This is a genomic window from Streptomyces sp. A1136, from assembly GCF_004795055.1.
In the GTDB taxonomy this organism is placed as follows: Bacteria; Actinomycetota; Actinomycetes; order Streptomycetales; family Streptomycetaceae; genus Streptomyces.
Window position 1 is genome coordinate 1 of record NZ_SSBJ01000016.1, and the last position, 110,729, is coordinate 110,729.

Sequence of the window (110,729 nt, forward strand, 5' to 3'; positions counted from 1 at the left end):
ATCGCGCCGCGTCCGGCCCGGGCGCCGCGTCCGGCCCGGGCGCCGCGTCCGGCCCGGGCGCCGCGTCCGGCCCGGACGCCGGTCCCGCTCCCGACGCCGTCCCGGTACTCGGTGTCGCCGTCCCGGTACGGACCGCCGGGGACCACGCCATCACCGCCATCGCCGCCGTCCTGCTGGGCCTGCTCACCGCGCGCCGCCCGGCCGGCGCGGAGGCCGCCGCGCTGACCCGGCTGCTGCTGGACGGCGACCCGGCCGACGCCCTGGCCCCCGGGCCCTGGCGGGTGGTCCACGCCCGGGGAGCGGGAGATCCCCAGGCCCTCGCGGGCGCGCTGGGCACCGTACTGCTGGACCCGCTCGGCCCCGGGCCGCGCCTGCTCACCGACCGGGACCCCGCCCCCCAGCCCGGGTGGCGCCTCGGGGTGAGCGCACCCGCCGACCCCGGGGCGCTGCGGACCGCCGACACCCAGGCGCGGCGCGCCCTGGAGCGGGCCGAGGCGGCCCGGACCCCCCTGGTCCGGCACTCCGAGGCGGGACTGCCCGGTCTCCTGGATCCGGCGGAGGCCCGCGCGCACGCCGAGGCGCTGCTCGCGCCGCTCACCCCGGCCCAGGCGGCGACCCTGCGCGGCTGGCTGGCCCACCACGGCAGCTGGGACCGCAGCGCCGCCGCCCTCGGCGTCCACCGCAACACGGTCCGCCAGCGCATCGCCCGCTGCGCCGTCCTCCTCGGGCGCGACCTCGACGACCCGGACGCCAGGATGGAACTGTGGTTCGCGCTACGTGCCCTGGACAGCGGTGGCAACTCGCCGGTAACTTAATCTGAGCAAGCGCTTAGCCAAGGGCGGCGGACCGCCGCGACGAAGGGAGTCCGGCCGTGCGCCGTACCGTTTTCAACGAGGACCACGAGGCTTTCCGCGAGACCATCCGCGCCTTCATCGAGGCCGAGGTCGTCCCCGTCTACGACGAGTGGTTCGCCGCCGGCCAGGCGCCCCGCGAGTTCTACTACAAGCTCGGCGACCTCGGCGTCTTCGGCATCAACGTGCCCGAGGAGTTCGGCGGCGCGGGCCTGGACACCCACAAGTTCGAGGCCGTCCTGTACGAGGAGACCTCGCGCGCGGGCGTCAACTTCGGCGGCTCCGGCGTGCACGTGCTGCTCGCCCTCCCCTACATCAAGATGCTGGCCGGCGACGAGCAGAAGAAGCGCTACCTGCCGAAGTTCGTCACCGGCGAGGAGATGTGGGCCCTCGCGATGACCGAGCCCGGCACCGGCTCCGACGTCGCGGGCATGAAGACCACCGCCAAGCTCTCCGAGGACGGCACCCACTACGTCCTGAACGGCGCCAAGACCTTCATCACCGGTGGCGTGCACGCCGACCGCGTGATCGTCTGCGCCCGCACCTCCGCCCCGCGCGAGGACGACCGCCGCTTCGGCATCTCCCTCTTCGCCGTGGACACCAAGTCCGAGGGCTACTCCGTCGGCCGCAAGCTGGACAAGCTGGGCCTGCGCACCTCCGACACCGCCGAGCTCGCGTTCGTCGACGTCAAGGTCCCGGTCGAGGACCTGCTCGGCGAGGAGAACAAGGGCTTCTACTACCTCGGCGCGAACCTGCCCTCCGAGCGTTGGGGCATCGCCTTCGGCGCCTACGCGCAGGCCAAGGCCGCCATACGCTTCGCCCAGCAGTACGTGATGGAGCGCACCGTCTTCGGCAAGCCGGTCGCCCACTTCCAGAACACCAAGTTCGAACTGGCCGCCTGCCAGGCGGAGGTGGACGCGGCCGAGGCCGTCGCCGACCGCGCGCTGGAGGCCCTGGACGCCGGTGAGCTGACGGCCGCCGAGGCCGCCTCCGCGAAGCTGTTCTGCACCGAGGTCGCGCACCGCGTCATCGACAAGTGCCTCCAGCTGCACGGCGGGTACGGCTACATGAACGAGTACCCGATCGCCCGTCTGTACGCCGACAACCGCGTGAACCGCATCTACGGCGGCACCAGCGAGGTCATGAAGTCCATCATCGCCAAGTCCATGGGCCTGTAGGGACTCCCTCCCAGTCCATGAACGAGGCACTGACGACACTCCTCGATCTGCTCGACCTGGAGCAGATCGAGGAGGACATCTTCCGCGGTACCAGCCGTACGTCGCTGGTACCGCGGGTCTTCGGCGGTCAGGTCGCGGCCCAGGCGCTGGTCGCGGCCGGCCGCACCGTGCCCGGGGACCGCACCCCGCACTCGCTGCACTCCTACTTCCTGCGCGCCGGGGACCCCGGCGCGCCCATCGTGTACTCGGTCGACCGCATCCGCGACGGGCGCTCCTTCACCACCCGCCGGGTCGTCGCCGTCCAGCACGGGCAGCCGATCTTCCATCTCTCGGCGTCCTTCCAGACGTACGAGGAGGGGCTCGACCACCAGAGCGCGATGCCGCACGCCCCCGACCCGGAGACCCTGCCGACGGCCGCCGAGTCGCTCCCGCTCTACCGGGAGGTCTTCCGTGACCCGGGCACGGTGGAGCGGCTGATCGAGGCCCGTGGCGCGGTGGACCTGCGGTACGCGACGACTCCCCCGTGGGGGTCGGTCGGGCAGCCGCGCGAGCCGCATTCGCAGGTGTGGTTCCGTACCGCCGACAAGCTCGACTCGGACGACGCGCTCCTGCACACCTGCCTGGCCACCTACGTCTCCGACATGACCCTCCTCGACTCGGTGCTGCTCGCGCACGGCCGGGGCGGCTGGGCCGTGGGCGACGTGGTCGGCGCCTCCCTGGACCACGCCATGTGGTTCCACCGGCCCTTCCGCGCGGACGAGTGGCTGCTGTACGACCAGGAGTCACCCTCGGCCGCCGCCGGTCGGGGGCTCGGCCAGGCCCGCATCTGGACGCAGGACGGCCGGCTGGCCGTGACGGTCATCCAGGAGGGTGTCGTGCGCGTCCCGCGCGGATAGTCGCGCCTACCGTCGCCGCATGACCTCACAAGCACCCGGGCCACCCGGCGCACCCCAAGGCTCCGAGAGCGTCGGGACGGTCGTCGTCGCGGTCGTCACCAATCTCGGCATCGCCGCCGCCAAGGCCGTCGGCGGGATCGTCAGCGGATCGAGCGCGATGCTGTCGGAGGCCGCGCACTCGGTGGCCGACACCGTCACCGAGGTGATGCTGCTGGCGGCGTTGAAACGCAGCGCGCGGCCGGCGGACGAGGCGCACCCGCTGGGGTACGGGCCGGAGCGCTACATCTGGGCGCTGCTCGCCTCGATCGCCACCTTCGTCGGCGGCGCGGTCTTCGCGGTGTACGACGGGGTCCACACGTTGCTCCAGGGCGAGGACCCGGGCGACCCGACCGTCTCGTACGTCATCCTCGCGGTCGCCTTCCTGCTGGAGGGCTACTCGCTCCTCGTGGCCTGGCGGCAGGTGCGGGGGGAGGCGGAGCGGCTGCGCGCGCCGCTGGGGCGGTACGTGAAGCACACCCCGGACACCGCGGTGAAGGCCGTCCTGCTGGAGAACGTGGCCGCGCTGATCGGCCTGGTCCTGGCGGCGGGCGGGCTGCTGGGGGCGCAGCTGACCGGTTCGGGCGTGTACGACGGCGTCGCGTCGTTGCTGATCGGGCTGCTGCTGGTGTGGGTGGCGTGGGAGCTGGGCCGCTCGAACGCCCAATACCTGATCGGGCGGCCGCTGCCGGCGGCGACGCGCGCGGAGGTGCGGGAGGAACTCCTCTCGGTTCCGCACATCGAGGGCGTGCTGGAGCTGACCACGCTGGTCCAGGGGCCCGACGAGGTACTGATCGCGGCGAAGATCGACTTCCATGACCTGGCGTCGGCCCGACAGGTGGAGGCGGCGTGCGAGGACGCCGAGTCGCAACTGCGCGAACGCTGGCCGTCGATCCGCCGCGTCTACCTGGACCCGACCCCCAGCCCGGGCCCGACCGGGGCCCACCGGGCCCCGCGCGCCGGGTCGTAGGCCGCGGACCATGCGTGGGCACGTGCGGCAGATCGTCGTCGACTGTCACGAGCCGAGGCGACTGGTCCGCTTCTGGGCCCACCTCCTGGGCGGGGAGGCGGAAGACCGCGACCGCGGCTGGTCGCACGTCGCGCTGTCCGGGTCCACGCGCCTCGCGTTCCAGCCCGTCCCCGAGACCAAGGCGGTCAAGAACCGCCTGCACCTCGACATCGCGGTCGAGGACGTCGAGGTGGCCGCCCGCGAGGCGGTGGGGCTGGGCGCGCGCCGCCTGGGCGAGGTGGTGACGGACGACCAGGGGTCCTTCCAGGCCATGCTCGACCCGGAGGGCAACGAGTTCTGCTTCGTCAGCCCTTGAGCGGGCCGCGGGCGGCCGGACGGGCCTTGAGCTTGGCCCAGATGCCGGTCAGCGCGGAGATGTCGGCGTCGTCCAGGCGGTCGTCGAAGACCTCGGCGAGGACCTCGCGGCGGGTGGCGTCCGCCTCCTCGAAGGCGCGGTGGCCCGCATCGGTGAGGGCGATCCGGACCGAGCGGGCGTCGGTCGGGGAAGGTATCCGCTCGATCAGGCCGCGGGCCTGGAGGGAGTCCGCGACGCGGGACACCTGGCTGCGGCTGAGCAGCGTCACGGCGCCCAGCTCGGAGGCGGCGACCGGCTCCTTCTGCGCGCGCAGCCACAGCATCACCTCGAACCACGACAGCGGCAGGTCGTGGCGGCGCGCGAGCGCCTGGTCCACGCGGGCACTGAGCGTGGAGCCCGCCCAGACGAGGCCGTAGAAAGCGTGGTCGCGGGGGGTGAATTCGCCCGGGGTGAGGTTGTTCTGCGCCATGGGGGCAAGCCTACCGGGAGAGAGGTTGCGTGCACACGCACACACCGATAATGTGTGTGCACACGCACTTACGTCTTCCCACAAAGGGGCTTCCCATGACCAAGACCGTTCTCATCACCGGCACCTCCTCCGGCATCGGCCTGGCCGCCGCCGTCGGCGCCGCCCGGGCCGGCTGGCACACCGTGGCGACGATGCGCGACCCGGGCCGGGCGGACGCGCTGCTGGAGGCCGCCCGCGCGGCCGGTGTCGCCGACCGGGTCCAGGTCAAGCGGCTGGACGTGACCGACGCCGATTCGGCGGCCGCCTGCGTGGCGGAGGTCGTCGCCGAACACGGGCGCCTCGACGCGGTCGTGAACAACGCGGGCGCCGGCTTCGTCGGCACCATCGAGCAGCACGACATGGAGCAGGTCCGGTCGGTGATGGAGGTCAACTTCTTCGGCGTGGTCGAGCTCACCCGCATCGCCCTCCCCCACCTGCGCGCGTCGGGCGGCCGGGTCATCACGGTGACGAGCGTCGGCGGGGTGGTCGGCCAACCCTTCAACGAGTCCTACTGCGCGGCCAAGTTCGCCGTCGAGGGCTTCATGGAGTCACTCGCCCCGGTCGCCGCGAGCACGGGCGTCCAGGTGGCCGTCGTCGAACCGGGCGCAGTCGCGAGCGAGTTCGTGAACAACGTACGGCTCGACGTACCGGCCATGCTCGCGCAGGCAGGGCCGTACGCCCCGGCGCTCCAGGGCTACGTCGACCACGCCCTCAAGACCTTCGGCAGCGACACCACCCAGACCCCGGAGCAGGCGGCGGCGCCGGTAGTCGGCGCCCTGACCGCCGAGAAGATGCCGTTCCGGATGCAGACCTCCGACTGGGCCCGCGACTTCGTCGCCGCCAAGCTCGCGGACCTCGACGGCTCGGCCGTCCAGACGGAGGTGAACGAGTGGCTGGGCTAGGCCCCGGGGCGCGTCAGCGCAGACCCGCCGCCGAGAGCAGGTACGCGACCATCGGGTCGTAGTAGCGCGGGTCGCGGACGTGGTCGTCCAGCGGGACGGCCACCTGGAGGGTGCCCTCCGCCTCGCCGAGGAAGAGCGCGGGGTCGTTGCAGTCCGCGTAGCCCACCGCGTCCAGTCCCCGCTGGGCCGCGCAGCCCGCCCAGCCGTGGTCGGCCACGACCAGGTCCGGCTGCGGGCGCCCTTCCGCCGCCAGTCCGTCCAGGATCGCCGCCATCGGGGCCGGGGAGTGCGTGTGCCACAGGGTGGCCCCGCGCTCCAGCACGGCCACGTCGGCGAACTGCCACACCGAGCCCTCGTCGGCTGTCAGGCCCTGCGGGATCACCACGATCTCGCAGCCCGCCTCCCGCAGCGCCGCCGCCGTCGCCCGGTGCACGTCCAGGAGGCCGCCCGGGTGACCGGTGGCGAGCAGGACGCGCTGGCGGTCCAGCGCCGCCTTGCGCAGTCGCGCGGCCATCCGGTCCAGGGCGGCGACGGTCAGTTCCGGGTCGATGGTGTCCTGCCCGTGCCGGTGCTCCGCGTCGTCCACGACCCCGCAGCGTTCGGCCATGACGGCGAGGACGTCCTGCTCGTCCGTCCATCGGTCGCCGAGTTCCAGGCCGAGCCAGTAGTGCCGGTCGCCGTTGGCGAGCTTGCGGTAGTGGGAGAGGTTGTTCTCGCGCGCCGTCGCCACGTCGCCCGCGATCCGCGTACGGACCAGGTGGTCGATGAGTTCGGTGCGGCTGGGCGTCCCCACGGGCGGGGCGGGCGTCTCTATCGGCTTCGGCATACGGTTCATTCTGCCGCCGCCCGGGCGGAGCCGTCTGTTCCATCCCGACCATCGGACACCCGGCGTCACCCCGACAGCGCTCCGAAGGCCCCGTTGGCCAGACGGCGCAGCAGGGACTCCGTCGCCTCCCGGCCCAGGGCGGCCAGGTGGGGGGTGGAGTTCAGCAGGCCGAACACCGCGTGCACGGAGATCCGTACCTCCGACTCCCCCACCTCCGGGTGGAGCTGCCCGACGACCTCCACCCACAGCTCGACGTACTGCCGCTGGAGCTGGCGCACGAGCTTGCGGTCGGCCTCGCGCAGCCGGTCCAGTTCGCGGTCGTGGAGGGTGATCAGCGCGCGGTCGTCGAGCGCGAAGTCGATGTGGCCCTCGATGAGGGAGGCCAGCACGGCGGCGGGGTCCCCGGACGCCTCCTCCACGCGGCGCCGGCCGCCGGTCAGGAGGCGTTCGCTGATCCCGACGAGCAACTCGGCGAGCATCGCGTCCTTGCCCGCGAAATGGCGGTACAGGCCGGGTCCGCTGATGCCCACCGCGGCCCCTATCTCATCCACGCCGACGCCGTGGAAGCCGCGCTCGGCGAAGAGGCGGGCGGCCTCACTGAGGATCTGCTCGCGACGGGTCGGGGCGGCCGCTCTGGTGCTCATGGGAATCCATTCTAGACAGGGCCGTTAGCGCTCGTTAACCTAAGCCCCATACGCGTTAACGCTCATTAACGGCGTGACCGGTTTACGTGGACCGAGCAAGGGAGCTCGACCGATGCAGCAGGCACCAGTGCTGACGAGCGCCGCGGACCCGGCGTCCGAGGCCTGGCGGACCAACGAGGCCGCCCACCGGGAACTCGCGGAGGGCCTGCGCGCCCGGCTGGAAGCGGCCCGCCTCGGCGGCGGCGAGAAGGCCCGCGCCCGCCACACCGCCCGGGGCAAGCTGCTCCCGCGCGAGCGCGTGGACACCCTCCTCGACCCGGGTTCCCCGTTCCTGGAGCTGGCCCCGCTGGCCGCCGAGGGCATGTACGGGGGCGCGGCCCCCGCCGCCGGCGTCATCGCGGGCATCGGCCGGGTCAGCGGCCGCGAGTGCGTGATCGTCGCGAACGACGCCACCGTCAAGGGCGGCACGTACTACCCGATGACCGTCAAGAAGCACCTGCGCGCCCAAGAGGTGGCCCTGGAGAACCGTCTCCCCTGCCTCTACCTGGTCGACTCGGGCGGCGCCTTCCTCCCGATGCAGGACGAGGTGTTCCCCGACCGGGACCACTTCGGCCGCATCTTCTACAACCAGGCCCGCATGTCGGGCGCCGGCATCCCGCAGATCGCCGCCGTCCTCGGCTCCTGCACCGCGGGCGGTGCCTACGTCCCGGCGATGAGCGACGAGGCCGTCATCGTCCGCGGCCAGGGCACGATCTTCCTGGGCGGCCCGCCGCTGGTGAAGGCCGCCACCGGCGAGGTCGTCACGGCGGAGGAGCTCGGCGGCGGCGAGGTCCACTCCCGGACCTCCGGCGTCACCGACCACCTCGCGGAGGACGACGCGCACGCGCTGCGGATCGTACGGAACATCGTGGCGACCCTGCCCGAGCGCGGTGCGCTGCCCTGGTCGGTGGAGGCGCCGCAGGAGCCGAAGGTCGACCCGTACGGGCTGTACGGCGCGGTCCCCGTCGACTCCCGCACACCCTACGACGCCCGCGAGATCATCGCCCGCGTCGTGGACGGCTCCCGCTTCCAGGAGTTCAAGGCGGAGTTCGGACAGACGCTGGTGACCGGCTTCGCCCGGATCCACGGCCACCCCGTCGGGATCGTCGCCAACAACGGCATCCTGTTCTCCGAGTCCGCGCAGAAGGGCGCCCACTTCATCGAGCTGTGCGACCAGCGCGGCATCCCGCTGCTCTTCCTCCAGAACATCTCGGGCTTCATGGTCGGCCGCGACTACGAGGCCGGCGGCATCGCCAAGCACGGCGCGAAGATGGTCACGGCCGTGGCCTGCACCCGGGTCCCGAAGCTGACCGTGGTCGTCGGCGGCTCCTACGGGGCGGGCAACTACTCCATGTGCGGCCGCGCGTACTCCCCCCGCTTCCTGTGGATGTGGCCCAACGCCAAGATCTCGGTGATGGGCGGCGAACAGGCGGCCTCCGTCCTCGCGACCGTCAAGCGCGACCAGATCGAGGGCGCGGGCCAGGAGTGGCCCGTCGAGGACGAGGAGGCGTTCAAGGCCCCGGTCCGCGCGCAGTACGAGGAGCAGGGCAACGCCTACTACGCCACCGCGCGGCTGTGGGACGACGGTGTCATCGACCCGCTGGAGACCCGGCAGGTGCTGGGGCTGGCCCTGACCGCGTGCGCGAACGCCCCGCTGGGCCAAAAAGATCAGACGCAGCCGGGCTTCGGCATCTTCCGTATGTGACGTGAGGACCTCACTGATGTTCAGCACTGTTCTGGTCGCCAACCGGGGCGAGATCGCGGTACGGGTCATCCGCACGCTGCGGCAGCTCGGCATCCGCTCCGTGGCCGTCTTCAGCGACGCCGACGCGGACGCGCGGCACGTCCGGGAGGCCGACACGGCCGTCCGGATCGGCCCGGCGGCAGCCGCCGAGAGCTACCTGTCGGTGGAACGGCTCCTCGACGCGGCCCGCCGCACCGGCGCGGAGGCCGTTCACCCCGGCTACGGCTTCCTCGCCGAGAACGCGGCCTTCGCCCGGGCCTGCGCCGAGGCCGGTCTGGCCTTCATCGGACCGCCCGCGAGCGCGATCTCGCTGATGGGCGACAAGATCCGGGCGAAGGAGACGGTCAAGGCGGCGGGCGTCCCGGTCGTCCCCGGCTCGTCCGGGAGCGGCCTGAGCGACGCCGAACTGGCCTCCGCCGCCGAGAAGATCGGCATGCCGGTGCTGCTCAAGCCCTCGGCGGGCGGCGGCGGCAAGGGCATGCGCCTGGTCAGGGACGCGGACCTGCTCGGCGAGGAGATCGCGGCGGCCCGCCGCGAGGCCCGGTCCTCCTTCGGCGACGACACGCTGCTCGTGGAGCGGTGGGTGGACCGGCCGCGGCACATCGAGATCCAGGTGCTGGCGGACGCGCACGGCAACGTCGTGCACCTGGGCGAGCGCGAGTGCTCGCTCCAGCGGCGCCACCAGAAGGTCATCGAGGAGGCCCCGTCCGTCCTGCTGACGCCGGAGCTGCGTGCCTCGATGGGCGCGGCGGCGGTGGAGGCGGCCCGCTCCTGCGGGTACGTCGGCGCGGGCACGGTGGAGTTCATCGTGCCGGGCGGGGACCCGTCCTCGTACTACTTCATGGAGATGAACACCCGGCTCCAGGTCGAGCACCCGGTGACGGAGCTGATCACCGGTCTGGACCTGGTGGAGCAGCAGCTGCGGGTGGCGGCCGGGGCCGAACTCGGCTTCGCGCAGGCCGACGTCACCCTGACCGGCCACGCGATCGAGGCCCGGATCTGCGCGGAGGACCCGGCGCGCGGGTTCCTGCCGTCGGGCGGGACGGTGCTCGCGCTGTCGGAGCCCTCCGACGGGCCGGTCCGTACCGACTCCGGCCTGGTGGCGGGGGTGGACACGGGGTCGACGTACGACCCGATGCTGTCGAAGGTCATCGCCTACGGGCCCGACCGCGCGGCCGCGCTGCGGGTGCTGCGCGGCGCGCTGGCCGACACGGTCATCCTGGGCGTCCAGACGAACGCCGGCTTCCTGCGCCGGCTGCTGGCGCACCCGGACGTGGTGTCGGGCGACCTGGACACGGGACTGGTGGAGCGGGACCTGGCGTCCCTGCTGCCGGAGGGCGTCCCGCCCGAGGTGTACGCGACGGCCGCGCTGTTGTCCGTCGCCCATGCCGCCCCTGCCCGCAACCGGGTCTCGGCCGTACCCGGTCCGGGTGCGGCGGACGCGCCGGGGGCGTGGATCGACCCCTTCGACGCCGCCGACGGCTGGCGCCTGGGCGGAACCCCCGCCTGGACGGTGCGCCACTTCCGCCTCCCGGGCCAGGACCCGGTCGAGGTCCGCACCCGGCCGCTGGGCGCCGAGACGGAGGTCCTCCTCGCGGTCGGGGACGGCGGCACGGCGCAGGGCCCCGGATCACCGGCCCGCGGCCGGATCGTGAGCCGGACCCCCGACTTCGTGACGGTCGAACTGGACGGCGTCACCCACCGCTTCTCCCACGCCCGCTCCCCGGAGGGGACCTGGCTCGGCCGCGACGGCGACACCTGGCACCTCCAGGGCCACGACCCCGTCACCGCGAACCTCGGCGGAGCGGGCCGCGCGGGCGCCGACACCCTCGCCGCGCCCATGCCCGGCACCGTCACCGTCGTCAAGGTCGCCGTCGGCGACCGGGTCACGGCCGGTCAGAGCCTCCTGGTCGTCGAGGCGATGAAGATGGAACACATCATCTCCGCCCCGCACGCCGGCACCGTCACCGAACTCGACGTCTCCCCCGGCACCACCGTCGCCATGGACCAGGTCCTGGCCGTCGTCACCCCCGAAGCGGAGGGAGAGAGCACGTGAACGGCCTCCCCATGACCGTCCCCGACACCGGCCTCCCCACCCGTGTCCGCATCCACGAGGTCGGCGCCCGCGACGGCCTGCAGAACGAGCGGACCGCCGTCCCGACCGAGGCCAAGGCCGAGTTCATCCACCGTCTGGCGGCGGCCGGGCTGACCACCGTCGAGGCGACCAGCTTCGTCCACCCCAAGTGGGTGCCGCAGCTGGCGGACGCCGAGCGGCTCTTCCCCCTCCTCGCCGACATCGACGCGGCCCTGCCCGTCCTCGTCCCCAACGAGCGCGGGCTCGACCGCGCGCTCGCCCTCGGGGCGACCCGCATCGCGGTGTTCGGCTCCGCCACCGAGACCTTCGCCGCCCGCAACCTGAACCGCACCGTCGCCGAGTCCCTCGCCATGTTCGAGCCCGTCGTGGCCCGCGCCAAGGAGCAGGGGGCGCACGTCCGCGGCTACCTGTCCATGTGCTTCGGCGACCCCTGGGAGGGCGCGGTCCCGGTGCCCCAGGTGGTGCGCACCGCCAAGGCGCTGCTCGACCTCGGCTGTGACGAGCTGAGCCTGGGCGACACCATCGGCGTGGCCACCCCGGGCCACGTCCGGGCGTTGCTGTCCGCGCTGAACGGGGAAGGCGTCGCCACCGAGCGGATCGGCGTGCACTTCCACGACACCTACGGGCAGGCACTCTCCAATACCCTCGCCGCGCTACAGCACGGCGTGACCACGGTCGACGCCTCCGCCGGCGGCCTCGGCGGCTGCCCGTACGCGAAGAGCGCCACCGGCAACCTCGCCACCGAGGACCTGGTGTGGATGCTCGACGGTCTCGGCATCGAGACCGGGGTCGACCTGGCCGCCCTCACCGCCACGAGCGTGTGGATGGCCGAGCAGTTGGGCCGGCCGAGCCCTTCCCGTACCGTCCGCGCCCTCTCCCACAAGGAGTAACGAGAACCATGTCCCTCGACCACCGGCTCACCCCCGAGCACGAGGAACTCCGCCGTACCGTGGAGGAGTTCGCCCACGACGTCGTCGCGCCCAAGATCGGCGACCTGTACGAGCGGCACGAGTTCCCGTACGAGATCGTCCGCGAGATGGGCCGGATGGGCCTGTTCGGCCTGCCCTTCCCGGAGGAGTACGGCGGCATGGGCGGTGACTACCTCGCCCTGGGCATCGCCCTGGAGGAGCTGGCCCGTGTCGACTCCTCGGTCGCCATCACCCTGGAGGCCGGTGTCTCCCTGGGCGCCATGCCCATCTTCCGGTTCGGCACCGAGGAGCAGAAGCGGGAGTGGCTGCCGCGGATGTGCTCCGGCGAGATCCTCGGCGCCTTCGGTCTGACGGAGCCGGGCGCGGGTTCGGACGCGGGCGGCAGCCGGACCACCGCCGTCAAGGACGGCGACGAGTGGGTGATCAACGGCTCGAAGTGCTTCATCACCAACTCCGGCACGGACATCACCGGCCTGGTCACCGTCACCGCCGTCACCGGCCGCAAGGCGGACGGCCGCCCGGAGATCTCCTCGATCATCGTCCCGTCCGGCACCCCGGGCTTCACGGTCGCGGCCCCGTACTCCAAGGTCGGCTGGAACTCCTCGGACACGCGCGAGTTGGCCTTCGCCGACGTGCGCGTCCCGCTCGCCAACCTGGTGGGCGAGGAGGGGCGCGGGTACGCCCAGTTCCTGCGCATCCTGGACGAGGGCCGGGTCGCGATCTCGGCGCTCGCCACCGGGCTGGCGCAGGGGTGTGTGGACGAGTCGGTGAAGTACGCGAGGGAGCGGCAGGCCTTCGGTCGGCCCATCGGTGACAACCAGGCCATCCAGTTCAAGCTGGCCGACATGGAGATGCGCGCCCACATGGCCCGCGTCGGCTGGCGCGACGCGGCGTCCCGCCTGGTGGCGGGCGAGCCGTTCAAGAAGGAGGCGGCGATCGCGAAGCTGTACTCCTCCACCGTCGCCGTCGACAACGCCCGTGAGGCGACGCAGATCCACGGCGGGTACGGCTTCATGAACGAGTACCCGGTGGCCCGGATGTGGCGGGACTCCAAGATCCTGGAGATCGGCGAGGGCACGAGCGAGGTGCAGCGCATGCTCATCGCCCGCGAACTGGGCTTCGCGGGCTGACGGCGGGTCCGCTCGCGAACGCGTGACGGGCAAGGGGGCCCGAGGAAGTTAGGGCCCCCTTACTCATTTCGAGCAAGGTTAGGCTAACCTTCCTTCGAATGGCCCTCGCGGCCGCCCGGAACGCACCACGCACGAAAGCGGACACCGCCATGCCCAAGTCCCGAACCTCCCCCTTCACCCGTCGCGGTCTCCTCGCGACGGGCGGCGCCCTCGGCCTCCTCGCGGCACTCTCCGCCTGCGGCGGCGCCGACAAGACCGAAGACGCGGCGGGCGGATCGGACAAGGGCGCGGCGGCCTCCGGCCCCTGGAGCTTCAAGGACGACCTCGGCAAGGAGGTCACCGCCAAGTCGACGCCGAAGAACATCGTCGCCTTCACCGGTACGGCCGCCGCCCTGTCCGACTACGGCGTCAAGGTGAAGGGCGTGTTCGGCCCGACCAAGACCGCCGACGGCAAGCCCGACGTCCAGGCCGGCACCATGGACATCTCCAAGGTCGAGATCCTGGGCAACGTCTACGACGAGTTCAACGTCGAGAAGTACGCGGCCCTGCGGCCCGACCTGCTCGTCACCAACACCTGGGACGGCAGCTACTGGTACGTCCCCGCGGCGTCCAAGGACAAGATCCTCAAGCTGGCCCCGGCCGCCGCCATCTCGGTGGGCGGTGACGCCACCCTCGACAAGTCGCTGGAGCGCACGGCCGCCCTCGCCAAGTCCTTGGGCGCCGACCTGAACTCCAAGGCCGCCGTCGACGCCAAGGCCCGCTTCGAGGCCGCGTCCGCCAAGGTGCGCGAGGCCACCAAGGCCAACCCGGGCATCAAGGTGTTGGTCGGCTCCGGCGCCGCCGACCTGTTCTACGTCTCCACCCCCAAGACCTCCGCCGACCTCAAGTACTTCGAGTCCCTCGGCGTCGAGTTCGTCACCCCGGAGAAGCTGGACCAGGGCGGCTTCTTCGAGAGCCTGAGCTGGGAGAACGCCGGCAAGTACAAGGCCGACGTCATCCTCCTCGACAACCGCACCGGCGCCCTCCAGCCGGAGGACCTCAAGGCCAAGCCGACCTGGGCCGAGCTGCCCGCCGTCAAGGCCGGCCAGATCATCCCGCGCGTCACCGAGCCGATCTACTCGTACGACAAGTGCGCCAAGATCCTGGAAGACCTCGCGAAGTCGATCCAGAGCGCCAAGAAGGTCAGCTGACCCGCCCCTTTCCGGCGCCGATCGACTCCCAGGGGGGACCCTCCGCATGACCGCCACCGACACGACCGACACGGACTCGACCGACACCGACACCGGCCCCACCGCCGCCGGCGCCGACACCATCGCCCACTTCCGCTTCTTCGCGCTCGAAGTGCTCCGCACGCGCCGCCTCGGTCACTCGTTCCTGCGGGTCACCTTCGGCGGCGAGTCCCTCGCCGACTTCCGCTCGGGCGGCTACGACCAGAGCCTCTCGCTCTTCCTCCCGCCCCCTCACCGCGAACACACCGTGCTGCCGTCCACCGACGAGCACACCTGGTTCGGCGCCTGGCGCGCGATGCCCGAGGCCGAGCGTCCGGCGATGCGTTCGTACACCGTGCGCGAGCAGCGGCGTACGCCGGAGGGCGGGGACGAGGTCGACATCGACTTCGTGCTCCACGGGGACACGGGCCCGGCGTCCGCGTGGGCGGGCCGGGCGGTCACCGGCCGCCGCGTCCTCGCGATCGGGCCGGCGGTAGCGGAGAACAAGTCCGTACGGTTCGCGCCACCGGCGGACACCGACCTCGTCCTGATGTACGCGGACGAGACGGCCCTGCCGGCGGCTGCCGCGATCTTGGACCGGCTTCCCTCCGGCACCCGCGTCAAGGCCTGGTTCGAGGTCCCGCACGAGGACGACCGCCTCCGCCTCGACACCCTCGCGGACGCGGACGTCACCTGGGTGGTCCGCGGCGCGGGCGTCGGTCGAGAGCGGATCGAGCGGCTGTCGGAGGTCGTCCGCGCGAGCGAACCGCCCGCCTGCGCGGCCCCCTACGCCTGGATCGCGGGCGAGTCCGGCACGATCCGCGCCGTACGCCGCCACCTGGTGCGCGAACGCGGCGTCGACCGGCGCCGGGTGCGTTTCACCGGCTACTGGCGGCTCGGCGCGAGCGAGGAGGAACTGCTCGCCGAGGCGTATTCGGGACGGGCCCCCAGCGAGGACCCGAGCGCGGAGCTGTAATCCCAACGACCCCTGCACAGGCCTCAATTCGGTGAGGGCCCCGGCCGATCGGCCGGGGCCCTCACTGTTTGGCGAGGAGGTAAGGTTAGGCTAACCTAAGCAGCACAGCCCACCACCCCCCGCTCCCCCTGCCCGGAGGAAAGTTGATGCGTTCGCATCTGCTCAACGAGACGACCGCGGACCTCTACCGGCGTTCCGTGACCGAGGGCGTCGACCGCGTCGCCGCCAAACTGGCCACCACGGAACGACCCCACACCGGTGTCTCCGTAGCCGAACTCGCCCCGGTCATCGACGCGATCGACCTCGACAAGCCCCTCGAAGACCCGGCCGCCGCCCTCGACGAGCTCGAAGAGGTCTACCTGCGGGACGCGGTGTACTTCCACCACCCCCGCTACCTCGGGCACCTCAACTGTCCCGTCGTCATCCCCGCCGTGCTGGGCGAGGCGATCCTCTCGGCCGTCAACTCGTCACTGGACACCTGGGACCAGTCGATCGGGGGCACCCTCATCGAGCGCCGACTGATCGACTGGACCGCCGGCCGCATCGGCCTCGGCCCGCGCGCGGACGGCGTGTTCACCTCCGGCGGCAGCCAGTCCAACTTCCACGCCCTGCTGCTGGCCCGCGACGAGGCCTGCCGCATCGCCGTGCGGCGGGCCCGCGCCGAGGGGCGCGACCTCACCAAGGCCGAACTCCTGCCCCGGCTGCGCATCCTGGCCTCCGAGGCGAGCCACTTCAGCGTCCGCAAGTCCGCCGCCATGCTCGGACTCGGCTACGAGGCCGTCATCTCCGTCCCGGTCGACCGCGCCCGCCGGATGGACACCTCCGCCCTCGCCCTGGAACTGGAGAGCTGCGCCCGCGAGGGCCTGGTCCCGATGGCCGTCGTCGCCACCGCCGGCACCACCGACTTCGGGTCCATCGACCCGCTCCCCGAGATCGCCCGCCTGGCCGCCGAGCACTCCACCTGGATGCACGTGGACGCCGCCTACGGCTGCGGACTGCTGGTCTCCCCGACCCGCCGGCACCTCCTCGACGGCATCGAGCACGCGGATTCGGTCACCGTCGACTACCACAAGTCCTTCTTCCAGCCCGTCAGTTCGAGCGCGATGCTGGTCCGCGACCGGGACACCCTGCGGCACGCCACGTACCACGCGGACTACCTCAACCCCCGTCGCATGGCGCAGGAGAAGATCCCGAACCAGGTCGACAAGTCCATCCAGACCACGCGCCGCTTCGACGCCCTCAAGCTGTGGATGACCCTGCGCGTGATGGGCGCCGACGGCATCGGCTCGCTCTTCGACGAGGTCGTCGACCTCGCCGCGGCCGGCTGGGAACTCATCGAGGCCGACCCGCGCTTCGAGGTCGTCGTACGCCCCCGGATCTCCACCCTCGTCTTCCGCTTCGTCCCCGGCGGGGACCCGCGGCCCGACCTGGTCGACGAGGCCAACCTCCACGCGCGCAAGGCCCTGTTCGCCTCCGGCGAGGCCGTCGTCGCGGGCACCAAGGTCGACGGCAGGCAGTACCTCAAGTTCACCCTCCTCAACCCGCAGACCACGACGGCCGACATCACGGCCGTCCTCGACCTCCTCGCCGCACACGCCGAGCAGTACCTGGGAGAATCCCTTGCCGTCCACTCGTGAACCCCGTGACTTCATCGGTATCGGCCTCGGCCCCTTCAACCTGGGACTCGCCTGCCTGACCGCGCCGATCGACGAGCTCGACGGACTCTTCATCGAGTCGAAGCCGCACTTCGAGTGGCACGCCGGGATGTTCCTGGACGGCGCGCACCTCCAGACGCCGTTCATGTCGGACCTCGTCACCCTCGCGGACCCGACGTCGCCCTTCTCCTTCCTGAACTACCTGAAGGACAAGGACCGGCTGTACTCCTTCTACATCCGGGAGAACTTCTACCCGCTGCGCGCCGAGTACAACGACTACTGCCGCTGGGCCGCCGACCGCCTCGACAACGTCCTGTACTCCACCTCCGTCACCGAGGTCACCTACGACGAACGGGCCGGGTTGTACGAGGTCCACACCGACGGCGGCGAGACCCACCTCGCCCGCCGGCTGGTGCTCGGCACGGGCACCCCGCCGTTCGTCCCGCCCGCCTGCACGGGCCTCGGCGGCGACTTCACCCACAACAGCTCCTACATGGACCGCAAGGCGGAGCTCCAGCGGAAGAAGTCCATCACCCTGATCGGCTCGGGGCAGAGCGCCGCCGAGATCTACTACGACCTCCTCGGCGAGATCGACGTACACGGCTACCGGCTCGACTGGGTCACCCGCTCCCCCCGGTTCTTCCCGCTGGAGTACACGAAGCTGACCCTGGAGATGACCTCCCCCGAGTACGTGGACTACTTCCACGCGCTGCCCGAGGAGACCCGCTACCGGTTGGAGTCGCAGCAGAAGAACCTGTTCAAGGGCATCGACGGCGAGCTGATCAACGCCATCTTCGACCTGCTCTACCAGAAGAAGGTCTCCTCGCCCGGCCCGGTACCGACCACCCTGCTGACCAACACCTCGCTGAACTCAGCCGCCTACGACACCACCTCGGGCAGGTACACCCTGGGCCTGCGCCAGGAGGAGCAGGAGCGCGACTTCTCCCTCACGACCGAGGGCCTGATCCTCGCGACGGGCTACACGTACGCCCTCCCGTCCTTCCTCGCCCCCGTCCGCGACCGCCTCAACTTCGACGGTCACGGCCGGCCCGACGCGGCCCGCAACTACAGCATCGACGTGACCGGCCGCGGGATCTTCCTGCAGAACGGCACCGTCCACAACCACTCCGTCACCTCACCCGACTTGGGCATGGCCGCGTACCGCAACGCCTACATCATCGGAGAGCTCCTCGGCCGCGAGCACTACAAGGTCGAGAAGTCCATCGCGTTCCAGCAGTTCGCCGCCCCGGAAGGCACCCTGGTATGAGCACCACCGAACTCCTCTTCACCCGTACCGATCCGGCCCTCGGCGATTTCGCCCTGCGCCCGCTGGACCCGTTCTGCGACGCGGAGCTGCTGCACGGCTGGGTCACCCACCCGAAGGCGGCCTTCTGGCTGATGGGGGACGCCTCCCTGCCGGACGTGGAGCGCGAGTACATGCGGATCGCGGCGGCCGAGGACCACGAGGCCTTCATCGGCCTCCACGACGGCCGCCCCGCCTTCCTGATGGAGAAGTACGACCCGAGCCGACTGGAGCTGGTCGGCCTGTACGAAGCCCGGCCGGGCGACGTCGGCATGCACTTCCTGGTCGCGCCCAGCGACACGCCCGTCCACGGCTTCACCCGCGCGGTGATCACCACCGTGATGGCCGCCCTGTTCGCGGACCCGGCGACGGAACGTGTCGTGGTGGAGCCGGACGTCCGCAACACGGCGGTCCACGCCCTCAACGAGGCGGTCGGCTTCGTGCCGCACGGCCCCGTCCGCAAGCCGGAGAAGGAAGCCCTGCTGAGCTTCTGCACCCGCGCCCGGTTCGAAGCGGCCACCCGGGAGGCCTCGATATGAGCCGCGGCCTCGCCGACGCCGTCTCCCACCTCACCCCCGAGCTGTGGGCACGGGCCAACCGCGCCCTGGTCCGCAAAGCCCTCGCGGAGTTCTCCCACGAGCGCCTGCTCGTCCCGGAACCCCTCGGTGACGACCACTACCGCGTCCTGAGCGACGACGCCTCGGTCGAGTACCGCTTCAAGGCCACCCTGCACGCCCTGGACCACTGGTCGGTGGACGAGTCCTCGATCTCCCGCACGCGGGGCGGCGCCGAACTCCAGCCGGACGCCCTCGACTTCCACATCGAGCTGCGCGAGGCCCTGGGCCTGAGCGCGGAGGTCCTTCCGGTGTACCTGGAGGAGATCTCCTCCACCCTGGCGGGCGCCGGCTTCAAGTACGCGAAGCCCCCGATCCCGGCCGCCGTCCTCGCCAAGTCCTCCTTCCAGGACATCGAGACGGGCATGACCGAGGGCCACCCCTGCTTCGTGGCCAACAACGGCCGCCTCGGCTTCGGCGTGGACGACTACCGCGCGTACGCCCCGGAGGCGGCGAGCCCGGTCCGCCTCGTGTGGCTCGCGGCCCACAAGGACGTCTCCACCTTCACGGCGGGCGCGGGCCTGGACCACGACTCCTTCATGCGCGCGGAGCTGGGCGAGGAGACCGTCGCGGCGTTCTCGTCCGAGCTGACCGCCCTGGGCCTGGACCCGGCGGACTACCACCTCTTCCCGGTCCACCCCTGGCAGTGGTGGAACAAGACCACCGTCACCTTCGCGGCCGAGATCGCCGACCGCCGCCTCGTCCTCCTGGGCGAAGGCGAGGACGCCTACCTCGCCCAGCAGTCGATCCGCACGTTCTTCAACACGAGCGCCCCGGAGAAGCACTACGTCAAGACGGCCATCTCGGTCCTCAACATGGGCTTCATGCGCGGGCTGTCGGCCGCGTACATGGAGGCCACCCCGGCGATCAACGACTGGCTGCACCAGCTGATCGGGGCCGACCCGGTCCTGCGGTCCGTGGACTTCTCGATCATCCGCGAGCGGGCGGCCGTCGGCTACCACCACCGCCAGTACGAGCGCGCGACGGACCGCCACTCTCCGTACCGCAAGATGCTGGCCGCCCTCTGGCGCGAGTCCCCGGTGGCCTCCCTGAGGGACGGCGAGCGCCTGGCGACGATGGCCTCGCTCCTCCACGTCGACGCGGAGGGCACGTCCTTCGTAGGCGCCCTGATCGCGGAATCGGGCCTGACCCCCGAGCAGTGGCTGCGCTCGTACCTCCGCGCGTACCTCGTGCCGCTCCTGCACTGCTTCTACGCGTACGACCTGGCCTACATGCCGCACGGCGAGAACACGATCCTCGTCATCGAGGGCGGGGTGGTGAAGCGGGCGGTCTTCAAGGACATCGCCGAGGAGATCGTGGTGATGGACCCGGACGCGGTCCTGCCGCCGGCGGTCGAGCGGGTCCGGGCGGAGGTGCCGGAGGACATGAGGCTGCTGTCGATCTTCACGGACGTCTTCGACTGCTTCTTCCGCTTCCTGGGCCCGATCCTGGCATCGGAGGGCATCTGCGAGGAAGAGACCTTCTGGCGGGCCGTGGCCGAGTGCGCCCAGGCCTACCAGGACTCCGTCCCCGAGCTGGCGGACCGTTTCACCCGCTACGACCTCTTCGCGCCGGAGTTCCAACTCTCCTGCCTGAACCGCCTCCAACTGCGCGACAACAAGCAGATGGTCGACCTCGGCGACCCCTCGTCGGCCCTCCAACTGGTCGGCACCCTCAAGAACCCCGTCGCGCCTTTCGCGCGGCGGTGACCCGGGGCGGGGCGGGCGTCGACACGGTCCCTCGGCGCCCGCCCGGCCCTCCTCGCGGCCGACTGCTCAGTGGTCCGGCACGCGGACGACCAGGTACCCGTGCCTCGGTCCGGCACGTGCTTCGGGCCGGCTCGGACGGGATCGTCGCACGAAGCCGCGCCCGGCCCGGTGCTCCCGGGCTCCGGTGACGCCGGGCCGTGTCTTTCGGATCAGGCCGGATCAGCCCGTCATGACCCGAAAGACCCGGCCTAGGCCCAAGGAACGTCCGGCGCGCGGTAGTAGGTGACGCGTTGGGCGTCCAGGCGGGGGGCCTGGGCCGCGAGGCGGCGGCTGTAGGCGGGCCAGTCGTGGGACGCCGCCGGGGACCAGCCGAGCTCCGCGAGGCCCAGCATCCTCGGGAAGGCCATGAACTCCCACTCGGCCCGGGTCCCGATCGTCTCCGTCCACAGCGCGGCCTCCACGCCCAGCACCGCCGACTCCGGGACCCCGGGGAGGAACGTCCCCGGGTCCCAGTCGTAGGACCGCTTCACCGGGACGTAGCCCGCCCACGCCAGGCCCGGCTTCGTCGTGGCGTCGTACTTCATGTCCAGGTACAGCCGGTCCGCCGGGGACAGGATCAGCGGGTGGCCGGCCTTCGCCACCTGCGCCAGCCGCTCCTTCTCCTTCGCCGGGGTCCCACCGTGGCCCCAGTACTGGAGCACCGCCCCCGGCGCCGGCCGGGCCGCCGCCAGCTGGTGCCAGGCCACCACCGTCTTGCCGTACTTGCGCACCACCGCCTGCGCCCGGTCCATGAAGGCGGCGTAGTCCGCAGCCGGCGTCGCGTGCGCCTCGTCCCCGCCGATGTGCAGGTACTTGCCGGGGGTCAGCTCCGCGACCTCCCCCAGCACGTCGTCGACGAAGTCGTACGTCCGCTCCTTGCCGACGCACAGGGAACTGAAGCCGACCTTCGTCCCCGTGTACCGCTCCCGCGCCTTGCCGTCGCAGTTCAGCTCCGCGTACGAGGCCAGCGCCGCGTTCACGTGGCCCGGCATGTCGATCTCCGGGACCACGTCCACGTACCGCTCGCCCGCGTAGGCCACCAGCTCCCGGTACTCGTCCTTCGTCCAGTGGCCGCCCGGACCGCCGCCCACCTCGCTGCCGCCGCCGTACCGCGCGAGCCTCGGCCAGGCCGTGGACTCCAGCCGCCATCCCTGGTCGTCGGTGAGGTGGACGTGCAGCGTGTTCACCTTGTACTGGGCGAGCTGGTCCACGTACCGCTTGACCTGCTCGACCGTGAAGTGGTGGCGCGCGATGTCGATCATCGCCCCGCGGTAGGCGAACCTCGGTGCGTCCGTGACCGTCCCGCCCGGCACCGTCCCGGGCCCGCCGACCGGCAGCAGTTGCCGCAGCGTCTGGCCCGCGTGGAACAGCCCGGCCGGGGTCCGGGCGGTGAGCGTGATCCCGTCCGCCCGGGTATCCAGCCGGTAGCCCTCCGCGCCGAGCCCGGGCGCCGCCTCGTCGAGCCGCAGCCGGACCCCGTCCCCGCCCTCGCCGTCGACCACCGGCAGCGGCAACCCGCTCGGTCCTCGCAACTGCTCCGCCAGCAGCTCCCCGACCCGGCGGACCTCCTCGGCCGAGCCGGAGGTGCGGATCACCGTGCCCGCCCCGAAGCGGTAGCCGGCGCCGGCCGCCCGCACCGAGACCGGCGCCGGCAGCAGCCGTTCGTACGGGGCCGGCGCGGCGGCGGCCCGGACGGCGGCCGGGCGGGCGCGGGTGTCCCCGGGTTTGGCGTCGACGCCCTGCGCGGTGGCGCAGGACAGCGTGGCGCTGCCGAGGACGAGGAGGGTGCCGAGCGTGCGTCGCAGGACTCTCATGCGCCCAGGTATAGGCCACGGGCGCCGTCAACACCGGTGGCAGAATGACAAGATGGCGGAAATCATCCAGAAGGACGGCACATGGACCTTCGACGGTGACGCGGTACGCGTCGTACCGGGCCGGGACAAGGACGTCGGCCCGCTGCGTCAAGCCCTCGGGGAGCTTTCGGTACCGCTCCACGCGATCGCCGGGATCTCCTACGAACCGGGCCGCAAGGCGGGCCGGCTGCGTCTTCGGCCGCGTGACGGCGCGGACCCGCTGACGCAGGGCACGGCCGGCCGGCTGCCCGACACCGCGGACCCGTACAAGCTGGCCGTGGACCCGGCCCGGGCGGCGGTCGCGGAGTACTTCGTGGACGAGGTGCGGAACGCCCTGCTGCTCGACCGGGTCGATCCCGGCCCGACGGACGCGTACCTGCTGCCCGGGCCGCCGGTGCCGGTGACGGCCGAGGCGGGCGACGCGACCGTGTCCTTCGACGGCGACACGATCACGCTGGACTGGAACTGGACGGCGGAGGACGCCAAGCACTCGGTCGGCCCGAGCCGGTTCCGGGTGGCGGACGTGCGGGCGGTGGAGTGGGTCCCGGCGAAGGGCCTTTCGAACGGCCGACTCCGGTTCACCCTGGCGGGTGCGCAGGCGGCGCCGGCGCCCAAGTACGACCCTTACGCGGCGGAGCTCTTCGGCTTCGGGAAGAAGGAGCTGCTGACCGCGCTGGTCGCGGCGGCCGTGACGGTACGCCTCCCCCACCCGGCCGCCCCGGCCACCCCGACCGCGCCGGCCACCCCGAGCGCCCCGACCGCGATCCCCCGTCCCGCCTCCACCGACCACGACGTGCTGTTGCGCCGGTTGCGCGAACTCGGCGAGCTGCACAAGGAGGGCGTCCTCACCGCCGATGAGTTCCTCGCCGCGAAAACGGCCATTTTGGGCGATTTCTAGCCAATCCCCACCGGAATCAGGCATTCCTCTGGTCCAGACCAGCATGATCCTGCCCGATTCCGGGCAGGATCTTTGCGTTCCGCCGCGTGGACCGTCAATATCTACGAGTGCTCGACCGCCGCCCGTCGCATGACGACCTCGTCGACCACCTGGTGCGCAGCACCTCGCTCCAGCGAGGCGAAGCCGCCCGGGTGGTACTCGACGTGCTCGCCTACTTCGACGAGACGACCGAGGCGTTCGTCCGCCGCCGCCACCGCGAACTGCAGTCCGGCGGCTCCGTCAACGCGGAGATCTTCGAACGCATCGCGGCCGAACTGCCGCACCGCGCCGTGGCGCCCCCGGAGCTCTCGCTCCGGCAGCTGCGCCGCATCGTCTACGGCTGAGCAGGGCCCCACAGGGCCAGGTACGAGCACGATCAACCGGACTTCAGGAGGGGCAAGACCGTATGTGCGGAATTGTGGGTTACATCGGCAAGCGTGACGTCGCACCGCTGCTGCTGGAGGGTCTCCAGCGCCTTGAGTACCGGGGTTACGACTCCGCGGGCATCGTCGTCAACAGCCCGAAGTCCGCGGCGCTGAAGGTCGTCAAGGCCAAGGGCCGGGTCCGCGAGCTCGAATCCCGCGTCCCCAAGCGCTTCGCCGGCACCACCGGCATCGCCCACACCCGCTGGGCCACCCACGGCGCCCCGAGCGACATCAACTCCCACCCGCACCTCGACGCCGAGAACAAGGTCGCGGTCGTCCACAACGGCATCGTGGACAACGCCTCCGAGCTGCGCGCCAAGCTGGAGGCCGACGGCGTCGCCTTCGTCTCGGAGACCGACACCGAGGTGCTCGTCCACCTGATCGCCCGCTCCCAGGCCGACTCCCTGGAGGAGAAGGTCCGCGAGGCGCTCAAGGTCGTCGAGGGCACCTACGGCATCGCCGTCATGCACGCCGACTTCCCCGACCGCATAGTGGTCGCCCGCAACGGCTCCCCGGTCGTCCTCGGCATCGGCGAGAAGGAGATGTTCGTCGCCTCGGACGTCGCCGCGCTGGTCGCCCACACCCGCCAGATCGTCACCCTGGACGACGGCGAGATGGCCACCCTCAAGGCCGACGACTTCCGTACGTACACCACCTCCGGCACGACGACCACCGCCACGCCGGAGACCGTGGAGTGGGAGGCCGCCTCCTACGACATGGGCGGCCACGACACGTACATGCACAAGGAGATCTCCGAGCAGGCGGAAGCCGTCGACCGCGTGCTGCGCGGCCGGATCGACGACCGCTTCTCCACCGTCCACCTGGGCGGCCTGAACCTGGACCCGCGCGAGGCGCGCGGCATCCGCCGGGTCAAGATCCTGGGCTGTGGCACCTCCTACCACGCGGGTCTGATCGGCGCCGGCCTCATCGAGGGCATGGCGCGCATCCCCGCCGACGCCGAGCCGGCCTCGGAGTTCCGCTACCGCAACCCGGTCGTGGACCCGGACACCCTCTACATCGCGGTCTCCCAGTCGGGTGAGACGTACGACGTCCTCGCGGCCGTGCAGGAGCTCAAGCGCAAGGGCGCCCGCGTCCTCGGCGTGGTCAACGTGGTCGGTTCCGCCATCGCCCGCGAGGCGGACGGCGGCGTGTACGTGCACGCCGGCCCCGAGGTCTGCGTGGTGTCCACCAAGTGCTTCACCAACACGGTCGTGGCGTTCGCGCTGCTCGCCGTGCACCTGGGCCGCATCCGGGACCTGTCGGTGACCGACGGCAAGCGGATCATCGAGGGCCTGCGCAAGCTGCCCGCCCAGATCCAGGAGATCCTGGAGGGCGAGGAGGACATCAAGAAGCTGGCGGCGGAGTACGCCGAGGCCAAGTCGATGATGTTCATCGGCCGGGTGCGCGGCTACCCGGTGGCCCTGGAGGCCTCCCTCAAGCTGAAGGAGATCTCCTACATCCACGCCGAGGCGTACCCGGCCTCCGAGCTCAAGCACGGTCCGCTCGCGCTCATCGAGCCGGCGATGCCGACGGTCGCGATCGTCCCGGACGACGACCTGCTGGACAAGAACCGCGCGGCGCTGGAGGAGATCAAGGCCCGCAGCGGCCGCATCCTGGCCGTCGCCCACCGCGAGCAGGAGAAGGCCGACCACACGATCGTCGTCCCGAAGAACGAGGACGAGCTGGACCCGATCCTGATGGGCATCCCGCTCCAGCTGCTGGCGTACCACACCGCCCTGGCCCTGGGCCGGGACATCGACAAGCCGCGCAACCTGGCGAAGTCGGTCACGGTCGAGTAGTCACGCCGGCCACGGCCGAACGGCCACGAACGACTACGGGCCCCGGGGGATTGCCCCCGGGGCCCGTTCTCGTCCGCGTGCGCGCCCTCGTCAGGCGGCGCGCGTGCCCGTCAGGCCGCCACGGCGCCGCGCCGCGAGCCCCGGCCGACCGCCATCGGCCAGTGGGCCAGGGCGGCCGTCGCCCCGTACCAGGCCAGCAGGCCGGCGATCGCCGCCACCCAGCCGGCGACCTTGGCCAGTCCGCCGCTACCGGCGAAGGTGCCCACCGCGAGGAGCACCAGGGAGAGGGTGAGCAGGCCGTAGACGCCCTGCCCGAAGAGCCCGCCGGCCGCGCCCACCGTCAAGGTGAGGGCGAGGAGGGCGAAGAGGACCAGGAACAGGCCGGCCGCGTGGGCCGAGACCTTGGCGTCGGCTCCGCCGGCCCAGGTGAACCAGAAGGCCCCGAGGCCCGCGAACGCGGTGCCGTTGAAGCCGTTGCCGCCGCGGAACTCCAGGAGTCCGAGGAGGAAGAGGGCGAGACCGCCCACGTACATCGCGAGGGATACGGAGTCTGCCGCGCTCACGCCGCCGATGATGCCGGTGTGGCCGATACCGAATGCGAGAAGGGTGAGACCCAGGGCTATGTGCCCGAGGGTCGAAGTCGAGGCCGTGCTTCCCGCAGAGACACCATTGTCCACGGCGGGCTCCCTTCGATCTGCAGTTGTTTGCTGGGTCCCAGCAGCATTTATCTACCCCTTACATAGGGGTTCACAACCGCACAACCGCCGAACGGAGTGTTACGGAATCACAACAACGGGTCGCTGTGCCCGTTTGGCCAGGCGTCCCGCCACCGAGCCGAAGATCCGGCCGACGATGCCGTGCGTGGAGCCGACCACGATGGCGTCCGCCGAGTACTCGCGGCCGACCTCCTCCAGCTCGTGGCAGATGTCGCCGCCCCGCTCGACCAGGATCCAGGGGACCTCGGCCAGATAGTCCGCGCAGGCCAGCTCCAGCCCCAGCACTTCCGTGCGGTGGTCGGGGACGTCCACGAAGACGGGCGGTTCACAGCCCGCCCACACGGTGGTGGGGAGCCGGTTGGCCACGTGGACGATGATCAGACCGGAACCGGAGCGCCGGGCCATGCCGATGGCGTACGCGAGGGCGCGCTCGCTGGACGTGGAGCCGTCGAAGCCGACCACGACGCCGTGCCGGAAGGCCGGGTCGCAGGGGAGGCGCGCCTGCTCCACCGCGCGCAGGTCCGCCGACGCGGGGTCGGCGAGGCGCTTGCGCTTGCGGTCCGCGGGTTCGGAGTATTCGTGACCGGCCATGGATGTCTCGGCGAGGGGTCCTCGGGGAAGCGACGGGGGAAGAATTCGGCGACGCACTGTGACGGGGCTCTGTCCGGGAAACATCTTCCCGGGCCCTTACCTCTCAGGGTACGGCGACACCCTTGTCCTGCACAGGGCTTGCCGCCCTTGAGGAGCGTCCCAGGGAGCATGCACGAGGGGAGGCGCATTGGCAATGGCGACTGCCCCCTACAGCCAGTGACCGAAGCGCGGCGAGCCACCCGTGCGCGCAGTGACCGAGCCACACCGCCCGCCGTTGGACAAGGGTCCGACCGTCCAGGAAGAGCCCGCAGGGAGTACGACGTGCCCGGCCATCCGGATCGCCCCGTCCAGCCCGCTCCGCCGACGCAGTCCCCCCGGTCCGCCGGACCGGGAGCCCGGTTCGTCCCGTCTCCCGTTCACCCGTCCGTGCGTTCCCCGCGCCACTCCTATGACGACCCGACGGGCGAGGTGGTCCGCTGGGCCGCGTTCAGTTGTCTGCTCGTCCCCGTGGTCCTTGTCGTCTACGGGACCTCCTTCGGCGGCGCCGCCGTCGCGACGCTGGGGCTCGCGGCCGTCACCGCCGCCTGCCGGGTGTTGCTCCGGCACTCGGAGAAGGAGGGGCGGGCCGCCGTCCGCGCCGAGGAGGCGGCCGTGGCCGGCAGGCGCGGCCGGCACTCGCGCGGCGGGGCCGGTTCACACCGCGGCTGTCACGGTCCCGGCGGGATGTCCCCGCACGACTGACCGGTTCGCACGTACACACCCACCTGTTTTCGGCCAACTTCCCGGCAGGGTCCGTTCCTTGCCGGAATGTCCCCCCGACCCCCCTACCACCAGCGACGACGGAGCGCCGGCAGGCTCTCGACCCTGCGAGTACTGGCCATGGCCGGACCACGCGCTTCCTGAACGGGTAGCGGAGTGGAACCCTTACTGATCGAATGCTTTTCGCCAAGTTGCCAAGTCGACATAGCGCTGCGTGCTGAACTTGTCACGCCGACACCACGGGACGCAGTAGATTCGATCATGTATTTACGGCGGGGGATCCACGTGCAAGGCCGAGGGGAAACGTGCAGGTGCGACCAGACCAAGGAGTCGCGACACCCAAGGGGGGCTTAGCGCCATGAGCCAGGATTCCACCGCAGTCGTCGCGGACGCGGGCCGGAAGCTCGCGGGGCGTCGCCGCAGGGAGATCGTCGCGGTGCTGCTGTTCAGCGGCGGACCGATCTTCGAGAGTTCCATTCCACTTTCCGTGTTCGGCATCGACCGGCAGGACGCGGGAGTTCCACGCTACCGACTACTCGTGTGCGCAGGTGAGGACGGTCCGCTGCGGACCACCGGCGGACTCGAACTGACCGCGCCGTACGGGTTGGAGGCGATCGCCCGGGCAGGCACGGTCGTCGTTCCGGCCTGGCGGTCCATCACCTCACCGCCGCCGCCCGAGGCGCTCGACGCACTGCGTCTGGCGCACGAGGAGGGAGCCCGGATCGTCGGACTGTGCACGGGTGCCTTCGTGCTCGCCGCCGCCGGTCTGCTCGACGGCCGGCCCGCGACGACGCACTGGATGTACGCGCCGACGCTGGCCAAGCGGTATCCGTCCGTCCACGTCGACCCGCGCGAGCTGTTCGTCGACGACGGTGACGTACTGACCTCCGCGGGCACCGCGGCCGGAATCGATCTGTGCCTGCACATCGTGCGCACGGACCACGGCAGCGAGGCGGCCGGGGCACTGGCCCGCCGGCTCGTCGTCCCGCCGCGCCGCACCGGCGGCCAGGAGCGCTACCTCGACCGGTCGTTGCCGGAGGAGATCGGCGCCGACCCGCTGGCCGAGGTCGTCGCCTGGGCGCTGGAACACCTCCACGAGCAGTTCGACGTGGAGACGCTGGCCGCCCGCGCCTACATGAGCAGGCGCACCTTCGACCGACGGTTCCGCTCGCTCACCGGCAGCGCGCCGCTCCAGTGGCTGATCACCCAGCGGGTGCTCCAGGCGCAGCGGCTGCTGGAAACCTCCGACTACTCGGTCGACGAGGTCGCCGGGCGCTGCGGGTTCCGTTCGCCCGTCGCGCTGCGCGGTCACTTCCGGCGTCAGCTGGGGTCGTCCCCGGCCGCCTACCGCTCCGCCTACCGGGCGCGCCGGCCGCAGGCCGACGTACCGCACGTGGCCGAGCTGTCCGGTGGTCCGGTGCCGCACCAGCGCACCCCGCAGCGGGCGGCGGCGGCCCTGGCCGCGGCCGGTCCGACGGTCACGGAGCTGTACTCCCCGGGCCGGGTCCTGCGCGAGCACGCGTAGCCCCGACCACGAGGTCGACGCGAAGGTCCCCCACATCGGCCGTCCCCGATGTGGGGGACCTTCGCGTCGTGACGCTTAAGCTGGGGCCCATGAACGATCGCATGGTGTGGATCGACTGCGAGATGACCGGGCTCTCGTTGACGGACGACGCACTTATCGAGGTGGCCGCACTGGTCACCGACTCGGAGCTCAACGTGCTCGGCGAAGGCGTGGACATCGTGATCCGCCCGCCGGACGCGGCCCTGGAGACCATGCCCGACGTGGTGCGCCAGATGCACACCTCGTCCGGCCTGCTCGACGAGCTGGCCGGCGGAACCACCCTGGCGGACGCCGAGGCGCAGGTCCTGGCGTACGTGCGGGAGCACGTCAAGGAGCCCGGCAAGGCGCCGCTGTGCGGGAACTCGGTCGGCACCGACCGCGGTTTCCTGCTGCGGGACATGGCCGCGCTGGAGTCCTACCTGCACTACCGGATCGTGGACGTGTCCTCGGTCAAGGAGCTGGCGCGCCGCTGGTACCCGCGGGCCTACTTCAACAGTCCGCCGAAGAACGGCAACCACCGGGCGCTCGCGGACATCAAGGAGTCCATCGCCGAGCTGCGCTACTACCGCGAGGCGGTCTTCGTCCCGCAGCCCGGGCCCGACTCGGACACGGCGCGCACGATCGCCGCGAAGTACGTCGTCGCCGGCGAATAGGGGCCGGTCCGGCGCCCGGGGGCCCGCTGAGGAGGGCCCCCGGGGTCTGCCGGAGGGGGCGCGGGGAAAGAGGGGAGCGAGCACCCTCCCGGACCCTGTACCCTTTTCTTCGGCCGGTCGCTCACGCGACCGGACATGGTGGGTGTAGCTCAGTTGGTAGAGCACCTGGTTGTGGTCCAGGTGGCCGCGGGTTCAAGTCCCGTCACTCACCCTGTGGGAAGGCCCCGGTACGCGAAAGCGGCCGGGGCCTTCCGCATGTCGGGGCACGCCTCAGGAGGACTCCCGGACCACCAGTTCGGTCGGCAGCACCACCGCGGCGTCCGCCGGGCCGCCCGCGATCCGCTCCAGCAGCACCCGCGCCATGGTCCGGCCCATCTCCTCGATCGGCTGGCGCACGCTGGTGAGCGGCGGGTCCATGTGCCGGGCCACCACCGAGTCGTCGAAGCCGACCAGGGCCACGTCCTGCGGTATCCGGCGGCCCGCCGCCCGCAGCTCCAGGCGGGCGCCCGCCGCCATGACGTCCGAGGCGGCGAAGACGGCGTCCAGGGCGGGGCGGCGCTCCAGCAGCTCCCGCATGGCCCGGCGGCCGCCCTCCTCGGTGAAGTCCCCGGGGGCGATCAGCAGCTCGTCCGCGGGGTGTCCGGCGGCGGCGAGGGCCTCGCGGTAGCCGTCGAGGCGGCACTGGGCCCCGTACACGTCCAGTGGCCCGGTGATGGTGGCTATCGCCCGGCGGCCCCGGCCCAGCAGGTGGCGCACGGCCCCCGCGGCGCCCGCCAGGTTGTCGGAGTCCACGCAGGGCAACGTCTCGTCGGCCGAACGGCGCCCGCTGATCACCGCCGGTATGCCGAGCTCGGCCAACAGCTCCGGCAGCGGGTCCCCGGCGTGTACGGAGACCAGCAGCACGCCGTCGACGCGGTGTCCGGACAGGTACTGGGCCAGCCGCCGGCGCTCCCGTTCGCCGCCCGCGAGGGTGAGCACCAGTTGGACGTCGGTCTCGGCCAGGGTCGCGCCGACACCGCGCACGACATCGGAGAAGTAGGGCTCGGCGAAGAAGCGGTCCTCGGGCTCGGGGATGACGAGGGCGACGGCGTCCGTGCGGTTGGCGGCGAGTGCGCGGGCCGCGCGGTTGGGCACGTACCCCAGCTCGGCCACCGCGGCCTCCACGACGGCCCTGGTGTGCTCGCTGACCTTGGCGGCGCCGTTGATCACCCGGGAGACGGTGCCGCGTCCCACCCCGGCCCGGACCGCCACCTCCTCCAGGGTCGGCCGTCCCCCGCTGCGCCCTTGCCCGCTCATGGCTTCCTCCCGGCTGTGAATCTACCTCTTGACCGCCTCTTGACGGCAGTGGGAGCGCTCCCACACTGTGGCACACGACACCCGGCACGTCCTGTCCTTCCCAGGAGGATCCCGATGCGAGCCCGATCCCGCGCCCACTCCCCCACGTCCCTCAGAGCCCTGGCCGTCGCGGCCGGGGCGGCGCTGCTCCTCGCGGGCTGCTCCCAGGACCCCGCCGAGTCCTCGGGGCAGGGCGCCCCGGCCGGCGGCAAGGCGACGACGACCCTCACCGTCGGGGTGTTCGGCGCGTTCGGGCTGAAGGAGGCCGGCCTGTACGACGAGTACACGGCGCAGCACCCGGACGTGCGGATCGAGCAGACCTCGATCGAGCGCAACGAGAACTACTACCCCCAGCTACTCACCCATCTGGGCACGGGCAGCGGCCTTGCCGACATCCAGGCCGTCGAGGTCAACAACATCGCGGAGATCACCGCGACGCAGGCGGACAAGCTGGTCGACCTCGGCAAGGCGCCGGGCGTGGACAAGGCGGCGTACCTGCCGTGGAAGTGGGCGCAGGGCACCGCCAAGGGCGGTGCGACCGTCGGGCTCGGCACCGACATCGGCCCGCAGGGCATCTGCTACCGCAAGGACCTCTTCGCGGCCGCGGGGCTGCCCACCGACCGGGCCGCGGTCGGCGCGCTCTGGGCGGGCGACTGGAACAAGTACCTGGAGACGGGCAAGGCCTACAAGGCGAAGGCGGGCGACGGCAAGGCGTTCGTCGACTCGGCGTCCGGTGTGATGGCGGCCGTCACCGGCGGCAACGCGCAGCGGTTCTACGACGACCAGGGCAAGGTCGTCTACAAGACGAACCCGGCGGTGCGCGGGGCCTTCGACCTGGCGGCCCGGTTCGCCTCCGAGGGGTTGAGCGCGAAGCTCCAGCAGTTCACCCCGGCCTGGGACCAGGGCTTCTCCAACGGTAACTTCGCCACCGTGTCGTGCCCGGCCTGGATGCTCGGTTACATCCAGGACAAGGCGGGCCCCGAGGGCAAGGACAAGTGGGACGTGGCCTCGGCCCCCAGGCCGAGCAACTGGGGCGGCTCGTTCCTGGTGGTGCCCAAGGCGGGCAAGCACGCCCAGGAGGCGGCGAAGCTGGCCGCCTGGCTGACGGCCCCGGCGCAGCAGGCGAAGCTGTTCGAGAAGCGCGGGAGCTTCCCGAGCGCGAGCGCCGCGTACAAGCTGCCGGCTGTGGCGGGGGCGCACCACCCGTACTTCGGCGACGCCCCGATCGGGGAGATCTTCGCCCGGGCGGCCGAGGGGGTGCCGGTGACGATGGTCGGCCCGAAGGACCTGGTCATCGCGCAGAACCTGGCGGACATCGGGATGCTCCAGGTCGACCAGAAGGGCCGGTCGGCGCAGGAGGGCTGGGACGCCGCGGTGGCGGCGATCGACAACGCACTGGACCAGTGAGGCGGCGGTGACCGACGAGACCGTCCTGCTGTCGCCCGCGTCCTCCCCCTCGGCGGGGGTGGACGCGGGCGGCCGGCGCCAGGCGTGGCGCTCGCGCCGCTACCGGTGGGACCTGCGCTTCAGCCCGTACGCCTTCGTGGCGCCCTTCTTCCTGTTCTTCACCGCCTTCGGGCTGTTCCCGCTGCTGTACACGGGGTGGGCGGCGCTGCACCAGGTGGAGCTGACCGATCCGGATGCGATGACGTGGGTGGGACTGCGGAACTTCACCCGGCTGTGGGACGACGCCTTCTTCTGGAACGCGCTGCGCAACACGGTCACCATCGGGCTGTTGTCGACGGTGCCGCAGTTGCTGATCGCGCTGGGCCTGGCGCACCTGTTGAACTTCCGGCTGCGGGGTTCGGCGTTCTTCCGGGTCGCGGTGCTGACGCCGTACGCGACGTCCGTGGCCGCCGCCACGCTCGTCTTCGTGCTGCTCTTCGGTCGGGACCACGGAATGGTCAACTGGGCCTTGTCCGGCGTCGGGTTCGGGGCCGTCGACTGGCAGAACGGTCCCCTGGCCTCCCAGCTGGCGGTGTCCACGATCGTGGTGTGGCGGTGGACCGGCTACAACGCCTTGATCTACCTGGCGGCGATGCAGGCCATCCCCGGTGACCTGTACGAGTCCGCAGCGCTGGACGGCGCCTCGCGGTGGCAGCAGTTCCGGCACGTCACGGTGCCCTCGCTGCGGCCGACGATCTTCTTCACCTGTGTGGTGTCCACGATCGGGGCCACCCAGTTGTTCGGCGAGCCGCTGCTGTTCAACGGCGGTTCGGGCGCGACGGGCGGCTCCGACCACCAGTTCCAGACGCTGGGCCTGTACCTGTACGAGCAGGGGTGGGTGAACCTGCACCTGGGGCGGGCCTCGGCGATCGCGTGGGCGATGTTCCTGATGCTGCTGCTGGTCGCGGGCGCGGCCCGGCTGGTGCGGGGAGGCTCCCGGTGAAGGTCATGCGCGCGGGCAAGCCCACGTACCTCGTCCTGGCGCTGTTCACGGCCGGCTCCCTCTTCCCCCTGCTGTGGACGGCGATCGCGGCCTCCCGGACCAACACCCGGCTCGCCCAGACCCCACCGCCGTTCTGGTTCGGCGGGAACCTGGGCCGCAACCTGTCGATCGCCTGGACCGACGCCCACATGGGGACGGCCCTGTGGAACACGCTGGTGGTGGCGGGAACGGTCGCTGTGGGCACCGTCCTGCTGTCCACCCTGGCGGGCTTCGCGTTCGCGCGGCTGCGGTTCCGGGGCAGCCGGGGCCTGCTGGCGCTGGTGGTGGCGACGATGCTGATCCCGCCGCAACTGAGCGTCGTGCCGCTGTACATGCTGATCGCCGAGCTGTCCTGGACGGACCGGCTCCAGGCGGTGGTCCTGCCGGCGCTGGTGTCCGCCTTCGGGGTGTTCTTCATGCGGCAGTACCTGGCGCAGGCGTTGCCGGTGGAGCTGGTGGAGGCGGCGCGCACGGACGGGGCGAGTTCGCTGCGGATCGTGTGGCACGTGGTCTTCCCCGCCGCCCGCCCGGCGATGGCGGTGCTGGGGATGCTGACCTTCGTGATGACCTGGAACGACTTCTTCTGGCCGATCATCGCGCTGACGCAGAACGGCAGCCCGACGGTGCAGGTGGCCCTGACGGGGTTGGGCCGCGGCTACATCCCCGACCAGTCCGTGATCATGGCGGGTGCGCTGCTGGGCACGCTCCCGCTGCTGCTGGTGTTCCTGATCTTCGGCCGCCAGATCGTCGGCGGCATCATGCAGGGGGCGGTGAAGGGTTGAACGCGATGGAGTTCCCCGAGGGGTTCCTGTGGGGCGCGGCGACGGCGGCGTTCCAGATCGAGGGCGGCGCCGAGCAGCGCGGTCCCTCCATCTGGGACACCTTCTGCCGCACACCGGGCAAGGTGCGCGGAGGTGACACCGGGGACGTGGCGACGGACCATCTGCGGCTGTGGCGCGAGGACGTGGCGCTGATGGCCGAACTGGGCCTGTCCGCCTACCGGTTCTCGGTGTCCTGGCCCCGGGTGCGCTCGGGCGGGATCGGGTTCTACGACGCGCTCGTGGACGAGTTGCTCTCCCACGGCATCCGGCCCTGCCCGACGCTCTACCACTGGGACCTGCCGCAGGAACTGGAGGACGCGGGCGGCTGGCCGCAGCGCGAGAGCGCCTACGCCTTCGCCGCGTACGCCGAGCAGGTCGGGCGGGCGCTGGGCGACCGGGTGGGGATGTGGACGACGCTCAACGAGCCCTGGTGCAGCGCCTTCCTGGGCTACGCCTCCGGGGTCCACGCGCCCGGTCGTACCTCCCCCGCCGACTCCCTGCGCGCCGCGCACCACCTGAACCTCGCGCACGGCCTGGCGGCGTCCGTCCTGCCCTCGACGGCCCGGGTCGGCGTCGCGCTCAACCCGAGCGCCGTGCGGCCGCTGACCGGCTCCGAGGCCGACGCGGACGCGGCGCGGCGGGTCGACGCGCTGGCGAACCGGATCTTCACCGGGCCGCTGCTGCACGGCGCGTACCCGCGGGACCTGCTGGAGGACACCGCGAAGGTGACGGACTGGGCGTTCCTGAGGCCCGGCGACGAGGCGCTGATCCGGCAGCCGCTGGGCTTCCTCGGGGTGAACTACTACACCCCGGCGGTGGTGTCGGCGTCGACCGGCCCGGGCGCCCCCCGGGCCGACGGCCACGGCGCGGGCGAGCACTCCCCCTGGCCGGGCGCGGACGGGATCGCCTTCCACCAGCCGCCGGGCGAGCAGACCGACATGGGCTGGTCGATCGACCCGAGCGGCCTCCACGACCTACTGGTGCGTTTCGCCCGCGAGGCGCCGGGCCTGCCGCTGCTGGTCACCGAGAACGGCGCCGCCTACGCCCCCGACCTGCACGACCCCCAGCGCATCGAGTACGTGCGCGGGCACCTCGCGGCGGTGCACCGGGCCATCGCGGACGGGGCCCCGGTCGAGGGTTACTTCCTGTGGTCGCTGATGGACAACTTCGAGTGGGCCTACGGGTACGCCAAGCGGTTCGGCATCGTCCACGTCGACTACGACACCCAGACCCGCACCCCGCGCTCCAGCGCCCGCTGGTACGCCGCCCTGGCCCGCAGCGGCCGGCTCGACTGAGCGGCCCCCCCCGGCGGGCGGCCCCGCCCCCGCCCCCGCCCGTCGGGACGGGGGCGGAGCCGCGCGGTCCCCCTGCGGGGTGTCAGCGACCGATGGCCTGGAGGCCCTTGGTCAGGTCCTCGGCGGTCATGACGGGACAGATCTCCATTTCGGCGCCGAGCTGGCTGAACAGGTCGTCGCCGATCGCCGGCAGCTGCGAGCTGTCCTGCATGTCGAACACGATCCAGCAGGAGCGGACGCCTTCGGAGAGACCGAAGTAGGCGGACTCGGGCTTGAGGGTTTCCATGAGTTTGCGCATGGCCTGGGGAAGCGCGCCGCTCTTGATCGATTCGTTGGTGGCGGCGGTGTCCATGTGGGCGCGGAGCATGACGCGCATCGGGGCCCCTTCGGTGGTGGTGACGGATCGGTCCTTCACGGCCACACTCGGGGCCGTCGGTGGGGGCGGCAACCGGTGGACGGCCGTCCGGGCGCGGGCCGCATGCCCGGCTCCCACCCGGCTCCCACCCGGCTCCTGCTGGCTCCCGTCCGGCTCCTACTTGGCCGCGCGCCCCTTGCGGCGGCTGCGGCGCTCCCCGCCCCGGGTCCGGCCGTCCAGCGCGATCCACATCCGGACCTCGGTCCCGCCGAGCACCGAGCGGCCCAGCCGGACGTCACCGCCCGTGGACTCCGCGACCCGGCGCACGATGTCCAGGCCGAGCCCCGTGGAGCCGTCCCGGCCGCCGTCGTTGCCGCGCCTGAGGGCCGCGTCGGGATCGGCTATCCCCGAACCGGCGTCCGAGACCAGGACGATCACGGCGTCCCCCGCGTCGTGCACGTCGACCGCGAAGGGGGTCCCCTCGGGGGTGTGCCGGAAGACGTTGCCCAACAGCGCGTCCAAGGCGGCCGCCAGCTCGGGCCGGGCCACGGGGATGCGTACGGGACCGTCCACCCCGGCGAGGCGGACCTCGCGCCCCTCGTCCTCCGCGAGCGCCGACCAGAACGCCATCCGGTCCCGGATCACCTCCGAGGCGTCGCAACCCGCCCCCGCCCCGGGGCCGCCCGGGACGGCCGGGGCACGCTGCTCACGGGCGGTACGGATGATCGTGTCGACCTCCCGCTCCAGTTGCTCCACGGCCTCCCGCGTCTGCTCGGCGGCCGGGCCGTCCCCGAGGGAGGCCGCGTTGAGCCGCAGCACCGTCAAGGGTGTCCGCAACCGGTGCGACAGGTCCGCGGCCAGCTCCCGCTCGTTGGCCAGCAGTTCCACCACCCGGTCGGCCATCGCGTTGAACGCGACGGCCGCCGAGCGCAGCTCCTTGGGGCCCTGTTCCGGCACGCGCACCCCGAGCCGGCCCTGACCCAGCCGGTGCGCGGCGTCCGCGAGTCGTTCCGCAGGCCGTACCAGGCGGGCGCCGAGCCGGTCCGCGACCGCCACCGAGCCCACGATCAGGGCGAGCCCGACCCCGGCGAGTACCAGCCACGCGGTGGTGACGCCGTTGCTGACCTCGCTCTCCGGTACGTAGATCTCGATCACCGCGATGTCGCCGGAGCCGAGCGCGGTCGGCTGGAGCAACGCCGATCCGCCGCCCGCCACCGAGGCGGTCGTGGCCCGGCCCATCCGCCGGGTCTCCTCCACCGCGTGCGGGCCGGCCCAGCCCGCGCCGATGTCGACCGCCGTCCGGTCGCCGATCGCCGGGACGTGGACCGCCATCCGCTGGGCGGCGCCCATCTGCGTGGACTCGACCGCCTTGCGCAACTGGACCGGGTCGGTGGTGATGGACAGGGTCGGCGCCATGCTCGCGGCCTGCCGCTCGGCGTTGGAGAAGGCCCGGTCGCTGGCCATCTCGCGGATCACCAGGCCCAGCGGGACGGCGAAGGCGATGACCACCATCGCGGTGACGGCGAGGCACACCTTGACCAGTGCCCACCTCACGGCCGCCGCCTCACCGCGGTGGCTCCAGCTTGACCCCGACCCCGCGCAGGGTGTGCAGGTAGCGGGGGTTGGCGGCGGTCTCGCCGAGCTTGCGGCGCAGCCAGGACAGGTGGACGTCGATGGTCTGGTCGTCCCCGTACGCCTGCTGCCACACCTCGGCGAGCAGTTCGCGCCGGGCCACGACGACCCCGGGCCGCCCGGCGAGGAAGGCCAGCAGGTCGAACTCCCGCCGCGTCAGGTCCAGTGCCGCCCCGTCGAGCTCGGCCTGACGGCGCAGGGGGTCGATGGAGAGGCCGCCCACCCGCAGGACGCGCGAGGGCGGTTCACCGCCGGCGGCGCGGGCGCGGCGCAGGACGGCGGCCATCCGGGCGGACAGGTGCTCCACGGAGAAGGGCTTGGTGAGGTAGTCGTCGGCGCCGTCGTTGAGCAGGCGCACGATCTCGGCCTCGTCGTCCCGGGCGGTCGCGATGATGACCGGCACGTCGGTGATCCCGCGCAGCATCTTGAGCGCCTCGGACCCGTCGAGGTCGGGCAGGCCCAGGTCCAGGATGACCAGGTCGAAGCGGTGGTGGGCGACTTCGCGCAGGGCCTCCAGGGCCGTACCGACGCTGCGCACGGCGTGGGAGGCGTCGGTCAGGTGCCGGATGAGGGCGGAACGCACGAACTGGTCGTCCTCGACCACGAGCACACTTGCCATGGCCGCACCGTAGTCCATTCGGGCGACCGGGCGGGGTGTCGGTCCACCCTTGGGGCGGGTGGTGCAGTATGTGCCCTCATGCACCGGGGACTTCTGCACGCGTTCGCCTGGACGCTCGCCACGGGGGCGGCGGTGACGCTGTCGTGGTGGGGCGTCCACACCGTCATGTCCGGAACGGCCTACGATCCCCCGCGCGCCGTTCCGCTGGCCGCGCTGCCGCTGTCCTCCTCCACGCAGGGCCCGGGGACGCCCACGGCCCCGCCCTCGTCCACCGCGACGCCGCCGCCCGGGTCCCCTTCGCCGTCCGCGTCCGACCCCGCGTCTGCCTCCGCGACGCCCCCGCCCTCCGACGCCAAGCCGAAGTCCCCGCCGCCGTCCCACCGGGCGGCGGGCGAGGAGTCCGGGGACGTGAAGGGCTACACCGTCTCGGGCGGCCGGGTGGTCTTCGACCTCGGCGCCGGCTCGGCCGAACTGGTTTCCGCGACACCGGCGGGAGGCTGGCGCATGCAGGTGTGGAAGCAGGACTACTGGATACGCGTGACCTTCACCCGGGACGGCCGCGAGGTGTCGGTGTTCTGCACCTGGTACAACGAGGCGCCGCGCGTGCAGATCGACGACCGGTAGGGACACCGCCGCCCCGGACGGGACGGACGACGCGGGACGGGACGACACCAGGGGAGACGGACATGGACGCAGCGCGGTACGTCACGGACCTGGTCGGGGCGTGCGAGCGGTACGCCGACCGGCCCGCGATCGGCGCCGGCCCGGTCCTGCTGTCGTACGGGGACGTGCTGGCCCTGACCTACCGGCTGGCGGGCGCCCTGGAGGAACTCGGCGTGCGGCGCGGTACGGGGGTGGCCTGCGTGACGGCCGGGAACCCGTACGAGGTGCTGCCGGTGCGGCTGGCCCTCCACGTGCTGGGGGCGCGGCTGACCCAGGTGAGCGTGGGCCCGGCCACCCACGGCCTGGACTTCCTCCTGCGGGACTGCGAGCCGGTCCTCGTGGTCCACGACACCCCGGTCCCGGACACCGGCGCCCCGCGGATCGCCCTCGCGGCGCTGCTGGAGCGGGCCGCCGCCCGGGAGGCACGGCCGCTGCCGGTGCGGGCGCGCGAGGAGGACCTGGCCCGGGTGACCTACACGGGCGGCACGACGGGACGACCCAAGGGGGTCGCCTCCACCTTCGCCGCGCTGGCGGCCCGTGACGCGGCCCGGAGCGCGGACACGGTGTACCTGTCGGTGACCTCCCTGGCCCAGCGCTCGGGCGGCCGCTGCCTGGAGCAACTGCGGGCGGGCGGGCGTTCGGAGATCCTGGGCGGTCCCTTCGACGCGGGCCGGTTCGCCGCCGCGTGCCGGCGGCTCGGGCCCGTTTCCACGTACCTGACGACCTCGATGGTGTACCGACTGCTGGACGACCCGGTGACCGCCGCGGGCGTGCCCGGCCTGACGCGCGTCTCGTACGGGGACTCCCCCATCGCCCCCGAACGGCTGCGGCAGGCCCTGACCCGCTGGGGTCCGGAGGTGCGTTGGCGTCAGGGGTACGGGATGAACGAGGCCGGGGTGATCTGCCGTCTCTCGGAGGCCGACCACGACGCCGCCCGGGCCGCCCGCCCGGAGTCGGCGGCGTCGGTGGGGCGCCCGGCGCCCGGGGTCCGGGTGGAGGTGCGGGACGCGGACGGGACGGCGGCCCTGCCCCCCGGGGCCACCGGTGAGGTGTGGGTGCGTTCCCGGACGGTGATGGCCGGCTACTGGAAGCGGCCCGGGCTGACGGCGCGGGTGCTGCGCGACGGTTGGCTCCGGACGGGCGACCTCGGGCACCTCGACGCGGACGGGTACCTGTACCTCGTGGACCGGGTCAAGGACGTGGTGATGGTGGACGGGGAGAACATCTACTGCGGCCCGGTCGAGGCGGCGCTGACCCGGCACCCCGCCGTGGCCGAGGCGGCGGTGGTGGGGCGGCCGGACGCCGTCACCGGCGAACGGGTCTGCGCCTTCCTGGTCCCGGCGGCCGGGCACGTGCCCTCCGACGAGGCCGCCGCCGGGGCGTGCGCGACGGTGGCCGCCGAACTGGCCCCCGACCACCGGCCGACGACGGTGTTCTGGGTGGCGGCGCTGCCCCTGACGGACCGCGGCAAGCCGGACAAGCGCCGCCTGCGCGCGGCTGCCGCCGCCGGCGCGCCCGCCGTTTAGCGGAACCCCGCGGGGCTCAGCGGAACACCGAGGGCGGGGGCTCCGGCGAGGCCACCGCCGAGGCGTCCGCGACCGGGACCGCGCCGCCGGCGAAGTCCGCCAGGGCCCGGCCGTGCTCGACCCGTCCCGGGTGCGGGTCGCTCGCCACCCGTCGGGTGAACTCGGCGACCGGAAGCTCCCGGTCGGCGGCGACGAGCACCGCGTTGCCGAAACGTTTCCCCCGCCACACCACGGGGTCGGCGGCCACGGCCAGTTCGGCGAACCGGGAGCCGGCGGTGGCGATCTGGCCCCGCAGGTGGGTGAGCGGGGGACCGTCCGTCAGGTTCGCCGCGTACCACCCGGTGGGCGCGAGCGCCCGGCGTACCTCGTCCAGGAACTCGGCGCTGGTCAGGTGGGCCGGGGTGCGGGAGCCGCTGAACACGTCCGCGATGACCAGGTCCGCCCAGCCGTCCGGCACCTTGGCCAGCCCGGCCCGCGCGTCCACCGCCCGGACGCGCACCCGCGCCTGGGGGTCCAGCGGCAGGTGTTCCCGTACGAAGGCCACCAGGGCGGAGTCGATCTCCACCACCTGCTGGGTGGAGCGTGGGCGGCTCGCGGCGGTGTAGCGGGCCAGGGTCAGGGCTCCGCCGCCCAGGTGCACCACGTTCAGGGGGCGGCGGGCGGGCGCGACGAGGTCGATGAGGTGGCCGATCCGCCGCTGGTAGGCGAAGTCCAGGTACAAGGGGTCGGCCAGGTCGACGTGTGACTGCGGTGCCCCGTCGATGAGCAGCGTCCACGCCCGGGCGCGCTCGCGGTCGGGTGCCAGCTCCGCCCGGCCGCCGTCCACCTGTCCGACGACCGGCTCGCCGGTCCCGCGCCGCTTGTCCCTGCTCTTACCGGCCATGGCCCCAGTATGACCGCAGCGCACGGCCGTCGCGTCCGGCCCTCCCGCCGTCTTGGCTGGTCAGCGCCTCAGCGACAGTTGTCCGCCGCTTCGATCAGCCGGGCGGCCTCACCGAGCGCGGCGCGCAGCACGTCGGGGTCGGTGACCGGCCCCACGGCGTCCGGCGGCAGCAGCCAGGCCGCGTCCCCGGCCGCCGGCGGGGCGTCCGCGGCGCCTCCGGCCAGGTCGCCGAAGCGCATGCCCCGCCCGTTGGTCTGCGTACAGGCGCTGCCCGGCAGGTCCCAGGCGTCGGCCGTGCCGGGCGGGACGAGGAAGCCCAGGGTGGCGCCCGAGCCGTCGTGCAGGACGGGCCCGACGCCGGGGGCGGTGTGGCCGGTCGCGCGGCGGATGATGTCGACCGCCTCCAGGCCCTGGCGGGTGGGTACGGTCACCAGATCGGGCGCGTCGGCCGGTCCTCCCGCCGTCAGGGCTGCGCCCGGCCGGGGCGCGGTGTTCGTTCCAGTGCTCTCCATGCCGCCCTCCATCAAGGGAACCCCTCCTCGATCCGCGTACGAGCCACTCCGCATGGGTTCAACGCGGCGGGACGTCAACGGGTGCGGCGCAACGTTGCCGCAAAGGATGGCAGTTCATGGCGGATCGTGGGTGAGATATCCGTTTTGTAGGCAAACATCGGATGAACGGTCCTCCGGCGGCGGTACGTTCGTGCCCGCCGGGCACGAGTCTGTACAAAGCCCGAAGTCCAGAGAGGCCACGTCCATGGCGGCGTCCCCCCACTCACCCAACACCGCCTTCCGGCGGCTGCGCGGCGCCCACTCCCCCGCGGAGTTCGCGGCCATGGTGCGTCGCGCGGCGCGCGAGATCGGCGAAACGGTTTCCTGCGACGCCCGTTACATCGGCCGGGTCGAGTCGGGGGAGATCCGCTGCCCGAACTACGCCTACGAGCGGGTGTTCCTGCACATGTTCCCCGGTCGCACGACGGCCGATCTCGGCTTCTTCCCGCGCGAGTCGGTGCGCGGCCGCTCGGGCCGGCGCACCGCACCCGCGCCTCCCGTCCCCGTCCACCTCGTCCCCCGTTCCAAGGAGAGTGACGTGCTGCGTCGCGCGTTCATGGCCGGCGGCTCCGCGACCGTGGCGGCCGCGACGCTCGGCTTCACCGTGCCCGGCGACTCGCGCCGGCCACCGTCCCGGGCCGGGGCGAGCGAGGCCGCCGCCGTCGAGGACGCCGTACGCCAGATCCGGCTGCTGGACGACCGGCACGGCGCCGACGCCCTGTACCGCAGGGCGGCCGAACCACTGCGTGCCGCCTACGCGTTGCTCGACGCGGGGGCCACCCGCCAGTCGACCGAGGACCGGCTGCACGCGGGCGCCGGGGAACTGGCCGTCTCCGTGGGCTGGCTGGCCCACGATTCGGGCCGTTTCGAGGACGCCCGCTCGCACTACGCGGAGGCCCTGGCGACGGCCCGGGTGGCGGGGAACGCGGCCCTGGAGGCGCACGCCTTCAGCAACATGGCCTTCCTGGCGCGGGACTGCGGCCGGCCGCGCGAGTCGGTGCGCGCCGCCCAGGCGGGCCGTCGCGCCGCGCGTTCGCTGGGCTCCCCGCGGCTGCTCTCGCTCCTCGCGCTGCGGGAGGCGGGCGGCTGGGCGGGGTTGGGCGAGCGGAAGTCCTGCGAGGAGGCGCTGGCGCGGGCGCACACGGAGTTCGCCCGGGGCGGGACGGGCGAGGACCCGGAGTGGATGAGCTTCTTCGGCGAGGCCGAGCTGGAGTCCCTGGAGTCCCGGTGCTGGGCCGCTCTCGGGGAGTACGCGCGCGCCGCCCGGCACGCCCGGCGGGCGGCGGACCTCCAGGACCCGCACTTCGCGCGGAACGTGGCCTTCTACACCGCCGAACTCGCCGGCGACCTGGCCCACGCGGGGGCGCCCGACGAGGCCGCCTGGGCGGGGGACCGGGTGCTGGACCTGCTCACCGAGGTCCAGTCGACCCGCGTGCGCTCCATGCTGGCGACGACCGCCCGCACCCTGCTCCCCCACCAGCGCTCCCCGCGCGTGGCCGCGTTCCTGTCCCGTCAGGCGGCGCCGTTCTGATACCGCGCCGTTCCACCGCCGCGGCGCGGATCAGGTGCCGACGTACTCGTACACCGCGCCGTCGGGATGGCGCAAGACCGCCCGCCGCCCGTTGGGCGTGTCCGTCGGGGCCCCGACCAGCTCCGCCCCGGCCTCCACCCCGGTCGCCACCACCGCGTCGAGGTCGGCGACGCCCAGGGTGGCCGAGACCCCGGCGAACCGCGCCGCGACCTCCGGCGGGCCCGTGAACAGCAGGAACGGTCCGACGCTCGCCAAGTCCAGCCCGGCGAAGGCGAACCGTGCCGGCGTCTCGCCCGTCAGCTTCTCGTAGAAGGGCAGGGCCCGTTCGAGGTCGTTCACTCGGCGCCGCAGCACCACGGAAGTGATCGTCATGCGTCGATCCTCGCAGCCGAACCCCAACGGCGGTATGACGCACGGCACTTGACGCGGCCTAGCCGTCCAGGTGCCCCGTGTCGTTCCAGCGTTCCAGCGCCGGGGCGCCGTACGCCCAGCCCAGGACCGACAGGGAGGTGGGGTCCAGCCTGATGCGGGCACCGAAGGAGGCCTCGAAGCCGAGCCAGCGGGCGGCGAGGGTGCGCAGGATGTGGCCGTGCGCGAAGACGAGGACGTCCCGCTCCGCCGACCGGGCCCAGGCGACGACCTCGTCCGCGCGGGCCGCGACGTCGGCGACGGATTCGCCGCCCGGCACCCCGTCGCGCCAGATGAGCCAGCCCGGCCGGACCGCCTGGATCTCGGCCGGGGTCATGCCCTCGTAATCGCCGTAGTCCCACTCCATCAGCGTGTCCCACGGTTCGGCCCGCACCCCGAAGCCCGCCAGGTCACAGCTCTCGGCGGCCCGGACCAGCGGACTGGTGCGCACCTCCAGGCCGCGCAGGCCCGCCCACGGGTCCCGCGCCAGCCGCTCGCCCAGCAGTTTCGCCCCCTGCCGACCCTCCTCCAGCAACGGCACGTCCGTGCGTCCGGTGTGCTTGCCGAGCCGGGACCACGCCGTCTGTCCGTGGCGGGCCAGCAGGATGCGGGGGGCCATGCGCTTTTCTCCCGGTTCCGGTGGATTGATTTGCGGACGTACGAAATACGTCTGTATCGGTACGGATGCGTCCGTCCATCATCCACGACGCGGCGGCGGGGCACCGCGCCGCCTCCGTCCCACCGTCGTCCCACCGACCGTCCCACCGGCAGTCCTCCCGGGCGACGCAGCCGGATTTCGGACGGAGGGCCACGATTGTCGGTGGCGGATGGGACACTTCCGCCCGTGAGCTCCTACCCGCCCAGCGTCCCTCCGCAGACGACACCGCAGACGACCCCCCTGCGGCAGCGGCTCGCCGACCTGCGCGGCCCCGCCGTGCCGCCCCGCCCGCTCGACGCCCGCGCGCTCGCCGCCCTGGCGGCCAACCCCGGCTGCGGCAGACGGGCCCTGCTCGACGGCGCCGGCGTGGACAAGACGGCCCTCGCCGCGGCCCTCGGCTCGCCCTCCGCCTTCGGCCAGTCACAGTTCGCCATCATCCGGGGCAACTCCTTCGAGGCCAAGGTCAAGGGCGACGGCGGGGCGGAGCTGCTGCGCCTGGTGTACGAGCGCCTCGGCGCCGGAGCCGAGCCGCCCGGGCCGGCCGCCCTCTTGCCCGACCTCACCGCCGCCGGTCCCCAGGGCCGCGCCGCCCGTACCGCCCTCGCGCTCCGCGAGGCCACCACCGCCGGCTCCTGGACGCTGCTCGACCACCCGATGCTGGCCCTGGAGGTGGCGGGCTCCCCCGCGTACCTGGAGCCGGACGCCGTCGTGGTGCACCCCGACGGCCGCTGGACGGTGGTGGAGATCAAGTCGTTCCCGATGATCGACGGGAGCGCCGACCCGGCGAAGGTCGGCGCCGCCGCCCGACAGGCGGCCGTGTACGTCCTGGCCCTGGAGGGCACCGCCGAGAAGCTGCCCGGGGCCACCGTGGGCCACGAGGTGGTGTTGGTCTGCCCGAAGGACTTCTCCAACCTGCCGACCGCCGCGCTGGTCGACGTCCGCCGGGAGCGGGCCGTCACCCGTCGCCAGTTGGAGCGGCTGACCCGGGTGGAGGAGCTGGCCGCCCTGCTGCCCGAGCACCTGTGCTTCGATCCCGCCCGGCCGGCCGAGGAGCTCACCGAGGCCGTCTCGGCGGTCCCCGCCTCCTACGCCCCCGAGTGCCTGGCCGCCTGTGAGCTGGCATTCCACTGCCGGCAGCGGGCCCGCGCCGCCGACGAGGTGGGCACCCTCGGCCGGTCCTTGCGGGCCGAGCTGGGCGGACTGGGCACCGTCGAGGAGGCCTTGGCCGCCGCCGAGGGCGGACCCGCCGAGGACCCGACCGCGGCCGCGCTGCACCGGGCCGCCCGACTGCGGGCCGAGGCGCTGGCACTCGCGTCGTCCCGCACCCCGTCGTCGCAGGACCCGGAGGGTTCCGCATGCCCCTGCTGAACACCCTCGCGCGGCTGGAGGCGATCCGCTCAGGCCGGGCGGAGGCCCTGGCGACCGTACGGCACCGGCACCTGAGCGAGCGCCCGCTGGTCCTCGTGCCGCTGACGACCTCCGGCGAGGCCGGCGCGCCGCTCGGCGCGCTGGTCGGCACCGAACGGGACGACCCCCGCCTGCTGGTCATACCGCAGCCGCGCGACCGGGACCTGCGCTGGGAGTTCCTGGCGGAGCTGGCTCGGCAGGTGATGCCGTACATCGACGGGTACGCGGACGTCGTCGAGCCGGCCGAGCGCACCGAGACCGACCCGGAGACGGGCAAGAGGGTCAAGGTGGAGACGGAACTGTGCGTGGACGCGCCGCAGATGATCGTGCCGAGCCGGGCCGGGGTGGAGTACGTCCGACTGCTCGGGCGGTCCATGCGGTTCCGGCGCACCGCCGAGGAAGACCCCGAGAACCCCTATCCGGCGCCGGCGCAGGTGCCGCTGCTGGGTCGTTGGTTCACGCATCTCGGCGAACGCTCCCGGGTGCCCGGCTCCTCCCTGCTGTTGTCGGCGACCGAGCTGCTGTCCCGGCACTGGGCGACCGGACAGAGCAGCGTCGAGGACCAGCACCTGGGGGCCCTGCTGGCCTGGATCGCCCCGCCCGAGGGGGAGACCGGCGCGCAGGCCGCCCTGCGGGCCGAACTGGCCCGCGACGGGGAGGGGCAGTTGCTGGTCCCGCCGGCCGGCCCGGCCACCGACCCCGACTTCGACAACAAGTTGCTGGCCCCGGTGATGGCCCGGTACGACGCGGCGCGCGCCTGCGGCGACCCGCGCGCCGTCGAACGGGCCGAGCGGGCCGTGCGCGACTTGGTCGGCGGACAGTTGCGCCCCACCTGGGACGCGGTGTGGCGCTCCCTGGACCTGCTGCGCGCCCTCCCGGCCGGGGAGCGGACCGGGGAACGCTGGACCCGCGACCGCTGGTCGTACACCGGCCACCGCGACCGCGTACGGGCGGGCGAGCCGCCGCAGCCGCGCCGTGACGACGCGGTGACGGCGGCGCAGAAGCTGGCCACACGGGAGACGGAGCAGGTGCGGCTCGACGCCCAGGAGGCGCTTGACGACCCGCTGGTGATGGCGGGACGACGGCTCGCGGGCGAGGCGTTCGCCGGCGAGGTGACCGAAGTGGTCATGGAGTGGACGGAGTCGGCGCGGCCGCGCCCGAGACCGCTGGTCACCCTGGTCACCGAGGACCGTCCGCAACTGGCCGACGGGGCGGGCGGGAAGGTGTTCCGTTCGCTGGACGGCCGTCCGCAGGCCGCCGAGTTCGTACGCTTCGACGAGGCCGGGGGGATCGTGCTGCGACTGCTCGACAAGATGGGCTCGGGCCGGGAACCGGCGCCGGGCACGGTGCCGGAGAAGGGCGACCGGCTCTGCTGGACGCTGTTCGAGCACGACGCGCGCGGCGGCCCGAAACTGCCGGACCCGGAGCGGACCCCGTGGACCCACGGCGGCCCGCCCGGATCGGCGACCGCCGCGCTGCCCCTCCCCGACCCCGTCACCGACGGAGACATCCTTTGACCGCCTTCGACCCGGGGGCGGAGGCCGCCCGGGCGACCGCCGCCATCCTGCACGACACCCTGCACGGCACCGAGCGCGGTGTCGTCGTGGACTCGCCGCCCGGGGCCGGGAAGTCCACGCTGGTGGTGCGGGCGGCCCGGGAACTGGCCGCCGCCGGGCGCCGGCTGATGGTGGTGGCGCAGACCAACGCCCAAGTGGACGACCTGGTGTTGCGGCTCCACGACAAGGACCCGGAGCTGAAGGTCGGCCGGCTGCACAGCAGCGAGGGCGACGCCTACGACCCGGCGCTGCGCGCCCTGCCCTCGGTCACCCTCTCGGCCAAGCCCGGGGACCTGGCGGAGTTGCCGATCACCGTCTCCACGGCGGCGAAGTGGGCGTACGTGCAGGACGCCGAGCCGTGGGAGCACGCCATCGTGGACGAGGCGTACCAGATGCGCTCGGACGCGTTGCTGGCCGTGGCCGGATTGTTCGAGCGGGCGCTGTTCGTGGGCGACCCCGGGCAGTTGGACCCGTTCAGCGTGGTCGGCGCGGAGCAGTGGGCGGGGCTGTCCTACGACCCTTCGGCGTCGGCGGTGTCGACCCTGCTGGCGCACAACCCGCAGCTGCCGCAGCACCGGCTGCCGGTGTCGTGGCGGCTCCCGGCGTCCGCGGCGCCGCTGGTCTCGCGCGCCTTCTACCCGTACAGCCGGTTCCGCAGCGGTACCGGCCCGGGAGAGCGCCGACTGTCGTACGGGGTCGCCTCCGACGGGTCGGGCCCGGACCGGGTGCTGGACGAGGCCGCCGCGTCGGGGTGGGGCCTGCTGGAGCTGCCCGCGCGGCACACCCCGCGCACCGATCCGGAGGCGGTCGCGGCGGTGGCGCTGGTGGTCCGCCGGGCGTTGGACCGCGGGGCGGTGACGCAGGACGAGCACCCCGGCGGCCCGACCCCGCTGACGCCGGACCGCATCGCGGTGGGCACCGCCCACCGCGACCAGGCGGCGGCCGTCCGCGCGGCGCTGGCCGGCCTCGGCGTGCCGGGCGTCACCGTGGACACCGCGAACCGTCTCCAGGGCCGCGAGTACGACCTCACGGTGGTCCTCCATCCCCTCTCGGGCCGCCCCGACGCCACGGCCTTCCACCTGGAGACGGGCCGCCTGTGCGTGCTGGCCTCCCGCCACCGGCACGCCTGCGTGATCGTGGCCCGCGCGGGCGTCGCGTCCCTCCTGGACGACCATCCGTCGACGGAACCGGTCCAACTGGGCGTGACGGTCAAGTTCCCGGACGGTTGGGAGGCGATGATGTCGACCTGGGACTTCTGGTCCGACCACCGCATCCCCTGGCGGCCCTGAACGTCGGGTCCCGCACCCGGGGACGCCGCGGCCCGCGGCGTGAGAAGCGTGCTCGACCGCCGACCCACGGCCGTCGAGCGCGCACCCGGGGACCGGGAACCACGACGTGATCCGCTTGCTGCGGGCATCGAGGCCCCGGCCCCTCCGAGGATTGTCCGGGCGGGTGGACACGGCGGGCGTGACACGGCGGGCGGGTGTGACACAGGGGTCAGGTGTGACACAGGGGGCGGACGCGGCTTTCCTCGGGGGCGCGGCAGCGACCAGACTGGCGCCGACACAGCACACCCACGCCCCAGGGGAGTTCCACACATGACCGGCCTGCACGTCATCTCCGCCGCCACCCGCCCCACCTCCTCGGGCCGCCCGCTCGCCGCCTGGGTCAGCGAACAGGCCCGCGCCCACGGCGGCTTCGACGTCACCCCCGTCGACCTCGCCGAGATCGCCCTGCCCTTCCTCGACGAGCCGGAGTACGCCTCCAGCGGGGTCTACGCGAACCCGCACACCCTGGAGTGGAGCGCCCTGGTCGACTCCGCCGACGCGTTCGTCTTCGTCCTGCCGATGTACAACGGCGGCTTCACCGCGCCCTTCAAGAACGCCATCGACTTCCTCTACAAGGAGTGGAGCGGCAAGCCGGTCGCCCTGCTCAGCTACAGCGCGGGTCCCACGGGCGGCGCCCCGGCGGCCGAGATGCTGCTGCCGGTCCTGACCCGCATCGGCATGCTCCCCACCGAGCGACGCGTGGCCGTCCCCGGCATCAACGCCCTCATCGGGCCGGACGGCTTCCGGGCTCCCGAGGGCTTGGCCGACGAAGTGGCCGCCCAGCTGGACGAGGTCGCGGCCCTCGCGTCGCAGCGCGTCGCCGTCTAGACCGCGCGTCGCCCGCGGCCGACGGCCGCCGCCGGCGGCTCCGGGGCGTGCGCGGGCGCGAGTGCGCCCTTGCGGGGCGTTGGACAATGGAGGGTGGCCCGGAAGCATTCCCGCGCAGCACACTGGAGGACAGGCATGGCAGAGCCCGAGCGGACCGAGCGGAGGCTGCGGCCCGCACCGTTGCTCTTCGAGCCCTCGGAGGCGGCCTCGGACCCCGAGCACTTCTTCGACCTGGAGTCGATAGAGGACCCGCGGGAACTGCTGGCGCGCGCCACCGAGCTGACGCTGGCCTTCCGTGCGGCACAGGACCGGGCCGTCGAGTTCCAGGCGCTGGCGGCGGCGCAGCTGGCCGATCCGCGCCGGTTCGACCGGCTGCCCGCCTCCGAGATCGCGGAACAGGCGGAGTGGACCGAGGACTATGCCGTGAAGATGATCGAGTTCGGCGAGAGCCTGCTGCGCGGTGGCGGCCCGGACGAGACGTAGGACCGGGTGCCCGCGCCGCCGGCCGGTCGACGGTCGGGGCCCCGGCACGGGGCGGCGCACACCGGGGGCGGAGCCCGTGGCATATGCGGGGCGCACCATACTCCGCCTCCCCGCACTCTGTCCCGGAATCAGGTAACTCCGGGGAGTCGCCCCACTACCACCGGTAGACCTGGGGCATGACGACCCTGACCGGCTGCCCCGCTCCCGCCCTCGACGTCCGCTCCGCGCCCGCCACCCAGGTCACCCACGAGGGCGCCGCCTGGCTCGCCTCCGCGTGCAACGACCCGCGCAGCGCCCTCGCGGTCTGGGAGGAGCGGCCCTCCGCTCCGGCGGTGCTGCCGTGCGGAACCGCCTTCGACGTCGTCAACGTCCCGCTCGTGCTCGGCCGGCGGATGCTCGACCTGCTGTGGGCCGAGGGCCCCGGTTGCGGCCCCGCCGCCGTGCACCGGGGCAGGATGCTGCTCTTCACCGCGCCGGGCACGGCGCAGCGACTGCCCGCCCTGCTCGCCTGGGTGGGGGAACCCCCGACGAAGTCAGGGGAAGAGTGGGACCGGGACACGGCGGCCCCGATCTGTCACGGTCTCGGCGACGCCGTCACCGTGCCGCCGCTCGTCGCGACGCCCGGGCCGTCCCGCTGGCTGGTGGCCCCGGGCTCCCGACGACCCTGGCTGCCCGGGCCCGACGCCCTGCTCTGGGCGTTCCTGCACGCCGCCCGCCTGCAGGTATCGATTTTTCGTTCCGCCGATCGGGATGCTAATGTCTACGACGTCAGCAGGCGCCGCTAGCTCAGTTGGTTAGAGCAGCTGACTCTTAATCAGCGGGTCCGGGGTTCGAGTCCCTGGCGGCGCACAGACGGGAAGAGGCCTCCACGCGAGTGGGGGCCTTTTTCGTGCGCCCATGCCGGCGCCGCCCCCGGCACCGCCGCGCCGGGACGCCACGTCGTGCCCACTACGTCGTGATCTTGACGGTGTACGCGCCCGAGGGGGTGCGGTCCGCCACCTCGATCCGGATGCGCTCACCCGGCACCGTGAACGTCTCCCCCACCTCCAGCGGGGCGTCCGCCAGCGGCGGGTAGACCGAACGGTCCCAGCACGCCTCCGTGCGCGGGTGACCGTCCAGCACCTCGATCGGGCCGCCGCCCGAGGCCGGCTCGTTGCGGACGCGGTAGACCAGGACGCCCTCCGTACAGGTGTCCCCGTCGTTGCCGGCGGAGCCGCGGGCCTCGATGGCGATGGCGCTGCCCGGTCCGGTGCGGACCACCGCCAGCCGGGTCCCGCCGGAGCCGCCCCTCGGGACGCCTTCGGCGATCGGCTGGAGGGTGTGCAGGGAGGTCCCGGAGGGAACGCAGTCCACCTGGGAGGCGTCGAGCCAGCCCAGCTTCCACTTGTGCCAGGCGAACAGATCCGGGGCCATCCCGAACTGGCTGCCCATGACGTCCCAGTCCCCGACGTAGGTGTCCCAGTCGCCCTTGCCGTCCGTCGGCCGGTGGTAGAGGTCGGGCAGGTCGAAGACGTGTCCGGTCTCGTGCGCCAGGACGTTGCGGTCCGGCGGGTGCCGCTCGAAGACGGTCACGATCCGCCTCAGCTCGGTACCGTCGGCGACCAGGGGCCGATCGAAGTTGACGACCTTGGTGGCGTCCGAGTCCACTCCGGGCGCGTTGGGGTCGGCGACGAAGTACACGACGTCGTACTTGCCGAAGTCCACCGTCGGGTCGGCGGCCGCGACCGCGTCGCGCAGGTAGCTCGCCCGGGCCTCCGGGGCCCAGTCGCGTTGCATCCCGTACGCCGTGGACGGCTTGGGCATCGCGATCCATCGCTTCTGCGGGTGCGGGACCAGGCGGAACCGCCCGTAGGAGGCGCGTTCGAAGAAGTCGCTGGTGGCGGGGAAGTAGTCGTGGGTCAGTTCGTCGGGGGTGACGGCGGCGCGGTGGTCGGGGAAGGAGAGGAAGACCATGACCGCGTTCAGGGTGCGGACCGGCCTCGGGTAGGCGCGGTTCCAGGTGTCCAGGCCGAGGGAGTGGTGCGCGGCCGTACGGGTCAGGGTGCAGGGGCCGGCGCCGGACGCGGCGGCGGTGGGGGTGGCGACGAGCGACATGGCGGCGACCGCCGCCATGGAGGTGAGGACCGCCGCGGCACTTCGGATGCCGGGATGGTCCACTCCCCCGGGTGTCTGATGGGGCGGCACATCGACCTCCGGTGATGGATTCGTACCCTTCCGTCCACCTTGAGGCGATTGTCTTACTTATGCCCTGTTCCGGTGCCCCACATGAGTGAGCACTCGGGCAAGTCGGTGACCCCCGGACTTCACGGACCTGTCTACGGACCGTCACGACCGATCACCCGAGAACAGCAGCGGACCCCGCATGCTCACAGCCGCGCAGAAACGATCGACCGACAGAGGCCGACGGACCGTCATCACGGCGTCAGCCCGCCGAAGTACGTCCCTCCGACCGGCGACGCCGCTGGATAGGGCCGTCCGGCAGCCTCTATGATCGGCACACTTTCCTGCACGGACACTCACGAGCACTGCGGGAGCCAACGGTGAGCGGAACCTCAGAGGGAACCGGTTCGGCGGCCGACCGCATCCGATCGGCCGTCACGGAGCGTCACCCAGCGGTGCCGGCCCTGCCGGGCATGTCGAGCGAGCCGGAGAATCCGTCGATGCCGACCTCGTCCTCCAGGCCCGCGCCGGGGGCACGCGACTTCCGGGCCGCCTTCGACGCGGCCCACCTCGCGATGGCCGTCGTCGACCGCGAGGGCTACGTCGTCGCCGCCAACCAGGCCTTGGCCGCGCTGCTGGGCTCCACCCCGCACGAACTCGTCGAGCAGGCCGCGGCCGAGCTGGTCGACCTGACCGCGGAGGCCCGAACCCGGCACGCGTACCAGGAGGTGCTCCGCGGTCGCCAGGCCCGGCTGCGCTGCACCCGTCGGCTCAAGCACCCCGACGGGCACTCGTTGTGGACGGAGGTGACGTTGGGGCCCGTGCCCGGAACCCGCGACGTCCTGTTGTCCGTTGCCGACATCAGTGACCGGCGCGACCTCCAGGCCCGTCTGCGCCACCTCCGGATGCACGACCCCGTGACCCGCCTGCCCAACCGGGCCCTGTTCTTCGAACGGCTCTCCGCCGCCCTGGAGGCCGCCTCGTACGAGGACGGCGGCACGGGCCGGATCGGCCTGTGCTACCTGGACCTCGACGGCTTCAAGGCGGTCAACGACACCCTCGGCCACCGCGTCGGCGACCGGCTGCTGACCGCCGTGGCGGCCCGGCTGACCCAGTGCGCCGACCAGGCCGGCTACGGGCGCACCAGCGGGCACCTCGTGGCACGGCTCGGCGGGGACGAGTTCGCCCTGCTGGTCGAGGACTCCACCGGGACGGAGCAGCTCGCGGAGCTGGCGCGCGGCGTCCTGGCCGCCGTGCAGGAGCCGTTCGACCTGGCCGGGCAGCGGCTGTCGGTGTCGGCGTCCATCGGTGTGGTGGAACGCGCCGCCGCCGGGACCTCGGCGACCGGGCTGATGCAGGCGGCGGACACGACCCTGTACTGGGCGAAGGCGGACGGCAAGGCCCGCTGGACGCTGTTCGACCCGGAGCGCAACGCGCACCGGATGACCCGGCAGGCGCTCTCCTCCACGCTGCGGCGGGCCGTCGAGCGGGGCGAGTTCGAGTTGGAGTACCAGCCGCTGGTGGACCTGGAGAGCGGCGCGGTGCGCGGGGTGGAGGCGCTGGTGCGCTGGAACCACCCGCAGTTCGGGACGTTGACGCCGAATCGGTTCATCGGAATTGCGGAAGAGGACGGTTCGATCGTCCAGTTGGGTCGGTGGGTGCTGCGGACCGCCTGTCGGCAGGCGCGGCGCTGGCAGATCGAGCAGCCGAGCGACGCGCCGGTGTTCGTGTCGGTGAACGTGGCGGTGCGGCAGGTGTGGGACTCGGACCTGGTGGGGGATGTCGCGGAGATCCTCGCGGAGACGGGGCTGGCGCCGCAGTTGCTCCAGCTGGAGCTGACGGAGTCGGCGGTGATGGGCTCGGCGGGCCGGCCGTTGCAGGCGCTCCAGGCGCTGAGCGACATGGGCGTACGGATCGCCATCGACGACTTCGGCACCGGGTACTCGAACCTGGCCTACCTCAGCAGGCTGCCGGTGTCGGTGCTCAAGCTGGACGGCTCCTTCGTGCGCGGCTTCCGCTACGAGGAGGGCGCCCACCCGAACCCGGCCGACGAGACCATCGTGGAGGCCCTGGTCCAGCTGGCGCACCGGCTGGGCCTGACGGTGACGGCGGAGTGCGTGGAGACGGCAGGGCAGGCGGCCCGTCTGCGCCGCGTGGGCTGCGACACGGGCCAAGGCTGGCTCTACTCCCGCGCGGTGGCCCCCGAGCGCATCGCGGAGATGATCGGCACCCGCCCGGAGACCGGGGACCTCCGCTAGGCCCTGTCGTCGAAGTGCCTCCCCCGGCTACCGCCGGGAGGTGCCCCCAGGGCGGGGTCGCCGTGGGGCACGCCTCCGCCCCGCACCCCTGGCGGGGGCGGGGGCGGAGGGTCGCTCGGCGCGGGGTGGGGGGAGATCAGCAGGCGCCGAGGTCCTTCCAGACACCCCATTCACCGGTGGTGCCGGGCTCCTCGTTCTGCGTCCACCACTGCGCCTTCCACTTGTGGCCCTTGTGCGAGACCTCGCTGCCACCGGTGTAGACCGTGCCGGCGACGTAGGCGGGGGCGGTGCAGCCCGTCGTGGGCGTGGCGGTGGGGGTCGGGGTCGCGGTCGGGCTCGGGGTGGACGTCGGCGTGGGGGTCGCGGTCGGGGTGGGGGTCGGCTGGGTGGAGCCGCCGAGGGCGGTGGAGATCTGGCCCAGCAGCGTGGCCTTGTCGTCCAGGCCGAGCAGGGAGTACATCATCGCGCCGGCCAGGCCGCGCTGCTTGCCGTAGTCGACCCGGGCCTGGATGGACCTCTGGTTCAGGCCGGTGAAGAACTCGCCGTCCTTGTAGAAGTAGGAGGCCTTGGCCTGGTCGTCCCAGAAGGAGACGGCCGGGTTGTCGACGATGCCGCCGAGTTCCTTGTAGTTGGCGATGCCGGCCTGCTGGCTGGTGGGTCGGGCGGCGGAGGGACCGGTCGCGGTCTGGGCGAGGCCGTTGGTGGCCCCGGCGGGGACGCCCTTCCAGCCGCGGTAGTAGAACTCGTAGCCCAGCGTCAGCTTGTTCGCGGGGAAGCCGCCCGTGATGCCGTAGGCCGGGTTCCCGTCGAGCCAGGAGTCGATGGCGTTCTTGATGTTGTACTTCTCGGTGCCGGGCGCGATCGGGTCGGTCGGGTCGGCCGCCGAGGGGTAGAGCGGGGACTGGTGGTACGTCGGCCCGTCGCCGTCCCAGGCGCCGTGCATGTCGTAGGTCATGATGTTCGCGTAGTCGAGGTACGCGCCGATCTTGTCCGTCTCGATGTACTTGATCTTGTCCTGGCCGGCCGGGAGCGCGGAGGTCAGCAGGTACTTCTTGCCGCCGTTGGCGGCCCCGTAGGCGTCGAGCTGGGTACGGAACTCCTTGAGCAGCAGCGTGAAGTTCTGCTTGTCCTCGTCGGCGTAGTGGTTGCCGAGGTGGCCGCCCGCCGAGCCGGGGTACTCCCAGTCGATGTCGATGCCGTCGAAGATCCCGGCCGCGCTGCCCGGGCCGCCGTAGCCGCCCTCGACGGGCAGGTTGCCCTTGATGTACTGGTCGATACAGGAGGAGACGAGCTTCTTGCGGGAGGCGTCGGTCTTCGCCGCGTCACTGAAGTACTTCGAGTACGTCCACCCGCCGATCGATATGTTGATCTTGAGGTTCGGGTACTTCGCCTTGAGTTGCTTGAACTGGTTGAAGACGCCCACGATCGGCTGGTCCCACTTGTCGGCGACACCGCTGACGCTGTCCGCCGCGCCGAACGACTTCTGGTAGTCGGCGTAGGAGTCGCCCGCGCCGTCACCGGCACTGGCGTTGTTGTCGTCGCCCGCCGCCTTGTTGGCCTCGAAGCAGGTGAGGTCGGTGGGGTGGATGTTGCCGAACGAGTAGTTGATGACGTCCAGCTTGCCCGCTATGCCCCGGGTGTCGAGCTGCTTGGGGTAGAAGGCGTTCCCGTACACGCTCCACTGGTCGTAGTAGGCGATCTTGACGTTGCCCGCGGTCGCCGTGGTGGCGGCGCCCGCGGCCTGTGCGGTGCCGAGTCCCGCGAAGGTGGCCGGCGCTCCGGCTGCCAGCGCGGCCGTGACGGCGGCCGCGATGAGGGGTTTACGGATGTGCATGAACTGACTCCGTGGGGGTGGGAGGGGATGCGTCAGCTTCGGGTGAGAGAAGTGATAGCGATCACTCCGCACCCCAGTCAATGGTTTGAACCAAAGAAGGACTAGACCATTCCACGGTCAAATGCGCTCGTCAGAGAGTTGAGCGCACGTCAAAAACCGCTCGCCACCCCGGGTGACGAGCGGTTTAAGCCTCTCCTAAGCCACGCTTCCGCAAGGTTTCGGCAACAAACCAGCCGAACCCGGTTCACCTCCGCTCAAGCCGGAAGCGAGCCCTCCACCGGCATCTCGTACGCATCTGCTACGAGACCGTAGGAGCGCAACCGGGCCGCTCCGCCGTGGGCGTTGGCCGTCAGCATCAGCTCGTCCGCACCGGTCCGCGCGACCAGCGCGTCGAGCCCGGAACGGACCTGATCCGGCGTGCCGTGCACGATGTTCGCCGTCCAGCCGTCCACGAACTCCTTCTCCAGGGCCGAGAAGGGGTACGCGGCCGCCTCCTCGGGCGTCGGGACGAGGCCGGGCCGGCCGGAGCGCAGTCGGAGCATCGACAGCGCGCCCGTGAGCACCTGCGCCCTGGCCTCAACCTCGCTCTCCGCGGCCAGCGCCGACACCCCGATCACGGCGTACGGGGCGTCCAGCACCGCCGAGGGACGGAAGCTCTGCCGGTACAGGTCGAGCGCGGGCAGCGTGCCCGCGGCGGAGAAGTGGTGGGCGTACGCGAAGGGCAGGCCCAACTCGCCGGCCAGGCGGGCGCTGAACCCGGAGGAGCCGAGCAACCACACCGGGGGCCGGCCCGTGGGGCCCTGGACCGGTCCGGGCACGGCGTGCACCCGGGCGTAGGGGTGCCCGTCGGGGAAGCTGTCGTCGAGGAAGCGGATCAGCTCCCCGAGGCGGCGCGGGAACTCGTCGTGCGCCTCCTCCGCCCGCGCCGGTCCGCGCAGCGCGGCCGCCGTGCCGGGGTCGGTCCCGGGGGCGCGACCGAGGCCGAGGTCGATCCGGCCCGGGGCGAAGGCCTCCAGCGTCCCGAACTGCTCGGCGACGGCCAGCGGGGCGTGGTTGGGCAACATGACGCCGCCCGATCCCAGCCGGATGCGGGAGGTGTGGGCGGCGAGGTGGGCGAGGATCACCGCCGGGGAGGAGCTGGCCACGCCGGGCATGGAGTGGTGCTCGGCGACCCAGTGCCGTTGGTAGCCGCGGGACTCCGCGAGCCGGGATATCGCCACGCTGGTGCGCAGCGACTCGTGCGCGGTGCCGCCCGCCCCGACGGTGACGAGGTCCAGCACCGAGAGCGGCACCGGCGCCCGGCCCTTGGCCACACCGCGGACGGGGTGCGCGGGGGCCGTGCCGGTCTCGGCACCCGCTCCCGTGCGTGCGCCCGGTACCTCCCCCGTACTCACGTTCGCGCCCGCGGTCGCGCCCACGCCCGTCCGGTTGTCTCCGGCGTCCCCGGCGTCACTCATCGTCGCTCCCGTCCCATGCCGCTCTCCTTCACGTCCGTACGAAGAAGTCGAACCGTGGGCCGAGGCCGGGCATTCCCGGCAGACCGGAAAGAAGTTCTTGCCTGTGGCATATGCCAGTCGGATACCTGCTGAAGAAGCGACTTGATTGAGCCATCAATCTCTCCAACAGGCGCTCCGGATGGGCCTCTTGATGGCTATCGTGGTAGGGCAAGCGGTAACAACCTGGTAGGGGGAAACCGTGGCGCTGAAGCCGGAGCCGACCGCGCCGTTCCACTCGGTGCAGTACGCCCTTCGCGTACTCGAAACGATCGCGCGCCACACCGGTGGCGTGACGGACGCACAGATCGCACGTGAGACCGGCCTGCCCGCGGCCCATCTCGCGCCGATGCTCCTCATGCTGCGCCGGGAGGGCTACGTCCTACAGGTGTCCGACGGCGCCTACGCCATAGGGGACTCCCTGGTCCTGCTCGGCTCGGGGACCGACCGGAAACAGGCGTTGCAGGAGAAGCTCCAGGAGACCCTGGACCGGTTGCGCGACTCGGTCGGCGCGGCCGTCTACATCAGCCGGTACGTGGACGGCGAGGTCCGCATCACACAGTTCGCGGACAGCCCGCGCACCCCGAAGGTGCACGAGTGGGTCGACTTCCGCTCCGCTGCGCACGCCAGCGCGGTCGGCAAGTGCCTGCTAACCCAGCTCGACCAGAACGGGCGCCGCGACCACCTGGCCCGACACAAGATCGCCCGACTCACGTCGAAGACGATCGTGAACGAGCGCATCCTGTTCTCGAAGCTCGACAGTCAGCCTGCCACCGTCCCCGTGCTCGACCTCCAGGAGTACGCCGTCGGCACGGTCTGCGCGGCCGTCCCGATCACCGCCGGAGCCTCCGTCGGCTGCCTGGCCCTGTCGATGCCGGTCGAGCACGCCCACCGCCTGCGGGCCGCCGCGGACGCGCTGAACCGCAGGGCCGCACCGCTGCTGCTGTCGCTCACGCTCTGACCGGACACAGACGACCGGGGCAGGGGCCGCGGGCACGGGATCGGGGCGCGGGATCGTGGGCACGAGGCCGGAAAACACTTCGGGCGGTTCCCGGTGAACCGGGAACCGCCCGAAGTACAGGTGCGCCGCCAGGGACTCGAACCCCGGACCCGCTGATTAAGAGTCAGCTGCTCTAACCAACTGAGCTAGCGGCGCCTGACAGAGAAAATACTACCTGGTCCCCGGGGGTGCTCAAAACCAATAGCGGACCTCCGCCGATCACCAGGACGTGGTGACCTTGACGTCCTGCCCGGTCCGCACCCCGACCGTGCCCCGGTCGCCGAACACCTCGTGCCTCCAGTCACCGAAGACCCGGGCCACCCGGCGGGCGTCCTCGCCCTCGCCCTTGCCGACCGACCCCGTGGAGAACGTGATCCACGCCTCGTTGGCGCCGGCCGTCTTCCGGATGCGTACCCGGGTGACGCTGCCCGCCGGCATGAGGGTGTCCTCGTCCGTGCGATGACGGGCGTAGTACTCGTTGAACTCGCGGGTCATGTCGTACCAGCCGTCCACCACCCGGCACGGCGGCGCACCGTCGGTGGGCGGCCCGGGAAGCCCGTCGTCCTGGTCGGTCGGCGGGTTCGACGCGCCCGTCTCCTCCTCCGTGGGGCCGTTCGGGGCACCACCCGTCTCCTCCTCCGTGGGGACGTTCGGCGTAGTGCCCGTCTCCTCCTCGGTGGGGATGTTCGGAGTGCCTCCGGTCTCCTCCTCGGTGGGAAGCTCGGGCGCACAGGTCGGTGGGGCCGAGACACCCGAGGGCGGACCTGCCGACCGGCCCGCGACCTGCGTGCCGCATGCGGCGAGCAGCGCGCACAGCGCCCCGGCCGCCACCGACCGGCCGAGGGCGGTCGTCGTCTTGGCGTTCATGGCACCCCCCTTCGGTCCGTAAGACGAACGCCCGCGCCGAGGGGTTGCCTCAGCGGTCCAGGAGGTCCCGTCGGCCCTGGGTCTCGTACGCCGCCAGCAGCGTGCGCAGGTCGTCCCCGTCCATGGGCCGGTAGTCGTCGGCGCCCGGCGGGCGCCACCAGACCGGGTCGGGGACGAGGAACCCGGCGCGGCGCAGGGCGACTCGGTGGATCTTGTTGGTCGCCGTCACGGGCAGGGCTGCGAGGACGCGGACGTAGCGGGGGGCCATCTTCGTGCCGAGGTCGGGTTGGGCCGCGAGGAAGGCGGCGAAGGCTCGCGGGTCGAAGGGCACGCCGGCGCGCGGGACGACGGCGGCCATCACCTGGTCCCCCGCGACCTCGTCCGGGACCGCGTACACGGCGACCGCCGAGGCGTCGGACCAGCGGGCCAGTATGTTCTCGATCACCGCCGCGGCCAGGTTCTCGCTGTCGACCCTCAGCCGGTCGTCGGTGCGCCCCGCGAAGTAGAGGAAGCCCTCGGGGTCGCGGAAGAAGAGGTCACCGGTCCAGTACCAGCCTCCGCGGGTGCGGGCCGCCTGCGCGTCGGGGTTGCGCCAGTAGCCCTCGAACAGGCTGCGGCCCCGGTTGACCAGCTCGCCTATGGCCTCCTCCCCGTTGAGGAGGCGACCCCGTCCGTCCAGTCGGGCCGGTGGGCACTCCTTCCCCGTCTCCGGGTCGATGACGGCGAGGTCGTCCCCGGGTGCGGGCCGGCCCAGGGCGGCGGCCGGGGTGTCGGGGGTGCGTTGGACGGAGGCGCCGCCCTCCGTCGCCCCGTAGCCCTCGACCAGCCGGACCCCGAACCGATCGGCGAAGCGGGCCGCGTCGACCGCGCCGGCCTCGGTTCCGAAACCCAGGCGCAGGGTGTGGTCGCGGTCGTCCGGGCGGGGTTCGGTGGCGAGGATGTACTGGACGGCCCGGCCGACGTAGGTGAAGTACGTCGCACCGTGGGCCCGTACGTCGTTCAGGAACGCGGTGGCCGAAAAGCGACGGCGCAGCGCGACCGAGGCGCCGCCGGCGAGGGCGGGCAGCCAGTCGGCGATGACGGCGTTGCCGTGGAAGAGGGGCATGCAGATGTAGTGGACGTCGTCCGGGGTGACCCGGAAGGTGCCGGCCAGGGAGGCTCCGGCGGCGGCCAGGCGGCCCTGGCCGCACACGGCCGCCTTCGGGGCGCCGGTCGAGCCGGAGGTGAAGTAGAGGAGCAGGCGGGAGCCGGGGGTCGGGCCGCCGCCCAGCGTCGCCTCGCCGGGGGCCGCGCCGGCATAGGGGGCGAGGAGGTCGGCGTACTCCTCGCCGCCGGTCACCAGGATGCGCACCCCGGGCAGGTCGAGGCCGCGCAGCAGCGGCAGGTGGGTGGGCTCGGTGACCAGGACGCGGCAGTCGGTGTGCAGGATGTCGCGGGCCAGCTCGGGGCCGCGCCGGGTGGGGTTGATCCCGGCGACGGCGGCCCCCGCGAGGGCCGCCGCGCCGAGCCAGAAGGGGAACTCTGGGGTGTTGTCGAGCAGCACCCCGATGTGCGGCTCGGCCCCGGGCGGCAGGAGGTCGACGAGCAGCGCGGCGCGTGCGGCGGCCTGCTGGGCGCTCTGGCGGTGGGTGAGGACGGTGTGCTCGTACTTCAGCCCGGGCCGGTGGTCGCCCCATTGGCGCGCTATGAGCTCCGCGAGGGTTTCGGGTGTCGTCCGCATGCCGCCGGAGGTTAGCTGACGTTACGTCAGAACTGAACGTCGGAGCAGGCGTAGAAGGCCATCGGGGTGTCGTTCACGGTCCAGACCGCCAGGATCATGTGGCGGCCGGTCTTCCCGCTGGGCATCGTGCCCTGGTGGACGGTGGTCATGGCGGGGCGGGCGCCGTTGTAGGCGACGGTGAGGAAGGGCTGGGGGTCGAGCGAGGCCCGGGTGAGGGGCTTCTTCGGGTCCCAGCCGTTCTTGGTGACGTAGTACTTGAAGTCCGTGGTGGAGTGGTTGGCGGTGAACTGCCACCGGAAGGAGTAGCTCTGCCCGGCGGTCACGTTGGTGGCGGGCCAGGCGCCGCCGCGCGGGTCGTCGAGCTGGGCGAACTCGCTGTGGCCGCCGGAGCATATCTGGCCGTCGGCGGGGCCGGCGGCCGGGAAGCCCTTGTAGCCCTCGACGCTCTGCGGCTCCCACTGGATGGGGCCGCAGTCGGGGACGCTCTTGTTGGCGCAGAGCTTCTGGCGGCTGATGGGGGTGTCGGTGTAGCCGTGACCGCTGGCGGTGGGGGCGCCTGCGAAGGTGACGGCGGCCAGGACGCCGAGGGCGAGCGCGGCGGCGGACCGTTTGGGCATGCGGAGGAGACGCATGATGCTCCTTGGACGTGGGGGGAGTCAGACGGGAGAGCGTGCGCACGCGTGGGGTTGAGTGCGGTGGGGATGACGATCAGGTCTAGACCAAGTTCCAGGTTATTGACGGGAGTTGGCCATGTCCATACCAACGGGAGAACGGGTGGTCCGGTCGTGACCGGCCACCCGTTCCCTGTTCCGTCCGCGTCCTTCCGTCCGCCCGTCCTCGCGGGCGGCTACTGGTCCGCGCGCCCCGTGTAGAAGGCGACGGTCAGGTCCTTCACCAGGGCCTTGCGCTCGTAGTCGTCCAGCTCGACGATCCCGCGCGAGGTGAGCCGGTGGACGGTGTCGTCGACGGCGTCGACCACCGAGGTCAAGACGGTGTCCCGGTGCTTGGCGTCGATCGCCGCGACCCGGCGGCGGCGCATGGCCTCGGCGACCTCGGGGGCGTACTCGATGCGGGTGGGCTGCGCGGAGAACACCTCGATCCCGACGGCTTCCGTCTCGGCCGCCACCATCCGGGTCAGCGCGTCGCCGACGGCCTCGGCGTCGCGCAGGGTGGGGGCGTCCTCGTGGAAGGCGTCGGCGGGCAGTTGGGACAGGACCCTCGCCATGGCCGATTCCACCTGCTCGGCGAGGTACTCGGTGTGGTCGGCCACGGCGAGGGTGGCCCGGGCGGTGTCCTTGACCTGCCACACCACCTGCACCACGACCTGTAGCGCGAGGCCGCCGGCGTCCACGGCGGGCATGGGCTCACTGCGCCAGTGGCGCAGCCGTACGTCGACCCGGCGGCGCAGCAGGAGCGGACTGACCCAGGTCAGCCCGGTCCGGCGGACGGTGCCCCGGTAGCGGCCGAAGAGGGTCAGCACCCAGGCGTGGCCGGCCTTGGCGCGGCCGAGCCCGCCGAGGGCCAGCAGCGCGACGACGCCGAGGAAGGCGAGCGGGGGCCAGCAGGTGGCGGGCAGCCCGTGGTAGGCGCGGGGCGCCGCCCCGAAGGCGGCGGCGAGGACGTCGGGGACGGCGCCGGCCCGCCAGAGCACCACCGCGCAACCGGTGAGGGCGAGACCGCCGATGCCGACGGCGACCCAGCCGGGCAGGACGGGGCCGCGGTGCTCGCGGAGGCTGTCGTCACCGCGGGGGACGCGGCGGCCGGCGGCGTGCGGCTTGGCCCGGGGGGCGGAGGGCTGCGGCAGGGGGTGGGCGGCCGGCAGCGGTTGGCGGGACTGCCCGAGGAACGGGAGGTGTACGGGGATGGCGGTGACGGTGGCCCCGCGGACGGGTTCGGCGTGCGGGAGGTCGGGGTCGTCGTCCCGGCCGTCCTCGGCACCGGGGCCCAGCACGCGGGCGACGGCCCGGCCGACGAGATCCGCGACGACCCCCTGGCGGGGGGCGGCGGGGGGCGGCTCTTCCTGGGGATGGGGGATGTACGAGCCGGGCTCCCCCTGTGCCCGGGCGGCCGGGATGCCGTCCGGGTGCGGACGCGGGTGCTCGGCCTCGCGGTCGTGGGGCGCGTCGTGGGCCGGACCGGACCGGCCCACCCCGGCGAGCACCGGCTCCGGGTCGGGGGCTTCGACCTCCGACCGGTCGTGCCGCTCGCCGCCTGCCGGCACCGGCACCCGGGCGGTGTCGGTCTCGCTCGGGGCGGTGTCGCAGGCCGCCGCGTATGGGGCCGCGGCCCGGGCCGAGAACTGGCCCGCCTGCACGGCGGGACCCGAAGCCGCCGGGGGCGTGACCGGGCCGGGGGCCGCCGCGTTGGCGGGGTCGGGGGCATGCGGCATAGTCGCCGCGGAGGCCGCGCTCGGGGCGGTGTCGCAGGCCGCCGCCCACGGGGCCGCAGCCCGGGCCGAGAACTGGCCCGCCTGCACGGCCGGACCCGAAGCCGCCGGGGGCGTGACCGGGCCGGGGGCCGCCGCCGCGGGGGACGGGGGCACGGCAGGCACGGCAACCGGAGCCGGAGCCGTCTGCGGCGTCGGACCGGGCACCACCGCCGGCCACACGCCGAGGCCCGTCACCTTCGGGGCCGAGGTCGGGGTCCGTGGCGTCGCCGGAGCTCCCGCCCGGGTGGCAGGAGGAGGCCCGACGGCCGGCTCCCGCTCCGGGCTGTGACCCGGGGGCACCGAGCGGACGGAGCAAAGGGGCGCGCCGGGCTCGGCTACGGGGGCCTCCTGACCCCGGGCCGAGGCCGCCGACGGAGCCACCGCAGCAGCCGCGCCGGTACCGGCCGTCGCGACCCGGCCCTGTCCCGGCTCCCGGTCCGCGTCCCGCGCCGGATTCAGATCCCGGGAGGGGGCCCAGGCCGGAGCCGGCGACGGAGCTGCCTCCACTGGCGCCTCCCGCGCCGGGCCCAGGTCTCGGCCCGGCGTCCAGGACGGAGCCGCCTCTGTGCCCGCCTCCCTCGCGGGGCCCAGGTTCCGAGCCGGGGTCCAAGTCGGGGCCGACTCCCGCGCCGGGCTCGGCTCCCGGCCCACCTCCCGCGCCGGATTCAGATCCCGGGACGGGGCCCAGGCCGGGGACTCGGACACAGCCGCCCCCCGCGCCGCACCCGGCTCGCGGCCCACCTCCTGCGCCGGATTCAGATCCCGGGACGGGGCCCAGGCCGGAGCCGCCTCTGTGCCCGCCTCCCGCGCCGGACCCAGGTTCCGGGCCGGGGTCCAAGTCGGGGCCGACTCCCGCGCCGGGCTGAAGTCCCGGCCCGCCGTCCAGGTCGGAGCCGGGGACGAAGCCGCCCCCCGCGCCGGGCTCGGCTCCCGGGGCGCATCCTGAGCCGGGCTCAGGTCCTGCGCCGGGGTCGCCTGCCGCGTGGGAGGAACAGGCGCGACCGGCTCCGCCGTCGCAGCCGCCTGCGACGCGATCGGGGCCCCCTCCGGGGCGGGGGGCGGAGGCGGAGGCACCGCCCCGGCCGCACCGAACTCCGGTGCGGGAGTCCGGCCCAGGTTCGAACGGGTCGGGACCTGAGACGCGGGCGAGGCCTCACCGGGACCGGCCGATACGACCCGGCCCCGGCTCGGCTCGCGGCCCGCGTCCAGCGCCGGGCTGAAGTCCCCGCCCGGCGTCCAGGACGGAGCCGGCGACGGAGCTGCCTCGACTGCCGCCTCCCGCGCCGGGCCCAGGTCCCGGTCCGGCGTCCAGGACGGAGCCAGGGACGGAGCCGCCTCTGTGCCGGCGTCCCGCGCCGGATTCGGGTTCCGGGACGGGGCCCAGGCCGGGGACTCGGGCGCAGCCGCCCCCCGCGCCGGGTTCGGCTCCCGGGTCGCGTCCCGCGCCGGGCCCAGGTTCCGGGCCGGGGTCAAGGTCGGGGCCGACTCCCGCGCCGGGCTCGGGTCTTGTGCCTGGGGCGACGGCTGAGGGGCGGTCGCCGGGCGGGCGGGGGGTGGGGTCGGCGCCGGCCCCGGGATCGGCGCCGCCGCGATCGGGGGCGGAGGCGGCGGCCAAGCCGACGCCACGGTCGTGGCCGCGGCCGTCGCCGCCGTACGGGCCGGCGACGGGGACGGGGCCGTGGGGTGGGAGTGGGGGCGGGTGGTCCAGCGGCCCGGGCGGGGCGTCCGGCGCGGGTCGGCCGACGGCGGCGTCGAGGTCGCCGTCGGCAACGGGGGGACGGGGAAGGTGCCCGTCGTGGTCGTCGTGCGCGTGGGGTACATCGTTGCCTCCGTCATGCGAACAGCCGGCGCCAGGTTTCCGGGCCCGGATAGCCGTTGGCCGAGGAGCCGCGCCAGCCCTGCGCTCGCTGGAACGCCTCGACGTTGCGGCGGTCGGCCTCGCTCCAGACCGAGCCCGGGCCGGACGGGTAGTGCTTGCCGAACCCCCTCGCCACCAACCGGTGGCGGAGGGCGGCGAGGGCCGGGCCGGACTGCCCCGGCCGGAAGGCCGCCGGTCCCGGGTAGGCGGGGTGACCGCCCGGACCCGGCGCGGCGTCGGGCAGGGGCACGATGTCGTTGCCCTGGCCCTGGACCAGCAGCCGCCAGGTGTGCGCGCCCGGGATGCCGTCGGCCTCGGCGCCCGTCCAGCCCTGCGCCTGCTGGAAGGCCTGGGTCGCCAGCCGGTCGGAATCGCTCCACTTCGTGCTGGGGCCCTTGGGGTAGAAGCGGCGCCCGCCCCGGTCGATCAGCATCCGGCCCAGGCGCGCAACGTATTCGTTGTTCGCGCCCGGCCCGAACATCCCCGCCCCGGGGAAGGCGGACGGAGCCGTCGGCTTCGGGTCGGTGCCCGTCCCGTCCGCCACGAGTCCGCCGGTCACTCCGGTGAAGCGGTACGGGAGGTACTTCGTCGCGTTGTTCCAGTACCCGTAGGGGGTCGCCAGTTTGCGCGTGGTCGGGCGCGTCTGCTCGTAGGCGATGTAGTGGGTGCGCGTCTCGTCGACCCAGCCGCCGAAGAGGGTGACGTGCGAGCCGTTGTTGGGGTCGGAGGGGTTGTGGAAGAGGAGCATGTCCCCCGGCAGCAACTCGTCCTTGGTGATCTTCTTGGCGAACTTGTCGAGGCTGCCGGTCCATTCGTTCGAGCCGAGGTTCCAGGCCATGGAGACGAAGCCCGAGCAGTCCTGCCGGTATCCGTCCGACCAGTAGTCGGACATGCTGTACGGGACCTGCTCCTCCAGCCACACCTTCGCCCGGTTGATGATCGTCGCCCGGTCGATCCGCCGCGCCACCGTGGGCGCGCCGGGCAGGCCCGGGGGCTTGGCGGGGGTCCCCTTCGGCCCGTGCAGTGGCGCCCGCCCGCCCTGGGGGGAGCCCGGAACGTCCGAATGCCCGGGCCCCGGCCCGGTGGGCGTCCCGTGACCCGGCACGTCGGGTCTCGCGCGCCCCGGACCGTCATGGGCGCCATGCCCCGGACCGTCATGGGTCGCGTGACCCGGACCGTCATGCCTCACGTTTCCCGGGCCGACACCCGGCCGCGCGTGTCCCGGCGGCGCCGTCGGCCGCGTCGGGTCCGGGCCGGCCGGTTTCACCGGGCCCGGGCCGGGTGCCGGACGGGCCGTCGCCAGGGCGGTCGCGCCGCCGCCGCTCAGCACCACACCGGCCGCCGTGGCCAGTACCAGCGCGCGACGGGCGCCGCGCGCGGCGGGGTGCCCGCCGTCCCGGAGCGGTATGGCCCGCGCGCGGGCCAGGGCGCGCCGGCGCTGCACACAGCCCAGGCACACGCAATCGCCCGCGGGCTCGTACTCCTCGAAGACCGGCATCCGCATCGATGGCGCCATCTGCACATGCACCGGAGGCTGCGTCGTCATGCGTTCCGTCCACTCCCCTTGCTCGTCCACTCGTCCGGCCGGGCACGCGTCTGGCGGGGCATCAGGTTCGCCCCGGCCCAGACATATCGTGCACGACAAACCCCCTAAACATGGGTTAATCGGACAACGCGGGCGCGGCTGGTCACGAGCACTCCCGCAGGTGGGGTAGAGTTTTGCCTGTCACCAAGCGCCGCTAGCTCAGTTGGTTAGAGCAGCTGACTCTTAATCAGCGGGTCCGGGGTTCGAGTCCCTGGCGGCGCACAGACGGGAGAAACCCCCGCAGCGAAAGCTGCGGGGGTTTCTTCGTTCCCGTTCCTCACACCGCCGTACCGGGTCTCGTCCTCACACCCGTCAGGTAGGCGGAGACCACCACATTGGCCGAATACTCCTTGGCCGTCTTGTCATAGGTTCCGCCGCAGGTCACCAGCCGCAGCTCGGCGCGGCCCGGCACCTTGGGGCCGTACGCCTTCTGCGGGTCGAAGCCCGCCCGCTCGTAGACCCGTACGTCCTCGACCGTGAACTCGGCCACGGAACCGTCCGCCCGGACCACGCCGACCTTGTCGCCCCGCCCGACCGTGCTCAGACCGTAGAAGACCGCCGGCTTCGCCCGCGTGTCGACGTGGCCGACCAGCAGGGCGGTCCCGGCCTTGCCCGGCTGGGTGCCGCCGCTCCACCAGCCGACCGTGCCCGGGTTCTCGTACGGGGGCGGCTCGATCGCCCCCACGCGGTCCAGGCCGCGCGAGATCACCGGCGCCTGGATGCCCAGGGACGGTACGTCGAGCCGGGCGGGCGGTGCCGCCGCCAGTGGGGCGTGCGCCACCGGCAGGCCGGGGGCCGCCGCCCCGCCGCCCCCCGCCTGCCCTGCGGGCGGTACGGGAACCCCGGTGATCTCCCGCCCCCACAACCACAGCCCGAGCACCAACACCGTCCACGCGGCGAACGTCAGCAGTCGGGAGCCGCCGGAGCCGCGGGGCTCCTCGTTCACCGGCGCTCCCTCACTCGCTGCCGCGACGGCGGCGCAGCGCCAGCGCCCTGCCCGCGACGGCGAGGGTGGCGACGGCGGCCAGGACGGCGCCGATCACCGTCTGGGGCAGCCCAGGCCCGTCGCCGCCGTGGTTCTTCTTCGCGGGTGCCGCCGCCAGCTCGGTCGTCTTGGCGACCTCGGCGGCCATCGCGCCGCCGCCCGCGTGGACGGGCCAGACGGGCGAGTGGTGCGGGTCGGGGTGGTGGCGTTCACGGATGCGGACGGAGCCGCTGACCCGGTCGTCGCGGCCGTCGCACTTGACGCGGATCTCGTGCGAGCCGGACTGGGCGTGCGAGGCGATCAGCGCGTCGCCCCACAGGGCGTGGCGGTCGTCGTGTCCGGGGGAAAGGTGCACCTCGGAGACGAAGACGGAGGATCTGGCCGACGCCCAGCCGCCGTCGCAGCCCCGCACCTCCAGCTTGACCAGATCGCCGGGCTCGGCGGGGTCCGGCCGGACCGAGACGCCACCGCGACCCCAGTCCTCGGCGACGGCTGCGGGCGCGGTCACCGCGGTGAGGGCCGTCAGGGCGACGGCCACCCCGGTGGCACGGAGAGCGATCAGAGCACTGCGCATGGTGAACCTCCTCTCTTAGGAGGTTCACGCGCGGCGCGCCGCTCCGCATCCGGAGCGGCGCACGCTTGGACCGTACGAGTCAGCCGTACCCGCCCGGCGGACGGGCGGACGGACGGGCCGGCGGACGGCTAGACGAGATCGATCAGGTCGGCGATGGAGTCGACGGTCTTGGTCGGGCGGTAGGGGAACTTCTCGGTGTCCTCGACCGAGGTGAGGCCGGTCAGGACGAGGAAGGTCTGCATGCCCGCCTCCAGGCCCGCGAGTACGTCGGTGTCCATCCGGTCGCCGATCATGGCGCTGGACTCGGAGTGCGCGCCGATGGCGTTCAGACCGGTCCGCATCATCAGCGGGTTGGGCTTGCCCGCGAAGTACGGCTGCTTGCCGGTCGCCTTGGTGATCAGCGCGGCGACGGCGCCGGTGGCGGGCAGCGGGCCCTCGACGGAGGGGCCGGTCTCGTCCGGGTTGGTGCAGATGAAGCGGGCGCCGCCGTTGATCAGGCGGACGGCCTTGGTCATGGCCTCGAAGCTGTACGTACGGGTCTCGCCGAGGACCACGTAGTCGGGCTCGTGGTCGGTCAGGATGTAGCCGATGTCGTGCAGGGCGGTGGTCAGACCGGCCTCGCCGATGACGTAGGCCGTGCCGCCCGGGCGCTGGTCGTCGAGGAACTTGGCGGTGGCGAGCGCCGAGGTCCAGATGTTCTCGACGGGGACGTGCAGGCCCATCCGGTTGAGGCGGGCGTGCAGGTCGCGCGGGGTGTAGATGGAGTTGTTGGTCAGCACCAGGAAGGGCTTGCCGGACTCGCGCAGCCGCTTGATGAAGGCATCGGCGCCGGGGATCGGGGTGCCCTCGTGGATGAGGACTCCGTCCATGTCGGTGAGCCAGGATTCGATCGGCTTGCGCTCTGCCACGGGACTGTTCTCCGCTCTGCGGGGCCTCTGACCTCGGGGGCCTCTGGTCTGTACCACCCTAACGGCGAAGGGCCGTGGACGGGGGGCGCGTCCACGGCCCGGACAGGACGGGAGGCAACCGGTCAGCTGCCGGTGGCCGACTTCCACGCGTCGACGTAGCCGGAGAGGTTCTTGTCGATGTCCGCCCAGTCCGGCTCGAAGACCTCGACACCCGTCATGATCCTGGTGAGTTCGACGGGGTTGGCGTCGGTGGGCTTGACGTCGGTGCGGGCCGGGAAGCCGCCGCCGACCTCGCTGACCAGCTTCTGGGCGTCCTCACCGAGCAGGTAGTCGAGGAGCTTCCGGCCGTTCTCGCTGTGCGGGGCCTTGGCGACCAGACCGGGCGCGTACGGGAGGGCGAAGGTGGTGGGCGTGCCGCCGTCCTTGGCCGGGAACCAGATCCCGAGGTTCGGCATGGCCTTGGACTGCGCGTAGTTCATCTGGACATCACCGCGACGAGCAGCTCGCCCTTGTGGTGACATGACGGCGCCGGGACCTGACGCGGACCCGGCCGGTACCGGCGCCGCGGCCGTGGTCTTGCCCGAGCCGGAGGGGCCCGGCAGCGCCATCACCTCGCCCGGCTCGGCGGTGAGGTCGAGCCGGTCCAGGACGGTGGTGCCGTGATAGGCGACCGAGACCGAGTCGAAGCGGATGCCGCTCACGCCGACTCCACCAACAGGGCCGGGAGTTCGGCGACCGAGTCGAGGACGTGGGTGGCGCCGTTGCCGGTCAGCGCCTCACGGTCGTGCGCGCCGGTCAGGACACCGGCCACGATCCCGGCGCCCGCGCGGACACCGCTGAGCATGTCGTACGCCGTGTCGCCGACGACCACGGTCTGTCGTACGTCGGCCACCGCGCCGGTGCGCAGGAACGCGGCCAGCACCATGTCGGGGTAGGGCCGGCCCCGGCCGCCGGCGTCGGCGGGGCAGAGGGTGAGGTCGGCCAGGTTCCGCCAGCCGAGGGCGTCGAGGATGGCGTCCTGGGTGACGCGGGCGAAGCCGGTGGTCAGGACGACGGTGCGACCGTCGGCGCGGAGCTCGGCGATGGCTTCCGCGGCGCCGGGGACCGGGGCGATCAGATCGGCGCCGACCAGTTCCCCGTACGCCTCCTCGAAGGCGGAGTTGGCGCGCCGCGCGAGCTCCTCCGTACCGAACAGGTGCCGGAAGACGGAGATCTTCGACTCGCCCATGGTGTCGCGGACGTACCGGAGCTTGGCCGCGTGCTCGGCGCTGCCCGGCTCGACACCCATGCGTTCGGCGGCGCGTTCGAAGGCTCGCTCGACGAGGCCGCCGTCGCGGACGGTGGTGCCGGCCATGTCGAGGACGACGAGGTCGCGGGTTCCGGTGGTGTTCGTATCTGTCATTTCGGCTACCAGCCCAGTTCGTTCGCGGTGGTCTCGGCTATGGCGGGCGAGCAGGTCATGCCGCGCCCGCCGGGTCCGGTCACCAGCCACACGCCGTCGGCGACCTGCCGGCGGTGGACGACGCGGGTGGTGTCGGTGCATTGCGCGTACACGCCCGCCCAACGGCGGCGGATCGCCGGCAGCGGGCGGCCCAGGAAGGACTCGACCACCTCGGTGAGGTGCTCGTAGGGGTCTTCGACGGTGTCGAACGCGAAGGGGTGCTCGTACTCGTGCGTGTCCCCGATCGTCAATCCGCCGTCTTGGCGCTGGACCATCAGCAGCTGCATGTTGTGCGCGGCGGCGATCGGCGCCTGCCGCTGCCCGGCGTTCAGGTCGTCGAGGGCCTGTGACCGGTACGCGGGGTAGTAGCGGAAGCTGTCCGCGTCCGCGACGGAGGTGGTCAACGGCTCGCCGAGCGGGGCGGTCTGCATCATCTGGAGCCGGACGCGACGGACGGGCAGGTCCGGGTCCAGCTCGCGCACCAGGCCGGACAGCCAGGCGCCGGTGGCGAGGATGACGACGTCACCGCGGTGGACTTCACCGTGGTCGTCGCGGACCGCGCCGGTCCCGACGACCTCGCGCACCTCTCGTCCGGGCAGGAAGGTGTACCGGCCGGTGGCGCGCAGGGCCTCGCGCAGGTGGAGCTGGGCGGTGCGCGGCTCGACCGCCGCGTCCCGCTCGCACCACAGGGCGGCCTCGAAGGAGCCGCGCAGGGCCGGGTTGATCGCCCGGGCCTCCTCCGCGGTGACGATCCCGTAGCCGCGTGCGGTGGCGTCCGGGCGGGCCACGGCCGCTTCGGCGACGGCGAGTTCGCGGGGGTTGCGGACCGGGGTGAGGGAGCCGATGGCGCGGAAGCCCAGGCCCGGCACCCGCGCGCCGATCCGCTCCCAGAGCTCGCGGGCGCGCAGGGCGGTGTCGAGCTCTTCGCCCCCGGCTCGTCCACTCACCCAGATCTGGCCGAAATTGCGCAGGGACGCCCCGCGGGCCTCGGCTTCCCGCTCGATCTGGACGACCTCGTGGCCGCGTTCGACTGCTTGCCAGGCGTGCATGGTGCCGACCACGCCGCCTCCTACGACTGTGACTCTCACGCGGTCCACGCTGGGCGCGGACCGTGGCCCGGGAAGGGCGGCGCGGTGGCGGTCGGGTGAACAGGCCTCGATGCTTGGACTAGACCCGTTATCTTTCTGTGACAAGAATACGTCCCTTTCGGTCGCTTCGATGGGGAACGGCCGAGGCTACTCGGGACGCAGGCGGGTCGTGAAGCTGAACCGGTCGCCACGGTAGAGCGAACGCACCCGCTCCAGCGGGAGGCCGTCCTGGTCCCGGGAGAAGCGGTGGATCAGCAACATGGGAAGGGCGGGAGGGGTACCGATCAGCAGGGCTTCGCGGGGCGTCGCGAGGACCGTCTCCAGCTTCTCGTCGGCGTCGCCGAACGAGATCCCGAGCCGTTCGCGGAGGTACCCGTAGAAGGAGGAGTCGGGCTGGAAATCGCTGTCCAGGCGAGGCGCGCGGGCGACGCGCAGGTACGTGCTCTCCAGGCCGACGCGTTCGTCGTCGGCGAGCAGTACGCGCTCCAGGTGCCAGACGGGCTCGCCCGTCTCGGCGCCGATGCCCCGCGCCAGCTCGGACGGGCAGGGGAAACGCTCCAGTCCGATGAGGTGGCGGCCCGGCCGGCGGCCCTGGCGACGCACGCCCTCGGTGTAGCTCGCCAGGGACAGGGGCTGTTCCAGCTTGGGCCCGGCGACGACGGTCCCCCGGCCGGAGCGGCGCAGCCGGCCCTCCAGCAGCAACTCGCGCAGGGCTTGGCGGACGGTTTCGCGGGAGACCTCGTACTGCTCGGCGAGATCACGCTCGGTGGGCAGCAGACCGCCCTCTCCGAGTTCCTCGACCAAGACGGAGATGCGGGCCTTGACCGCGTAGTACTTGGGGATGCGCCCGTGCTCGGGGATGCCGGACCGCACGGCCTGTCCGGGGCGGTGGGGCTGGCTCTGGCTCTGGTGTTCCACCCTCGGACTGTACGTCGGCCGGGTGTACGTCAGCCGTCGGCGTGGGAGCCTTCGACGCCGGCGCCGTCGACGCGGGAGCCTTCGGCCCGGGCGCGCAGCCTGCGGGCGCCGAGCAGCAGCGCACCGCCGGTGGCGAGGGTGGCGACGGCGGCCGCGGCGGACACCCAGGGGCGGGGGCCGGTGTGGGCCAGCGAGCCCGCCTCGACCGCCTCGTCCTCCGGTCCCTCGACGGAGAACCGGTAGCCGCCCGCCTCGCCCACCCAGTCCCCGTCGTCGCCCTTGCGCTGGACGACGGCCGCGTCGGCGAGGACCTCGCCGTGGGGGGCGTCGGCGGCGAAGGCGAGCGAGACGCGGACCGTACGGGAGCCGCCGGCGCCGATGGTGAACCCGGTGAAGGCCTCGCCGCCGTCGAACACGGCGATGATCTCGTCGCGGTCGCTGCGTTCGAGGGTGACGGGGTGGGGGCCGTCGGGGGTCTCGAAGTCCATCCGGAGGTGGGCGGGGCGCAGGGTGCGGGCCTTGTCCGTGAAGACGAGGACGGGGTGGATGGCGGTGCACGTGCCGGCGGTGGTGTTGGTCAGGTCCAGGAACCAGGTCTGCGGACCGCCGCCGGTGCGGTACACGGCCGGGCCGCCGCGGATGCGGGCACCGATGGGGAAGGCGCTGCTCTTGGCGTCGCCGCAGGTGGCCTTCGCGCGCGAGGGCAGCGCGGGGGCGGGGCGGGCGCCGCCGCCGTTGCCGATGTCGGCGGAGGCGGGGCCGGGCGTGAGCAGGCAGAGGAACGCGGCGGCCAACAGGGCGGGAGGGGCAAGGGCTTCGCGCAGTCGCATGGAGGACCTTCGCAGCTCGCCGGACGGAAAAATTGATGATCGGACGAGGCGACAATCACCCCGCTCCGCCCGGCACTCTCCCACGCCCCCACCCCACCGGGCCCCAGCCGCGCGCGCGGCACCCCCCTTTACGCCTGATCGGACGCGGCGGACCCCACCGGCCCGGGCGGACGAATCCGGCCCCGCCGGACCGCCCCGGCCCACCGACAGGCTCGGGCGCGTCAGACCCCCCGCCCGAACACCGGTCCCAGCACGAGTTCCGCCGCCCCCTCCGACACCCCGGTCCCGACCGCGGCCACCACCGGCGCGGCCCCCGTCCGGCGTCGGCCCAGCACCGCCCGAACCCCCTCCACGAACACCCCCGGCTCCGCCTCCACCACCCGGCCGCCCAGCAGCACCCGGTCCACGTCCAGCAACGCCACCACGTTCGCCGCCCCCTCCCCGAGCACCCGCGCGGCCGCCGCGAGATCCCCCCGTTCCAGCGCCGCCAGGCACAACGCCTCCGCGCAGCCCCGCCCCCCGCACCTGCACGGCGGTCCGTCCAGCTCCAACACCTGGTGCCCGAACTCCCCCGCCAGCGAGCGCGGCCCCCGGAACACCGCACCGTCCAGCCACAGCCCCGCCCCCAGACCGGTCCCGAGGTGCAGGTACACGCAGTTGCCGGGGTCGCGCCCGGCCGCCCCCGCCACCCCCGCGTTGGTGTCCTTGTCCACCACCACGACCGGCGCGGTCGCCGACAACCGCCTGGCCAGCGCCTCCCGCAGCGGGAACCCCTCCCACTGCGGGAATCCCGTCACCCGCCCCAGCACCCCGTCCCGCCAGTCCAGCGGGCCCGGCGCCGCGACGCCCACCCCCAGCAGCGGCGCCCCCGCCCCGCCCGGGACGGAAACCCGATCGAGGGCCCGTAGCACCGCCTCCACCGCCGCGTCCGGTCCCGCCGCGAAGTCCAACGGGCCGCACCACCGCGCGAGGACGCCTCCCGCCAGGTCGACCCGCACGGCCGTCAGTTCGTCGCGGTCCATGTACACGCCCACCGCGTGGCGTGCGTCCGGGACCAGCCGCAGCAGGGTCCGCGGCTTGCCGCCCGTCGACGCGCCCCTGCCGGCCTCCGCCACCAGGCCCTCCGCCGCCAGCCGGGCTGTGATCTTGCTGACGGCCTGGGGGGTGAGCCCCGTACGGTCCGCGAGGTCGGCGCGGCCCAGCCCACCGGACCCCGCGCCGCGCAGCAGGCCGAGGAGCAGCGCCTCGTTGTGCCCGCGCACCGCCGGCAGGTTCACCCCGCCGCGGCCCCCGCCGTCCCGATTGCCCCGGTTCACCCCGCCGCCTCTCCTTGCACTTCCGCAACACTGTTGTCAAAGTATGACCCATGCCCCTGAACGCCACCTCCCCCCTCCGCGTCGGACTCGTCGGCTACGGACTGGCCGGTTCCGTCTTCCACGCGCCCCTCGTTACCGCCACCGAAGGACTCGTCCTCGACGTGGTCGTCACCTCCGATCCCGAGCGCCGGGCCCAGGCCCGCGAGGCGTACCCCGGCGTCCGGATCGCCGAGTCCGCCGCCGAGCTCTGGGAGGGCGGGGGCGGGGCCGATCCCGTGGACCTCGTCGTCATCGCCTCCCCCAACAAGACGCACGTCCCCCTCGCCCGGGCCGCCCTCACCGCCGGTGTCCCCGTCGTCGTGGACAAGCCGCTCGCCGCCACGGCCGCCGAGGCCGAGGAACTGGCCGCACTCGCGGAGCGCACCGGCACCTTCCTGTCCGTCTTCCAGAACCGCCGCTGGGACAACGACTTCCTCACCCTGCGCCGGCTCCTGGCCGAGGGCGAACTCGGCGATGTCCAGCGCTTCGAGTCCCGCTTCGAGCGGTGGCGGCCCCAGCTCAAGGGCGGGTGGCGGGAGTCGGGGGCGCCGGAGGAGATCGGCGGGCTGCTGTACGACCTGGGCAGCCACGTGGTGGACCAGGCGCTGGTGCTCTTCGGCCCGGCGGTACGGGTCTACGCGGAGACCGACGTGCGCCGCGCGGGCGCGGAGGCGGACGACGACACCTTCATCGCGATCACGCACGCGGGCGGCGTCCGGTCGCACCTGTACGTCAGCGCGACCACCGCCCAGCTCGGTCCGCGCTTTCGGGTGCTCGGCTCGCGCGCCGGCTGGGTCAAGTACGGCCTGGACCCCCAGGAGGCGGCGCTGCGCGAGGGGCTGCGGCCGGGGGCGGACGACGGCAGGGCGTGGGGCGTGGAGCCGGAGCACCTGTGGGGCCGACTGGGCGCCGGCGAATCGCCTCTGACCGGCGGGGGAACCCCCGTGCCGACCGTGCCGGGCGACTACCCGGCGTACTACGCGGCGGTGGCCGACGCCCTGCGCGAGGGCGAGCCGGCCCCGGTGACGGCGCGTGAGGCGGCGCACTGCCTGGCCGTGCTGGAGGCGGCCCGCCGGTCGTCGGACGAGGGCGTCACGGTGACGCTCGCGCTCGCCGACCCGGCGTAAGGGCGCCGGCCCGGGCGGGACGGCCACGACCCGACCGGCACCGGCAGGCAGCGGGCGGGCGGGCGGCAGGAAACGGGGCGGGCCGCCCCCCGGGGGCCCGCCCCTCCCGCGCCGCCGACCCGATCGCCGGCCCGCTTCCGGCCCGGGGCCGATCCGATCGTCGTCCGGTCAGGCGCCCTTGAACTCCTGGCGCTGGCGCCCGAGACCGTCGATCTCGACCTCCACGACGTCACCGGCGCGGAGGTAGGGCTTGGGCTCGGGCTGCCCCATGGCCACGCCCGCCGGGGTGCCCGTGACGATGACGTCACCGGGGTAGAGGGTCATGAACTGGCTCAGGTATCGGACGACCTCCCCGACCGGGAAGATCTGGTCCGAGGTGTTGCCGTCCTGCTTGAGTTCGCCGTTGACCCAGAGCCGGACGCCGAGGTCCTGCGGGTCCGCGACCTCGTCGGCGGTCACCAGCCAGGGGCCGAGCGGGGTGAAGGTCTCGCAGTTCTTGCCCTTGTCCCAGGTACCGCCGCGCTCTATCTGGAACTCGCGCTCCGATACGTCGTTGACCAGCGTGTACCCGCCCACGTGCGCCAGCCCCTCCTCGGCGGAGGCGAGGTAGCGGGCGGTGGCGCCGATGACCACGCCGAGCTCGGCCTCCCAGTCCGTCTTCACGCTGCCGCGCGGGATGAGGACCGTGTCGTCCGGGCCCACGACCGTGTCCGGCGCCTTGAGGAACAGGATCGGTTCGGCCGGCGGCTCGGCGCCGATCTCGGCGGCGTGCCCGAAGTAGTTCAGTCCGATGCCCACGACCTTGCCGATGCGGCCGATCGGTGAACCCACGCGCAACCCTTCGGCGTCGAGTGCGGGGAGTTCCCCGGGCGCCGCCGCCGCGTCCCGTACCCGGGACAGCGCGGAGTCGTCGGCGAGGAGCGCGCCGTCCACATCCGTGATCAGCCCGGACAGGTCCCGCAGGGTTCCGTCCTGGTCGAGCAGCGCGGGGCGCTCCGACCCGACGGGTCCGACACGCAGCAGCTTCATGGGCATTCTCCCGTGGTCGAGGGTGGTCGGCCCATGGGCATGCCCCGGGCCGGACGATGGGTTGCGGCCATCGGAGGATTGGCCGATCCTCCAAGAAGTCCGGCCAATCCGCAAGACCCTGTTCACGGACTGGAACGCCGCCCTGCGTCGGCCCACCCCCCGGCCGCTGCGCAGCCGCCCTCCGTCAACCCCGCGCCGGTGCCGGACGCCGTTGCAGCCAGGCGCGCTCGGCCACCGACCACGCCGTGGTGGTCAGCAGGTAGAGCCCGGCGGCGAGCGGTACGACGGCGGCGGTGATCAGCGTTCCGAACGACAGCAGGGGCAGTACGCCACCCAGCTTCCGCATCGCCGCCTCCTGCTCGGCGGACAACGCCCCCGCGCCCCCTCCCGGCAGGCCGCGACCGGCGACCGCCGCCTTCACCCCGGAACCGGAACCGGAACCACCGCCGGATCCGACCTCCACAGCCGCTGCCCGGGCCGCGCGGCGCCCCCGGACCGCGCTCCAGGCCGCCACCGCCGCGATCGCCGCGAAGAGACCGAGGAAGACGAGCCCGGGCGCTCCGAACACCCCGCCCTGAGCGAGCGCGTCGGCCCACCGGTCCCCCAGGGGCGCGGCGAGCAGCCGGTGCCCCAGCAGCTCGTTGCCCGTCCCGCCGACCTCCGGCGAGGAGAACACGCGGTACATGACGTAGAACACCGGCAGCTGCAACAGCGCGGGCAGGCAGCCGGCCATCGGCGTCGCACCGCGGACGGCCGCCCGGCTCAGCGGGTGCAGCGCGAGGCGCACGAGCACGGTGAACAGCACGATCGCCACAGCGGTCGCGGACTCGGCCAGTACCGGCTCCAACAGCCGGCCCAGCTCGGCAACAAGGTGGGTGAAAACGGACACGCGGGCCCTCCGAAGGGTCTCGTCGAACGTCGAAAGAAATGCGTTTCGGCGTGACGACCCGCGAGGGGCGACGACAGATGATCAGTGAGCGGAAGGCGGGTGCCGGCAACCGGCTGCCACCCGACCGGTACCACCGGCCAAGGCATACCGGCCAAGGCATACCGGGCCGGCCATGTATTGCGCGCCCCTACGCGGCCGTCGGGACGAGGCGGCCGGGAGCCCTGGGCCGCGACCGGCCGGAGGCGTCGGGATCACGCTGCGGCAGGAACGCCGTGCGCTGCTCGCGATCACGGATCGCGGTGCGTATCCGGTGCGGGGGCGCGAGACGGACCCGGCCCGCCGCCAAGGCGGCGGCGCCCACCGCGACGACGGCCGCGAGGGCCACCACCACGCCGACCGGCCCGCTCTGCCCGAGCAGCGGCGCCAGGAAGCCGCCGAGCAGCAGCAGCGTCACGAACAGATCGTGGAAACGCCCGAACACACCGCCCACCCCTTCCGCTCCGCCGCCCACCCGCACGAACCCATGTCACGAACCACCCTACTGACGCAACGGCCCCGCCCACGCGCTGGTTCCCGGTTTCACGGATCTCTCGATTCCCCGCACCCCGTCACCGGTTCGCGTCACCGGTTCCCTCACCGCTTCAGCGTCCCCCACACCACCAACCGGTACGTCGAGGTGTACTCGGGCGTACAGGTGGTCAGCGTGATGTACGCACCGGGCGCGCTGTATCCGTACTCCGGCTTCACCACGCTGCGCGGCACGGACGCGACCACGCCCGTGTCCCGCGCGGTGGTCTCGGGCAGGACCCGCCCCACCGCGTACGTGTACCTCTGCCCCCGCACGTCGACCGTCACCTCGTCCCCCGCCCTGAGCCGGTTCAGGTACCGGAACGGCTCCCCGTGCGTGTTGCGGTGCCCGGCCAGCGCGAAGTTGCCCTCCGCGCCCGGCTGCGCGGTCCCGGGGTAGTGCCCGACGTACCCCTTGTCCAGGACGGCCTTCTTGTCGACACCCTGCGCGACGGGCACGACCAGCCCGAGGCGCGGGATGCGCAGGACCGCGTACGACTGGTCCCGCTCGGGCGCGGGCGCAGGCCCGGCCGCCCGGGCCGGGGCGCCGGAAGCGGGCCCGCCTGCCGGGGAGGCGGACGGCGGCGGCGACGGCCCGGCCCCCGACGACGCGTCCGATCCCCGCGGCCCGGGCTCCGGCCCCGAATCCTCCCCGGGCGGTCGTGGGGACCCCGGCTCGGGCGCCGCCCACCCCCGCTCCAGCGCCCGGACCTCCTCCCGCGCGCCCGCCAGGGCCTGCCGGTTGGTCCACCACACCTGGTGCACCACCAGCAACAACACCACCGCCCCGACCGTGACGGCCAGTTCCGCGGCCCCCCACAGCACCCCCGCGAGACCGGCCCGGCGCCCCCGCCGGCCGCGCCCCTGCACCACCACAGGTATGTGATCCCGCACGGGCGGCACCTTAAGACCTCCCCCGTCAACTGACCAGCGGCAGTACGGTGTGAACCATGCGCCCCGACACGCCTGCCGAGCACATCGCCGAAGCCGAGCGCCTCATCCGCACGGCGACCCGCTACCCCGAGGACCAGGAGCCCTTGCTCCTCCAGGCCGCGGCCCACCTCGAACTGGCCGACGAACGGGAACGGGCAAGCGCGCTCTACGACCAACTCCTCGCATCCGACCCCGACGACCCGCACCTGATCAAGGCGCTCCAGGCCTCGAACCTGTGGGAGTACGGCCACGAGGCCGAGGCCCGCGCGTTGATCCAGGGCATCCGTACGGCGGCCCCCGCCGACCCGGCGCCCTGGGAGGTCATCGCGGAAGCCCTGGAGAACCACGACGAGTTGACCGCCTCGGAGGAGTGCTTCACCCAGGCGGTCACCCTCCTGATCCCGGAGAACGCGCCCCTCACCCGGGCCACCACCGCGCTCCTCACGGGCCGCCACCGCGTCCGCCGCCTCCTCGGCCGCCCGCACGACGACTGGGACATGGTCGCGGACACCCGCCACATCGGCCCCATCCCGCTGGACGAGCTCCACGACCCCAAGCGCATCTGGGCCCTGGGCTCCGACGACCCGGCCGAGCTCCGCGCCGAGATCGCCCGCCTGCGCGCCGAACTGGGCGACCGTCGGGCCGCGCTGTCCCGCCCCTTCCCGGTCGCGATCCTCCACTGGCCGCAGCGGGAACTCGCGGAACTCCTGGCCGGCTACCCGACCCTCGCCGCCGAGTACCCGTCGCACGCGCTGCACCTGGAACGGATCGAAGCGTCCCTCCGGGCCCTGGCCGCCTCCGGCACCACCAACCTGGGCATCGTCACGGGCAGTGTCCCCTCCTACGAGGCTTTCGCCGCCTCCGAGAAGACCTCCCCGGCCTCCCCCAGCCTCCTGGCGGAGTACGCCACCACCCTCGCCGCCCGCGGCAAGGCCACCCCCTGGCCCCCGACCCCCACCTCCCCCTGCTGGTGCGCCTCGGGCAAGCCCTACCCGGAGTGCCACGGCGGGGACACGCCGATCGTCTGACCCCGAGGAGTCGCGTGGGGGCGGCGGGCCCGGACCGCCGCCGCCACGCGCAGGGCCGCTTCCTGCGCCGACTCGTGCTCCCAGACCCGTACGGCCAACCAACCGGCCTCCGCCAGGCGCGCGTCGGTATCGCGGTCGCGGGCCCGGTTCCCCTCGATCTTCGCGCGCCAGAACTCGGGGTTGCTGCGCGGCCAGGTGGCGTGCAGGGGACAGCCGTGCCAGAAGCAGCCGTCCACGAAGACCGCGACCCGCGCCGGGCCGAACACGATGTCGGCTTCCCTGCGCACCCCTCTCACCGGGCGCCGGTGCACCCGGTAGCGCAGCCCCGCGGCGTGCAGCGACCGCCGCAGGGCGAGCTCGATCCCGGTGTCCTTGCTCTTTTGCCGACTCATCCGGGCCCGGACGGCCGGGGTGCTCTCAAGGGGTTCCACACCGCCATTCTCCCGGAACGGGCAGCTCCAACTGGACGTGCCCACGGGCCCGGACGGTCGGGGGCACGCGACGGTGGGCGGCGAGGGCGAGCAGGGCGCGCAGCGCGGCGAGGACCTCCGTCGGGCTGTCGCGGATCATGGAGGGCGTCGCGCTGACCACCAGGATGCCGTGGGACTCCAGGCGCAGGCGGCGGCGGAGGGTGGCGTGCCAGGCGTCGCGCGTGTAGTGGTACTCGGCCGAGTCGATCTCCAGCGCCACGCCCTCGTCGGGCCAGTAGGCGTCCGGGCAGGCCAGGAAGGTGCCGTCCGGGGTGTGCAGGCGGGCGTTCCACAGCGGGGTCGGCAGGTCGGTCGCCGTGAGGGCGTCACGGGCCCGGGCCTCGGCGACCGAGCGGACGCCGGCCAGGAGCTCCGACGCCGCCGAGCGGACGGCGGGGCGGCCCAGGAGGCGGGAGGCGCGCAGTTCCGCGTGCAGGTCGTGCGGGTGGCACCAACCGGCCTGGACGACCTGCGCGAGCGTCGACCGGATGCGGTCGGGGTCGTCGGCGCGGGCGGCGTAGTCGGCGGCGGCGCGCACCGGCCGGGTGCTCGGGATGCGGCGGACGGTGATGGTGCGCGGCCAGCGGGAGGTGGCCAGCGGTCGGACCCCGGCGGTGGCGGTGAGCCGGCGCGGGGCGCGGATCAGGACGTCGGCCGGGGTGTGCGGGGCTTCGCGGATGCCGAGCAGGGCGAGCGCGGCGCCGCCGGTCAGCGCGGCCGTGTCGCCGGAGAGGGGGTCGGCCGTGGGCTCGGCGGCGTAGAGGACCGCGGCGAGCGCGCGTTGACGGCGGTCCGGGGGCCCGGTCTGGAGGAGGTAGACCCGGGGAAGCAAGCGTTGCCAGGGGCCGCCCTGGCGGGTACGGGAGGTGATGGTGCCGTCCGGTACCCCGGCGGCGGTCGTGAGCTGGTGCCGGGTGGCCATGTTGAGCTGGCGCCGGGCCAGTCGCTGGGGCGTCGTGGTGATCATGGCGCGGATATGCCCGGCCTCGGGACGGGGTACCCCCGGGTCAGCGGCTCGGGTGGTCCGGGGCCAGGAACACGATCACGCCCGTCTCGGTGCCCGGCAGGGCGGCGACCTCGTGCCAGCCCAGACGGCGGTAGGTCGCCACCGTGTCCCGGGCCAGCCGGGAGGTCAGCAGCCAGGCGCGCCGGTCGGGGGCGTCGGCCGTGATCTCGGTGAGGAGGTCGCGGCCGGTGCCGCGGCCCCGCGCGTAGGGGCGCACGGCCAGTTCGTCTATCTCCAGCGCGCCGATGAGGAGTTCCTTCACCCGGTCGGGGCCGAGCTGCGCCGCGACCTGGCCGTAGGCGCGGTTCTTCGGGAAGGCGGCCGGCGTGAGCCAGCCGGTGGCGAACCCGTCGATGCCGGCCGGGGACTGGGCGAGGGCGGTACGGAAACCACGGCGCCGGGAGTCGGCGGGGAGGCGGGCCGCGAACTGGCGAATGGTTTCTTCGTCTTCGTTCCACGGCGGGGCGGAGAAGACGTCGGCGTAGGCGTCGACCAGTTCGTCCACGAGGTCGAGGACGGCCTGTCCGTAGCAGATCACGATGTCCGGGCTCCTGGACGCGTTGGCGGAAATTTTCCTGTTTGTCTTGGGAGAGTGAATTTATGCGGTCCGGGTTCCCCGTGCGGCGTATCAGGCGGATCCGGCGAGTGTGCGACAAATCCTCTCAGCCCGCTCCGTGTCGCGGGCCCGGCGGTCGCGTTGAGCAGCCGTGGACAGACTGTTTCGGGCGGCCAGGCGGGTCGCCGTCGCCTTCCTCCTCGTCCTCGGGGTCGTGGCGCTGCTGCCCGCCCCCGTACGGGACGCGGTACCGCAAGGCCTGATCGGCGCGGCGGTACTGGTGCTGGGCGGGTTGGGTGCCCGTCGGGGTGTCAGGGGGCCGCGTTAGCCTCGTAAGCCGGACCGATACGGCGCACGCAGGGAGTGGACGGAGTGGACATGGAGCGGGTACCGACCTCGATGGTGGCGGCGGCCGGACTGGTGGGCGGGTACGCGGTGGCCCGCTGGACCAAGAAGCGCCCGCTGGGCGGGGTCGTACTGGGCGCCGCCGGGATCGCGGCGGGGCGGGAGTGGCACCGGCGCGTCGGCGCCCCGGCCGCCGCCGGACTCGGCGCGCTGTACCTGGCCGGTTTCGCGGGGGCGCACCCGCTGGCCAAGAAGGTCGGCGCGTGGCCGGCCGTCTTCGGCGCGGCGGGCGTCGTTGCGGGTGCGGCCTGGGTCGTGGCCGACCGGAACGGGTAGTGCGACGGGGCGGGCGCCGGTTCCGGGTGTCGGAGCCGGTGGCCTGCGGGGCGGGTGGGTCGGGTGCGGCCGGCGGGGCAGGCGAGTGCGGTGCCGCTGCCGTGCCGCGCCTACGCGCGGCGGCCCCGGCCCCCGCCGGGCCTCACGCGCCCAGCGCCTTCGAGACCGCGTAGATCATCAGGCCCGCCAAGGCGCCCACCACCGTGCCGTTGATACGGATGAACTGGAGGTCGCGACCGATGTGGGCCTCGATCTTGCGGGAGGTGTGCTCGGCGTCCCAGCCCGCCACCGTGTCGGTGATCAGCGAGGTGATCTCCGTCCGGTAGGTGGTGACGACGTACACCAGCGCCCCTTCGATCCAGCCCTCCACCTTGTCCTGGAGGCGCCCGTCGGTCGCCAGCCGCGCCCCCAGGGACATCAGCGAGCCCCGGACGCGCAGCCGCAGCTCGCTCTGTTCGTCCTCGGCCGCCGCGATGATCATCGACCGGACCGCCGCCCACGTCGAGGCGATGACGTCCTGCACCTCGCCCCTGGCCAGGATCTCGGACTTCAGCCGCTCCACCCGCTCGCGGGTCCGCGTGTCCGACTGCAGGTCGGCGGCGAAGTCGGTGAGGAACCGGTCCACCGCGCCCCGCGCCGGATGCTCCGGCATGTCCCGCATCTCGGTGACGAAACGCAGCAACTCCTTGTACACGCGCTCGCCCACCTTGCGGTCCACGAAGCGCGGGGTCCAACCGGGGGCGCCGCCCTGGACCGCGTCCATGACAGAGTCCCCGTGCGTGACGAGCCAGTCGTGGGCCTTGGCGCAGACGAGGTCGACCGCGCGGCGGTGACCGCCGTCGGCGACGACCTTCTGCAAGGTCTTGCCGAGCCCGGGCGCGATCTCGGCCCCCTCGGCCCGTCTCGTGATCGCCTCGCCCACCACGGCTTGCACGTCGGAGTCCCGCAGCACCGTCAGGGCGCCGCGCAGGGCGGTCGCCATCTCCGCCGTGACCCGCTCGGCGTGCGCGGGGTCCGCCAGCCAGGAGCCCAGCCGGCCGCCGATGCCCAAGGCGTGCAGCCGGGCCTTGACGACCTCCGGGGAGAGGAAGTTCTCGCCGACGAACTCACCCAGCGACACGCCGAGCTGGTCCTTCTTCGTCGGGATGATCGCGGTGTGCGGGATGGGCAGCCCCAGGGGCCGCCGGAACAGGGCCGTGACCGCGAACCAGTCCGCGAGCGCGCCGACCATGCCCGCCTCGGCGGCGGCGGCGACGTAGCCGGCCCAGCCGCCGGCGCCGGTGTGCTCCGCCCACGTGGCGAGTACGTAGACCAGCGCCACCACTGTCAGCAGGCCGGTCGCCGTCGCCTTCATCCGGCGGACGCCGTGTCGCCGTTCCTCGTCCGCCGCGCTGAACACGAAGGCGCCCCGCGCGACACCGGGCCCGGCAGCGGTACCGCTGTCCATGCCGGCGCCGGTCCCCGTCTTCGGGTCCCTGCGATGGTCCACGTCTTCCACGTACTCCTGCCTTCCCCCGGTGGCCGGTTTTGTGTGCATAGCATCCGACTCCCGAACGGTCCGAGGAGTTCCCGGCGCGCCGGCGGGGCTCCGCGAGCCCCTTACAGCTCCTTCCGGAGCGAGGGCCCGTCGACGGACTTGGACCCCTTGAGCCCCTTGGGCGCCTTCGGTTCCTTGACCCGGATGTCGACCCCGCCCATCAGGGCCAGACCCGTCACCACCACGCGCGGTGCGCCCGGCTCCGGCGCGTGCCGGCTCTCGCGCTGGTCGAACGCCCCCATGAACCCGATGCCCCGCACATCGACCTCCACGCCCGGCGGCACGGTGATCTCGATGCCGCCCATCACGGCCACACAGTTGATCACCACCTCGGACTGGGCGAAATTCGCCTCGCGCAGGTCGAGCTCACCGCCCCCCATGAACGCGAACGCGTCGAACCGCGCCGGTACGGTCCAGCGGCCCTTGCGCTGGAACCCGGACATGACGGCGATCCCCGTCGACCAGGTGGCCTCGCCCCCGATGCGGTCCGCCCACGCGGCACCGGAGCCCGCCCGCTCCACCGGGGGTCCGGACGGCGCCGACGCCAACGGCGCGGCCGCCCCCACCGCCGGCAGGTCGCGGGTCAACGGCTCAAGCTCCGCGTACGTCCGTGAGGTGTAGGCGGCCTCCAGCCGCTCCTCGAACTCGTCCATGTCGAGCCGACCCTCGGCCACGGCGTCCCGCAGACGCTCCACCACTCGCTCCCGGTCGGCGTCGGAGGCCCGCAGCTGCGGCAGCGGAACCTCGGACCCAGACTTCTCGAACACGGGCTTCTCGAACACCGGCTTCTCCGGGGACGACTTTTCCGGGGACGACTTCTCCGGCAACGACCCCTCCGTCAACGGCTTCTCCGGCCGCTCGTCATTCATGCGACCAGACTATGTATCAAGCCCGCCCGGCGGTACGGATCGTCCCCGGACCGGACCCCGGGGCCGACCCTGATTTCTCCCTTACGTCCGCGCCGGACGGGCCCCGCTACCCCCGCCCCGCGTACATGCGCGCGATGACCTCCTCGATGTCCGGCTCCCGCACAGAGAGGTCCAGCAGCGGGTACCCCGCCGCCACGGCCGCCACCAGCGGCGCCGCCGACGCCTGCGCCGGGAACGCCAGCCACTGCCGCGCCCCCTCCACCCGGACCACCCGCGCCCCCGGTACCTCCAGCGGCGGCAGCTCCCGCTCCAGGTCCACCACCAGCGTCCGCTCGCTCTCCCCCGCCGCCCCGGAGGCGTGCAGCCCGCCCAGCGGCCCGTCGTACATCAGCCGCCCGTGGTCGATCACCATCACCCGCTCACACAGTTGTTCGATGTCCTGGAGATCGTGCGTCGTCAGCAGTACCGTCGTCCCGCGTTCCTCGTTCAGCTGCCGCAGGAAGCCCCGTACCTTCGCCTTGCTCACCACGTCGAGCCCGATCGTCGGCTCGTCCAGGTACAGCACGTCCGGGTCGTGCAGCAGCGCCGCCGCGATGTCCCCGCGCATCCGCTGCCCCAGCGACAGCTGCCGCACGGGTACGTCGAGCAGCTCCGCCAGATCCAGCCGGTCCACGCAGCGCTCCAGGTTCGCCCGGTACCGCGCCTCCGGAATCCGGTACATCCGCCGCATCAGCACGTAGGAGTCCTTGAGCGGCAGGTCCCACCACAGCGTGGTCCGCTGCCCGAACACCACCCCCATCCGGTGCGCCAGCCGCATCCGCTCCCGGGCCGGGTCGATGCCCGCCACGCGCAACCGGCCGCCGCTCGGTGTGAGAATCCCGGTCAGCATCTTGATCGTGGTGGACTTCCCCGCCCCGTTGGGCCCGATGTAGCCGACCATCTCCCCCCGGCCGACGGTGAAACTGATCCCGTCCACGGCCCTGACCTGCCGTTTCTCCCGCCGCATCAGACCCACCCGGCGCCGGACGGCGAAGACCTTCTCGACCCCGTCCAGCTCGATCAGTACGTCTCCCACTGCCTCTCCCATGCCCTGCCCTCAGCTCCCCGTGCTCCGGTACGAACGAAGTCCCGCGCGCCACGCGAGCGCGGCGGGGACGCACACCGCGAAGGCCACGAGCGGGCTCAGGTACGCGACCCAGCCGGGCAGCCCCAGCGGATCGGGCCGCCCCAACACGTACAGCGCGGGCAACCAGTTGACGAATGCCAGCGGGACGACGAAGGTCACCCCGCGCAGCAGTTCCTTCGCGAACACCGTGGGCGGGTACTCCAACATCGTGCAGCCGCCGTAGGTGAAGGAGTTGACCACCTCCGCCGCGTCGCCGGCCGCGAACTGGAACGCCGCCCCGGCCACCATCACCGCCCCGAAGATCACCGCTCCCGCCGTCACCATCACCGGCACCAGCAGCGCCTTCCCGACCGTCCAGTCCACGTCGAGCACCACCACGGCCCACACCAGCACCCCGAGCCCCTGCCCGATCCGCCCGCACCGGCGCAGCGCGAACCGGTCCGCCGCGACCTGGGCGAGCACCGGGACCGGGCGCACCAGCATGGTGTCGAGCGAGCCGTCGCGGATGCGCGTGCCGATCCGGTCGGTGTTGCCGAGCAGCAGGTTGGCCAGGCCCAGCGAGGTCGAGCAGGACCCGTACAGCAGCCCGATCTCGGGGAGGGAGAACCCGCCCAGGGCGTCCACGTGCGTGAACATGATGTAGATCGCCGCGAAGTCGAGGACCGTGATCGCAGCGTTCCCGAAGGCCGACAGGAGGAAGGACGTCCGGTACGTCATGGTGGAGCGGACCCACATCGCGACGATCAGCCGGTAGCCGCGCAACCCCTCCAGCAGGCGCCGGCGTCCGGGCTCCCGCTCCCACACCACGGCCGGGGGCCGCTCGCGCCCCAGCGTCGCCTCAGCCACCCTGGACCACCACCTTCCGCGTCGCGGCCGACTGCAACAAGCGGCCGGCGCCCAGCAGCGCCAGCGCCCACCCTGCCTGGAACGCCAGGGCCCGCACCGCGCCGCCCGCCCCCGCGCCCTTGCCCAACAGGACGTCCACCGGCACCTGGAGCATCGCCGCCCAAGGCAACACGCGGATCACGTCCCCGAAGCCGCCGGGGAAGACGGACAACGGCAGCAGCATCCCGGAGCAGAAGATCGACACCAGGCCGGCCACCATGTTGATCCCCGCGCCGTCCATCAGCCAGAACGCCGCCAGGCCCAGCAGGAAGCGCACCGCGAAACTCACCACCAGGGCAAGCAGTACGGCGGGCAGGAACAGCAACCAGCGCACCGGGTCGGCGGGCAACGCCACCGGGAAGGCGAGCGCGCCGACCAGGACCGGCACCAGCCCGCGCCCCAGCAGTTGGAAGCCCGCCCGGCCCAGGTCGGCGGCGAGCCACCACGACTGGAGGTCTGCCGGGCGGTACAGGTCGACGGCGACGTCTCCGGTACGGATGCGTTCCTGGAGCTCTTCCTGGAACCCGCCGCCCAGCAGCGCGGCGGCGGCGAGCAGCGACTGGCTGACCCAGATGAAGGCCAGGGCCTGCCCCTGGTCGTAGCCGCCGAGGTGGGGCCGCTCGTCCCACAACGCGATGAAGGTGTAGGCGAGCACGAAGCCGAACACCGTGTTGGTGAACACGCCGGCCGCCGTCGCCGTCCCGTAGGTGGCGTAGCGCCGGAAGCCGCCGGACGCGACGGCCGCGTAGAGCCGTACGCGGTGGACCGCCTCCGCGGCCGCCTCCCGCGGGCCGCCCGCGCCCGCCTCCCAGGGCGTCTTCCGCGGGTCACCCCCGCCCGCCTCCGCGCCCATGTCCCTGTCGGTGTCGGACCCCCCGCTTTCGCCCGGCGCTTCCGGGCCCGCTCGTCGGCGCACCGTATCCCTCCCCTTCCCAGGTCGTTCCTACGTCGGCCAAAGCGCGCGAGCTTAGTGCGGAGGGGCGAGCCACGCGACGGATTTACCCCCGCCCGAAGCGCGCACATCCGCCATCAGGTAGACACCATTGGTGCAGATACGGATATGTCGTACACCGTCGAGGAGCCCCGGAGATGAACGACCAGTCACCACCCCCGGGCTGGACCCCTCGCGACCCCGACACCCCCGGCCCCGACCCGCGGTCACAACCGCCGGGGCGGGAACCGCCGCAGGCGCGGGCACCCGCCCAGGCACAGGCAGGAGACCGGGCACAGGCAGGAGACCGGGCACAGGCAGGGCACCAGACGCGGGAACAACCCGGGCGCGACCGGAAGCGGACCGGGTGGCGCCGGGCCGTGCCCGGCTGGCGCACGCTCCTCGGCTGCGTCCTGCTCATCGCCCTCCTGATCGGCGGCGCCCTGATCGCCGGCTACCTCCTGGTCGACATCCCGCCCGCCAACGCCACCGCCACCGCGCAGTCCAACCTCTACCTCTACGCCGACGGCACCCAACTCGCCCGAGACGGCGAGGTCAACCGCGTCAACGTCACGCTCTCCCAAATCCCCCGAACGGTGCAGGAGACGGTCCTCGCGGCAGAAGACCGGGACTTCTACTCCGAACGGGCGGTGGACCCGAAGGCGATGCTGCGCGCCGCGTGGAACACGCTCGCCGGCAAGGGCACCCAGTCGGGCTCGACCATCACCCAGCAGTACGTCAAGAACTACTACCTGGGCCAGGAACAGACGGTCGAACGCAAGGCCAAGGAGTTCTTCATCTCGATCAAGCTCGGCCGGGAGAAGTCGAAGGACTACATCCTGGAGGGGTACCTGAACACCAGCTACTTCGGCCGCAACGCCTACGGCATCCAGGCCGCCGCCCAGGCCTACTACGGCAAGGACGTCGGCGCGCTCACCACCACCGAGGGCGCCTACCTGGCCACCCTCCTCAACTCCCCCAGCACCTTCGACGTCGTGGCACACCCCCAGAGCCGCGACCGCGCGCTCGCCCGCTGGAACTACGTCCTCGACGGCATGGTCAAGAAGAACTGGATGACCGCCGCCGACCGCGCGGCCGCCCGCTTCCCCGAACCCGGCAAGATCCGCCCCGCCGCCGGCCTCTCCGGACAGCGCGGCTACCTCGTCGAAGCCGTCAAGGAGTACATCGTCGAGCGCAAGATCGTCGACGACAAGACCCTCTCCGAAGGCGGCTACCGCATCACCACCACCATCGACAAACGCCGCCAGAACGCCCTCGTCGCCGCCACCGACAAACAACTGATCGGCAAACTCGACCCGCAGACCCACAAGGCCGACCGCGTCGTCCGGGCCGGCGGCGCGTCCATCGACCCCACCACCGGCAAGGTCGTCGCGATGTACGGCGGCCTCGACTACACCAAGCAATACGTCAACAACGCCACCCGGCACGACTACCAAGTGGCCTCGACCTTCAAACCGTTCGTCTTCGCGTCCGCCGTCGACAACGACTCCCGCACCCAGGACGGCCGCCTCATCACGCCGAACACCCTCTACAACGGCGACAACAAACGCCGCGTCGTCGGAACCCGCGTCCCCTACGCACCGGAGAACGAGGGACAGCAGTCCTACGGGGACATCACCGTCAACACCGCCACCGACCTCTCCGTCAACGCCGTCTTCGCCCAGATGGTCGTCGACGTCGGCACCGACAAGGTCAAACGGACCGCCGTCGCACTCGGCATCCCCGAGGACACCCCCAACTTCGACCCCGGCCCGGCCATGGCACTCGGCACCCTCCAGGCGAGCGTGCTGGACATGACCCAGGCCTACGCGACCCTCGCCGACCACGGCCGCTACACCCCCTACACCCTCGTCGACAGCGTCACCAAGGGCGACGAGAGCCTCCCCCTGCCCGACCGATCCCCACACCAGGCCGTCAGCCGCGCGGCCGCCGACACCACCACCTCCATGCTGGTCAGCGTCGTCGACAACGGCACCGGCACCGCCGCCCTGGCAGCCGGCCGCCCGGCCGCCGGCAAGACCGGCACCGCGGAACTCGACCGCTCCGCCTGGTTCGCCGCCTACACCCCGGACCTGGTGACGGTGATCTCCGTGATGGGGCAGGACCCCGACACCGGCACCCTGGAATCCCTGTACGGCGCCCTCGGCGAGGACCGCCTCGGCGGCGGCGGATACCCGGCCCGCGTCTGGGCCCAGTACACGAAGACGGCACTGGCGGGCAGCGACCCCCTCGACTTCGACCTGGAACTCCAACCGGGCGCCGCCCCCTCCCCACCGCCCTTCACCCCGAGCACCCCCGAGCAACCCCCCGGCACCACCCCGCTACCGCCCGTCCCGCCCCACCGACCCGGCCGCCCACAGCGCCCCACCCCACCGACCGGCGGCCGGAACCAGGGCGGACAGACCGACGGCGGCCAGAGCACGGCAGGGCAGGACACGGGGGGCCAGAACACGGGCGGGCGGACGGCCGACGACCAGAGCGACGCGGGCACCGACAGCGGAACCACCACCGGGACCACCACGGGAGGCGGCACCACGACCACCGGAACCACCACGGGCGGAGCCGGGCTCACCACCGGCGGCGTCCTGGGCGGCGCCGACGGCAGCCGCCCCCGCCCGCCGTCGCGCTACCTCGAATGACCGCGACCGGTCAGTGACCGGAGGTGGCCTTCAACCCCACCACCGCGACCAACAACAGACAGATGAAGAAGATCCGGGCGGCGGTCACCGGCTCCCCCAACACCGCCATACCGAGCACCGCCGCACCCGCCGCGCCGATACCCACCCACACGCCGTACGCCGTACCGATCGGCAACGTCTTGGCCGCGTACGACAGCAACACCATGCTGACCACGACGCCGGCGCCCGTGAAGACACTCGGCCAGAGCCGGGTGAAACCCTCCGTGAACTTCATACCGATCGACCAGCCGACCTCAAGCAGACCGGCGACGAGAAGCAGAACCCAGGCCATGACAGGCACCTCCGGGACGAGAGCGGAAACGGTGCGTCGTCTTTGCGTCCAACCACCCGGTACGGCGCGTCTCGTCGGGGTTCCCCATCACCGTAGCAAAAGGCATACGAAAGGGCCGGTGACCTCGGTCACCGGCCCGATCCAGCTACGAATCAGAGGTACAGCCCGGTCGAATCCTTCGACCCCTCCAGCCGCTCCGCGGCCACGGCGTGCAGGTCCCGCTCGCGCATCAGCACGTAGGTGGACCCGCCCACCTCGACCTCGGCCCGGTCCTCCGGGTCGTACAGCACCCGGTCCCCCGGCTCGACGCTACGCACGTTCTGGCCGACCGCGACCACCTCGGCCCAGGCCAGCCGCTTGCCGACGGCGGCCGTCGCCGGAATCAGGATGCCGCCGCCCGAGCGGCGCTCGCCCTCCGGCACGTCGGAACGTACGAGCACGCGGTCGTGCAACATGCGGATGGGCAGCTTGTCGTGGGTGGTGGTGTTCTCGCTCACGATCCGAACCTACCCGCCGCCGCCCGGCCGGCACCCCGCAGGGTCACCCACCTCATCCGCGCTTGCGGCGCGCCGTCAGCACGAGCAGCCCGGCAAGCCCAGCCGCGACCAGCGCGACCGGCACGATCCGCTCGACGCGCAGCGACCCGTCCTCATGGCGGAACCCGCTCTTCACATCGGTCACCAGCCGGTTCACAGCCACGACGGCACGCCCGGCGGTGTGGTCGACCTTCGCGGCGACCTTGGCCTTCGCGTCCCCGACGATCGTAGTCGGGTGCATGCGCACACCGATCTCGTCGAGCGTCTCGGCGAGCTGCTCACGGCGGCGGACGATGTCCGCCTCGATCTGTGCGGGGGTCCTGGCTTCCGGCACCGCGCTGCCTCCGTCGTCGTCATGGTCGGTCGTGATCGGTCCTGGTCGGTCGTGGTCGGCCCGTGGGACGCGGACCACCATGGACAGTCTGTCAGCTTAGTCTCGGACCGTACCGATCCCCTCCCGAGGAGACTGCTGACATGAGCGAGCGACTTGAGCCGGGCGACATCGCCCCCGCCTTCACCCTGCCCGACGCGGACGGCAACGAGGTCTCGCTCGCCGCCCACAAGGGCCGCAAGGTGATCGTGTACTTCTACCCGGCCGCCCTGACGCCGGGCTGCACCAAGCAGGCGTGCGACTTCACGGACAACCTGGCGGTATTGGCCCAGGCGGGTTACGACGTCATCGGCGTGTCGCCGGACAAGCCGGAGAAGCTCGCGAAGTTCCGCGAGCAGGAGCACTTGAAGGTGACGCTGGTCGGGGACCCGTCCAAGGAGGTCCTGACGGCGTACGGCGCGTTCGGCGAGAAGAAGCTGTACGGCAAGACGGTCACCGGGGTCATCCGCTCGACGGTGATCGTGGACGAGGAGGGCAAGGTCGAACGCGCCCTCTACAACGTGAAGGCGACCGGCCACGTGGCCAAGATCATCAAGGACCTCGGTATCTGATCCCCCGCCCTCCCCTCCCGCGGCGGCCCGCCCCACCCGGCGCGGGCCGCTCCGCTTATCGCACGAAACCCCCCGTAACCGCCCGCCTCACGCCCCCGTTACTCCGTACGAGAGCCGCACACGCGGCCGGAAGGCGGAGGGATTCGATGGCGGTGCGGTACACCCGGGAACTGCTGGAACAGGCAGCCCGGGCGACAACGAACTTCGACGATGCGGTGACATGGTGCGGAGGCATCCCTACACCGGGCTCGCGGCGTTACCTACGGACGAAGATGCACGAGGCGGGCGTCGACTTCTCCCATTTCCCGACGCAGTGGGTGCGCCATACGGAGCAACGCCTACGGGAGCTGGTCGCGGCCTCGACCTCCGTCAGGGAGGTGGTCTCCCGGCTCGGCATCAGCCAAGTGGGCGGCAACCAAACGCACATCAGTCGCCGAATAGCGGCGCTGGGCATCGACACGTCGCACTTCACCGCCGTACCGAGGCAGCGCGCCAAGGGGCCCTCACGGTCCGTCCTGGTGCTCCGGGCACCCGAAGCGGGCCCGGTCCCCGGAGAACGCCTCCGGAAGGCTCTCGTCGGTGCCGGTCGGCCCGAGGAATGCGCGGACTGCGGCGGGGGAACGTCGTGGAACGGCAAGCCTCTCCGTCACGAGGTCGATCACATCAACGGCAATTGGTGGGACAACCGGCCGGAGAACCTGCGTCTTCTCTGTCCCAATTGCCATGCCACGACGGACACCTACCGCGGTCGGAAGCGGAGGTGGGCCGCGTGAGTCGCCCGCGGTGTACCCGCGAACTGCTGACCGACACGACCCCTCAGGCCACCGGCCTCGTCGACCTGATGCGCCGGCTCGACATGCCGATGGACAGCGGTACCCGCGGTTACCTGCGCAAGCGCCTGGCTCACTACGGAATCGATGTATCACACTTCGTCGACGAGCCATTGCCCGAACGCACCCCGCAGTCGTACACGAGGGATCGGCTCGCGGAGGCCGCGGGCCGGTCCCACTCCCTCGCCGACATGCTCGCCGATATGGGAGTCGTGCCTTACGCCGGCGCTTTCGGGTACCTCCGAACGAAACTCGATCAGTACGGGATCGATACGTCGCACTTCACCGAGCGGCCAAGCGGCCGGGAGCGTCTCTTCCCGCGCGAGCAGATCACGCGGGCCGTCACCGAGTCCCTGAGCATGGCCGGGGTGATGCGGGCCGCTCGGGCACCACGAGTTGAGCGGAGCGGCCCGTACGAAGGCGAGACGCAGCATCGAGGAATACGGGATATCGACCGACCATTTCACCGGGCAGGGTCACATGGCCGGAAGGTCGTCGCCGACCCGCAAACGGGCCGAGGACATCCTCAGGCAACGTGAAGACGGTTCAGGCCGGGAGAAGACGGCCGTATTGCGTCGCGCCCTTGATGAAGTGGGCGTACCGCACCTGTGTGACGAGTGCGGAATCGGGGACACCTGGCGAGGCAGGCGCCTGGTGCTGGAGATCGACCACATCAGTGGAGACCGACTGGACAACCGGCGCGAGAACCTCCGGTACCTCTGCCCGTCCTGCCACAGCCAGACGGCGACCTTCGCGACCCGATCTGCCCACACGACACGGAGGAAGGCACAGTAGAGTAGCCGCAGATGGGCCCGTACCCCAGCTGGCCAGAGGGCGCCGGTTTAGGTCCGGTGTGTCGTGGGTTCGAGTCCCACCGGGCCCACCTCTACGAAGGCCCCGTATGCGCACACCGCGTACGGGGCCTTCTCGGTGGGCCCGGCCGTCAGGCCGTCAGGTCGTCAGGGCGCGGATGAACGGGACCAGGGCGCGGAAGGCCTGGCCCCGGTGGGAGATGGCGTTCTTCTCCGCCGGGGTGAGTTCCGCGCAGGTGCGGGTGTCGCCCTCCGGCTGGAGGATCGGGTCGTAGCCGAAGCCGCCCGTGCCCGAGGGGGCGTGGCGCAGGGTGCCGCGCAGGCGGCCCTCGACGACGCGTTCGGTGCCGTCCGGGAGGGCGAGGGCGGCGGCGCAGGCGAAGTGGGCGCCGCGGTGGGGGTCGTCGATGTCGGAGAGCTGGGCGAGCAGCAGGTCCAGGTTGGCCTTGTCGTCGCCGTGGGCGCCGGCCCAGCGGGCGGAGAAGATGCCGGGGGCGCCGTTCAGGACGTCGACGCACAGGCCGGAGTCGTCGGCGATGGCGGGCAGGCCGGTGGCGCGGGCCAGGGCGTGGGCCTTGAGGAGGGCGTTCTCGGCGAAGGTGACGCCGGTTTCCTTGACGTCCGGGATCTCGGGGTAGGCGTCCGCGCCGACCAGTTCGTGCGGCAGGCCGGCGTCGGACAGGATGGCGCGGAGTTCGGTGACTTTGCCCGCGTTGCGGGTGGCGAGGATCAGGCGGGTCATGGCGACCAGTATCGGGCAGTGTCCGCCCGGTCGTTCCCTCCGGTCGTTTCCCTCGGTCGTTCCCTCGGTCGTGCGCGCCGGTGGGCGTCAGCCCGGGGTGCAGACCTTGGAGATCTCCTTCGCGGCGTTGCCGACGGGGGTGATGTCCGGGGTGGGGTTGCCGTTGTCGATGGAGGCGCGGACGTTGGCGACGGCCGTCTTCATCGAGTCGATGGCCTTGCCGAGGTCGGCGTTGTCCGTCTGGTCGCCGATCTTCTTGAGGCTCGCGTCGATCTGGTTGAGGGCGTTCTGGGCGTCCTGGGGGCTGTTGCCGGCCTGGGAGACGGCCTGCTGGAGGTCGTTGGCCCCGTTGGTTATGGCGACGGCGGTGTTGGCGCAGTCCATCGCGGTGGAGAGCGTGTCGCAGGCCGAGAGCGCCGGGACGGCGAGGGCGGCCGCCAGGGTGAGGGCCGCGATGCGGTGGTTCCGGTAGGGCTTCATTCGGGGTCCCCCCAAGGGCTCGGGTGCGTGGGCTCGGGTGCGTGACTCGGGTGCCTTGGCTGGGCTGCCTGGGCTCGCGTACGCGGACGGGCGCACGGCTTTGACACCGTGCGCCCGTAACGGCGTAGACGCCGGGGCCGCCCCGGCGGTTGCCCGGCGGGGGCCTACTGGGGTGCGGCGAGGTCCAGCGCGCTCAGCTGGAGGGCCTGGAGGTCGACGCAGCCGCCGGCGGCGAGGTCGAGGAGGGCGTTGAGTTCCTTGCGGTCGAAGGGCTCGCCTTCGGCGGTGCCCTGGACCTCGACGAAGCGGCCGTCGCCGGTGCAAACGACGTTCATGTCGGTCTCGGCGCGGACGTCTTCCTCGTAGCAGAGGTCGAGGAGGGGTTCGCCGTCGACGATGCCGACGCTGACGGCGGCGACGGTCCCGGTGAGGGGCTTGCGGCCGGCCTTGATCAGCTTCTTCTGCTGTCCCCACGCCACGGCGTCGGCGAGGGCCACGTAGGCACCGGTGATGGCGGCGGTGCGGGTGCCGCCGTCGGCCTGGAGGACGTCGCAGTCCAAGACGATGGTGTTCTCGCCGAGGGCCTTGTAGTCGATGACGGCGCGCAGGGAGCGGCCGATGAGGCGGGAGATCTCGTGGGTGCGGCCGCCGATCTTGCCGCGGACGGATTCGCGGTCGCCGCGGGTGTTGGTGGAGCGGGGCAGCATCGAGTATTCGGAAGTGACCCAGCCTTCGCCGCTCCCCTTGCGCCAGCGGGGGACGCCTTCGCTGAAGGAGGCGGTGCAGAAGACCTTGGTGTCTCCGAAGGAGATGAGGACGGAGCCCTCGGCGTGCTTGCTCCATCCGCGTTCGATGGTGACCGGGCGGAGCTGATCGGGCGTGCGGCCGTCGATGCGAGACATGTCGTCGAGCCTAGTCGGTGTGTGGGTACGGAAAGACCCCGTCCGGGTGGTTCCGGTACGGGGTCCGTGGTCCTGCCGTGGTCCTGCCGTGGGGCGGGTGGGGTGAGCGGGTGGGCTCAGCTCACATCATGTCTTCGATGTCGGCGGCGATGGGGTCGGCGTCGGTGCCGATGACGACCTGGATCGCGGTGCCCATCTTCACGACGCCGTGGGCGCCGGCGGCCTTGAGGGCGGCCTCGTCGACCTTGGTGGGGTCGATGACTTCGGTGCGCAGGCGGGTGATGCAGCCTTCGACTTCTTCGATGTTCTCGATACCGCCGAGCCCGGCGACGATCTTCTCAGCCTTGGTGGCCATGTGTGTCTCCCTGCGTATGACGAAGAACGAGTCTCGGCGGCCGGATGCCCGGTCTACCCACCCGGAGGTCCGCTTTGTCACGTTAGCTCACGGTTGGCCCATCTATGCGAGCGCGTGCCTGGCACCTGCCGAATGATAACGATCAGCATCCACCCGCCTTGCGGGCCGGTGCACGTGACCCTGCGACAAGTGGTCTACACCAGTGTGCCGTATGTGACGCACCTGCCAAAACGGGCCGGTCAGGGAGGACGCCGATGAGCGTGAACAGCGCCGCAGCCGGGCCGCGACCCCAGTGGTGGAGCGGTTTGTTCCAGGGGCTGCAGAAGATGGGGCGCAGTCTCCAGTTGCCGATCGCCGTCCTGCCGGCGGCGGGCATCCTCACCCGGCTCGGCCAGCCCGACGTGTTCGGCGCCGACGGGCTGGACTGGACTGACGTCGCCAACGTCATGGCGGGCGCGGGTGGCGCGCTGCTGGATCCGGACCTGGGCCTCCCGCTGCTCTTCTGCGTGGGTGTCGCGATCGGGATGGCCAAGAAGGCGGACGGTTCGACGGCGCTGGCGGCGGTGGCGGGGTTCCTCGTCTACCGCGGGGTGCTGCACGCCTTCCACAAGCCCTGTCCGCCGGGGACGAAGGACATCGGGGGCGGCTGCCTTACGTCGACGGACACGTTCGCCGGGTACACCTACCAGAACCCGGGGGTGTTCGGCGGCATCGTGATGGGGTTGCTGGCGGCCTGGTTCTGGCAGCGCTTCCACCGGGTGAAGCTGGTGGACTGGCTCGGCTTCTTCAACGGCCGCAGGCTCGTCCCGATCGTCATGTCGTTCGTCGCGATCGGGTTCGCCGTGCTGTGCCTGTGGGTGTGGCCGCCGGTCGGTGACGCGTTGGAGAGCTTCTCGGACTGGTTGGTGGGGCTGGGGTCGTGGGGTGCGGGCATCTTCGGCGTCGCGAACCGCGCGCTGTTGGTGATCGGCCTGCACCAGTTCCTGAACGTGCCGGTGTGGTTCCAGTTCGGCAGCTTCACCAAGCCGGACGGGGTGGTCGTGCACGGTGACATCAACATGTTCCTGGCGGGCGACCCGCACGCCGGCCTGTTCCTCTCCGGCTTCTTCCCGATCATGATGTTCGCCCTGCCCGCGGCGGCGCTGGCGATCACGCACTGCGCGAAGCCGCGGCGGCGCAAGGAGGTGGGGGGCCTGATGCTTTCGGTGGCGCTGACCTCGTTCGTCACCGGGATCACGGAGCCCCTGGAGTACTCGTTCCTGTTCGTCGCGCCGGCCCTGTACGCGATCCACGCGGTGCTGACGGGGGTGTCGATGGCGGTGACGTGGGCGCTAGGGGTCCACGACGGGTTCAGCTTCTCGGCGGGCCTGATCGACTACGTCATCAACTGGGGTTTGGCGACCAAGCCGTGGCTGATCATCCCGATCGGCCTGGGTTTCGCGGTGGTCTATTACGCGATCTTCCGGTTCGCGATCACCAAGTTCGACCTCCCCACCCCTGGTCGGGAGTCGGACGAGGAGATCGAGGCGATGCAGGGGGAGACCACCAAGGCCTGAGGCACCCCGAGGCCGGCCGTTCCGCCCTCCGCTTCGGCGCGTGAAAGGCCCCCGGCTCCACGGAGTCGGGGGCTTCGCGCTGCCCGCGCGGAGCGTGGTTCCTACAACAAAAAATTGAAGGTTCCTTATCTAACCCTGACCGTGTTACAACTGGTCTACACCACGCATTGGTGTAGACCACGACCGCTTCCCCCCGGCGGCGTGTGCCCCCTTTTCGAGACGTCGCCGTCCCCCTTGGTTCCACCCCTGGCGGCGCCTTGCTCCCCGGAGGAAGTTATGAGTACGGCTACTGACGCCGCGGCGCCGCCCGCCAAGAAGCGGGGCGCCGGCCTGATCCAGGGCTTGCAGAAGGTCGGCCGCAGCCTCCAGCTGCCCATCGCCGTCCTGCCCGCCGCCGGCATCCTGCTGCGCCTCGGCCAGCCCGACGTCTTCGGCAAGGACGGCCTCGGCTGGGGCAAGGTCGCCGCCGTGTTCGCCACCGCCGGTGACGCCGTCTTCGCCAACCTGCCGCTGCTGTTCTGCATCGGTGTCGCCATCGGCTTCGCCAAGAAGGCGGACGGCTCCACCGCGCTCGCCGCGCTGGTCGGTTTCCTGGTCTACAAGAACGTCCTGACCGCCTTCCCGGTGACCGAGGCCGTCATCAACACCACCGAGAACAAGGGTGTCGACGTCGCCGCGACGTACAACAACCCGGGTGTCCTCGGCGGCATCATCATGGGTCTGCTCGCAGCGGTCCTGTGGCAGCGCTACCACCGCACGAAGCTGGTGGACTGGCTCGGCTTCTTCAACGGCCGCCGCCTCGTCCCGATCATCATGGCGTTCGTCGGCGTCATCGCAGGCGTCTTCTTCGGCCTGGTGTGGGAGCCGATCGGCGAGGTCATCTCCAACTTCGGCGAGTGGATGACCGGCCTGGGCGCCGGTGGCGCGGGCCTCTTCGGCCTGATCAACCGCGGTCTGATCCCGATCGGCATGCACCAGTTCGTCAACACCGTCGCGTGGTTCCAGATCGGTGACTTCACCAACTCCGCCGGCGAGGTCGTCCACGGCGACCTGAACCGGTTCTTCGCAGGCGACCCGAACGCCGGCCTCTTCATGACCGGGTTCTTCCCCATCATGATGTTCGGCCTGCCGGCCGCCGCCCTGGCCATCGCGCACTGTGCCCGTCCGGAGCGCCGCAAGGCCGTCACCGGCATGATGGTCTCGCTCGCCCTCACCTCGTTCGTCACGGGTGTCACCGAGCCCATCGAGTTCTCGTTCATGTTCATCGCGCCGCTGCTCTACGCGATCCACGCCGTTCTGACCGCCGTCTCCATGGCGATCACCTGGGCGCTCGGCATCCACGCGGGCTTCACCTTCTCGGCCGGGCTCATCGACCTCGGCCTGGGCTGGAGCAAGGCGACCAACCCGCTGTACATCATTCCGGTGGGTCTCGTCTTCGCGGCGGTCTACTACTTCGGCTTCCGGTTCGCGATCACCAAGTTCAACCTCCCCACCCCGGGCCGCGAGTCCGACGAGGAGATCGCCGAGATGGAGAAGGCCGAGGCCAAGTAGGTCCGGCGCCCTCGCGCACGAAGGAGCCCCCGCTCTCCCCAAGGGAGGGTGGGGGCTCCTTCGTGTCCCGGGCGGCCGTCAGACCTCGTAGACCGCTCCCGGGCGGGCCAGCTCGGCGGGGCCGTCGTAGACCGCGCGGGCGTCGGCGAGGTTGCGGGCCGCGTCCGTCCACGGCGGGACGTGCGTCAGGACCAGCCGGCCGGCTCCGGCGGCGGCCGCGTACCGGCCCGCCTCGCGGCCGTTGAGGTGGAGGTCCGGGATGTCCTCCTTGCCGTGCGTGAAGGAGGCCTCGCACAGGAACAGGTCGACGCCGTCGGCCAGCGCGGCCAGCTCCGGGCACAGGCCGGTGTCCCCGGAGTAGGTGAGCGAGCGGCCGCCGTGCTCGACGCGGATGGCGTACGACTCGACGGGGTGGCACACCCGCTCGCTGCGGACCTGGAACGGGCCGATCTCGAAGGAACCGGACTTCAGGGTGCGGAAGTCGAAGACCTCGCTCATCGAGCGCGGGTCGGGCACGTCGTCGTACGCCGCCGTCAGCCGCTGCTCGGCGCCCTCGGGGCCGTAGACGGGGATGGTGCCGCAGCGGCCGCCCTCGTGCCGGTAGTAGCGGGCCACGAAGTACGCGCACATGTCGATGCAGTGGTCCGCGTGCAGGTGACTCAGGAAGATCGCGTCGAGGTCGTAGAGGCCGATGTGTCGCTGGAGGGCGCCGAGGGCGCCGTTGCCCATGTCGAGGAGCAGCCGGAAGCCGTCGGCCTCGACGAGATAGCTCGAACATGCCGATTCCGCGGACGGGAACGACCCCGAGCAGCCGACGACGGTGAGCTTCATGGAGCGTGAACCTCCGTGGACGGTCCGTGGACGGAATGCGGGCCGAGCGTGCGTCGAGCGTAAGGCGCGAAACCTTCCGTCGCTCCTCCGCGGCGGGCCGTTGTGGGGGGAATCACCTGTGCTGTCACCCGGGGGAGCGACAGGGGGTACGGGCGTTGCCGTGCCGGGGGCGGGGGCCGCGGCTACCGTCGGGTTATGGACACGTCGTGGTGGCCCGCCGCCGTGGCGGTGGTCGCCATCGTGCTGTTGGTGCTGCTGCCCCGGCCGGCGGTACGGGGTGCGGTACGGCCGCGCGGGCCGGGCTCGGCGACGCGGGCGCGGCCGGGTGAGGTGTGGTGCCTGACGGACGGGCGGTCGTGCCTGGTCCTGGCGGTGGGGGCGCGGGGCCGGGCCCGGGTCGCGTGGATCACCGGGAAGTACGACGACCGCCGCGCGGGGGTGATCCCCTTGCCGCCCGGGGCCGGCGGGCGGCCGGGGCGTACGGGCTATCTGGAGGCGGACCGGCCCGCGGAGGTGTCGTCGGCCGAGTTCGACAGGCGGCTGGGCATGCTGGACCCGACGGTGTGGGACGAGGTCAGAGGGCTGGGCGGAGGCCACGGGTGAGCGACCGGTGATCAGGGTGCGGCGGGTCTACGATCCGCCCGAGCCGGGGGCGGACGGTGACGGCGTACGGGTCCTCGTGGACCGGCTCTGGCCGCGCGGGTTGGCGAAGGCGCGGGCGGCGGTGGACGAGTGGCCGAAGGCGGTGACGCCGTCGGCGGAGCTGCGGCAGTGGTTCCACGGGGGCGGGGGAACGGCGCAGGAGTTCCGGGCCCGGTACGAGGCGGAGCTGGCGGAGCCGCAGGCGGTGGCGGAGCTGGACCGGCTGCGGGCGCTGGCCGCGGCGGGGCCGGTGACGTTGCTGACGGCGGTCAAGGATCCGGAGGGCAGCCACGCGGCGGTGCTGGCGGAGTTGCTGGCGCGATGAGCGGGGCGGTGTGCGTGCGCCGGGGCGCGGGCGGGGTGCGGGTGCCGGGCGGTGGCTGCGGGGCGGGGGCGGCGGGCCGCTGCGCGGAGCCTCTCCCCCACCCCGCCCCTTCCCGAAACCGGGCTCCGCCCGGACCCTCGCCTCAAACGCCGGCGGGGCTGGGTGTGACCGGCAAGCTCCGCCCGGGCCCGCGCCTCAAGCGCCGGCGGGGCTGGGTGTGAGGGGCCAAGCGGGCAGGATGTGGCAGGCCGGGCCGTGGGGCGCGGGTCAGGCCCAGAGTTGGCCCTGGAGGACCTCGATGGCCTCTTCCGTCGTCGCCGCCGTGTAGACGCCCGTCGAAAGGTATTTCCAGCCGCCGTCGGCCACCACGAACACGATGTCCGCCTGTTCGCCCGCCGCCACCGCCTTGCGGCCGACGCCGATCGCCGCGTGCAGGGCCGCGCCCGTGGAGACGCCCGCGAAGATGCCCTCCTCGCGCAGCAGTTCCCGGGTGCGGGTGACCGCGTCCGCCGAGCCCACCGAGAAGCGGGTGGTGAGCACCGAGGCGTCGTACAGCTCCGGGACGAAGCCCTCGTCCAGGTTGCGCAGGCCGTAGACGAGGTCGTCGTAGCGCGGCTCGGCCGCGACGATCTTGACGCCGGGGACGTGCTCGCGCAGGTAGCGGCCGACGCCCATGAGCGTGCCCGTGGTGCCCAGGCCCGCCACGAAGTGGGTCACGGACGGCAGGTCGCGCAGGATCTCCGGGCCGGTCGTGGCGTAGTGCGCGCCCGCGTTGTCCGGGTTGCCGTACTGGTAGAGCATGACCCAGTCGGGGTGTTCGGCCGCGAGTTCCTTGGCCACCCGGACCGCGGTGTTCGAGCCGCCCGCCGCCGGGGACGGGATGATCTCGGCTCCCCACATCGTCAGCAGGTCACGGCGCTCCTGGCTGGTGTTCTCCGGCATCACGCACACGATCCGGTAGCCCTTGAGCTTCGCGGCCATGGCGAGCGAGATGCCCGTGTTGCCGGAGGTGGGCTCCAGGATGGTGCAGCCGGGGAACAGGCGGCCGTCCTTCTCGGCCTGCTCGACCATGTGGAGCGCGGGGCGGTCCTTGATCGAGCCGGTGGGGTTGCGGTCCTCCAGCTTCGCCCAGATCCGGACGTCGTCCGAGGGCGAGAGCCGGGGCAGCCTGACGAGCGGCGTGTTCCCGACCGCCGCGAGGGGGGAGTCGTAGCGCATTACTTCGATCCGCCGGCCACGGCCGGGAGGATGGTGACGCTGTCGCCGTCCTTGAGCTCGGTGGAGATGCCGTCCAGGAAGCGGACGTCCTCGTCGTTGAGGTAGACGTTGACGAAGCGGCGCAGCTGGCCGCCCGCCGCCTGGTCGATGAGGCGCTCCTCGATGCCCTTGTGACGGGATTCCAGGTCCGCGAACAGGTCGGCCAGGGTGCTGCCTTCGCCCGTGACGGCCTTCTCGCCGTCGGTGTAGGTGCGGAGGATGGTGGGGATGCGGACCTCGATGGCCATGGCGGGCTCCAGTGTCGTCAAGTCGTCAAGCGTGGAAGCGTGAAGGGGCGTGCAGGGGTGGGGCGGCGCGCGTGTGCCCCCGCGCGGCAGGGCTGTGGTGCTCAGGCAGCAGGACAGATGGCGCTTGCGAGGCGGCACAGGTCGACGTGCAGCCGCGCCACGAGCAGCAGCGGCCTGCCGGGCGTCTCGGTGTTCACGTCGTGGGAAACCATGCGGTCATGTTAACGATTCCCGGTCCCACGTTTGGAGTGTGATCCCGCATCGTGGACCTCTGGCGCTCACATGCTGGTCAGTAGGCCGCTACGACCCGCACTTCCTCCTCGGTGATCACGCCGTCGACGATGCGGTACGAGCGGAACTGGAACTCGCCGAGGCCGTCCTGGTCGGCGGTGGAGACGAGTACGTAGTGCGCGCCGGGCTCGTTCGCGTAGGTGATGTCGGTGCGCGAGGGGTAGGCCTCGGTCGCGGTGTGCGAGTGGTAGACGATCACGGGTTCCTCGTCCCGGTCGTCCAGCTCGCGGTAGAGCTTGAGCAGGTCCTTGGAGTCGAACTCGTAGAACGTGGGCGAGCGGGCCGCGTTCAGCATCGGGACGAAACGCTCGGGGCGGTCGGTGCCGGCCGGGCCGGCCACGATCCCGCAGGCCTCGTCGGGGTGGTCCTTGCGGGCGTGTTCCACGATCTGGTCGTACAGGGCCTGGGTGAGGGTCAGCATGAGCGACAGGATAAACAGACGGGCCCTCCCGTACCGAGGAGTGGTACGGGAGGGCCCGAATGGTGGACGGACGGTACGGGTACCGGCCGGGGCGGCCGGCCGGGACCCGTGGTCCGCGGGGGTCTACTGGGCCTTGGTGAAGGCCGCACCGCGCGGGTTGCGGGACTTCATGACCAGGTAGGAGACGCCCAGGATGACGCCCCACAGGGGCGCGCAGTACAGCGAGACGCGGGCGTCCTTGTCGGCGCCCATCATCACGATGACCATGCCGATGAACAGGAGCGCGAACCAGCTGGTGTACGGGGCTCCGGGCGCCCGGAACGGGGACTTCGGCAGGTCGCCGCGGTCGGAGGCGGCCCGGTAGCGGATCTGGCAGACCAGGATCATGATCCAGGCCCACATGCCGGAGATGGTGGCGAAGGAGACGACGTAGTCGAAGGCCTTGCCGGGGGCGACGTAGTTGATCCAGACGCCCACGAGCATCAGGGCGGCGGAGACGGTCGTGCCGACGAGCGGGGTGCCGCTCTTGGTCAGCTTGGTGAAGACCTTCGGGCCCTGGCCGTTGAGCGCGAGGTCGCGCAGCATGCGGCCGGTGGAGTACATGCCGGAGTTGCAGGAGGAGAGGGCCGCGGTGAGCACCACGAAGTTGACGATGGCGGCGCCGACGCCGAGGCCCATCTTCTCGAAGGCGGCGACGAAGGGGCTGACGCCGGGCTGGAACTCGTGCCACGGGACGACCGACAGGATCATGATCAGCGCGCCGACGTAGAAGACGGCGATCCGCCACGGCACGGTGTTGATGGCCTTGGGGAGGGTCTTCTCGGGGTCCTTGGACTCGCCGGCGGTGACGCCGACCAGCTCGACCGCCAGGAAGGCGAACATGACGATCTGCAGGGTCATCAGCGTGCCGCCGATGCCCTTGGGGAAGAAGCCGCCGTCATTCCACAGGTTGGCGACGGTCGCGGTGTCGGCGGCGTCGGAGAACCCGATGGTGAGGATGCCGGCGCAGATCAGGATCATGCCGACGATGGCGGTGACCTTGACCATGGAGAACCAGAACTCCAGCTCGCCGAAGAGCTTCACGGAGATCAGGTTGGCGGCGTAGAGGACGACGGTGAAGATCAGCGCGTACGCCCACTGCGGGAAGCTGTCGTGGGTCCAGTACGACATGTACTGCGCGGCGGCGGTGACCTCGGTGATGCCGGTGACCACCCAGAACAGCCAGTACGTCCAGCCGGTCACGTAACCCCAGAAGGGGCCGAGGAACTCGCGGGCGTAGTCCGAGAAGGAGCCGGACACCGGGCGGTACATGAGCAGCTCGCCCAGGGCCCGCATGATGAAGAAGATGACCAGGCCGGCGATGGCATAGGCCAGGATCAGGCTGGGGCCGGCCTTGGAGATGGCCTTGCCCGCGCCCAGGAACAGGCCGGTGCCGATGGCTCCGCCGATCGCGATCATCTGGATCTGGCGGGCTCCGAGCGCGCGGTGGTACCCCTCGCCGCCACCCTCGGGCCCGGCGGCCTCGCCGGGCTTCTTGTCGTGCTGCTCGACCTGCACAGAGGTCATGTCTGGTGCGCCTTTCTCCACGCCGACCCGCGCCTTCGATGGCTGCGGATCGGGTCCTCGATCCCCCCGGATACGGATGGAGTTGCACGCCGGCGATCAGCCGGTTCAAGCGAGCCGGGGGACATGGGTGGCGTCCCGGCGGCAGTCGTGAAGATTTATCACGTGCTTACGGGTGATCGAGAGGCCGGAATGTGGCGCACGGCACAGATAAACCGGGACATGAGGCGTGAAACAGATCAGATCACCGCATCGCGGTGATCTGATCGTTATCCGGATTTGAGCGTCCGCTGAGCGAACAACAGCGAAGGGCGGCCGGCGGCCGGCTCAGAGGGTCTCGATGAGGCTCTCCTGAAGACCGCCGAGCCACAGGTACGCCATCACCATGGGCTTGCGCGGATCGTCGTCCGGCAGCCGGAACAGCGCGGCGCTCTCGTCGTCCTCGGTGATCTCCAGCCGCGCCGCGATGGTCAGGCGCAGGTCGTTGAGCGCCCCGAGCCAGCGCAGCGGCAGCTCTCCGGTGAGCTCCAGCACGGCCGCGCCGTCGCCGACCGGTGCGAGGTCGTTCAGGCTGTGGACGACCGCCAGGGCGTCCTCGCGCTTGCGGGTGCGCAGGTCGTTCTCCGTGAAGCGGCGGAACTCGGCCGAGCGGGCCTTCAGCTCCTCGGCCTCGGCGCGCCGCAGGTCGTCCCGCGCGTCCGGGCCGGCCCCGTACGCGTCGGGGAAGAGGCGGGCGAGGGCCGGGTCGGCCGGGGGCTCGGTCGGGCCGTCCGAGGCGAAGAGCACCGCCAGCGGGTCGGCGTCCGCCGCGGGTTCCGGCTCGCCCGGGCCGATCAGCTCCAGCAGTTGCACGGCCAGGGAACGCAGGATGGAGATCTCGATGTCGTCGAGCGCGATCGCCGCGCCGCCGCTCTCGCGGGACTCGAAGGTGCCCATCAGCCGCGGTCCTGCGACAGCGTCGCCCACAGCCCGTAGCCGTGCATGGCCTGCACGTCCCGTTCCATCTCCTCGCGGGTGCCGCTGGACACGACGGCCCGGCCCTTGTGGTGGACGTCGAGCATCAGCCGGTTCGCCTTGTCCTTGGGGTAGCCGAAGTACGCCTGGAACACGTACGTCACGTAGCTCATGAGGTTGACCGGGTCGTTGTGCACCAGGGTCACCCACGGGACGTCGGGTTCGGGGACCACGGAGGTCTCTTCGGCCGATTCGGTGCGTTCGATCTCAATGGGAGCAACACTCACCCGTCCCATGCTGCCACTGTGACGGGTCCGTCGCACAAACCGGGCCTACATCTCGTCACTTTGACGAGATGTGCGCTAGCATCCGTGTCATGAACCCTGCGGACCTGGGCCTGCCGGTGGACGTGCCGTCGACAGCGCTCTTCACGGACCATTACGAGCTCACGATGCTCCAGGCGGCGCTGGCGAACGGCACCGCGGACCGGCGTTCGGTCTTCGAGGTCTTCACCCGGCGACTGCCCGAGGGGCGGCGCTACGGCGTGGTCGCGGGCACCGGGCGGGTCCTGGACGCGGTCGAGAACTTCCGCTTCGACGGCCAGGTCCTGGAGTTCCTGCGCGAGCGGGCCGTCGTCGACGCGCCGACGCTGGACTGGCTGGCCTCGTACCGCTTCTCGGGCGACATCTGGGGCTACCCGGAGGGCGAGGTCTACTTCCCCGGCTCGCCCGTTCTGCGGGTCGAGGGCAGCTTCGCCGAGTGCGTGCTGCTGGAGACCGTCGTCCTGTCGATCCTCAACCACGACTCGGCGATCGCCGCCGCCGCCTCCCGGATGGCCTCGGCCGCGGGCGGCCGGCCGCTGATCGAGATGGGCGCCCGGCGCACGCACGAGTTGGCGGCCGTCGCGGCCTCGCGCGCCGCGTACGTCGGCGGCTTCACCTCCACCTCGGACCTGGCGGCCGGCTTCCGCTACGGGATTCCCACGGTCGGCACGAGCGCGCACGCCTTCACCCTGGTGCACGACAGCGAGCGCGACGCCTTCACCGCGCAGGTGGCCTCGCTGGGCGGCGGCACCACCCTGCTGGTGGACACCTACGACGTCGCGGAGGCTGTGCGGACGGCCGTCGAGGTCGCCGGGACGGGACTGGGCGCGGTGCGCATCGACTCCGGGGACCTCTTGTTGGTGGCGCACCGGGTGCGGCACCAGCTGGACGAGCTGGGGGCGACGGGCACCCGGATCGTGGTCACCTCCGACCTGGACGAGTACGCGATCGCCTCGCTGGCGGCGGCGCCCGTGGACGCCTACGGGGTCGGCACCCAGTTGGTGACCGGCAGCGGGCACCCGACGTGCTCGATGGTCTACAAGCTGGTGGCGCGGGCCGCGTCGGCGGACCCGAAGGCGCCCTTGCTGCCGGTCGCCAAGAAGTCCTCGGGCGGCAAGACCTCGCTCGGGGGCCGCAAATGGGCGGCCCGCCGGCTGGACTCCGAGGGCGTCGCGGAGGCGGAGGTCGTGGGCGTGGGCCCGGTGCCGACGGCCCTCGCGGACCGACAGCTCCTGGTCCAGCTGGTCAAGGGCGGGGAGGTCGTGGCCCGGGAACCCCTGGAGGCGGCCCGCGACCGCCACGTCGCGGCCCGCTCGGGCCTGCCGCTGTCCGCGACGCAGCTCTCGCGCGGCGAGGCCGTGATCCCGACCGAGTACGCGTAGTCGCCCCGCGTACCGGGCCGGGGTCCCGTCCCCGGCCCGGTACGGGCGGGGCGACCGCGACCTCGGCGGCGTTTGAGGCGCGGGGGTACGGGGGCAGGGCACCGGCACGGTGGGGAAGAGCCCCGCGGGGTACCGCCCCACCACACATCACAGCGAAGGGCACGCGACATGCACCGCGCACTGATCGTCGTCGACGTACAGAACGACTTCTGCGAAGGCGGCAGCCTCGCGGTCACCGGCGGGGCGGACGTCGCCGCCGCCATCACGGAACTGATCGGGCAGGCCACCCCGGGCTACCGGCACGTCGTCGCCACGCGCGACCACCACATCGACCCCGGCCCGCACTTCGCGCACCCGCCGGCCGAGCCGAACTACGAGACGTCCTGGCCGGTGCACTGCGTCGCCGGGACCGAGGGCGTCGGCTTCCACCCGAACTTCGCCCCGGCGGTGGCCTCCGGCGCCGTCGCCGCCGTCTTCGACAAGGGGGCCTACGAGGCCGCGTACAGCGGCTTCGAGGGCCGGGACGAGAACGACGCCGGCCTCGCCGACTGGCTGCGGGAGCGGGGCGTCACGGAGGTCGACGTGGTGGGCATCGCCACCGACCACTGCGTGCGGGCCACCGCCCTCGACGCGGCCCGCGAGGGTTTCCGTACGCACGTCCTGCTCGACCTCACGGCGGGCGTGGCCCCGCACACCACCGCACGAGCCCTGGAGGACCTCCGCGCGGCCGGGGTGCACCTGACCGGCACCCCGGTGGTCGCAGGCGCGTAGCGGGCCGCCAGAGGGCGCCTGGGCGGCGGGGCGCCCCCTGCGCCCCCGGCCAGGGAGGGCGGCTGCGAGGCCCTAGGCGCCCCGCAGCAGGGCGCCGATCGGGTGCCAGAGCTCTTGGGCCCGGTCGGGGGTGCAACGCCACAGGAGGCCGTCCGGGTGGTGGAGGACGGCGGTGACCTCGTCGGGGGTCGGCGGGTGGGCGTTGCCGCGCAGGTAGACGGCGCGCATGCCGAGGTTCCGCAGCCTGGTCAGGGCGCGGGCCCGGTTCGCGGCGTGCACGAGCACCCGGACGTTTCCGCCCTCGCCGGAGGGCCTCGGCAGCATGAGCGCGACCACCACGCTGCCGCCGGGCAGTCTCACGAATCCCCCACCGGGCATGATCTTCAGCTCCCCCGTCAATAAGACAACTTCCGACCCGCATCTAAACGCGATCGGCCGCCGCCCGCTAGAGGGCGACGGCCGATCATGCTTTGACCTGCGATTTTGCCGGACTACTTGGCGGCGGGACCGACCTCGACCGTCATCTGGAGACCGTCGTACGGCTCCTTGACGATCTTGATCTTGGTGTTGGTGTCAGTGGTCTTCACCGAACCGGTCGGGTTCTCGTCGTAGAAGTACTTGCCCTTGTGGTCGTCGAAGACGAGGTTCGCGGGCTTCGGCTTGAGGAACAGCGCCTCACCGTTCTTGTGCAGCGTGAAGGCGTCCGTCGAGTAGGCGCTGAACGTCGCGTCGTACGGCTGGATCTTGTTCCGCAGCAGGGTGCCGTCCGCCCACTTCATCGGCTTGGCGTTGGCGTCGATCGGCAGGATCAGACCCGAGCCCGGGTGCTGGCTCGTGTTGTTGTCCTTCTGGGAGGTGTCCCAGAGCCAGACCAGCA

At 72.5% G+C, this 110,729-nt stretch carries 111 protein-coding genes, 5 tRNA genes, 1 pseudogene and 1 riboswitch (1 of these 118 running past the window's edge); of the genes and pseudogenes, 56 read left to right on the top strand and 61 right to left on the bottom strand.

Annotated features, from left to right (window positions below; all coding sequences use genetic code 11):
* From E6R62_RS41760 to E6R62_RS17190, 5 genes are all read left to right on the top strand, one after another.
* On the top strand, positions 1-815 hold an 815-nt coding region (locus tag E6R62_RS41760), incomplete at its 5' end, for a CdaR family transcriptional regulator (RefSeq protein ID WP_206308746.1).
* Positions 816-871: 56 nt separating this feature from the next.
* Positions 872-2,029, top strand: a complete 1,158-nt coding sequence (locus E6R62_RS17175; protein ID WP_136214326.1) for an acyl-CoA dehydrogenase family protein — start codon at positions 872-874, stop codon at positions 2,027-2,029.
* A gap of 17 nt (positions 2,030-2,046) precedes the next feature.
* Positions 2,047-2,925, top strand: a complete 879-nt coding sequence (gene tesB / locus E6R62_RS17180; RefSeq protein ID WP_136214327.1) for an acyl-CoA thioesterase II — start codon at positions 2,047-2,049, stop codon at positions 2,923-2,925.
* 19 nt (positions 2,926-2,944) lie between these two features.
* Complete coding sequence (locus E6R62_RS17185) at positions 2,945-3,931, top strand: cation diffusion facilitator family transporter (protein WP_136214328.1); 987 nt, start codon at positions 2,945-2,947, stop codon at positions 3,929-3,931.
* Between the two features lie 10 nt (positions 3,932-3,941).
* Positions 3,942-4,286 (top strand): VOC family protein, encoded by a 345-nt coding sequence (locus E6R62_RS17190; RefSeq protein ID WP_136214329.1) that lies wholly within the window; start codon positions 3,942-3,944, stop codon positions 4,284-4,286.
* On the opposite strand, the gene E6R62_RS17195 is transcribed toward E6R62_RS17190, so the two are convergent.
* The gene (locus E6R62_RS17195) at positions 4,276-4,755 is read right to left on the bottom strand and encodes a MarR family winged helix-turn-helix transcriptional regulator (protein WP_136214330.1); all 480 of its coding nucleotides are present in this window, start codon (positions 4,753-4,755) and stop codon (positions 4,276-4,278) included. The genes E6R62_RS17190 and E6R62_RS17195 overlap by 11 nt on opposite strands.
* Positions 4,756-4,850: 95 nt before the next feature.
* Here E6R62_RS17195 and E6R62_RS17200 point away from each other — a divergent pair, with 95 nt between their 5' ends.
* The gene (locus tag E6R62_RS17200) at positions 4,851-5,696 is read left to right on the top strand and encodes an SDR family NAD(P)-dependent oxidoreductase (protein WP_206308749.1); all 846 of its coding nucleotides are present in this window, start codon (positions 4,851-4,853) and stop codon (positions 5,694-5,696) included.
* A 13-nt stretch (positions 5,697-5,709) separates the two neighbouring features.
* Here the strand turns inward: E6R62_RS17200 and E6R62_RS17205 are convergent, their stop codons facing one another.
* A complete protein-coding gene (locus E6R62_RS17205; RefSeq protein ID WP_206308750.1) occupies positions 5,710-6,531 on the bottom strand; it encodes a phosphatase in 822 nt (273 codons plus the stop codon).
* A gap of 56 nt (positions 6,532-6,587) precedes the next feature.
* Positions 6,588-7,166 carry a TetR/AcrR family transcriptional regulator gene (locus E6R62_RS17210; RefSeq protein WP_136214332.1) on the bottom strand — a complete coding sequence of 193 codons (579 nt, stop codon included), beginning with the start codon at positions 7,164-7,166 and terminating at the stop codon, positions 6,588-6,590.
* 112 nt (positions 7,167-7,278) lie between these two features.
* Between E6R62_RS17210 and E6R62_RS17215 the strand changes: the two genes are divergently transcribed.
* From E6R62_RS17215 to E6R62_RS17260, 10 genes are all read left to right on the top strand, one after another.
* Positions 7,279-8,910, top strand: a complete 1,632-nt coding sequence (locus tag E6R62_RS17215) for a carboxyl transferase domain-containing protein (RefSeq protein WP_136214333.1) — start codon at positions 7,279-7,281, stop codon at positions 8,908-8,910.
* 16 nt (positions 8,911-8,926) lie between these two features.
* Positions 8,927-11,005, top strand: coding sequence for a biotin carboxylase N-terminal domain-containing protein (locus E6R62_RS17220; RefSeq protein ID WP_136214334.1), 2,079 nt, complete (start codon positions 8,927-8,929; stop codon positions 11,003-11,005).
* An 11-nt stretch (positions 11,006-11,016) separates the two neighbouring features.
* The gene (locus E6R62_RS17225; protein WP_136214451.1) at positions 11,017-11,934 is read left to right on the top strand and encodes a hydroxymethylglutaryl-CoA lyase; all 918 of its coding nucleotides are present in this window, start codon (positions 11,017-11,019) and stop codon (positions 11,932-11,934) included.
* 8 nt (positions 11,935-11,942) lie between these two features.
* Positions 11,943-13,103 carry an acyl-CoA dehydrogenase family protein gene (locus E6R62_RS17230; protein WP_136214335.1) on the top strand — a complete coding sequence of 387 codons (1,161 nt, stop codon included), beginning with the start codon at positions 11,943-11,945 and terminating at the stop codon, positions 13,101-13,103.
* 149 nt (positions 13,104-13,252) lie between these two features.
* Positions 13,253-14,293 carry an ABC transporter substrate-binding protein gene (locus E6R62_RS17235; protein ID WP_136214336.1) on the top strand — a complete coding sequence of 347 codons (1,041 nt, stop codon included), beginning with the start codon at positions 13,253-13,255 and terminating at the stop codon, positions 14,291-14,293.
* A 46-nt stretch (positions 14,294-14,339) separates the two neighbouring features.
* Positions 14,340-15,287, top strand: coding sequence for a siderophore-interacting protein (locus E6R62_RS17240; protein WP_136214337.1), 948 nt, complete (start codon positions 14,340-14,342; stop codon positions 15,285-15,287).
* A gap of 146 nt (positions 15,288-15,433) precedes the next feature.
* Positions 15,434-16,924 carry an aspartate aminotransferase family protein gene (locus E6R62_RS17245; RefSeq protein ID WP_136214338.1) on the top strand — a complete coding sequence of 497 codons (1,491 nt, stop codon included), beginning with the start codon at positions 15,434-15,436 and terminating at the stop codon, positions 16,922-16,924.
* Positions 16,908-18,209 (top strand): lysine N(6)-hydroxylase/L-ornithine N(5)-oxygenase family protein, encoded by a 1,302-nt coding sequence (locus tag E6R62_RS17250; RefSeq protein ID WP_136214339.1) that lies wholly within the window; start codon positions 16,908-16,910, stop codon positions 18,207-18,209. The genes E6R62_RS17245 and E6R62_RS17250 overlap by 17 nt, the downstream gene beginning before the upstream one ends.
* Positions 18,206-18,784, top strand: a complete 579-nt coding sequence (locus E6R62_RS17255) for a GNAT family N-acetyltransferase (protein ID WP_136214340.1) — start codon at positions 18,206-18,208, stop codon at positions 18,782-18,784. The genes E6R62_RS17250 and E6R62_RS17255 overlap by 4 nt, the downstream gene beginning before the upstream one ends.
* Positions 18,781-20,568, top strand: coding sequence for an IucA/IucC family siderophore biosynthesis protein (locus E6R62_RS17260; RefSeq protein WP_136214341.1), 1,788 nt, complete (start codon positions 18,781-18,783; stop codon positions 20,566-20,568). The genes E6R62_RS17255 and E6R62_RS17260 overlap by 4 nt, the downstream gene beginning before the upstream one ends.
* 248 nt (positions 20,569-20,816) lie before the next feature.
* Here the strand turns inward: E6R62_RS17260 and E6R62_RS17265 are convergent, their stop codons facing one another.
* Positions 20,817-22,421, bottom strand: coding sequence for a beta-N-acetylhexosaminidase (locus tag E6R62_RS17265; RefSeq protein ID WP_136214342.1), 1,605 nt, complete (start codon positions 22,419-22,421; stop codon positions 20,817-20,819).
* 52 nt (positions 22,422-22,473) lie between these two features.
* Between E6R62_RS17265 and E6R62_RS17270 the strand changes: the two genes are divergently transcribed.
* From E6R62_RS17270 to glmS, 3 genes are all read left to right on the top strand, one after another.
* Entirely contained in the window at positions 22,474-23,358 is an 885-nt protein-coding gene (locus E6R62_RS17270; protein WP_136214343.1) for a DUF4429 domain-containing protein, read from the top strand.
* A gap of 107 nt (positions 23,359-23,465) precedes the next feature.
* Positions 23,466-23,741, top strand: coding sequence for a hypothetical protein (locus tag E6R62_RS17275; protein ID WP_136214344.1), 276 nt, complete (start codon positions 23,466-23,468; stop codon positions 23,739-23,741).
* Positions 23,742-23,803: 62 nt separating this feature from the next.
* On the top strand, positions 23,804-25,621 hold the full coding sequence (glmS, locus tag E6R62_RS17280; protein ID WP_136214345.1) for a glutamine--fructose-6-phosphate transaminase (isomerizing): 1,818 nt from the start codon (positions 23,804-23,806) through the stop codon (positions 25,619-25,621).
* A 110-nt stretch (positions 25,622-25,731) separates the two neighbouring features.
* Here glmS and E6R62_RS17285 read toward each other — a convergent pair whose 3' ends face one another.
* Together E6R62_RS17285 and E6R62_RS17290 are read right to left on the bottom strand one after the other, a co-directional pair.
* Positions 25,732-26,298 (bottom strand): GPR1/FUN34/YaaH family transporter, encoded by a 567-nt coding sequence (locus E6R62_RS17285; protein ID WP_136214346.1) that lies wholly within the window; start codon positions 26,296-26,298, stop codon positions 25,732-25,734.
* A gap of 99 nt (positions 26,299-26,397) precedes the next feature.
* Positions 26,398-26,928 carry a universal stress protein gene (locus E6R62_RS17290; RefSeq protein ID WP_136214347.1) on the bottom strand — a complete coding sequence of 177 codons (531 nt, stop codon included), beginning with the start codon at positions 26,926-26,928 and terminating at the stop codon, positions 26,398-26,400.
* Between the two features lie 426 nt (positions 26,929-27,354).
* Between E6R62_RS17290 and E6R62_RS17295 the strand changes: the two genes are divergently transcribed.
* The 4 genes from E6R62_RS17295 to E6R62_RS17310 all read left to right on the top strand — a co-directional run bounded on the left by E6R62_RS17295 (position 27,355) and on the right by E6R62_RS17310 (position 30,115).
* On the top strand, positions 27,355-27,669 hold the full coding sequence (locus E6R62_RS17295; RefSeq protein WP_136214348.1) for a hypothetical protein: 315 nt from the start codon (positions 27,355-27,357) through the stop codon (positions 27,667-27,669).
* A 376-nt stretch (positions 27,670-28,045) separates the two neighbouring features.
* Positions 28,046-29,212, top strand: coding sequence for a helix-turn-helix domain-containing protein (locus tag E6R62_RS17300; protein WP_136214349.1), 1,167 nt, complete (start codon positions 28,046-28,048; stop codon positions 29,210-29,212).
* A gap of 89 nt (positions 29,213-29,301) precedes the next feature.
* Entirely contained in the window at positions 29,302-29,904 is a 603-nt protein-coding gene (gene orn / locus E6R62_RS17305) for an oligoribonuclease (protein ID WP_136214350.1), read from the top strand.
* Between the two features lie 138 nt (positions 29,905-30,042).
* Positions 30,043-30,115 (top strand) — tRNA-His (locus tag E6R62_RS17310).
* Positions 30,116-30,174: 59 nt separating this feature from the next.
* On the opposite strand, the gene E6R62_RS17315 is transcribed toward E6R62_RS17310, so the two are convergent.
* Positions 30,175-31,200, bottom strand: a complete 1,026-nt coding sequence (locus tag E6R62_RS17315; RefSeq protein WP_136214351.1) for a LacI family DNA-binding transcriptional regulator — start codon at positions 31,198-31,200, stop codon at positions 30,175-30,177.
* Positions 31,201-31,314: 114 nt separating this feature from the next.
* Between E6R62_RS17315 and E6R62_RS17320 the strand changes: the two genes are divergently transcribed.
* From E6R62_RS17320 to E6R62_RS17335, 4 genes are read left to right on the top strand one after another with little or no spacing between them, the layout of a single operon-like run.
* Positions 31,315-32,646 (top strand): ABC transporter substrate-binding protein, encoded by a 1,332-nt coding sequence (locus tag E6R62_RS17320; RefSeq protein ID WP_136214352.1) that lies wholly within the window; start codon positions 31,315-31,317, stop codon positions 32,644-32,646.
* 28 nt (positions 32,647-32,674) lie between these two features.
* Complete coding sequence (locus E6R62_RS17325) at positions 32,675-33,628, top strand: carbohydrate ABC transporter permease (RefSeq protein ID WP_240801736.1); 954 nt, start codon at positions 32,675-32,677, stop codon at positions 33,626-33,628.
* A gap of 5 nt (positions 33,629-33,633) precedes the next feature.
* Positions 33,634-34,449, top strand: coding sequence for a carbohydrate ABC transporter permease (locus tag E6R62_RS17330; RefSeq protein ID WP_136214452.1), 816 nt, complete (start codon positions 33,634-33,636; stop codon positions 34,447-34,449).
* Between the two features lie 5 nt (positions 34,450-34,454).
* Complete coding sequence (locus tag E6R62_RS17335; protein ID WP_136214354.1) at positions 34,455-35,783, top strand: GH1 family beta-glucosidase; 1,329 nt, start codon at positions 34,455-34,457, stop codon at positions 35,781-35,783.
* Between the two features lie 82 nt (positions 35,784-35,865).
* Here the strand turns inward: E6R62_RS17335 and E6R62_RS17340 are convergent, their stop codons facing one another.
* From E6R62_RS17340 to E6R62_RS17350, 3 genes are all read right to left on the bottom strand, one after another.
* Positions 35,866-36,198: a DUF3303 family protein gene (locus E6R62_RS17340; protein WP_306432435.1), complete on the bottom strand. Its 333-nt coding sequence runs from the start codon at positions 36,196-36,198 to the stop codon at positions 35,866-35,868.
* A gap of 117 nt (positions 36,199-36,315) precedes the next feature.
* On the bottom strand, positions 36,316-37,692 hold the full coding sequence (locus E6R62_RS17345; RefSeq protein WP_136214355.1) for a HAMP domain-containing sensor histidine kinase: 1,377 nt from the start codon (positions 37,690-37,692) through the stop codon (positions 36,316-36,318).
* A 10-nt stretch (positions 37,693-37,702) separates the two neighbouring features.
* Positions 37,703-38,389: a response regulator transcription factor gene (locus tag E6R62_RS17350; protein ID WP_136214356.1), complete on the bottom strand. Its 687-nt coding sequence runs from the start codon at positions 38,387-38,389 to the stop codon at positions 37,703-37,705.
* A gap of 78 nt (positions 38,390-38,467) precedes the next feature.
* Here E6R62_RS17350 and E6R62_RS17355 point away from each other — a divergent pair, with 78 nt between their 5' ends.
* Together E6R62_RS17355 and E6R62_RS17360 are read left to right on the top strand one after the other, a co-directional pair.
* Entirely contained in the window at positions 38,468-39,013 is a 546-nt protein-coding gene (locus E6R62_RS17355) for a hypothetical protein (protein ID WP_136214357.1), read from the top strand.
* Between the two features lie 62 nt (positions 39,014-39,075).
* Positions 39,076-40,578 carry a class I adenylate-forming enzyme family protein gene (locus E6R62_RS17360; protein WP_136214358.1) on the top strand — a complete coding sequence of 501 codons (1,503 nt, stop codon included), beginning with the start codon at positions 39,076-39,078 and terminating at the stop codon, positions 40,576-40,578.
* 16 nt (positions 40,579-40,594) lie between these two features.
* Here E6R62_RS17360 and E6R62_RS17365 read toward each other — a convergent pair whose 3' ends face one another.
* Both E6R62_RS17365 and E6R62_RS17370 read right to left on the bottom strand, forming a co-directional pair.
* Complete coding sequence (locus E6R62_RS17365; RefSeq protein ID WP_136214359.1) at positions 40,595-41,461, bottom strand: spermidine synthase; 867 nt, start codon at positions 41,459-41,461, stop codon at positions 40,595-40,597.
* Positions 41,462-41,529: 68 nt separating this feature from the next.
* Entirely contained in the window at positions 41,530-41,973 is a 444-nt protein-coding gene (locus E6R62_RS17370) for a hypothetical protein (protein WP_206308752.1), read from the bottom strand.
* Between the two features lie 244 nt (positions 41,974-42,217).
* On the opposite strand from E6R62_RS17370, the gene E6R62_RS17375 reads away from it, so the two are divergent.
* Entirely contained in the window at positions 42,218-43,543 is a 1,326-nt protein-coding gene (locus E6R62_RS17375; RefSeq protein ID WP_136214360.1) for a tetratricopeptide repeat protein, read from the top strand.
* A 30-nt stretch (positions 43,544-43,573) separates the two neighbouring features.
* Here the strand turns inward: E6R62_RS17375 and E6R62_RS17380 are convergent, their stop codons facing one another.
* The gene (locus E6R62_RS17380; protein ID WP_136214361.1) at positions 43,574-43,915 is read right to left on the bottom strand and encodes a VOC family protein; all 342 of its coding nucleotides are present in this window, start codon (positions 43,913-43,915) and stop codon (positions 43,574-43,576) included.
* Positions 43,916-43,973: 58 nt separating this feature from the next.
* Positions 43,974-44,570: a histidine phosphatase family protein gene (locus tag E6R62_RS17385; protein ID WP_136214362.1), complete on the bottom strand. Its 597-nt coding sequence runs from the start codon at positions 44,568-44,570 to the stop codon at positions 43,974-43,976.
* Positions 44,571-44,795: 225 nt separating this feature from the next.
* Here E6R62_RS17385 and E6R62_RS17390 point away from each other — a divergent pair, with 225 nt between their 5' ends.
* From E6R62_RS17390 to E6R62_RS17420, 7 genes are all read left to right on the top strand, one after another.
* Positions 44,796-45,977 carry a hypothetical protein gene (locus E6R62_RS17390; protein ID WP_136214363.1) on the top strand — a complete coding sequence of 394 codons (1,182 nt, stop codon included), beginning with the start codon at positions 44,796-44,798 and terminating at the stop codon, positions 45,975-45,977.
* A complete protein-coding gene (locus E6R62_RS17395) occupies positions 45,965-47,533 on the top strand; it encodes a hypothetical protein (RefSeq protein ID WP_136214364.1) in 1,569 nt (522 codons plus the stop codon). The genes E6R62_RS17390 and E6R62_RS17395 overlap by 13 nt, the downstream gene beginning before the upstream one ends.
* Positions 47,530-48,861 (top strand): AAA domain-containing protein, encoded by a 1,332-nt coding sequence (locus E6R62_RS17400; RefSeq protein WP_136214365.1) that lies wholly within the window; start codon positions 47,530-47,532, stop codon positions 48,859-48,861. Before E6R62_RS17395 ends, E6R62_RS17400 begins: the two co-directional genes overlap by 4 nt.
* 309 nt (positions 48,862-49,170) lie before the next feature.
* A complete protein-coding gene (locus E6R62_RS17405) occupies positions 49,171-49,728 on the top strand; it encodes an NADPH-dependent FMN reductase (protein WP_136214366.1) in 558 nt (185 codons plus the stop codon).
* A 135-nt stretch (positions 49,729-49,863) separates the two neighbouring features.
* Positions 49,864-50,211 carry a hypothetical protein gene (locus E6R62_RS17410; protein WP_136214367.1) on the top strand — a complete coding sequence of 116 codons (348 nt, stop codon included), beginning with the start codon at positions 49,864-49,866 and terminating at the stop codon, positions 50,209-50,211.
* A gap of 176 nt (positions 50,212-50,387) precedes the next feature.
* On the top strand, positions 50,388-50,996 hold the full coding sequence (locus E6R62_RS17415) for a bifunctional DNA primase/polymerase (RefSeq protein WP_136214368.1): 609 nt from the start codon (positions 50,388-50,390) through the stop codon (positions 50,994-50,996).
* Positions 50,987-51,060 (top strand) — tRNA-Lys (locus E6R62_RS17420). Before E6R62_RS17415 ends, E6R62_RS17420 begins: the two co-directional genes overlap by 10 nt.
* A 99-nt stretch (positions 51,061-51,159) precedes the next feature.
* Here E6R62_RS17420 and E6R62_RS17425 read toward each other — a convergent pair.
* Complete coding sequence (locus E6R62_RS17425) at positions 51,160-52,395, bottom strand: M6 family metalloprotease domain-containing protein (protein ID WP_136214369.1); 1,236 nt, start codon at positions 52,393-52,395, stop codon at positions 51,160-51,162.
* Positions 52,396-52,871: 476 nt separating this feature from the next.
* Here E6R62_RS17425 and E6R62_RS17430 point away from each other — a divergent pair, with 476 nt between their 5' ends.
* Positions 52,872-54,629, top strand: a complete 1,758-nt coding sequence (locus E6R62_RS17430) for a bifunctional diguanylate cyclase/phosphodiesterase (protein WP_240801724.1) — start codon at positions 52,872-52,874, stop codon at positions 54,627-54,629.
* Positions 54,630-54,765: 136 nt separating this feature from the next.
* Here E6R62_RS17430 and E6R62_RS17435 read toward each other — a convergent pair whose 3' ends face one another.
* Positions 54,766-56,463: a glycosyl hydrolase family 18 protein gene (locus E6R62_RS17435; RefSeq protein ID WP_136214370.1), complete on the bottom strand. Its 1,698-nt coding sequence runs from the start codon at positions 56,461-56,463 to the stop codon at positions 54,766-54,768.
* 254 nt (positions 56,464-56,717) lie between these two features.
* Positions 56,718-57,920 (bottom strand): LLM class flavin-dependent oxidoreductase, encoded by a 1,203-nt coding sequence (locus tag E6R62_RS17440; protein ID WP_136214371.1) that lies wholly within the window; start codon positions 57,918-57,920, stop codon positions 56,718-56,720.
* A gap of 238 nt (positions 57,921-58,158) precedes the next feature.
* Here E6R62_RS17440 and E6R62_RS17445 point away from each other — a divergent pair, with 238 nt between their 5' ends.
* Positions 58,159-58,917: an IclR family transcriptional regulator gene (locus tag E6R62_RS17445; RefSeq protein WP_136214372.1), complete on the top strand. Its 759-nt coding sequence runs from the start codon at positions 58,159-58,161 to the stop codon at positions 58,915-58,917.
* A 121-nt stretch (positions 58,918-59,038) separates the two neighbouring features.
* Here the strand turns inward: E6R62_RS17445 and E6R62_RS17450 are convergent.
* The 6 genes from E6R62_RS17450 to E6R62_RS17475 form a co-directional block, all read right to left on the bottom strand.
* Positions 59,039-59,112: transfer RNA gene (locus E6R62_RS17450), tRNA-Lys, on the bottom strand.
* 63 nt (positions 59,113-59,175) lie between these two features.
* Complete coding sequence (locus tag E6R62_RS17455) at positions 59,176-59,823, bottom strand: hypothetical protein (protein ID WP_136214373.1); 648 nt, start codon at positions 59,821-59,823, stop codon at positions 59,176-59,178.
* 49 nt (positions 59,824-59,872) lie between these two features.
* Positions 59,873-61,543 (bottom strand): AMP-binding protein, encoded by a 1,671-nt coding sequence (locus E6R62_RS17460; protein WP_136214374.1) that lies wholly within the window; start codon positions 61,541-61,543, stop codon positions 59,873-59,875.
* Positions 61,544-61,569: 26 nt separating this feature from the next.
* On the bottom strand, positions 61,570-62,160 hold the full coding sequence (locus tag E6R62_RS17465; protein WP_136214456.1) for a lytic polysaccharide monooxygenase: 591 nt from the start codon (positions 62,158-62,160) through the stop codon (positions 61,570-61,572).
* A gap of 230 nt (positions 62,161-62,390) precedes the next feature.
* Positions 62,391-64,085, bottom strand: coding sequence for an SPFH domain-containing protein (locus E6R62_RS17470; RefSeq protein ID WP_240801725.1), 1,695 nt, complete (start codon positions 64,083-64,085; stop codon positions 62,391-62,393).
* Positions 64,086-65,803: 1,718 nt separating this feature from the next.
* Positions 65,804-67,333, bottom strand: a complete 1,530-nt coding sequence (locus E6R62_RS17475; RefSeq protein WP_136214458.1) for a peptidoglycan-binding protein — start codon at positions 67,331-67,333, stop codon at positions 65,804-65,806.
* A gap of 229 nt (positions 67,334-67,562) precedes the next feature.
* On the opposite strand from E6R62_RS17475, the gene E6R62_RS17480 reads away from it, so the two are divergent.
* Positions 67,563-67,636 (top strand) — tRNA-Lys (locus E6R62_RS17480).
* Positions 67,637-67,691: 55 nt separating this feature from the next.
* On the opposite strand, the gene E6R62_RS17485 is transcribed toward E6R62_RS17480, so the two are convergent.
* The 9 genes and pseudogenes from E6R62_RS17485 to E6R62_RS17525 form a co-directional block, all read right to left on the bottom strand.
* Positions 67,692-68,360, bottom strand: coding sequence for a class F sortase (locus E6R62_RS17485; protein WP_136214375.1), 669 nt, complete (start codon positions 68,358-68,360; stop codon positions 67,692-67,694).
* Between the two features lie 10 nt (positions 68,361-68,370).
* A complete protein-coding gene (locus E6R62_RS17490) occupies positions 68,371-68,973 on the bottom strand; it encodes a hypothetical protein (protein WP_136214376.1) in 603 nt (200 codons plus the stop codon).
* A 128-nt stretch (positions 68,974-69,101) separates the two neighbouring features.
* A complete protein-coding gene (locus tag E6R62_RS17495) occupies positions 69,102-69,881 on the bottom strand; it encodes an HAD-IIA family hydrolase (protein WP_136214377.1) in 780 nt (259 codons plus the stop codon).
* 122 nt (positions 69,882-70,003) lie between these two features.
* Positions 70,004-70,372, bottom strand: a pseudogene (locus E6R62_RS17500) (ABC transporter substrate-binding protein); the annotation flags it as partial.
* 206 nt (positions 70,373-70,578) lie between these two features.
* Complete coding sequence (locus E6R62_RS17505) at positions 70,579-71,283, bottom strand: phosphonatase-like hydrolase (RefSeq protein WP_136214378.1); 705 nt, start codon at positions 71,281-71,283, stop codon at positions 70,579-70,581.
* A gap of 5 nt (positions 71,284-71,288) precedes the next feature.
* Positions 71,289-72,410, bottom strand: a complete 1,122-nt coding sequence (locus tag E6R62_RS17510) for a TIGR03364 family FAD-dependent oxidoreductase (RefSeq protein ID WP_136214379.1) — start codon at positions 72,408-72,410, stop codon at positions 71,289-71,291.
* Between the two features lie 147 nt (positions 72,411-72,557).
* Positions 72,558-73,328, bottom strand: coding sequence for a GntR family transcriptional regulator (locus tag E6R62_RS17515; RefSeq protein ID WP_136214380.1), 771 nt, complete (start codon positions 73,326-73,328; stop codon positions 72,558-72,560).
* A gap of 29 nt (positions 73,329-73,357) precedes the next feature.
* Positions 73,358-74,158, bottom strand: a complete 801-nt coding sequence (locus E6R62_RS17520) for a hypothetical protein (protein WP_136214381.1) — start codon at positions 74,156-74,158, stop codon at positions 73,358-73,360.
* Between the two features lie 221 nt (positions 74,159-74,379).
* The gene (locus E6R62_RS17525) at positions 74,380-75,474 is read right to left on the bottom strand and encodes an ROK family transcriptional regulator (protein ID WP_136214382.1); all 1,095 of its coding nucleotides are present in this window, start codon (positions 75,472-75,474) and stop codon (positions 74,380-74,382) included.
* 50 nt (positions 75,475-75,524) lie between these two features.
* Here E6R62_RS17525 and E6R62_RS17530 point away from each other — a divergent pair, with 50 nt between their 5' ends.
* Positions 75,525-76,640 (top strand): Gfo/Idh/MocA family oxidoreductase, encoded by a 1,116-nt coding sequence (locus E6R62_RS17530; RefSeq protein ID WP_206308753.1) that lies wholly within the window; start codon positions 75,525-75,527, stop codon positions 76,638-76,640.
* Between the two features lie 168 nt (positions 76,641-76,808).
* Here the strand turns inward: E6R62_RS17530 and E6R62_RS17535 are convergent, their stop codons facing one another.
* The 4 genes from E6R62_RS17535 to E6R62_RS17550 form a co-directional block, all read right to left on the bottom strand.
* Positions 76,809-77,669: a fumarylacetoacetate hydrolase family protein gene (locus tag E6R62_RS17535; RefSeq protein WP_136214383.1), complete on the bottom strand. Its 861-nt coding sequence runs from the start codon at positions 77,667-77,669 to the stop codon at positions 76,809-76,811.
* Positions 77,670-77,853: 184 nt separating this feature from the next.
* Positions 77,854-78,558 (bottom strand): YidC/Oxa1 family membrane protein insertase, encoded by a 705-nt coding sequence (locus E6R62_RS17540; protein WP_136214384.1) that lies wholly within the window; start codon positions 78,556-78,558, stop codon positions 77,854-77,856.
* 187 nt (positions 78,559-78,745) lie between these two features.
* On the bottom strand, positions 78,746-79,039 hold the full coding sequence (locus E6R62_RS17545) for a DUF6412 domain-containing protein (RefSeq protein WP_136214385.1): 294 nt from the start codon (positions 79,037-79,039) through the stop codon (positions 78,746-78,748).
* Positions 79,040-79,191: 152 nt separating this feature from the next.
* Complete coding sequence (locus E6R62_RS17550) at positions 79,192-80,019, bottom strand: class E sortase (RefSeq protein WP_240801727.1); 828 nt, start codon at positions 80,017-80,019, stop codon at positions 79,192-79,194.
* Between the two features lie 56 nt (positions 80,020-80,075).
* On the opposite strand from E6R62_RS17550, the gene E6R62_RS17555 reads away from it, so the two are divergent.
* A complete protein-coding gene (locus tag E6R62_RS17555; RefSeq protein ID WP_136214386.1) occupies positions 80,076-81,086 on the top strand; it encodes an SEC-C domain-containing protein in 1,011 nt (336 codons plus the stop codon).
* Here the strand turns inward: E6R62_RS17555 and E6R62_RS17560 are convergent.
* Genes E6R62_RS17560 through E6R62_RS17570 form a run of 3 tightly spaced genes read right to left on the bottom strand, consistent with a single transcriptional unit; the run spans position 81,047 to position 83,100 of the window.
* On the bottom strand, positions 81,047-81,517 hold the full coding sequence (locus E6R62_RS17560) for a very short patch repair endonuclease (RefSeq protein ID WP_136214387.1): 471 nt from the start codon (positions 81,515-81,517) through the stop codon (positions 81,047-81,049). The genes E6R62_RS17555 and E6R62_RS17560 overlap by 40 nt on opposite strands.
* On the bottom strand, positions 81,504-82,523 hold the full coding sequence (locus E6R62_RS17565) for a hypothetical protein (protein WP_136214388.1): 1,020 nt from the start codon (positions 82,521-82,523) through the stop codon (positions 81,504-81,506). Before E6R62_RS17565 ends, E6R62_RS17560 begins: the two co-directional genes overlap by 14 nt.
* A 40-nt stretch (positions 82,524-82,563) precedes the next feature.
* Complete coding sequence (locus E6R62_RS17570; protein ID WP_206308755.1) at positions 82,564-83,100, bottom strand: acetyl-CoA sensor PanZ family protein; 537 nt, start codon at positions 83,098-83,100, stop codon at positions 82,564-82,566.
* Between the two features lie 169 nt (positions 83,101-83,269).
* Here E6R62_RS17570 and E6R62_RS39570 point away from each other — a divergent pair, with 169 nt between their 5' ends.
* Both E6R62_RS39570 and E6R62_RS17575 read left to right on the top strand, forming a co-directional pair.
* Positions 83,270-83,446 carry a hypothetical protein gene (locus E6R62_RS39570; RefSeq protein ID WP_168714090.1) on the top strand — a complete coding sequence of 59 codons (177 nt, stop codon included), beginning with the start codon at positions 83,270-83,272 and terminating at the stop codon, positions 83,444-83,446.
* 50 nt (positions 83,447-83,496) lie between these two features.
* The gene (locus E6R62_RS17575; RefSeq protein WP_136214389.1) at positions 83,497-83,799 is read left to right on the top strand and encodes a hypothetical protein; all 303 of its coding nucleotides are present in this window, start codon (positions 83,497-83,499) and stop codon (positions 83,797-83,799) included.
* Positions 83,800-83,941: 142 nt separating this feature from the next.
* Here the strand turns inward: E6R62_RS17575 and E6R62_RS17580 are convergent, their stop codons facing one another.
* From E6R62_RS17580 to E6R62_RS17600, 5 genes are all read right to left on the bottom strand, one after another.
* A complete protein-coding gene (locus tag E6R62_RS17580) occupies positions 83,942-85,246 on the bottom strand; it encodes a DUF445 domain-containing protein (RefSeq protein WP_136214462.1) in 1,305 nt (434 codons plus the stop codon).
* 152 nt (positions 85,247-85,398) lie between these two features.
* Positions 85,399-86,205: a DUF1707 domain-containing protein gene (locus E6R62_RS17585; protein WP_136214390.1), complete on the bottom strand. Its 807-nt coding sequence runs from the start codon at positions 86,203-86,205 to the stop codon at positions 85,399-85,401.
* A 106-nt stretch (positions 86,206-86,311) separates the two neighbouring features.
* Entirely contained in the window at positions 86,312-87,292 is a 981-nt protein-coding gene (locus tag E6R62_RS17590; RefSeq protein WP_136214391.1) for an ATP-binding cassette domain-containing protein, read from the bottom strand.
* A gap of 9 nt (positions 87,293-87,301) precedes the next feature.
* Positions 87,302-88,066: an ABC transporter permease gene (locus E6R62_RS17595; RefSeq protein ID WP_136214463.1), complete on the bottom strand. Its 765-nt coding sequence runs from the start codon at positions 88,064-88,066 to the stop codon at positions 87,302-87,304.
* Positions 88,067-88,169: 103 nt separating this feature from the next.
* Positions 88,170-89,069, bottom strand: coding sequence for an ABC-2 family transporter protein (locus E6R62_RS17600; protein WP_136214392.1), 900 nt, complete (start codon positions 89,067-89,069; stop codon positions 88,170-88,172).
* A 236-nt stretch (positions 89,070-89,305) separates the two neighbouring features.
* On the opposite strand from E6R62_RS17600, the gene E6R62_RS17605 reads away from it, so the two are divergent.
* Entirely contained in the window at positions 89,306-91,807 is a 2,502-nt protein-coding gene (locus E6R62_RS17605; RefSeq protein WP_136214393.1) for a transglycosylase domain-containing protein, read from the top strand.
* Between the two features lie 10 nt (positions 91,808-91,817).
* On the opposite strand, the gene E6R62_RS17610 is transcribed toward E6R62_RS17605, so the two are convergent.
* The 3 genes from E6R62_RS17610 to E6R62_RS17620 all read right to left on the bottom strand — a co-directional run bounded on the left by E6R62_RS17610 (position 91,818) and on the right by E6R62_RS17620 (position 93,008).
* Positions 91,818-92,138: a multidrug efflux SMR transporter gene (locus E6R62_RS17610; protein WP_136214394.1), complete on the bottom strand. Its 321-nt coding sequence runs from the start codon at positions 92,136-92,138 to the stop codon at positions 91,818-91,820.
* 30 nt (positions 92,139-92,168) lie between these two features.
* A riboswitch (guanidine-III (ykkC-III) riboswitch) is annotated at positions 92,169-92,246 on the bottom strand.
* A 44-nt stretch (positions 92,247-92,290) separates the two neighbouring features.
* The gene (locus E6R62_RS17615) at positions 92,291-92,635 is read right to left on the bottom strand and encodes a co-chaperone GroES (RefSeq protein ID WP_136214395.1); all 345 of its coding nucleotides are present in this window, start codon (positions 92,633-92,635) and stop codon (positions 92,291-92,293) included.
* A gap of 52 nt (positions 92,636-92,687) precedes the next feature.
* Positions 92,688-93,008, bottom strand: a complete 321-nt coding sequence (locus E6R62_RS17620) for a DUF3618 domain-containing protein (RefSeq protein WP_240801728.1) — start codon at positions 93,006-93,008, stop codon at positions 92,688-92,690.
* A gap of 140 nt (positions 93,009-93,148) precedes the next feature.
* Between E6R62_RS17620 and bcp the strand changes: the two genes are divergently transcribed.
* The 5 genes from bcp to E6R62_RS17640 all read left to right on the top strand — a co-directional run bounded on the left by bcp (position 93,149) and on the right by E6R62_RS17640 (position 95,329).
* Positions 93,149-93,616 (top strand): thioredoxin-dependent thiol peroxidase, encoded by a 468-nt coding sequence (gene bcp, locus E6R62_RS17625; protein WP_136214397.1) that lies wholly within the window; start codon positions 93,149-93,151, stop codon positions 93,614-93,616.
* A 146-nt stretch (positions 93,617-93,762) separates the two neighbouring features.
* On the top strand, positions 93,763-94,389 hold the full coding sequence (locus E6R62_RS17630) for an HNH endonuclease (RefSeq protein ID WP_136214398.1): 627 nt from the start codon (positions 93,763-93,765) through the stop codon (positions 94,387-94,389).
* A complete protein-coding gene (locus E6R62_RS40905) occupies positions 94,386-94,985 on the top strand; it encodes a hypothetical protein (RefSeq protein ID WP_240801738.1) in 600 nt (199 codons plus the stop codon). The genes E6R62_RS17630 and E6R62_RS40905 overlap by 4 nt, the downstream gene beginning before the upstream one ends.
* Complete coding sequence (locus tag E6R62_RS40910; protein WP_240801729.1) at positions 94,927-95,241, top strand: HNH endonuclease signature motif containing protein; 315 nt, start codon at positions 94,927-94,929, stop codon at positions 95,239-95,241. The genes E6R62_RS40905 and E6R62_RS40910 overlap by 59 nt, the downstream gene beginning before the upstream one ends.
* A 13-nt stretch (positions 95,242-95,254) precedes the next feature.
* Positions 95,255-95,329 (top strand) — tRNA-Leu (locus tag E6R62_RS17640).
* A 68-nt stretch (positions 95,330-95,397) separates the two neighbouring features.
* Here E6R62_RS17640 and rdgB read toward each other — a convergent pair.
* From rdgB to E6R62_RS17660, 4 genes are all read right to left on the bottom strand, one after another.
* Positions 95,398-96,000: an RdgB/HAM1 family non-canonical purine NTP pyrophosphatase gene (gene rdgB, locus E6R62_RS17645; protein WP_136214399.1), complete on the bottom strand. Its 603-nt coding sequence runs from the start codon at positions 95,998-96,000 to the stop codon at positions 95,398-95,400.
* 87 nt (positions 96,001-96,087) lie between these two features.
* Complete coding sequence (locus E6R62_RS17650; protein WP_136214400.1) at positions 96,088-96,480, bottom strand: hypothetical protein; 393 nt, start codon at positions 96,478-96,480, stop codon at positions 96,088-96,090.
* Between the two features lie 164 nt (positions 96,481-96,644).
* On the bottom strand, positions 96,645-97,382 hold the full coding sequence (gene rph, locus E6R62_RS17655) for a ribonuclease PH (RefSeq protein ID WP_136214401.1): 738 nt from the start codon (positions 97,380-97,382) through the stop codon (positions 96,645-96,647).
* Between the two features lie 121 nt (positions 97,383-97,503).
* Positions 97,504-97,737 carry a glucose PTS transporter subunit EIIB gene (locus tag E6R62_RS17660; RefSeq protein WP_136214402.1) on the bottom strand — a complete coding sequence of 78 codons (234 nt, stop codon included), beginning with the start codon at positions 97,735-97,737 and terminating at the stop codon, positions 97,504-97,506.
* A gap of 254 nt (positions 97,738-97,991) precedes the next feature.
* Here E6R62_RS17660 and E6R62_RS17665 point away from each other — a divergent pair, with 254 nt between their 5' ends.
* Complete coding sequence (locus tag E6R62_RS17665; RefSeq protein ID WP_136214403.1) at positions 97,992-99,293, top strand: PTS transporter subunit EIIC; 1,302 nt, start codon at positions 97,992-97,994, stop codon at positions 99,291-99,293.
* Positions 99,294-99,569: 276 nt separating this feature from the next.
* Positions 99,570-100,844, top strand: coding sequence for a PTS transporter subunit EIIC (locus E6R62_RS17670; protein ID WP_136214404.1), 1,275 nt, complete (start codon positions 99,570-99,572; stop codon positions 100,842-100,844).
* Positions 100,845-100,922: 78 nt separating this feature from the next.
* Here the strand turns inward: E6R62_RS17670 and E6R62_RS17675 are convergent, their stop codons facing one another.
* Positions 100,923-101,675: an MBL fold metallo-hydrolase gene (locus E6R62_RS17675; RefSeq protein WP_136214405.1), complete on the bottom strand. Its 753-nt coding sequence runs from the start codon at positions 101,673-101,675 to the stop codon at positions 100,923-100,925.
* A 195-nt stretch (positions 101,676-101,870) separates the two neighbouring features.
* Here E6R62_RS17675 and E6R62_RS17680 point away from each other — a divergent pair, with 195 nt between their 5' ends.
* Together E6R62_RS17680 and E6R62_RS17685 are read left to right on the top strand one after the other, a co-directional pair.
* Positions 101,871-102,278, top strand: coding sequence for a hypothetical protein (locus tag E6R62_RS17680; RefSeq protein ID WP_136214406.1), 408 nt, complete (start codon positions 101,871-101,873; stop codon positions 102,276-102,278).
* Positions 102,279-102,285: 7 nt separating this feature from the next.
* Entirely contained in the window at positions 102,286-102,642 is a 357-nt protein-coding gene (locus E6R62_RS17685) for a DUF488 domain-containing protein (protein ID WP_136214407.1), read from the top strand.
* Between the two features lie 267 nt (positions 102,643-102,909).
* Here E6R62_RS17685 and E6R62_RS17690 read toward each other — a convergent pair whose 3' ends face one another.
* The 7 genes from E6R62_RS17690 to clpS all read right to left on the bottom strand — a co-directional run bounded on the left by E6R62_RS17690 (position 102,910) and on the right by clpS (position 107,672).
* The gene (locus tag E6R62_RS17690) at positions 102,910-103,860 is read right to left on the bottom strand and encodes a PLP-dependent cysteine synthase family protein (RefSeq protein WP_136214408.1); all 951 of its coding nucleotides are present in this window, start codon (positions 103,858-103,860) and stop codon (positions 102,910-102,912) included.
* A complete protein-coding gene (locus tag E6R62_RS17695; protein ID WP_136214464.1) occupies positions 103,860-104,147 on the bottom strand; it encodes a MoaD/ThiS family protein in 288 nt (95 codons plus the stop codon). Before E6R62_RS17695 ends, E6R62_RS17690 begins: the two co-directional genes overlap by 1 nt.
* A gap of 101 nt (positions 104,148-104,248) precedes the next feature.
* Complete coding sequence (locus tag E6R62_RS42185) at positions 104,249-104,359, bottom strand: putative leader peptide (protein WP_368773867.1); 111 nt, start codon at positions 104,357-104,359, stop codon at positions 104,249-104,251.
* A 77-nt stretch (positions 104,360-104,436) separates the two neighbouring features.
* Complete coding sequence (locus E6R62_RS17700) at positions 104,437-104,859, bottom strand: Mov34/MPN/PAD-1 family protein (RefSeq protein ID WP_136214409.1); 423 nt, start codon at positions 104,857-104,859, stop codon at positions 104,437-104,439.
* A 123-nt stretch (positions 104,860-104,982) separates the two neighbouring features.
* Positions 104,983-106,425 carry an amino acid permease gene (locus E6R62_RS17705; RefSeq protein ID WP_136214410.1) on the bottom strand — a complete coding sequence of 481 codons (1,443 nt, stop codon included), beginning with the start codon at positions 106,423-106,425 and terminating at the stop codon, positions 104,983-104,985.
* Between the two features lie 324 nt (positions 106,426-106,749).
* Positions 106,750-107,361, bottom strand: coding sequence for a DUF2017 domain-containing protein (locus tag E6R62_RS17710; RefSeq protein WP_136214465.1), 612 nt, complete (start codon positions 107,359-107,361; stop codon positions 106,750-106,752).
* Complete coding sequence (gene clpS / locus E6R62_RS17715) at positions 107,358-107,672, bottom strand: ATP-dependent Clp protease adapter ClpS (protein ID WP_136214411.1); 315 nt, start codon at positions 107,670-107,672, stop codon at positions 107,358-107,360. Before clpS ends, E6R62_RS17710 begins: the two co-directional genes overlap by 4 nt.
* A gap of 80 nt (positions 107,673-107,752) precedes the next feature.
* On the opposite strand from clpS, the gene E6R62_RS17720 reads away from it, so the two are divergent.
* Positions 107,753-109,081: a nicotinate phosphoribosyltransferase gene (locus E6R62_RS17720; protein WP_136214412.1), complete on the top strand. Its 1,329-nt coding sequence runs from the start codon at positions 107,753-107,755 to the stop codon at positions 109,079-109,081.
* A 168-nt stretch (positions 109,082-109,249) separates the two neighbouring features.
* A complete protein-coding gene (locus E6R62_RS17725; protein WP_136214413.1) occupies positions 109,250-109,852 on the top strand; it encodes an isochorismatase family protein in 603 nt (200 codons plus the stop codon).
* 72 nt (positions 109,853-109,924) lie between these two features.
* On the opposite strand, the gene E6R62_RS17730 is transcribed toward E6R62_RS17725, so the two are convergent.
* On the bottom strand, positions 109,925-110,230 hold the full coding sequence (locus tag E6R62_RS17730) for a hypothetical protein (protein ID WP_136214466.1): 306 nt from the start codon (positions 110,228-110,230) through the stop codon (positions 109,925-109,927).
* 113 nt (positions 110,231-110,343) lie between these two features.
* A protein-coding gene (locus tag E6R62_RS17735) for an immune inhibitor A domain-containing protein (protein ID WP_206308756.1) crosses the window boundary here: on the bottom strand, positions 110,344-110,729 show its 3' end. The gene runs 2,026 nt beyond the window's last position; only the last 386 of its 2,412 coding nucleotides appear in the window; its start codon lies beyond the right edge, outside the window — the gene reads right to left on this strand; it ends in the stop codon at positions 110,344-110,346.

What these genes read in the sequence shown, in the direction of transcription:
- E6R62_RS17665 (WP_136214403.1), top strand. Translation starts at nt 97,992, where the DNA reads ATGAGCGTGAACAGCGCCGCAGCCGGGCCGCGACCCCAGTGGTGGAGC.
- rdgB (WP_136214399.1), bottom strand. Translation starts at nt 96,000, where the DNA reads ATGACCCGCCTGATCCTCGCCACCCGCAACGCGGGCAAAGTCACCGAA.
- E6R62_RS17360 (WP_136214358.1), top strand. Translation starts at nt 39,076, where the DNA reads ATGGACGCAGCGCGGTACGTCACGGACCTGGTCGGGGCGTGCGAGCGG.
- E6R62_RS17520 (WP_136214381.1), bottom strand. Translation starts at nt 74,158, where the DNA reads ATGCGACTGCGCGAAGCCCTTGCCCCTCCCGCCCTGTTGGCCGCCGCG.
- E6R62_RS17245 (WP_136214338.1), top strand. Translation starts at nt 15,434, where the DNA reads ATGCGTTCGCATCTGCTCAACGAGACGACCGCGGACCTCTACCGGCGT.
- E6R62_RS17315 (WP_136214351.1), bottom strand. Translation starts at nt 31,200, where the DNA reads ATGAGCGGGCAAGGGCGCAGCGGGGGACGGCCGACCCTGGAGGAGGTG.
- E6R62_RS17355 (WP_136214357.1), top strand. Translation starts at nt 38,468, where the DNA reads ATGCACCGGGGACTTCTGCACGCGTTCGCCTGGACGCTCGCCACGGGG.
- tesB (WP_136214327.1), top strand. Translation starts at nt 2,047, where the DNA reads ATGAACGAGGCACTGACGACACTCCTCGATCTGCTCGACCTGGAGCAG.
- E6R62_RS17705 (WP_136214410.1), bottom strand. Translation starts at nt 106,425, where the DNA reads ATGACCTCTGTGCAGGTCGAGCAGCACGACAAGAAGCCCGGCGAGGCC.
- E6R62_RS17455 (WP_136214373.1), bottom strand. Translation starts at nt 59,823, where the DNA reads ATGAACGCCAAGACGACGACCGCCCTCGGCCGGTCGGTGGCGGCCGGG.
- E6R62_RS17605 (WP_136214393.1), top strand. Translation starts at nt 89,306, where the DNA reads ATGAACGACCAGTCACCACCCCCGGGCTGGACCCCTCGCGACCCCGAC.
- E6R62_RS17200 (WP_206308749.1), top strand. Translation starts at nt 4,851, where the DNA reads ATGACCAAGACCGTTCTCATCACCGGCACCTCCTCCGGCATCGGCCTG.
- E6R62_RS17415 (WP_136214368.1), top strand. Translation starts at nt 50,388, where the DNA reads ATGACGACCCTGACCGGCTGCCCCGCTCCCGCCCTCGACGTCCGCTCC.
- clpS (WP_136214411.1), bottom strand. Translation starts at nt 107,672, where the DNA reads ATGGGACGGGTGAGTGTTGCTCCCATTGAGATCGAACGCACCGAATCG.
- E6R62_RS17725 (WP_136214413.1), top strand. Translation starts at nt 109,250, where the DNA reads ATGCACCGCGCACTGATCGTCGTCGACGTACAGAACGACTTCTGCGAA.
- E6R62_RS17220 (WP_136214334.1), top strand. Translation starts at nt 8,927, where the DNA reads ATGTTCAGCACTGTTCTGGTCGCCAACCGGGGCGAGATCGCGGTACGG.
- rph (WP_136214401.1), bottom strand. Translation starts at nt 97,382, where the DNA reads ATGTCTCGCATCGACGGCCGCACGCCCGATCAGCTCCGCCCGGTCACC.
- E6R62_RS17465 (WP_136214456.1), bottom strand. Translation starts at nt 62,160, where the DNA reads ATGCCCAAACGGTCCGCCGCCGCGCTCGCCCTCGGCGTCCTGGCCGCC.
- E6R62_RS17235 (WP_136214336.1), top strand. Translation starts at nt 13,253, where the DNA reads ATGCCCAAGTCCCGAACCTCCCCCTTCACCCGTCGCGGTCTCCTCGCG.
- E6R62_RS17580 (WP_136214462.1), bottom strand. Translation starts at nt 85,246, where the DNA reads ATGGACAGCGGTACCGCTGCCGGGCCCGGTGTCGCGCGGGGCGCCTTC.
- E6R62_RS17290 (WP_136214347.1), bottom strand. Translation starts at nt 26,928, where the DNA reads ATGGCCGGTCACGAATACTCCGAACCCGCGGACCGCAAGCGCAAGCGC.
- E6R62_RS17370 (WP_206308752.1), bottom strand. Translation starts at nt 41,973, where the DNA reads ATGGAGAGCACTGGAACGAACACCGCGCCCCGGCCGGGCGCAGCCCTG.
- E6R62_RS17320 (WP_136214352.1), top strand. Translation starts at nt 31,315, where the DNA reads ATGCGAGCCCGATCCCGCGCCCACTCCCCCACGTCCCTCAGAGCCCTG.
- E6R62_RS17565 (WP_136214388.1), bottom strand. Translation starts at nt 82,523, where the DNA reads ATGATCACCACGACGCCCCAGCGACTGGCCCGGCGCCAGCTCAACATG.
- E6R62_RS17265 (WP_136214342.1), bottom strand. Translation starts at nt 22,421, where the DNA reads ATGAGAGTCCTGCGACGCACGCTCGGCACCCTCCTCGTCCTCGGCAGC.
- E6R62_RS17595 (WP_136214463.1), bottom strand. Translation starts at nt 88,066, where the DNA reads ATGTGGGTCCGCTCCACCATGACGTACCGGACGTCCTTCCTCCTGTCG.
- E6R62_RS17530 (WP_206308753.1), top strand. Translation starts at nt 75,525, where the DNA reads ATGCCCCTGAACGCCACCTCCCCCCTCCGCGTCGGACTCGTCGGCTAC.
- orn (WP_136214350.1), top strand. Translation starts at nt 29,302, where the DNA reads ATGAACGATCGCATGGTGTGGATCGACTGCGAGATGACCGGGCTCTCG.
- E6R62_RS17630 (WP_136214398.1), top strand. Translation starts at nt 93,763, where the DNA reads ATGGCGGTGCGGTACACCCGGGAACTGCTGGAACAGGCAGCCCGGGCG.
- E6R62_RS17335 (WP_136214354.1), top strand. Translation starts at nt 34,455, where the DNA reads ATGGAGTTCCCCGAGGGGTTCCTGTGGGGCGCGGCGACGGCGGCGTTC.
- E6R62_RS17225 (WP_136214451.1), top strand. Translation starts at nt 11,017, where the DNA reads ATGACCGTCCCCGACACCGGCCTCCCCACCCGTGTCCGCATCCACGAG.
- E6R62_RS17365 (WP_136214359.1), bottom strand. Translation starts at nt 41,461, where the DNA reads ATGGCCGGTAAGAGCAGGGACAAGCGGCGCGGGACCGGCGAGCCGGTC.
- E6R62_RS17405 (WP_136214366.1), top strand. Translation starts at nt 49,171, where the DNA reads ATGACCGGCCTGCACGTCATCTCCGCCGCCACCCGCCCCACCTCCTCG.
- E6R62_RS17720 (WP_136214412.1), top strand. Translation starts at nt 107,753, where the DNA reads ATGAACCCTGCGGACCTGGGCCTGCCGGTGGACGTGCCGTCGACAGCG.
- E6R62_RS17680 (WP_136214406.1), top strand. Translation starts at nt 101,871, where the DNA reads ATGGACACGTCGTGGTGGCCCGCCGCCGTGGCGGTGGTCGCCATCGTG.
- E6R62_RS17660 (WP_136214402.1), bottom strand. Translation starts at nt 97,737, where the DNA reads ATGGCCACCAAGGCTGAGAAGATCGTCGCCGGGCTCGGCGGTATCGAG.
- E6R62_RS17230 (WP_136214335.1), top strand. Translation starts at nt 11,943, where the DNA reads ATGTCCCTCGACCACCGGCTCACCCCCGAGCACGAGGAACTCCGCCGT.
- E6R62_RS17260 (WP_136214341.1), top strand. Translation starts at nt 18,781, where the DNA reads ATGAGCCGCGGCCTCGCCGACGCCGTCTCCCACCTCACCCCCGAGCTG.
- E6R62_RS17215 (WP_136214333.1), top strand. Translation starts at nt 7,279, where the DNA reads ATGCAGCAGGCACCAGTGCTGACGAGCGCCGCGGACCCGGCGTCCGAG.
- E6R62_RS17195 (WP_136214330.1), bottom strand. Translation starts at nt 4,755, where the DNA reads ATGGCGCAGAACAACCTCACCCCGGGCGAATTCACCCCCCGCGACCAC.
- E6R62_RS17575 (WP_136214389.1), top strand. Translation starts at nt 83,497, where the DNA reads ATGGAGCGGGTACCGACCTCGATGGTGGCGGCGGCCGGACTGGTGGGC.
- E6R62_RS17410 (WP_136214367.1), top strand. Translation starts at nt 49,864, where the DNA reads ATGGCAGAGCCCGAGCGGACCGAGCGGAGGCTGCGGCCCGCACCGTTG.
- E6R62_RS17675 (WP_136214405.1), bottom strand. Translation starts at nt 101,675, where the DNA reads ATGAAGCTCACCGTCGTCGGCTGCTCGGGGTCGTTCCCGTCCGCGGAA.
- E6R62_RS17240 (WP_136214337.1), top strand. Translation starts at nt 14,340, where the DNA reads ATGACCGCCACCGACACGACCGACACGGACTCGACCGACACCGACACC.
- E6R62_RS17375 (WP_136214360.1), top strand. Translation starts at nt 42,218, where the DNA reads ATGGCGGCGTCCCCCCACTCACCCAACACCGCCTTCCGGCGGCTGCGC.
- E6R62_RS17590 (WP_136214391.1), bottom strand. Translation starts at nt 87,292, where the DNA reads ATGGGAGAGGCAGTGGGAGACGTACTGATCGAGCTGGACGGGGTCGAG.
- E6R62_RS17460 (WP_136214374.1), bottom strand. Translation starts at nt 61,543, where the DNA reads ATGCGGACGACACCCGAAACCCTCGCGGAGCTCATAGCGCGCCAATGG.
- E6R62_RS17600 (WP_136214392.1), bottom strand. Translation starts at nt 89,069, where the DNA reads ATGGGCGCGGAGGCGGGCGGGGGTGACCCGCGGAAGACGCCCTGGGAG.
- E6R62_RS17535 (WP_136214383.1), bottom strand. Translation starts at nt 77,669, where the DNA reads ATGAAGCTGCTGCGTGTCGGACCCGTCGGGTCGGAGCGCCCCGCGCTG.
- bcp (WP_136214397.1), top strand. Translation starts at nt 93,149, where the DNA reads ATGAGCGAGCGACTTGAGCCGGGCGACATCGCCCCCGCCTTCACCCTG.
- E6R62_RS17385 (WP_136214362.1), bottom strand. Translation starts at nt 44,570, where the DNA reads ATGGCCCCCCGCATCCTGCTGGCCCGCCACGGACAGACGGCGTGGTCC.
- E6R62_RS17490 (WP_136214376.1), bottom strand. Translation starts at nt 68,973, where the DNA reads ATGCGCAGTGCTCTGATCGCTCTCCGTGCCACCGGGGTGGCCGTCGCC.
- E6R62_RS17185 (WP_136214328.1), top strand. Translation starts at nt 2,945, where the DNA reads ATGACCTCACAAGCACCCGGGCCACCCGGCGCACCCCAAGGCTCCGAG.
- E6R62_RS17555 (WP_136214386.1), top strand. Translation starts at nt 80,076, where the DNA reads ATGCGCCCCGACACGCCTGCCGAGCACATCGCCGAAGCCGAGCGCCTC.
- E6R62_RS17610 (WP_136214394.1), bottom strand. Translation starts at nt 92,138, where the DNA reads ATGGCCTGGGTTCTGCTTCTCGTCGCCGGTCTGCTTGAGGTCGGCTGG.
- E6R62_RS17300 (WP_136214349.1), top strand. Translation starts at nt 28,046, where the DNA reads ATGAGCCAGGATTCCACCGCAGTCGTCGCGGACGCGGGCCGGAAGCTC.
- E6R62_RS17255 (WP_136214340.1), top strand. Translation starts at nt 18,206, where the DNA reads ATGAGCACCACCGAACTCCTCTTCACCCGTACCGATCCGGCCCTCGGC.
- E6R62_RS17670 (WP_136214404.1), top strand. Translation starts at nt 99,570, where the DNA reads ATGAGTACGGCTACTGACGCCGCGGCGCCGCCCGCCAAGAAGCGGGGC.
- E6R62_RS17210 (WP_136214332.1), bottom strand. Translation starts at nt 7,166, where the DNA reads ATGAGCACCAGAGCGGCCGCCCCGACCCGTCGCGAGCAGATCCTCAGT.
- E6R62_RS17695 (WP_136214464.1), bottom strand. Translation starts at nt 104,147, where the DNA reads ATGGCCATCGAGGTCCGCATCCCCACCATCCTCCGCACCTACACCGAC.
- E6R62_RS17190 (WP_136214329.1), top strand. Translation starts at nt 3,942, where the DNA reads ATGCGTGGGCACGTGCGGCAGATCGTCGTCGACTGTCACGAGCCGAGG.
- E6R62_RS17505 (WP_136214378.1), bottom strand. Translation starts at nt 71,283, where the DNA reads ATGACAGATACGAACACCACCGGAACCCGCGACCTCGTCGTCCTCGAC.
- E6R62_RS17395 (WP_136214364.1), top strand. Translation starts at nt 45,965, where the DNA reads ATGCCCCTGCTGAACACCCTCGCGCGGCTGGAGGCGATCCGCTCAGGC.
- glmS (WP_136214345.1), top strand. Translation starts at nt 23,804, where the DNA reads ATGTGCGGAATTGTGGGTTACATCGGCAAGCGTGACGTCGCACCGCTG.
- E6R62_RS17690 (WP_136214408.1), bottom strand. Translation starts at nt 103,860, where the DNA reads ATGCGCTACGACTCCCCCCTCGCGGCGGTCGGGAACACGCCGCTCGTC.
- E6R62_RS17730 (WP_136214466.1), bottom strand. Translation starts at nt 110,230, where the DNA reads ATGCCCGGTGGGGGATTCGTGAGACTGCCCGGCGGCAGCGTGGTGGTC.
- E6R62_RS17205 (WP_206308750.1), bottom strand. Translation starts at nt 6,531, where the DNA reads ATGAACCGTATGCCGAAGCCGATAGAGACGCCCGCCCCGCCCGTGGGG.
- E6R62_RS40910 (WP_240801729.1), top strand. Translation starts at nt 94,927, where the DNA reads ATGGCCGGAAGGTCGTCGCCGACCCGCAAACGGGCCGAGGACATCCTC.
- E6R62_RS17330 (WP_136214452.1), top strand. Translation starts at nt 33,634, where the DNA reads ATGCGCGCGGGCAAGCCCACGTACCTCGTCCTGGCGCTGTTCACGGCC.
- E6R62_RS17270 (WP_136214343.1), top strand. Translation starts at nt 22,474, where the DNA reads ATGGCGGAAATCATCCAGAAGGACGGCACATGGACCTTCGACGGTGAC.
- E6R62_RS17430 (WP_240801724.1), top strand. Translation starts at nt 52,872, where the DNA reads ATGCCGACCTCGTCCTCCAGGCCCGCGCCGGGGGCACGCGACTTCCGG.
- E6R62_RS17650 (WP_136214400.1), bottom strand. Translation starts at nt 96,480, where the DNA reads ATGAAGCCCTACCGGAACCACCGCATCGCGGCCCTCACCCTGGCGGCC.
- E6R62_RS17700 (WP_136214409.1), bottom strand. Translation starts at nt 104,859, where the DNA reads ATGCTGACCCTCACCCAGGCCCTGTACGACCAGATCGTGGAACACGCC.
- E6R62_RS17585 (WP_136214390.1), bottom strand. Translation starts at nt 86,205, where the DNA reads ATGAATGACGAGCGGCCGGAGAAGCCGTTGACGGAGGGGTCGTTGCCG.
- E6R62_RS17350 (WP_136214356.1), bottom strand. Translation starts at nt 38,389, where the DNA reads ATGGCAAGTGTGCTCGTGGTCGAGGACGACCAGTTCGTGCGTTCCGCC.
- E6R62_RS17380 (WP_136214361.1), bottom strand. Translation starts at nt 43,915, where the DNA reads ATGACGATCACTTCCGTGGTGCTGCGGCGCCGAGTGAACGACCTCGAA.
- E6R62_RS17435 (WP_136214370.1), bottom strand. Translation starts at nt 56,463, where the DNA reads ATGCACATCCGTAAACCCCTCATCGCGGCCGCCGTCACGGCCGCGCTG.
- E6R62_RS17475 (WP_136214458.1), bottom strand. Translation starts at nt 67,333, where the DNA reads ATGCGGATGCCGGTCTTCGAGGAGTACGAGCCCGCGGGCGATTGCGTG.
- E6R62_RS17440 (WP_136214371.1), bottom strand. Translation starts at nt 57,920, where the DNA reads ATGAGTGACGCCGGGGACGCCGGAGACAACCGGACGGGCGTGGGCGCG.
- E6R62_RS42185 (WP_368773867.1), bottom strand. Translation starts at nt 104,359, where the DNA reads ATGGTTTCCCACGACGTGAACACCGAGACGCCCGGCAGGCCGCTGCTG.